We start from the raw sequence: 115343 nt of genomic DNA, 5'->3' as shown, positions 1-115343 counted from the left end.
GCGGGTGAGGTCGGACTTGGTGGTCTCTATACGCTGCAGAATCCCTGCGGTGAACGCGTCCATGTGCGCCCCCTCGTCGTGGGTCGGTGGCACGGGGGTGTGCCGACGGCGGGACGATCACGTGCGTGGTCCCTGCTGATGGCACAGATGCTTGTGGGATGCCACATACAGGGCGTGATCGCGGGTGTGCAGTCGTCCTCCCCATCGCTCCGCGAGCGGAAACCTCTGCCGAAAAAGAATCTTGAGCAGTCCCTTCCGGATCCCCCTTACCGCCGGTTTATGAGCCTTCGAGGCAGGATGGAGGCGCCGGGCGCCGACCGAGTCCGGCCGGATCGAGCCCATAGGGCCCAAGGGAAGGACTGACCACCGTGCGTGTACTCGTCGTCGAGGACGAGCAGCTGCTCGCCGATGCGGTGGCCACCGGACTGCGCCGGGAGGCCATGGCCGTCGACGTCGTGTACGACGGGGCCGCCGCCCTGGAGCGGATCTCGGTCAACGACTACGACGTGGTCGTCCTCGACCGGGACCTGCCGCTGGTCCACGGCGACGACGTGTGCCGCAAGCTCGTCGAACTCGGCATGCCCACCCGCGTGCTGATGCTCACCGCCTCCGGCGATGTCAGCGACCGCGTCGAGGGCCTGGAGATCGGCGCCGACGACTATCTGCCCAAGCCGTTCGCCTTCAGCGAGCTGATCGCCCGGGTGCGGGCGCTCGGCCGCCGCACCACCGTCGCGCTGCCGCCCGTCCTGGAGCGCGCCGGGATCAAGCTGGACCCCAACCGCCGCGAGGTCTTCCGGGACGGCCGGGAGGTCCAGCTGGCCCCCAAGGAGTTCGCGGTGCTCGAGGTGCTGATGCGCAGCGAGGGCGCCGTCGTCTCCGCCGAGCAGCTGCTGGAGAAGGCGTGGGACGAGAACACCGACCCGTTCACCAACGTGGTCCGGGTCACCGTCATGACGCTGCGCCGCAAGCTCGGCGAGCCCGCGGTGATCGTCACCGTGCCCGGCTCCGGCTACCGGATCTGACCGGGCATGGCCACGACCCCGCTTCCGCCCACCGCACCACCCAAGCCCAGCTGGGACCCGCGGCCGTCGAGCCCGCGGCCCTGGCTGCGCCCCACGATCCGGATACGTCTCACCCTGCTGTACGGCGGGATGTTCCTGATCGCCGGCGTGGTGCTGCTGACGATCATCTATCTGCTCGCGGCGGACGTTCTCCAGGGGAGCAGCAAGCTTCCCTTCCAGATCGTCAAGATGGACTACAGCCTCACCGACCCCAGCTGTGAGCTGCCGAGCAACAGCAGCACCACGCTGTTCAACCAGGCGGTGGCCCAGTGCATGAACCACCAGCGCGCCCTCGCCCTCGACGCCCTGCTGCGCCGGTCGCTGCTGGTGCTGCTCGGCCTGGCCGTGCTGGCCTTCGCCTTCGGCTACGCCATGGCCGGCCGGGTGCTCTCGCCGCTGGGCCGGATCACCCGCACCGCGCGCCAGGTCGCGGGCTCGGACCTGTCCCGGCGGATCAAGCTGGACGGCCCGGACGACGAGCTGAAGGAGCTGGCCGACACCTTCGACGAGATGCTGGAGCGCCTGGACCGCGCGTTCACCGCCCAGCAGCGGTTCGTCGCCAACGCCTCGCATGAGCTGCGCACCCCGCTGGCGATCAACCGCACCCTGCTGGAGGTGCAGCTCTCCGACCCGCAGGCGTCCCCCGATCTGTCCCAGCTCGGCAAGACGCTGCTGGCCACCAACGAGCGCAGCGAGCAGCTGGTGGAGGGGTTGCTGCTGCTCGCCCGCAGCGACAACGAGATCGTCGACCGCAAGCGCGTGGACCTCGCCGAGGTCGCCTCCCAGGCGCTGGAACAGGTCCGTACGGAGGCGCAGGACAAGGGCGTGGAGGTACGGGGGGTGCGCGACCCCGCCGTCGTCCAGGGCAACGGTGTGCTGCTGGAGCGGATCGCGCTGAACCTCATCCAGAACGCGGTGCGGTACAACGTCCCCGAGGACGGCTGGGTGGAGGTGACCACCGAGGTCCAGGAGGGGACGGGGCAGGCGGTGCTGGTGGTGGCGAACACCGGGCCGGTGGTCCCGGCCTACGAGCTGGACAACATCTTCGAGCCGTTCCGCAGGCTGCGCACCGAGCGCACGGGCAGCGACAAGGGCGTCGGGCTCGGTCTGTCGATCGCCCGCTCGGTGGCCCGGGCCCATGGCGGGCGGATCACCGCCGAGCCGCGGGACGGCGGAGGCCTGGTCATGCGCGTGGTGCTCCCGCTCTGAGGCGGCGGATCCCGCGCCGGAGCCTGGGGCGGAGCGCGCGCCGGAGAAGGTCCTGGACATCGCCGTGAGCGCGTTCGCTTTGGGAGGAATTTTGGCGATCCGACCCCCGCCTGTATCCTGTGTGATCGATCACATGGGCGAATTTCAAGCCATATACTCTGTGTGATCGTCACGACCGGTGGAAAGCCGGGAAAGTCCGGGTTTCCCGAGGTCGTGATCACGGGAAGTACACGTGAGGGCGCATGTGGATGCGACTTTCGGACCGTGTACGGTCCCGATCGCCATCCAAGCCGATCACCTCTTCAGGGGTGCGGTTGGGTGTCGATTGAGTAACAGACCTTGATGTGAGGCAAAATCTCCGCCTCGGGTCGGGCACAAGTCCGGCCTCTCACGCGTTACGTGCGCTGGAGACACCGCAGACACCCAGAGGGGGAGAGCGACATGGCAACGGATTACGACACCCCACGCAAGACCGACGACGACGTCAACGAGGACAGCATTGAGGAGCTGAAGGCCCGGCGTAACGACAAGTCCGCGTCGACTGTCGACGTGGATGAGTTCGAGCAGGCCGAGGGCTTGGAGCTGCCCGGCGCGGACCTCTCCAATGAGGAGCTGTCCGTGCGGGTGCTGCCCCGCCAGGCCGACGAGTTCACCTGCATGAGCTGCTTCCTTGTGCACCACCGCAGCCAGCTGGCCGCCGAGACCAAGAACGGCCAGCCGATCTGCCGCGACTGCGCGGCGTAGCCGCGGGTCAGGCGTGGACGCGGAGCATGGTGACGTGACCGGAGCGCACGTCGAGCGAGGCCGGCTGGCCTCGCTCGTGGCCGCCGTCGGCCAAGGCGCCCGGAAGGGAGGCGAGCGCGCAAGAGCGGGGGTCTACGCGGTCGCCGACCGGATCGTCGCGAACGCTCCACGCATCCCGGTCCGCGACCTGGCCGCGCTGCGCAAGCAGTTCCCCGGGCTCGGCCCGGAGGAGATCGCGGACAAACTGGTGGCCGGTGCGGCCAATGGCACCTCCACCGTGGGCGCGGGCGTCGGCGCCGCGGCGATGCTGCCGGCCCCGCCCGCCATGCCCACCGAGCTGGCCGCCGAGATCATCGGCGTCGCCTCGATAGAGATCAAGCTCATCGCCGAGCTCCATGAGGTCTACGGGGTGCGCGCGCCCGGCACCGTCCGGCAGCGCGCTATCGCGTACCTCGGGTCCTGGGCCGAGGAGCGCGGCATCGACGCCGCCGTCCCGGCCAGCGTGAACGCCGCGCTCGGCGTTCAGATGAAGCGTGAGCTGCGCCAGCAGGTCCTCAAGCGCAGCTTCCGCAATCTGCCGAACCTCGCGCCCTTCATGATCGGCGCCACCGTGGGCGCCGCGATGAACCGGCGCGACACCAAGAAGCTCGCGCGGAAGATCCGCAAGGATCTGCGCGCCCGGCAGGTGCCCTGGATCGCGCTCCCGCCGCTGGAGGCATAGCCCGCGCGGCTACTGGGCCCGTACGGCCGAGAGCGCGGCCGACAGGCCCTCGGGGTCGCGGGTCGAGACGTAGACATACGGCGTCGGGTCCTGCGGGTCGGTGACCTCCACCCGCAGCGCGGTCGGGATGTAGCTGCGCAGCAGCATGAACGCCCGCGGATCGGCCTTGTAGGTGCGCCAGGCGACCGCCTCGTCGCGGTCCAGTGTCTCGGCCGTGCCCAGCGCCGCCACCGGGATCTTCGCGTCGCCCGCGACCAGCGAGCCCGCCACCACCCGGATCCGCACGGAACCGTACGAGCTCACCACGACGGCGGAGGCCGCCGCCCCGCCGATCAGTCCGCCGAGCATGGGCAGCGTCCCGAAGGGGAGCATGATCAGCGCCGTCGCCACCCCGATCAGAAATGCGATGAACCACCATGAACGGGGTGCGGTCAGGCGTTCTTCGTAAGGCTGCATGGGCTCAAGCTTGGCATGGCCGCCGACCGGCGCTTCCCGCGCGGGTAAGGTCAGCCGTTGTGAGTGGAACAAGGACCGCGCTGAACCCGCCTGACGGCTCCAGGGCACCCGTCAGGCACCCCGACGCCCCGGCGCCCGGAGACGTGCTCGGCGGGCACTACGAGGGGTGTTTCGGCTGCGGCCAGGAGCACGGTCTGCGCCTTGAGATCCGGGCGGGGGCCGGCGTGAGCGTCACGGCCGAGTTCACCGTGGACCCCATCCACCAGGGAGCGCCGGGCCTCGCCCATGGCGGGGTGCTGACCTCGGCGCTGGACGAGACGCTCGGCTCGCTCAGCTGGCTCCAGCGGGTGATCGCGGTGACCGGGCGGCTGGAGACGGACTTCCTCCGGCCGGTGCCCGTGGGCACCGTGCTGCATCTGGAAGCGCGGGTGACCGCGGTGCACGGACGCAAGATCTACTCCGAGGCCACGGGCCGGATCGGCGGCCCGGACGGCCCGGTCGCGGTGCGCGCCGCCGCGGTCTTCATAGAGGTCAAGGTCGACCACTTCCTCAAGAACGGCCGGCCGGCGGAGATCGACGCGGCGCTCGCCGATCCGGACCAGGTGAAGCTCGCGCGCGCGTTCGAGGTGAATCCATGAGCGCGCCGTGGTCGGAGAAGCTGCCGGTGAAGGGAACAAAGGCGAAGGTGAAGGCATGAGTGTGACGCCCGTAGACGTGTTGATCCGCAGGGTGGACCCCGAGGTGCCGATCCCCGCGTATGCCCACCCCGGCGATGCCGGTGCCGACCTCGTCACCACGGAGGCGGTCGAGCTCGCCCCCGGTGAGCGCGCCGTACTGCCGACCGGAGTGTCTATCGCGCTCCCGGACGGGTATGCCGCCTTCGTGCATCCGAGGTCCGGACTCGCCGCCCGCTGTGGGGTCGCCATGGTGAATGCGCCCGGGACCATCGATGCCGGGTACCGTGGAGAAATCAAGGTGATCGTGGTCAACCTGGACCCGCGCGAGAGCGTGCGGTTCGAGCGCCTCGACCGGGTCGCCCAACTGATCGTCCAGCAGGTCGAGAAGGTGCGCTTCCACGAGGTGGCGGAGCTTCCCGGTTCGGCGCGGGCCGACGGGGGCTTCGGGTCCACCGGCGGTCATGCCGCCGTGGACGGTTCAACGGGTAGGGCATCGGGTGGGAATAGGTACGCTTCGGTCGGTTCCGACCGGGAAGGACGATGACGTGTTCGGACGTCGCCGCAAGCGCAGCAAGGACGAGGACGTCGAGTCGCTCGACGTGGCCTCCGAGGAGTTGGCCGAGGATGCGGAGGACGCCGCGGATCCCGGAGAGGACGCCGTCGCCGAGAGGGTGAGCCTGCCCCCGGCGCCGCGCCCCGAAGGGCCGTGGGACGTATCCGAGGTGCGTGAGCCCGGTGAGGGCCGGGTGGATCTGGGCGGCCTGTTCGTGCCCGGGGTCGAGGGCATGGAGCTGCGGGTGGAGGTCGCGGGCGACGCGATCGTCGCCGCGACGGTGGTGCTGCGGGACAGCGCCGTCCAGCTCCAGGGGTTCGCAGCGCCCAAGAAGGAAGGCATCTGGGGCGAGGTGCGCGACGAGATCGCCACCGGCATCACCCAGCAGGGCGGGGTCGTCGACGAGGTCGAGGGCCCGCTGGGCTGGGAGCTGCGCGCCCAGGTGCCGGTGCAGCTGCCCGACGGCAAGAACGGTGTGCAGGTGGTCCGCTTCGTCGGGGTGGACGGGCCGCGCTGGTTCCTGCGCGGGGTGATCTCCGGGCAGGGCGCGGTGCAGCCCGAGACCGGCAGCCTGCTGGAGGCGGTCTTCCGGGACACGGTCGTGGTGCGCGGCGAGGGCCCGATGGCCCCGCGCGACCCGATCGTCCTCAAGCTGCCGGACGACGCGCAGATGGTGCCGGACGGGGTGCAGCAGGAGGAGGCGCAGGGCTCGCGGTTCGCGGGCGGCGCCGACCGGCTCCAGCGCGGACCGGAGATCAGCGAGGTGCGCTGAGCGCCCGCCGCGCGCGGCCGTCACCAGTCAGTCCGAGCCCGAGGGGCCCGGGAGCCAGGCTCCCGGGCCCCTCGGCTTGCCCGGGTGACCTGCGCTTTTCCTCGCAGCAGTTTTTTTCTCGGGGCACGTTGAACACAGCCGTCACCCCGCCCGTACTGATGGGCGCGAGACCTTGCGCGACCCGGAGCAGGGGCAGGACGGGGCGCGACCAGTAGACCGTTGCTGTTTGTGACCTCACGAGGTGATCAGATGTCCCGTGGCCTTCCGTTACTGCACCGTCGGCGCGTCATAGTTGTCGGTGCCATCGGCGGTGTTACCTGCGCGGCTGTCGCGGTGGGAGCCGCCATGGCCGGGCAGGACGGCTCGGGAGCGAGCAACAACGCGAGCACCAAAGCGGCGTCCTCCATCAGCTGCCCCGACGTGACGGGCTCCCTTCCCGAGATTCCCGCCCAGGCCCAGGCGGAGGTGGACCGCAACCTGGCGCTGTTGCAGACGCAGATCGACGAGGCCAACAAGCGGCTGGCCTCGACGGTGGGGCAGGGCGGCCCGAACTTCGTCCAGAACGCGATCCTCGGCCCGCTGGCGGACAAGCGGAAGTCCACCCTGGACCGCATCGCGATCTCCATCGGCCGCCATGCCGAGAAGCCCCAGGGGCTGGACGCGCTCTCGGAGTGCGCCCTGGGCGCGGGCGGCGACGCGGGGGCCGGCGGCGACGCGGGCTCCGGCGCGGCGGAGCCGCCCGCGTCCGCCCCGGCCACGGCCGAGCCCACGGATCCGGGCTCCGGGGCGGAGGACGGCGCGGGCTCGGACGCCGGGGCCGGCTCGGGGACCGGGCAGGCGATCAGCTGCCCGGACGTCGCGTCGAAGGTCGGCGCGGTGCCCGCGGCCTCGCAGGCGGAGGTGGACCGCAACCTGACGCTGCTCCAGACGCAGATCGACGAGGCCAACAAGCGGCTGGCCTCGACGGTGGGGCAGGGCGGCCCGAACTTCGTCCAGAACGCGATCCTCGGTCCGCTGAAGGACAAGCGAGCCTCGACCATCGACCGTATCCGCATCTCGATCTCCCGCCAGGGCGCGACCGCCCCCTCTGGTCTTGACGCCCTGGCGGGCTGCTCGCTGGCCTCCGGCTGATTCCAGGTCGTCGGCAGAGCCTGACGCCAGCGGGCGCCGGTGGGCCGCACTCCCTCCCTCGGAGTGCGGCCCACCGGCCTTTTCATGCGTGCGTAAGGAACGTGCGTAAGGAACGTGCGTAAAGAAAGCGTCAATAGTGCGGTCATGGTCGTCAGGGGGGCATCAATAGCGATCAAAAGTGGTCGGAAGGGGGGTTCCTCATCGTCGAGAATCGTCGAGAGCTGACGCTCGTACGACGGGGAAAATGGGGTCATGAGACGCGGCAAGCTTCGGATCTATCTCGGCGCGGCGCCGGGCGTCGGCAAGACGTACGCCATGCTGTCCGAGGGGCACCGGCGGGCCGAGCGCGGCACCGACCTCGTGGTCGGCTTCGTCGAGCACCACGGCCGCCCCCGCACCCAGGTGATGCTGCGCGGCCTCGAAGAAGTGCCCCGCCGGAAGATGGAGTACCGCGAGGCCCTGTTCACCGAGATGGACGTGGACGCGGTCCTGGCCCGCCGGCCCGCCGTCGCCCTCGTCGACGAACTCGCCCACACCAACGTCCCCGGCTCCCGGAACGCCAAGCGCTGGCAGGACGTCGAGGAGCTGCTGCGAGCGGGTATTGATGTTGTTTCCAACCTCAACATCCAGCACCTGGAGTCGCTGGGCGACGTGGTGGAGTCGATCACGGGCGTGCGGCAGCGGGAGACCGTGCCCGACGAGGTCGTCCGCCGCGCCGACCAGATCGAGCTGGTCGACATGTCGCCCCAGGCGCTGCGCCGCCGGATGGCGCACGGCAACATCTACCAGCCCGACAAGGTCGACGCCGCGCTGTCCAACTACTTCCGGCCCGGCAACCTCACCGCGCTGCGCGAGCTGGCCCTGCTGTGGACGGCGGACCGGGTCGACGAGTACCTCCAGCAGTACCGCTCCGAGCACAGCATCCGCTCCACCTGGCAGGCCCGCGAGCGCATCGTCGTCGGCCTCACCGGCGGCCCCGAGGGGCGCACCCTCATCCGCCGCGCCGCCCGGATGGCGGCCAAGGGCTCGGGCAGCGAGGTGCTCGCCGTCTACGTCGCCCGCAGCGACGGCCTGACTTCGGCCTCGCCCAAGGAACTCGCGATCCAGCGCACCCTCGTGGAGGACCTGGGCGGCACCTTCCACCATGTCATCGGGGAGGACATCCCCAGCGCGCTGCTGGACTTCGCGCGCGGGGTCAACGCCACCCAGATAGTCCTCGGCTCCAGCCGCCGCAAGACCTGGCAGTACATCTTCGGGCCGGGCGTGGGCGCCACCGTCGCCCGTGACTCCGGGCCCGACCTCGACGTGCACATCGTCACCCACGAGGAGGTCGCCAAGGGCCGCGGCCTGCCGGTCGCGCGCGGCGCCCGGCTCGGCCGCACCCGGCTGATCGCGGGCTGGCTGGTGGCGGTGGCCGGGCCGGTCCTGCTCACCGTGCTGCTCACCCACGTCGGCGGCGCGCTCGCCTCCGACAGCGGACCGGGCTTCGCCAACGAGGTGCTGCTGTTCCTGTTCCTCACCGTGGTGGCGGCGCTGCTCGGCGGGCTGCTGCCCGCCCTCGGCTCGGCGGCCGTCGGCTCGCTGCTGCTCAACTACTACTTCACCCCGCCCGCCCACACCCTGACCATCGCCGACCCCCAGAACATCTTCGCCATCGCGGTCTTCGTCGCCGTGGCCGTCTGTGTGGCCTCCGTCGTCGACCTCGCCGCGCGCCGCACCCACCAGGCCGCCCGGCTGCGCGCCGAATCCGAGGTGCTGTCCTTCCTCGCCGGCAGCGTGCTGCGCGGCGAGACGAGCCTTACGGCGCTGCTGGAGCGGGTCCGTGAGACCTTCTCCATGGACTCCGTGGCGCTGCTGGAGCGGGAGAGCGACGTCGACCCCTGGACCTGCGCGGGCAGCGTCGGCGGCGGCGGGGGAACGCCGGCGCCCGAGCGGCCCGAGGACGCGGACGTCGACATGCCGGTCGGCGACCACATGGCGCTCGCGCTCTCCGGCCGGGTGCTGCCCGCCGCCGACCGCCGGGTGCTCGCCGCCTTCGCCGCCCAGGCCGCCGTGGTCCTGGACCGGCAGCGGCTGGCCCTCGAGGCCGAGCGGGCCCGGGAGCTCGCCGAGGGCAACCGCATACGCACCGCGCTGCTGGCCGCCGTCAGCCACGATCTGCGCACCCCCCTGGCGGCCATCAAGGCGGCCGTGTCCTCGCTGCGCTCCGACGACGTCGCCTGGTCGCCCGAGGACGAGGCCGAGCTGCTGGAGGGCATCGAGGAGGGCTCCGACCGCCTCGACCACCTGGTCGGGAACCTCCTCGACATGTCCCGGCTCCAGACCGGCACCGTCACCCCGCTGATCCGCGAGATCGACCTCGACGAGGTGGTGCCGATGGCCCTGGTCGGGGTCCCGGAGAGCGGCGTCAGCCTCGACATCCCCGAGGAGCTGCCGATGGTCGCGGTCGACCCCGGCCTGCTGGAGCGCAGCGTCGCCAACATCGTGGAGAACGCCGTGAAGTACAGCCCGGCCGGCCGGCCCGTCCTGGTGTCCGCGAGCGCCCTCGGCGACCGCGTCGAGCTGCGCGTCGCCGACCGCGGCCCCGGCGTCCCCGACAGCGCCAAGGACCGCATCTTCGAGCCCTTCCAGCGGTACGGCGACGCCCCGCGCGGCGCGGGGGTCGGCCTCGGGCTCGCGGTCGCCCGCGGCTTCGTGGAGGCGATGGGCGGCCGGCTGGCCGCCGAGGACACCCCGGGCGGCGGGATGACGATGGTGCTCACCCTGGCCGCCGCCGGCCGGGCGCCGGTCGGCTCCGGGCTGCCCGCCCAGGTCATCTCGTGATCAGCCACAATCGACCACAGCGGAGCGAAAGGCAGGCCGTCAGATGAACCGGGTGCTCGTGGTGGACGACGAGCCGCAGATCGTGCGCGCCCTCGTGATCAACTTGAAGGCGCGCAAGTACGAGGTCGACTCCGCCTCGGACGGCGCCACCGCCCTCCGGCTCGCCGCCACCCGCCACCCCGATGTGATCGTGCTCGACCTGGGCCTGCCCGACATGGACGGCGTCGAGGTGATCAAGGGGCTGCGCGGCTGGACCCGGGTGCCGATCCTCGTCCTCTCGGCCCGCCAGACCTCGGACGAGAAGGTCGAGGCGCTCGACGCCGGGGCCGACGACTATGTCACCAAGCCCTTCGGCATGGACGAGCTCCTGGCCCGGCTGCGCGCCGCCGTGCGCCGCGCCGAGCCCGCCGGTGCGGGCGGGGACGCCGCGGTGGTGGCGACCGAGGGGTTCACGGTCGACCTGGCCGCCAAGAAGGTCAACCGCGGCGGCGCGGACGTCCGGCTGACGCCCACCGAATGGCATCTGCTGGAGGTCCTGATCCGCAACACGGGCCGGCTGGTCAGCCAGAAGCAGCTGCTTCAGGAGGTCTGGGGCCCCTCGTACGGCACCGAGACCAACTATCTGCGGGTCTATATGGCCCAGCTGCGCCGCAAGCTGGAGGCCGACCCCTCGCACCCGCGCCACTTCGTCACCGAGCCGGGCATGGGCTACCGCTTCGAGCCATGAGCGCCCGTCCCGCGCCGTGAGCGCCCGTCCGCGCCGTGAGCGCCGGTTCGGGCCGTGCGCGCCGGTTGGGCGGCGACCCCGTGAGAGCGCCCCGGTACGCTGGCCGTATGAGTGTCCCAGACCAGCCACCCGGCAAGTCAGACAAGCCGGTCGGCCGCTTCCGGCGGATGCTGGACCGGCTTTCGACTTCCCAGGAGGAGCTTCACTCCGCGGAGCTCCAGCAGGACGCGGAGGCCGCCGGATGCACCAAGATCGGCGATTGCGGTGACCGGCAGATAGTCAAGGTGGCCGGTACACTGCGCACCGTCACACTGCGGCCGCGGGCCGGGGTGCCCGCGCTGGAGGCGGAGCTCTTCGACGGGACCGCCGCCCTGGACGTGGTGTGGCTGGGCCGCCGCTCCATCCTCGGGATCGAGCCCGGCCGCAGACTGATCGCCACCGGCCGGATCTCCATGAGCCACGGCCGCCGGGTGCTGTTCAACCCCAAGTACGAACTCCGACCGCTCGGACAGGAGTAGCCGGTGACGAGAGACGACGAGCCGACCGAGGCCGAGAAGCGGTCCGCCGCGCAGAGCAGAGCGGCGGCGGACACCGCGCTTCTGGAGGCGTTCGGCGGGGTGCGGGGCATGGTGGACACCACCGTTCCCGGACTGGTCTTCGTACTGCTCTACACGATCAAGCGCGACATCCACCTGGCGGCCCTGGCGTCGCTGGGGCTCACGGTGCTTCTCGCGCTCGCGCGGCTGATCCGCAAGGAGACCCTGAAGCACGCCTTCAGCGGGGTCTTCGGGGTCGCCTTCGGCGCGATCTTCGCGATGATGTCCGGCGACGCGAAGAACTTCTATCTGCCGGGCATGCTCTACACCCTGGGGCTGGCGGTCGCCTACGTCCTCTCGGCGATCTTCCGCTATCCGCTGATCGGCGTGCTGCTGGGGCCGATGCTCCGGGAGAACCTCTCCTGGCGCACCCGCAACCCCGGCCGGTTCCGCGCGTACACCAAGTCCACCTGGGCCTGGGGTCTCATCCTGCTCGCCAAGTCGGCGATCCTCTTCCCGCTGTACTGGTGGGGCGACGCCACCCAGCTCGGCTGGGTCAAGGTCGCGCTCGGCATTCCGCCGTTCCTGCTGGCCGTCTATCTGACGTGGATATTCCTGGCCAAGGCCCCGCCGCCGATCGACGTCATCGCGGAGATGGAGGCGGAGGAGAAGGCCGAGCAGGAGCGGGAGCGGGTGAAGGCCGAGGCGGAGAAGGCCGCCGACCCGCTGCTGGCGGAGTGGGCCGACCGGATCGTCGACGAGGCCCGGCAGGAATCCGCGGACCGGCGCCACCCGCCGCGCGCCTGAGCGCCCCGACACGTCACACGGAAGCGCCGGGCGGCCCGTCATCGGCCGCCCGGCGCTTCCGTTGTGTACGGGGGTGCGGGGGGCGCTAGGACGCGTCCGCGCGCTGGACGGACAGGAGCTCCTCCAGCTGCTCCTCGCGGGCCTGGGCCGCGACGAAGAGAAGCTCGTCGCCCGCCTCCAGCACGTCGTCCTTGCTCGGGGTCAGCACGCGCGTGCCCCGGATGATGGTGACCAGCGAGGTGTCCTCCGGCCACTCCACGTCCCCGACCCGGGTGCCGGCCAGCGCCGCCTCCGGCGGCAGCGTCAGCTCCACCAGGTTGGCGTCGCCGTGGCTGAAGCGCAGCAGCCGGACCAGGTCGCCGACGCTCACCGCCTCCTCGACCAGCGCGGACATCAGCCGCGGCGTGGAGACCGCGACATCGACGCCCCACGCCTCGTTGAACAGCCACTCGTTCTTGGGGTTGTTGACCCGGGCGACCACCCGCGGCACCCCGTACTCGGTCTTCGCGAGCAGCGAGACGACCAGGTTGACCTTGTCGTCACCGGTCGCCGCGATCACCACGTTGCAGCGCTGCAGCGCGGCCTCGTCCAGCGAGGTGATCTCGCAGGCGTCGGCCAGCAGCCACTCGGCCTGCGGCACCCGCTCCACCGAGATGGCGGTCGGCGCCTTGTCGATGAGCAGCACCTCGTGCCCGTTCTCCAGCAGCTCGCCCGCGATGGAGCGCCCCACGGCGCCCGCCCCAGCGATGGCAACCCTCATCGGCCGGCCTCCTCAGGTCCCTCATCGAAAGCCGCCTCGACCTTCTCGACCTCGTCGGTGCGCATCATCACGTGCACCAGGTCGCCCTCCTGCAACACCGTCTCCGAGGTCGGCAGCATCGCCTCGCCGAGCCGGGTGAGGAACGCGACGCGCACGCCGGTCTCCTCCTGAAGCTTGCTGACCTTGTGGCCCACCCAGGCGGGGGAGGTGTGCACCTCGGCGAGCTGCACTCCGCCGCTCGGGTCCCGCCACAGCGGCTCCGCGCCGGACGGCAGCAGCCGCCGCAGCATCTGGTCCGCGGTCCAGCGCACGGTGGCCACGGTCGGGATGCCGAGCCGCTGGTAGACCTCGGCGCGGCGGGGGTCGTAGATACGGGCCGCCACGTTCTCCACGCCGAACATCTCGCGCGCGACCCGCGCCGCGATGATGTTGGAGTTGTCGCCGCTGCTGACCGCGGCGAAGGCCCCGGCCTCCTCGATGCCCGCCTCGCGCAGGGTGTCCTGGTCGAAGCCGACGCCGGTGACCCGGCGCCCGCCGAAGCCCGCACCGAGGCGGCGGAAGGCGGTCGGGTCCTGGTCGACGACGGCGACGGTATGTCCCTGTCGCTCCAGGGTCTGGGCGAGCGCCGCACCCACCCGGCCGCAGCCCATGATCACGATATGCATGCGACTACCCCGCACTCCTCATTACCGTGCTGAACTGCACAAACACCCTGCTCACATCTTCCTTCCAGGCCTACGGGGTGACAGCGGGGCAAATGGCCCGCGATGTCGATGCCGCGCGGCAGCGGAAAGCCGGCCGCCGCAACGTCTGTCACCACCGTATCCGCACTTGTGTGACGGCCCCGAGTCCCCTGCTCAGGTCCTGGTCGAGGCCACGACCTATACGGCGTACAGGAGTCCCCGCCACGCCGGGACCCTGCCGGAACCGTCCCGGAACGCGCACTGCCGCTTGCGAACGTTCCGGGGGGTGCGCGAGGCATCGCGCCGCGCGTCCACGGCTTCCGTCGTCGGCGTGTCGCCGGGTGCCGGGCCGCGGGACGGGACGGCATCGCGGCTCGACGGCGGGGTGGTCGCATTTGTCCCGGGCTGAGGCATCACCATCTTCCCGCCGCCTTCCCGATCTTCATGGGATCTTCACCGGAAACGGCAATCATGGCCCCGCAGTTCGAATGTTGATGCGCGCATCGGACGTCAGGTCACCGGCGTGGCTAAGATGATCGCCGTATTCCGTTTCCGGACGGGACATCAGGGCACTGAACCGTTCCTTCCGCGCCCGCGTTCTCCTGCACGAGGATTCTGATGACAGATCACATATCGGAGGCGGTGAGCTGGTGCCTGGCCGTCGTCGTGCTCGTCGTCTTCGTCCTGCTGATACGCCAGCGAACGATCAACGCCGGCGTGCGCAGGCGTAACGCCACACTCGAGGACAACCTCAGGGCGCGCGACGAGGAGCTTCAACATCTCCTCGAGATGCGCCTCCCGGTCATCGCGGACACGCTCAGCCAACCCTCGCCGCTGCCCGGGCTGAGGGACGAAAGGCTGGCCGGTACCGCCTTCGCGCAGAGTCTGCACGGAGTCGTGGAGCTGTTCACCCGCGCGGTGGACAAGGCACAGGCGCGGGCCGACGCCTCGGCGAAGGCGGCGCTCAAGGCGTCGATGCGCGCCCTCCAGGGTCTGGCCAACGAGCAGCAGCTGTCGATCTCCCAGATGCAGGACCGGCACGACAACCCCGACGTGCTCCGGGACCTCCTGGAGATCGACCACTCCAACTCCCAGTTCGGCCGCCGCGCCCAGGCCATCGCCGTGCTGTGCGGGTCCTGGCCCGGCCGCCAGCGGATGTCCTCCCCGGTGACCGATGTCGTACGGGGCGCCAAGTCCCGGATCCGTGACTACCGCCGGGTCCAGGTGCACGCCCTGGTCGACGTCGCCGTGGTGAGCCGGGCGGTGGAGCCGGTCGTGCTCGCCGTCGCCGAGCTGCTGGACAACGCCGCCCGCCACTCGCAGCCCAACACCAACGTCGAGGTCAGCCTCCAGCCGGTGCACAACGGCGCGGTCATCGTGATCGACGACGCCGGCGTCGGCATGGACGGCCTGGAGGTGCAGCGCGCCGCCGGGCTGCTGTCCGGCGAGCGCGCCGTCGACGTCGCCCGGCTCGGCGACCCGCCCCAGTTCGGCTTCGCCGTCATCGGCCTGCTCGCCGCGCGGTACGGCTTCAGCGTCTCCGTGGACACCAGGTCCCCGTACGGCGGTGTGCGCGCCGTGCTCTTCCTCCCCACCGCGCTGCTCACCCACGTCGACGCCGAGGACCAGGGCAGCGGGCAGCAGGCCGCGTCGCAGGAAGCCCAGCAGTCGTCCCTGCACACCATCCCCTCCCTGCCCACCCGCAAGAGCCGCGCCGCCCGCCGGACCGAGCCGCCCGCGGAGCAGGTGCCCCAGCAGCAGATACCCCAGCAGCAGGTGCCCCAGCAGGGGGTACCGCCGCAGCGGACGCCCCAGCGGCCCGCGCCGCAGCCGTCCGCGCCGCAGCCGTCCGCGCCCGCCCCGGAGGCCCAGCCCCCGTCCGGGCTGAACCACCCGTCCGAGATCGACGAAGCGTCACGTACGTACGGCTCGACGGCCGGCGGGCTGCCCAAGCGCCGCCGCCGGCAGCCCACCGCCCAGTCGGCGGACGACTGGCCCACGAGCACCCCGGAGCCCGAGACCGGCTCGCACCGCGTCCGTTCGGCCGAGGAAACGGCCCAGCGCATGGGGGCCTTCGCACGCGGCACCCGCACCGGCCGCTCCGACAACCCGGGCGCCGACCCCCAAACCGAAGAAGGGAATCGCCAGGCATGAACGACCACATAAACAACGAGCTGGGCTGGATGCTCGACGAGGTCGTGAAGATGCCGGAGGCACGGCACGCGATCCTGCTCTCGGCGGACGGGATGCTGCGGGCCTACTCCGAGGGCATCGCACGGGACGAGGCGGAGCGCCAGGCCGCGGCGCTCTCCGGCCTCCAGTCGATCAGCCGCTCCACCGCCGAGTTCTGCGAGCGGGAGGAGACGCCCTGGCAGCAGACGCTCGTCGAGTTCGCCGGCGGCTATGTCTTCCTCATCGCCGCCGGCCCCGGCGCGTATCTCGCCGTCTCCGCCACCGAGTCCGTGGACATGGAGGCGGTCAGCTACCGGATGCAGAAGCTGGTCGACCGGCTCGGTAAGGAGCTGACCAGCCCGCCGCGCCAGGGCGCCACCCGACAGGGCATCGGCAGCCCGGCATGACCCCGGCCCGGCGCGAACGAGGACTGGTACGGCCGTATGTCGTGACCGACGGCCGTGCCTATCCGACCCGCAACACCTTCGACCTGGTGACGCTGGTCATGGCGCACACCGACCGGCCGCTCGCCGGCCTCAGTCCCGAGAAGCGCCGGCTGATGGAACTGTGCCTCGGCGGCGCCCTCTCGGTCGCCGAGGTCTCCGGGTATCTGCAACTGCCGGTCAGCGTCACCAAGGTCCTGCTCGGCGACCTCGTGGACAGTGGCCACATCACCACGCGGTCGCCCATCCCCACGGCCGACCTGCCCGACATCCAGCTTCTGCAGGAGGTGCTCGATGGACTCCGCGCTCGCCTCTGAGAAGGCGGTCTATCTGCCGCAGACGGTGCGAACGGCGGTGAAGCTGCTGGTCGTCGGGCACTTCGCCGTCGGCAAGACCACCTACGTCGGCTCGCTGTCGGAGATCAAGCCGCTGCGCACCGAGGAGACGATGACCCAGGCCGGGGCGCTCGTCGACGACCTCGCCGGGATCGAGGACAAGACGACCACCACCGTCGCCATGGACTTCGGCCGCCTCACCCTCAGCGACACCCTGGTCCTGTACCTGTTCGGAGCCCCCGGACAGCGGCGCTTCACCCGGCTGTGGCAGGACATGACCCGCGGCGCCCTGGGCGCCCTGGTCCTCGCCGACACCCGGCGGCTCGACCAGTCCTTCCCGGTGATGGCCGTCCTGGAGGAGCACTCCCTCCCGTACGCGGTCGCCGTCAACCACTTCGATGGGGCGCCGCGCTTCGCCGAGGCGGAGGTCCGGGAGGCGCTCGATCTGCTCCCCGAGACCCCGCTCGTCACCTGTGACGCCCGGGACCGGGTCTCCTCGACCCACGCCCTGATCGCTCTTGTGCAGTACCTGCAGAACCGCCAGGCCCAGACTTCCCAGGAGCATGAGTGACCTACCGCCCCGACGTCGAGGCCGTCGCCGGAGCCATGCCGCCACCGGGCTGTCCCGCGCACGCGGGCCACCCCGGAGCCGGCAGCCCCGGCCGCCCCGCCGCCCAGGGCCTGCCCCTGTACGGACCCGACTTCGCCGCCGACCCGCACGCTCACTACGAGCGGCTCCGCCGATACGGGCCCATCGCCCCGGTCGAGCTGTCCCCCGGGGTCGAGGCGTACCTGATCACCAGCTACTCCCTCGCGCTGGAGGTGCTGCGCGACACCGAGCGGTTCGCCAAGGACCCCCGCGGCTGGCGCGCGCTGAACGAGGGACGGATCCCGCCGGACAGCCCGGTGGGCCCGATGATGATGTACCGCAACAACGCCCTGTTCAACGACGGCGAGGCCCATGCCCGGCTGCGCGGGGCGATCACCGACAGCCTCACCCGGCTGGACCCGTACGCGCTGAGCGAGTACGTCGAGCGCAGCGCCGACACGCTGATCAACCACTTCGCCGACAAGGGCGAGGCCGATCTGCTCGGTGAGTACGCCGCGGCCATCCCGCTGCTCGTGTTCAACCAGCTCTTCGGTTACCCCGCCGAACACGGGCTGCGCCTGGTCGGGATCATGGCGAAGCTCTTCGACAGCGGCGAGGACGCGGTGGAGGCCAACCAGGAGCTGATGGACTACATGGCGGGCCTGATCGCCACCAAGCGCGACCGGCCCGGAGCCGACATCACCTCGTGGATGCTCGCCCACCCCTCCCGGCTGGGGGACGACGAGCTGCTCCAGCAGCTCTCGCTGATCATGGCCGCCGGGACCGAGCCCCAGCTGAACCTGATCGCCAACGCGCTGCTGCTGCTGCTCTCCGACGACCGGTTCGCGGGCGAGCTCTCCGGGGGCAGCATGCCCGTCCAGGACGCCATCGACGAGGTCCTGTGGACCGACCCTCCGCTGGCCAACTTCGGGACCCGGTTCGCCCGCCGCGACCTGGACCTCGCGGGGGTGCGGATCCGCCAGGGCGAGCCGATCCTCACCAGCTACGCCGCGGCCAACACGGACCCCGAGCTGACCTCCGACGGCCGCCTCGGCAACCGCGCCCACCTCGCCTGGAGCATCGGCGCCCACCGCTGCCCCGCCGAGAGCCCGGCCCGGGTGATCGCCTCGGTGGCCATCGAGAAGCTCCTGGACCGGCTCCCGGACGTGGAACTGGCCGTGCCGGCCCACCAGCTGGCCTGGCGTCCCGGCCCCTTCCACCGCGCGCTGGCGGAGCTGCCCGTCCGCTTCCCCGTCACGACCGGGCTCGTCCCGGCGGCGGTCTCCGCGCCCGCCCAGGCGGCCGCCCCGGCGGGGATCCCCCAGCAGCCCCGCGGGCCCCAGGAGAACGGCCGGCGGACGACCGCCGAGCCCGGCTCCTCGCCGTCGGCTCCGTCCGCCGAGCCGAGCCGGACCCCGTCCGAGCACGGGGCCCAGCGGCGCCGCTGGGGCGCCTTCGCGGCCTGGTGGCGCGGGCAGTGAGCAGCGACTCCGCCGCCCACCCCCGACGTGGGGTGGGCGGCGGGACGGACGACCGCTTACGATCCTCTCCGTGTCCAAACTGACCGACGTTCCTAAACGGATCCTGATCGGGCGGGCGCTGCGCAGCGACAAGCTGGGAGAGACACTCCTCCCCAAGCGCATCGCGCTCCCCGTCTTCGCCTCCGACCCGCTGTCCTCCGTCGCATACGCGCCAGGGCAGGTGATGATCGTTCTCTCGGTCGCGGGGGCGTCGGCCTACAGCTACAGCCCATGGATCACCGTCGCGATCATCGTGCTGATGTTCACGGTGGTCGCCTCGTACCGCCAGAACGTGCACGCCTACCCCAGCGGCGGCGGGGACTACGAGGTCGCCAACACGAACCTCGGCCCCCGGGCGGGACTCACCGTGGCCAGCGCACTGCTGGTCGACTATGTGCTCACCGTGGCGGTGTCGATCTCCTCCGGCGTGGAGAACCTGGGGTCCGCGGTCCCCTTCATCGTCGAGCACAAAGCGGCGTTCGCGATCGCCATCATCCTGCTGCTGACCCTGATGAACCTGCGCGGAGTGCGCGAGTCCGGCAAGCTGTTCGCGATCCCCACCTATGTCTTCGTCGCGGGCGTCTTCATCATGATCGCCTGGGGCGCCTACCGCGGACTCGTCCTCGGCGACGACATGAAGGCCCCCACCGCCGGCTACGAGATCAAGGCCGAGCACACCGGGCTCGCCGGATTCGCGCTGGTCTTCCTGCTGTTGCGGGCGTTCTCCGACGGCTGTGCCGCGCTCACCGGCGTCGAGGCGATCAGCAACGGCGTGCCCGCCTTCCGCAAGCCCAAGAGCCGGAACGCCGCCACCACGCTGGCGCTGATGGGCGGCCTCGCCGTCACCATGTTCTGCGGGATCATCGCCCTGGCGCTGACCACCGATGTGAAGATGGCCGAGGACCCGGCCAGGGACCTGCTGAAGCAGGGCGTGGCGCTCGGCGAGGGCTACACCCAGGACCCGGTGATCACCCAGGTCGCGGCGGCCGTCTTCGGCGACGGCTCCCTGCTGTTCGTGGTGCTGGCCGCGGCCACCGCGCTGGTGCTGTTCCTGGCCGCCAACACCGCGTACAACGGCTTCCCGCTGCTCGGCTCGATCCTCGCCCAGGACCGCTATCTGCCGCGCCAGCTGCACACCCGCGGCGACCGGCTCGCCTTCTCCAACGGCATCGTGCTGCTCGCCGGGGCCGCCGCCATCCTGGTCTACATCTACGGCGCGGACTCGACCCGGCTGATCCAGCTCTACATCGTCGGCGTCTTCGTCTCCTTCACGCTCAGCCAGACCGGCATGGTGCGGCACTGGAACCGCCATCTGCGGACCGAGCAGGACCCGGCCGCGCGCCGCCGGATGCTCCGCTCGCGCGCGATCAACACCTTCGGCGCCTTCTTCACCGGCCTAGTGCTGGTCGTGGTGCTGCTGACCAAGTTCACCCACGGCGCCTGGGTCGCCCTGCTCGGCATGGTCGTCTTCTACGGGCTGATGAGCGCGATCCGCCGCCACTACGACAGCGTCTCCGGCGAGCTGTCGGCCTACGAGGACGACGAGGACGAGACGACCGTGCGCCCCTCCCGGGTTCACTCCATCGTCCTCGTCTCCAAGATCCACAAGCCCACGCTGCGCGCCCTGGCCTACGCCAAGCTGATGCGCTCCCACAAGCTGGAGGCACTGAGCGTCAGCGTGGACCCGGCCGAGACCAAGGCGCTCCAGGCCGAGTGGACCGAGCGCGGCATCGACGTCCCCCTCAAGATCCTCGACTCGCCCTACCGCGAGATCACCCGGCCGGCCATCGAGTACGTCAAGAGCCTGCGCCGGGAGAGCCCGCGCGACGTGATCTCCGTCTACATCCCGGAGTACGTGGTCGGCCGCTGGTACGAGCACCTGCTGCACAACCAGAGCGCGCTGCGGCTCAAGGGCCGGCTGCTGTTCACCCCGGGCGTGATGGTGACCTCGGTGCCCTGGCAGCTGGACTCCTCCGAGCTGGCCCGCAAGCGCGCCCGCAAGCGGGCCGAGTGGCATGCGCCGGGCGCGGTGCGGCGTGGCCCGGTGGGACAGCCGAAGGCCGCGGACAAGGCCAAGGCCGACAAGGCAAAGGCAGACAAGGCGAAGGTCGGCGGCGGGCAGCCGAGGGCCTAGACTGGTGGGCTGATCGGTGGACGCTTCCGTCCACCCCAGCCCCACCACCCCCGCCGAACCCCCTCAGCCGAACCTGGAGCCGAACCGCCATGCACCGTGACCCCCAAGCATCGCTGGTCGGCGAGGAGTACGAGGTCGAGGTCGGGCCGGTCGCACACGGCGGCCACTGCGTCGCCCGCACCGCCGAGGGCCGGGTGCTGTTCGTCCGGCACGCACTGCCCGGCGAGCGCGTCGTGGCCCGGGTGACCGAGGGCGAGACGGACTCGCGCTTCCTGCGCGCCGACGCGGTACGGGTGCTGGAGGCGTCCAAGGACCGGGTCGAGGCCCCCTGCCCGTTCTCCGGCCCCGGCCGGTGCGGCGGCTGCGACTGGCAGCACGCGGCCCCGGGCGCCCAGCGCAGGCTGAAGGCGGAGGTCATCACCGAGCAGCTGAGCCGGCTGGCCGGGCTGACCCCCGAGGAGGCCCGCTGGGACGGCACCGTCGAGCCCGCCCCCGGCGACAAGGTCGCCCGCGGCGAGGTCCCGGCCTGGCGCACCCGGGTCCAGTACGCGGTGGACGAGCAGGGCCGCCCGGGGCTGCGCCGCCACCGCTCGCACGAGGTCGAGCCCGTCGACCACTGCCTGATCGCCGCCCCCGGCGTCACCGAGCTGGGCGTCGAGAAGCGCGAATGGCCGCAGATCGCGACCGTGGAGGCGATCGCCGCCACGGGCTCCTCCGACCGCCAGGTCGTCCTCACCCCGCGCCCCGGCGGCCGGCTTCCGCTGGTGGAGCTGGACCGGCCGGTCTCCGTGCTGCGGATGGGCGAACCCCAGGGCCGCGAGGGCACCCGCGCGGTACACCGCGTACACGGCCGCCCCTTCGTCCGCGAGCGCGCCGCCGGCCGCACCTGGCGGGTCGGCGAGGGCGGCTTCTGGCAGGTCCACCCCAAGGCCGCGGACGTACTCGTCGAGGCGGTCATGCAGGGCCTGATGCCGCGCAAGGGCGAGATGGCGCTCGACCTGTACTGCGGCGTCGGCCTCTTCGCCGGCGCGCTCGCGGAGCGGGTCGGGGAGCGCGGCGCGGTCCTGGGCATCGAGTCCGGCAAGCGCGCGGTGGAGGACGCCCGCCACAACCTCGAGGATTTGGACCGGGTCCGGATCGAGCACGGCAAGGTCGAACAGGTCCTGCCCCGCACCGGCATCACCGACGCCGACCTGATCGTCCTGGACCCGCCCCGCGCCGGCGCAGGCCAGGCGACCGTCACCCGCCTGGCCTCCCTCGGCCCGCGCCGCATCGCCTACGTGGCCTGCGACCCGGCGGCCCTGGCCCGCGACCTCGCCTACTTCCGCGAGGCGGGCTATGTGCCGCGGCGGCTGCGCGCCTTCGACCTGTTCCCGGTGACGCACCACGTGGAGTGCGTGGCGATCCTGGAGCCTGCGGGGAAGAACCGCTGACCTAGGGTTTCGCCGGCCTTGTGTGGTTCCAGGGCTCGCGGTGTCTCGTGATTTTGAGGAGTCCGCGACTTTGCAGGGCCTGGGCACTTGTCTTGTAGACGCTGTCCGTCCTGAGTCCGCCGAGGCACCCTTGGCTCACCCAGTCGAGCACGGCCTGCTGACGCTCATTAAGGTCCTGATGCGCCTCATGCCTCCGCTGCCTCCCTCGTATGCCATGCGGAACACTGCCCGTCTGTATGGGTAGGCACTCCAGAGAGCTGGGAGAGCTGCGGAAGTAAGCGCTGGAGAGGCTCGGCCGGTGCGGAGGACATCGCGGTGGCGCGGCCGTACCGAGCACCGTGAGGTCAGGGCTGCGCATGTCGGCGTCGCGCAGCTTGGCAGCGGTGAGTGGCAGGATGGCGATGGTGCTCTGAGGGGGACGTTGCCGCTGGAGTGTTCCTGTAGGAGCTAGTAGACGGCGAGTTCGGCGCGGCTAGCGAAGACGAGGCAGTCGACTGTCGGATATCCCTCGTCGCCGTGCCGCTCGCGGCGGGTTTGGTTGGCCTCAGGAGGACCGAGTTGGCCCAGGTCTTGGTCCAGTATGTTGCTCGTTTCGACCAGAGTGGACTCGGAGACGGGCCACGGCTGCGGGCGTAGCGGAAGTCAACGTCGTCTGCGGGACGGAAGATTTCCAGCGATGTGCCGTGCTCTTGCTGGTCGCGCTTGATGGCACGCAGCGAGGGAGATCCGTGGGCGAATGAGGGGGTACCGCTCGCGCCAGCCGTCGCCCGTGCCGATCTCCTCTATGACACGGCCCTGGGCGGTAGGGGCCCCGTCAGCTTCGAGGGGCCCCTACCGTGTGGGCCGTGGTCTACGGGTGGTGCGTCGCCGAGACCGATGCTGAGTGCGATGGCGTCACGCCGGACGGTGCCTTGTCGCCTGTTTCCGGACCGCTGGCCAGGGCCAGCAGTAACAGGAATAGCAGGAGACCGCCTCCGCCCGTGCCCGCCGCCACGGCGAGGGTGCGAGGGCTGATGGACCGGTGGTGCCCGCGGACACGGGTACCACTCGAACGGTAGTAGGGACGGACATAGGCTGTCGGTCCAGTGGAGACTGGGCGGGGCCGTGGCCCAGGAGTGGGACGCGGGGCGGTACGTCGGGACGACGCATGGGGCTGCGCGGCGCGGGGCCGGTTGCGGCGGTTGTGGCCTTTGACGTAGGTGCCGTCGCGGCGGTAATGGGGGCGTACGTAGGTCACGGGCAGTCCTTAACATGAAGGGGGTGGTTAGCGCCCTGCGGGCGGGGCCAGGTGTCCTCGGCCCGGCATTCGACGATAGCGACCGGCGCTGACAATCCAGGACGACCAACTCGACGACGAGACACACCGGTTGGGCGGCCATTGATTTCCGGACGGTGATCGCGGCGTTGGGCCGGTTGGTAGAGCCGGCCTGGGGTCGAATCTGGAACAGTGGTCTCAGTTCGCTGGTTCCAGGAACTGCTGGGCATCGCCGGCCAGACTTGCTCCGCCTACTCCTCGCGAGTTGCCAGCCGTGCTTCAGGAAGTCGCGGGCCGTCCGAGGCCAGGACGGCGACGTTCCCGTTGCCGGCGGTGTCCTCTTGATCAAGCCAGACTTCTTCAGCGCCCAAGCCGTGCCGACAGCTTTGGAGAGAGGTATGCCTCAGCAGCCCCGCAGTCTCTCGCAGCGTGCAAGCGGTAATGGGGGCTCGCATTGCCGACTTTACTTTGCGATAGGCGCAGGTCGAGAGTCGCTCAGGCCGTCGCCCGGTCGAGAAGCACGTCGATCCCGACAGGCCAGTCGCGTGCGCCGTCGGAGTTGGCCAGTCTCACCACGAACGTGGCAACAGCCGGGCATTGGTGGAGGGTTGATGAGAGCCAGAGGTCGCGCACTGCCCGGCGAGCTGGCGCACAGGGTCATCCGGCCGCTGCTCCTACCACACTGGAACGTGTACTCGTCGCAAAGGGTCCATGGAGCAAGAGATGCCCAGGCCGTTAGTCGAAGATCGCGAAGGGCCTGCGGAGTACCAGGATGGCGCGCGCGAGGAACGAATGAACGTCGTCAGCGCTCCCATGCGTCCTCCGGTTCCATCGGTTCGGCCGAAGAAGTACTGGTCGGGACGGTGGTTTTCCCGATACTCATGAAGACTTGTTTGGGGACCGGGGGGATCCGTTGCTGTTTGTCATCGCGTTACTGGTGATCGGTGGGTCCGCGCTGGTGTCGCGTTGCGGGGGGCCGACAGCGTTCCACCGGCCTTGTCGCCGCAGGCGCAGGGGGCTGTTCGCGCGTTGCCGAGACCATGCCTTCACTCTGGTCACGGTTACCGACGTGGCGGGACTCGCGTTGTTCGGTCTCGCATTCGGCATGTGGGCGCTCTTCGGGGCGGGCGTCTGATGCGGCACCGGCGGAGCCAGGGAGGATGGGCTGCTGTTCCTTGGTGGGCGTGGGGCGCGGGTGCCCTGGCCGGGGTCAGCGGTCTGTGGAACGCGGCCGAGCAGTGGCCGGTGTGGACAGGCATCGTGCTGACCACGGTGGCAGTGGGGCTGGGCCTGAAGCCGGGGCGGCTGGCCCTGCACAGATGGGCCGGCCGCTCGGTGCTTCCCCTGGAATCCGTGCGCTATTCGCTGGCCCATCTCGATGCCATGGAGCCCCAGGAGTTCGAGCTGGCGGTCTGTTCCCTGCTGCGCAGGGACGGACTGACCGCGGAACATGTGGGCAAAGCGGGGGACAAGGGCGCCGACGTACTCGTCGTCGATCATTCGCAACGGCGGGTTGTCGTGCAGTGCAAGCGGCTGCGGGCGGACCGAAGGGTTGGGGACCAGGATGTCCAGCGGGTCAATGGAACGTACCGCCACGACCATGGTGCCCACTTCGCCGTGATCGTCACCACCGGCGGCTTTACGGCAGCCGCGCGAGCCAGCGGCCCCCGTTATGGGATTTACCTGGTGGACCGGGACGCCCTGCAGAGATGGGCGGACCTGGGTGAGCCGCTGTACGGGATCCTGCGAGTTCCGGACGAGACCGCAAGGCGTAGGCGTTGGGCACCCAGATCATGGAGGACAGGGAGAATCACTAGGGTGACGGCAAACCAGCAACTCCCGTAACTTTGGTTCATTGCATGCAAGTTGGCACCATGAGGGGGAAGATGTCCGACCAGATCGAGTCCGCGCGGATCCAGGTGTTCGGCGCCGACCCGCGGCATGCGGAGCTCGAAGCGAAGGAGCTCCGTGAGGTCTTGAACCGGCTGGATGGCGCAGAAGTGCGCTTCGTTCCGCCTGAAGCGCCGCGAACTACGGAGGGTGCGAAAGGGCCTGCACTGCTGACCCCGGAGGTCGTGCTCATCCTCACCACAGGCACCCTGGCTCTGGCGAGGACCGCCATCAAAGCGTGGGTCGAGGTCCGGAAGAGCCGCAAGGTGCGCGTGGTGCATTCCGACGGAACGGTCACGGAGTTCCAGGGCGGAGTGTCCGGGCGCGAGGTGAGGGCACTGCGCGACGGCCAGGGCGACAGGTCGGAGACCGGCCCGGGAGATGCGCGATGAGCCGCAAACATGCCTTACTCGTGGGCACTGCTGCCTATGAGGACGTAGCCTTTCCCGCTCTGCCCTCCGTACGCGCAGACGTTCACTACCTGAGCCAGGTGCTGGAAATGCCGGCGGTCGGAGGGTACGAGGCGTGCGTTCGGATCGAGGACTCGTCGAAGGCGGCGATTCGGCAGAGCGTCGAACGGTTTCTGAGCGAACGAGAGCCCGACGAACTGGTCGTGCTCTATCTCAGCGGCCACGGGGCATACGACCGTGATGACGGTCAGCTTTACTACGTCACCACGGACACTGAGGCCGATCGGATACAACAGACCGCTCTCGAAGCCTCCTTCGTGACCGATCAGTTGGAGAAATGCGCGGCCCGGCGCAAAGTCCTGTTGCTCGACTGCTGTTTCAGCGGCAGTGCAGTGCAGGGCTTCCGGAGCAAAGGGGCTTCACAGTCCGCCACCGCACCGGTCGTTGAGGCCGGTGGAGTGCACGTCATCACCGCGTCGCAGCACTGGGAGCAGGCATTCACCACGGATGTGGACCAGCCCTCGCAGTTCACCAGAGCGATCGTCGAAGGTCTGCACTCGGGACAGGCGGACCTGGACGGTGACGGACAGGTCTCCGCGAACGATCTGTTTAGGCACATCAGCCGTGACTTGCAGAAAGCACCCGACGGACGCCGACAGACGCCGACCCAGTCCAGTCTTCACGTGACAGGCGACATCTATCTCGCGCGTGCCGCCGCCGGCCGTCAGATACCCGCCCTCAAGCCGCTGCCTGCTGGGCACACAGCAGTCACCGACGGAGCCGGTGGGGTGACGCCGGCACCGGTCAAGGCTACCCAGGCGGTACACGACGACTCCGCGTTCACGGAAACTGAATGGGCACAGCTACTGACGTACTACCAACACTGCCTCGAGGCGGAGAACGCCACCGACGACCTACTGCCACTGGTGGGAAGCGGTCCTCCACGCGCGGTCTGGCCTGCAGGGGAGGAAGTTCTGCTGTCCGGCACGGAAACCACGGTTTCAGCGCCGGAACGTGTTGTTGACCTCGCCGAGCGTGCCCTCAAGGACGGTGTCGACCTCTTCTGGTACGGATACCCTGTCGCCGTCCTCTACGACGGCAAGCGGCAGGTGTGTGCGCCGCTCGCCATGCGCCAGATCGAGATCGAACGCGGTCCGCAGGGGCGCAGTGTGGTCACGCCCACAGGGCCGATCGTCCTGCATCCCAGACTCGTCCTCAACCGGCTGGGCAAGGACGAAGGCAAAGAACTGCTCGCTGCCTACCAGCCCAATTGGCGGCCGGGGTTCCGGGAGGAGATGGTCCGCGACCTGCGAAGCCTGCTCCAGGAGCTGGGACTGCCCGACACGGAGCACCTCGACCCCCGATTGCTCGGCGACGGCAGCTCGCTGTACGCCGCGCATGAGGGCGCCCGCAATGTGGCGGTCGTCTTCGCCGCACGGTCGGACGCCGCGGCCACCGCACAGCTGATGAAGGACTACAGAACGCTACAAAAGAGCGTTGGGCAGTTCGCAGGCACCGCGCTCGAGGCATTTGCCACACCGGCTGCATCAGGAGCGGACGAGAGCGCCGAGCGACAGGTGCAGGTTGTCGCCCCCCTGGAACTGAACGAAGGACAGGAAGCGGTCATCCGGGCCGCCATGGTTCGCAAGCTCACGGTCGCCACCGGGCCGCCCGGTACCGGGAAGAGCCAGCTCATCGTCAACGCGGTCGCCACGGCCAGAGCGGCTGGCCAGACTGTGCTCGTCGCCTCGACCAACAACAAGGCGGTGGACGAGGTCTGGGAGCGCTGCGAAGCCCTGGCTCCGGGACTTCTCGTACGGACGGGCAACCAGACAGCCATCGAGCATGAGTTGTGGACGCTGGAGCAGCTCACCCGCAGCATCCGACCCCACCAGTCTTCCCAGATGTACTGGGGCGAACTGCGGAACCATCTCCGGAGGCAAGAGGCGCTGCGTCGACAACTCGCGGTGGTCGCCCGTCGGGAACGGGAACTGGCCGACCTCGGCCGGCTGCGCTTCTCCTACTCCGAACAACACAATGGCGACCCTCAGACGCTTGCCACAGCTCTGGGCGACGATGTTTCCCTCGGCCGGTGGCTGCGCCGGGCTCGCACGGCAGCCCGTCTCGGGATCTTCGGAGGGTGGCTGCGGAGCCGATGCCTGCGGAGTCTCGCCCCGCTGTCCGTACAGGTTGTAGGGCGCCAAGGCTTCGCCGACCTGCTGTCTTTCGCGGAAGCCGAAGCCGCCTGGCGACGGAAGAGCACCGAAGCCGATGCGGCACCGGACGACGCCCAACTTGTCACGATGCTTCGGGAGACCGATCGACAGGTTCGAGAGACTTCGACAGCACTGCTGCAGGCGTCGGTGGCGGAGCAGGCAATGACCGCGCGTGCGGCGATCCACGACCGCATCGAAGCCGTGAAGTCACGATCACCGCGGCAGTGGTCGTCCTTGGAGCGGATCCTGCCGCACGTGACCGGCTGGGCCGTCACCGCGAGGTCCCCACGACGGTTTCGGGACCGTGCCGCCCTCTTCGACCTGGTCATCGTGGATGAGGCGAGCCAGTGCTCCACACCGGATGTGCTGCCTCTGCTCTTCCGCGCGCGGCGGGCCCTCGTGATCGGGGACCCCATGCAGTTGCAGCACATCACCACACTTCAGCCTCGACAGGAGGCGGAGTCACACCGTGGGGTTGGGCTGCGGGCGAGCTGGCTCGACGAGCACCGGTTCGAGCACCGCCGTTACTCCGCGTTCCACGCGGCCGCCCACGCGGCCGGGAAAACACTGTTGCTGGACGAGCACTTCCGCTGCCATCCGGACATCATTGGTATTTCCAACCGGCATTGTTACGGCAACCGGCTGACCGTCCTCACCGAACCTCGGTCGTTGCGACGCCTCGACGGAGTCGACGCGGTGCAGTGGCTCGATGTGGTGGGAACGGCGTGCAGGGGCAGCAACGGGTCGTGGGTGAACGAGGAGGAGGCAGAGCGCGTTCATCTTTCCGTGGAGCGGTTGCTGATGCGGCTGCCTGAAGGTTCGACGGTAGGGGTGGTCACCCCTTTCCGCGCCCAGAAAGACCTGATCGCCGAGCGCTGGAAGAACGAGAAGCGCGTACGGGTCGGCACCGTGCACACGTTTCAGGGAGGACAGCAGGACGTGATCCTGTTGTCCCTGGTCGCGGGTGCGAGAATGCGCCCCAGCGCGGTCAACTGGCTCTGCCGCGAGGTTAATCTGTGGAATGTAGCCATCACCCGCGCCCGTTCGCATCTCATCGTGTTCGGCGACCGCGAGTTCTGGTCGGTTCGGGCAGGGATGCCGCATGCACTGCTGGACGCGGTTGAGGCCAAAGCCGCGCTCACTTCGTGCGATGTGAACTCCGGGCAGCAGAATGAGCTTGTCGGTGACCGGCTTCAACTAATGCTGGCCGACGCGATTTCCGGAGCCCTGCTTGACAGGAAGGTCACGGTTGACGGCTACCCCTACGACTTCGATGTCCGCCGAGGCACGGACGCTGCCCAGGTCCGGCTGGACCACGGGGCCTCCTTCGACATGGAGGACGCACGCTACCTGAGGCTCGCCCTCAGCCAAACGGCCCTGCTGCCGAACGGCGTGCGGCTGCCTGCCTGGCATGTGTGGGCTGATCGAGCGGAGCGCGTGACGGCGCGGCTCGGCGGCCAGTGAGGAGGCTGAAGCACAGGATCTGGTCGAGGGCATTGAGTGCGCCCCAAACGCCAAGGTCCTCGCACTACCATAATGCCGGGGGGATCTCGGTGACTTTGCCTGCGCGCTGGTGACCGGCACGTCAGCATGTCGTATGAGCTCTCCGACGACCGACTTCTTCACAGTCCGCCAGGAGCCCAACGTGCCGTATACGGCAGAGATCAGCCGCAGCAATCCGACGAGCATCATCTTTCTCGTCGATCAGTCGACCTCGATGAGCGATCCGATCGGCGGTGAAGACCCCAAGCAGAAGGCTGATGTCGTTGCAGACGCCATCAACCGGCTGCTCACTGAACTTTCGGTCAAGTGTGCAAAGGAAGAAGGTGTACGCGACTACTTCCACGTCGCGGTCGTCGGTTACGGCGCCACCGTCGGCTCGGCATTCGCGGGTTCGCTCGCCGGCCGGGACATCGTCCCTCTCAGTGAGGTGGCGGACAATCCGGCTCGCGTCGACGAGCGAAGCAAGAAGGTACCCGATGGGGCCGGCGGCCTGGTGGAGACCGTGGTCAACTTCCCACTGTGGATGGACCCGACAGCCCACGGCGGTACCCCGATGAACCGCGCGCTTCAGTACGCTGAGAGCCTCGTCGCGGCGTGGACCGAGCGCTACCCGGCCAGCTTCCCGCCCATCGTCATCAACCTGACGGACGGCGAGTCGACCGACGGCGACCCCACCGCGGCCGCCGAGGCCGTCACCTCGCATGCTACTGCCGACGGAGCGGCGCTGTTGTTCAATCTGCACGTGTCTGCCGCAGGCGGAACCCCCACCGCTTTCCCCGACACGGCCGACGGCCTCCCGGACAGCTACGCCCAGACACTGTTCGCCATGTCGAGCCCGCTGCCCAGCCACATGCGTTCGTACGCCGCCTCGCAGGGGCAGCGGGTCAGCGAGACCACCCGTGGCTTCGTCTACAACGCGGACATCACCACGGTCGTGCAGTTCCTCGACATCGGCACCCGAGCCACCGAACTGCGGTGACGACTTCCACCTCATGCGTGTACGTAACGCATCTCGTGGCGCCGAAATACGGAAGCACGGAGGCGGAGTGCGAAGACGCCGTGGCCGTGCTTCCCGGCCGTCCGCACGACTACATGCTGCAGGAGCCGCTCACCGCGGGCGTCTGCGACGGTGCGACCGAGAGCGCACTGGCCAAGGACTGGGCCCGTCTACTGTCCCGTGCGGCGGCCGAACATGCCATGAGGCTGCCGGACCTTCTGGCGGGCGGCACCGCCTTCGAGGAGTTCGCGGCAGCGACGGTGGCCCAGTGGGATCCCTGGCTCGCACAGTACACGCAGATGCGCCATGCGGAAGGGCGCCCGTTGAAGTGGTACGAGCACTCCAAGCTCGCAGAGGGCGCCTACGCGACCCTGCTCACGGTGCGCGTCGACCCGGACTCCGATTCCCACCCCGACACAAGTGAACCGGTCTGGCGATGGCGCGCTGCCGCCTTGGGAGACAGCTGCCTGTTCCACCTGCACGACAACCGGCTGGTACAGGCGTTCCCGGTGGTGGCCGTCGAGGAGTTCGGCACGACTCCCGACCTCTTCGGCAGCCGCAACAACGACGCGGCATTGCTGGCCCGTCGCACGCGGTTCACCGAAGGCTGGTGCCAACCCGGGGACCGGCTGCTCCTGATGACCGACGCCCTGGCCGCATGGTTCTTGTCGGTCCCGGACCAGGGCGACGCCGTATGCCAGTTGCTGGAGTTCGCCGGGCCCGACGACCTGGGCGGATTCAAGAATTGGCTGAACAGTCTGCGGGACCGCCGACAACTGCGCAACGACGACGTGGCGCTCGTACGGATCGATTTTGAGGGGCGGTGAAAGTGGGCTCGACTACCGGTCCGCGGCGACAGTTTCCCAGCGGGGCTGATTATGCGGAGGCGCTGCAGCACACGCAGTTGTGTTTCCGACACCCCGAGCTCCAAGGCGCACGGCCGGAACTGACCAAGCTCGGTCTGCCTCGTGCCATTTCCGGCGCCTTCGCGAGCGTCTTCTCGCTGACCTCGGCCTCCTCGGGCCAGCGGTATGCGGTCAAATGCTTCACCCGGCACGTCCCGGACCAGGAACGCCGTTACGAGGCCATCAGCTCCCGACTCGCGCAGCTGGACCCGGCCGAACTCTCGCAACCGTGGAATCTGGGTTTCGAGTACCTGGCCGACGCCATCAGCGTCGGGCGGGATCGCTATCCGGTCCTGAAAATGGAATGGGTCGAGGCTGTCACCCTGTCCTCCTGGCTTGACGACAACCACACCCACCGGTTCGCCGTCGACCGTCTGGTTGACCGGTTCGAGGCACTGACCCGTGATCTGGCCACCCACGAGATAGCCCATGGTGACCTCCAGCACGGCAATCTGCTCGTCGCGAGTGATGACACACTGCGTTTGGTCGACTACGACGGAATGTACGTCCCGGCGTTGGCCGGCATGGGCGGCACTGAGCGGGGACACCGCAACTACCAGTCGCCCATGCGGGGGAATGATGACTTCGGGGCTGCGCTGGACCGGTTCTCGGCTTGGGTCATCTTCTTGTCCCTCAAGGCAATTGCCTCCGACCCGACCCTGTGGAATCGGCTGCACGAGCCCAGCGGTGAGTTCCTACTGCTCACCGAGGACGATTTCAAGAATTCGGGCGGCTCTACGAGACTGCAAACGCTGCTGGCCCATCCTGACCGGACGGTGAGCGGCCTCGCCGACCAGGTGCGGTCCTTGGCCTTTCAGCCGTTGGACGTGCTACCTCCGCTCGCCGCAGCCGTGCCCAGACAACGGGCCGCCGCGACGACAACCTCAGCGGTATCGGGTGGTGGCACAGCGGCCGCCCCTGGGACAGGTGGACTGCCCGGATGGATGGCTGGCCACGTTTCTCCGCAGGCTACTCCTACGCCGACCGTGCCCTCGGTCACTGCACCGGACGGCTTCCATACGCGGACGCTGCTGGATGTCGCCACGGCCGTGCTCTGGCCGCTCATGCTCGTCGCAACGGTCTTGATGTTCGTCGCGGGGTTCTCGGCGCCACCGATCGGGCCGGGTGTGCCCGTTCTCGTTGCCATCGCGCTCACCGCGTTCGCCAGAGGCCGTCGCGCGGAGCGGGCACAGGCACGGGCTGCCCTCGCAGAGCTGACGAACGAACTGGCTCAGCTCGATGACCCGGTCAAGGCCGCCGAGAAGCTGCGCAAGGACCGGGCGAAGTTCGACGGAGCGGAGGCGAAGCGGGCCGCTGATTATCCACGAGCCCAGGGCAAGCTCACAGCCCGGTATCACGCCGAGCTCAAGGAGGTCGAGAAGCGCAAGATCCGCAAGCAGCGCGACATAGACAAGAAGATTGACGGGCTCTCGGAAGAACTCCGTAGAGCCCTGGCCAAGGCACTCACCGACAAGCAGGCCGCGTACGTGCGGGATCAGCTCAGCCGACGGTTGATCGCTCAGTCCCCGCCGCACGGCATCGGACCGAAGCTCGCCGCGCGGCTGGCAGCCAAGGGTATCCGTACGGCAGCCGACTTCACGGGCTACCGGCCCGTGCAGAACACTCAGTACAACAGCACCGGAGCCGTGCTCGTGCTGAGCAGCGGCCGCGTCGTTGACGTCCACGGCATCGGCGAGGCCAAGGCCATCGCCCTCGATGTGTGGCGCAGAGACTTGGTCGCTGCTGCTGAAGCCCGGCAGCCGAAAGCCCTCGATGCGTCAGAGCGACAGTCGATCGAGCAGGCAGTCGCCAGCCGTCGAGTCCAGCTCACCGCCCAGCGTAAGGCTGTGGAGTCCGAGACCGATGCGTCGCGTGCGAAGGCACGGAAGCAGATGGAGGACGACCAGAAGCGTCTCACCCGAGAGAACACCGTTGCGGGTGATCAGGCTCGACAGCAGCAACAGGAGTTCAGCCGGCGCGCGGTCGCACTCCAACAGAACAGCGCGCTCCACGGGACGCTGAGTGCCTCCGTCGAGGCTGCCAAGCTCCGGCAGCGCGGATTGTCTTTCGCGTGCTACCTGCGGTTCCTCTACATCGATCGCTGACGGCGTCAGACCCTCTCGATGGCGGTCCGGGCATGACCCGCAGCCGGGACAGGGCCCATTTCAGCGCGGTGTCGTTGATCTCCGAGTGGATCACCTCGACGAGCACCGCGGCGGAGGTGACGACCGGTAGGTCGGCGTCACGGGCGGGGGTGAGCCACTCGCGTACCTCACGGTCACGCTGAACGGCCTTGGCCAGGCCCCCGCTGCCCAGGATGAGGGCGCCGCTCACGCGTCCGCACCGGCCCCGGAAGGGAGGCAGCCCCGGTGAGCTTGGCCCGCTTGGCGGCCACGGCTTCCGGGTCGATGGGGTCGTTTGACTGGTCGAAGTCGGCGATCAGGCCGTCCAGGCGCTCGATGTGGCGTTGTGCGGCCTTCTCCAGGTATGCGGATACAGCCGCGCTTGCCGACCCGCTCACGGATTGCCGGCAGCGAGCCGACGGTGAGGGTGACGGAGATGCCGCTGCTGGGTCCGTCGCCGGGGAAGAAGTCGGTGTCATCGTCAACCGTGATTCTCGGGCGGAGCATGCGTCAAGAGATCGCACTCCCGCTGGCGGTTCCCTCACTGCCGAGGAACCGAGGCCACGGACGACGAGCCGGGCCGTCCAGTACCGTCCCCCACCACCCACTGCCTCCGCTGCTCTGACCGATCGGCCGTCACCACGGGATCACGGACGGTAGGGTGATGGCGATCGCAGCACACACGGTGATCCCGCATGACACAAGCACGAGGGGGAGGGCGACGAGACGACATGGCGGCGCTGGAGGAGAGTCAGGGGCGTACACGGGACCAACGGTCGGTCTTCGAGCGGTATCAGGACGCGGCGGCCGATGCCGGGGAGCTTGATTCGCCTCTGTTCTCCGTGGAGGTCACCGCCGACGGTCGGCCGACCGACATCGAGCGCGAGGAGGCCGAGGATGAGGTGATCGAGCAGATCACCTCTCCCTTCGACCCGGAGCACATCGACATCGACACCCGGACGACGACTGTCGATCTGCTGCTGTCCCGGCTGCGCAACGAGATGATCGACCTCGCGCCGGACTTCCAGCGCAAGGCGGGCATCTGGACCGACGGCAAGCAGAGCCGTCTCATCGAGTCACTGCTGCTGCGGATCCCTATCCCGTCTTTCTACGCCGCCGAGAAAAAGGACGGCAGTTGGGCGATCGTCGACGGCATCCAGCGCCTCACGTCCATTGCCCGCTTCGTGGAGCCGCAGACGGTCGGCGCCGACCCGCTGACGCTGACGGGCCTGGAGTATCTGCGTAACTTTGATGAGGCAATCTTCGCGGACCTCTCCGGAAAGCTTCAGATCCGGCTGCGTGAGACGGAGGTCGTCGTTCACGTCATCCGACGTGGCACACCCGAGCCGGTGATGTTCAACGTCTTCGCTCGCATCAACACCGGAGGCGAACCCCTCACCCGGCAGGAGATCCGACACGCACTCATCCCGGGACGGGCCCGCACGCTCCTCGCGGAGCTTGCGGAAACCAAGGAGTTCCGGCAGGCCACCGGCTACAGCGTCGTCGGCGACCGGATGGCTGACCGGGAGATGGTCCTCCGCTTCCTGGCTTTCCGGATGACTTCCCCCCACGCATACAAGCCCGGCGACTTCGACGCGTTCCTCGCTGAGGCGATGCACCAGGTGAACCGTCTCGACAGCGCGGACGAGGACCGCCTCCGGACCGAGTTCATCACGGCGATGCTCGCGGCCAAGGAGATATTCGGTCCCCACGCTTTCCGGAAATACCGCCGGAACCAGCAGCGCAAGTCACCCATCAACAAAGCACTCTTCGAGGCGGTCGCCGTCAATTTCGCGAGCCTCGGCGACGACGATCGCGAAGCGCTGCGGCAGATCGACGTCCTCGACGCCTTCGCGGAGCTCATGGAGGACGTGGAGTTCGAGCGTGCTATCTCCGTGGGCACCGGCGACGCCAGGAAGGTGCGCAAGCGGTTCGACGCCGTCAGGGAACTGTTCGAGAACGCGCTCAGCGAGGCACGGAGAGATACCGAGCAGTGATCAACCACATCAAGCTGATCAACTTCAAGGCGTTCCGGCGCCTGGAACTCCCCCTCGGCCCACTGACGCTCCTTACCGGTCTCAACTCCTCGGGCAAGAGCAGCGTCCTGCAGGCACTGGGGCTGCTGCGGCAGTCGTACGAGACCCAGATGCTCATCCGGACCAAACGCGCCGGAGGCGGGTTGCTGCTCAACGGCGATCTCGTGGCTTTGGGCACCGCGCAGGACGTCCTGCACGAAGATTTTGGCCCCGTGGAAGAACTCCCCGCCATCGATGAGCCGCTCGTTGGCTTCGTCATCGAGGAGGACGGCGAGCAACGCATGTGGGCCGCCACATATGACATTCGTCATCCGGACCGGGACGTCATGCCCCTGGCGGAGGGGTCGGTTCGCTCGCATCTGGCCGAGCAGTCGTTTCAGTACCTGCACGCCGATCGCATCACGCCGGCGGTCACCTACCCGCGCTCCCACCAGATCGCCATTGCGCGCGGGTTCCTCGGCGTGCGAGGCGAGCACACCGTCAACTACCTGCGCCACCACACGGAGCAGGACATGCCCATGGAAGTGCCGGACGGTCCGCTCCGGCATCGAGGCGCCACATCTCCCCAGCTCCTGGACCAGACGATCGCCTGGATGCAGGAGCTGTGTCCGGGTGTCAACATCGAGACGGACCCCGTCGAAGGCACCGACTCGGTCCGTCTCTCCTACGGCTTCGGCGGCACCGCCGGTATCAACGCCACCCGTCGTCGCCGGCCCACCCACGTGGGCTTCGGTCTCACCTATGCGTTGCCCATCGTTGTCGCCTGCCTCACTGCGACGCCCGAGAGCCTGATCCTGCTGGAGAACCCCGAGGCCCACCTGCACCCGAAAGGACAGAGCAGGATGGCCGCATTGCTCTCCGCGGCCGCGGCCACCGGTGCCCAGCTGATCGTCGAGACGCACAGTGACCACGTGCTGAACGGCGTCCGCGTCGCCGTGAAACACGGCGTTCTCCGGCCGCAGGACGTGGTCGTGCACTACTTCCGCGGCAATGGGGCGGGTACCGAGGTCGTCACTCCCCGCATCGACAAGGACGGCATGCTCGAACAGTGGCCCGAGGGCTTCTTCGACGAGTGGGAGAACTCGCTCGACCAGCTGCTGGACTGACGGCAGGGGACGACACAGGGGGAGAGGAAAGAGTGCCACTGCTGTTTCTGAATGAGAAGTCCTGGGGGACCATCTCCGACCCGGCGCGGGCTGAGCGGGCCATGGCTGACTTCGTGGCCGTCGTCCGTGCCGCCGCAGCCGCGGGAGGCACGGCCCTCGTGAGCGAGGTGGACGTCAAGGCACTGGACATCGCCGACGGCTATCCCGTCAACAAGTGGATCGGCGCCAGCCCGCGCAACCGCGCTCTCTGGCAGCGCCTTCGGGCCTTACAGGGTCGCTCACCCGTACGGAGCGTCTTCCCCGCGGAGGATGCCGCCGAACATCTGGAATATCGTCACAATGGCGAGGTCGTCCTCGGCCTGGGCGCCGCGCACTTCATGGATGGCATCGCCGTCAGCCTTCCGGTGGCTCGACAGTGGCAGGCCGACATCGTCACCCTGGAGCGCAGCGAACTCACTGAAGACGACAACGGCACGCTGGAGATGAGGCACGACACTGTCGATGTCCGGCACCTGTCCGCCGAGCCGCATCTCGACGTGCACCTGGACTGGATCCGGGCGGCACGCCGGGAGGGCCTCACCACCGGGTCGCGGATTTGGGACAGCTGTGCCGATCTCTTTCCGCACCTCACGTTCCTGCCGCGGGTCGAGGACCAGCTCAGCGTCCTGAACCCGCACTGGGTGGTACCCGTACGGCGAGCTCTGGAGCGACTGGAGGAAGCCGTCGCCGTGTGGGACCCGGCGAGCATGGCCGAGCCCGAGTGGCGGACCAAGGTGAGCCCGGAGGGCGAGACCCGTAAGCGCGTGTGCCGTTTCACCGATCTGGACGGGGAAACACGCACCTTCGACCTGCATGCCCGATTCACCCCGGGCGCCGGCCGCATCCACTTCCGCTTGGTTCCGGAGGATCGGACGATCCGCCTCGCCCACATCGGCAGTAAGATCCGGCCGGAGGTCTAGGCCCTGTCAGAACAGGGTGCACTGTCCTTCCAGCACCCTGACCCTCGTTGCCGGCGACGGCTTCGGAATCGGCGGAGCTTCCGGCACCTGTGCCTGCTTCCCCTCGGTCTCCCACCATTGGAAGGCCTCGGCCCCTGCCCGGCGATCGCCGCGCGGACCTCGACTACCGTCAACTGCGAGAAGCCACTTCAGGAGCGGGCGATGGACAACGACATTCAGTTGATCAGTGACGGTGATGGACTGGGGGTCATCGGGAATGCAACGGATGTCGAACGCTTCCTCGTCTCGGAAGGACTGTCGTCGAAGGACCTCGGACTGCAACGGCTCAAGTCCATTGTCGGTACCGGAGCTGTAGTCGCGCAGGCAGGTTCGGACATTGCCGCCAATTCCGGTCGCTGGGTGAAGCTGACTCGGGAGTCGGCACAGCTTGTCAAGAAGCTCGCCACGATCGACGGGAAGGTCGACGACGTACTGCGCGCCCAGAAGGACGCTGTGTTGGCCCGCATGATCGGAGTGGGCTTCGTCATCGAGGAGGCCATGACCATTCGAGAGAAGAAGGGTCGGGTCGACGAGGTCACGTGGTCGAAGGTGCAGACCGCGCCGATGACGATCGCAGAAACCCAGGCGTAGGCATTGCGTCAATCGAGGCACTCGCCGAGAAGATGGAGCGCAAGACCAAGATCGGTGATCTCGCCAGGACGGCCAAGGCCGCTGAGTCCATGATTCGGGAGTGGCTCGCTGTTCTGGCTCGCTGCTTCCAACTGCAGGACGCGATTGCAGTGCTCGAACTGGACCGCAGTCGAGCATCCATGTCGCGACCGGCGTCTATGACTTCCGCGGGCGGCTGGGGATTGAGTCTGGTCGCCGGTCATCGGAGGCGAGACGGTGGGTAGACGCGGCCGCAGAGGCGAGGAACAAGGCGCTCGAGACAGGAGCAATGGGCGTCGCTGCTGCCGGAAGCCTCGGCAACGAGACCCTCGACCGTGCCAGCTCGGTAACGGGCAAGCTCTCCAGCGGAATCGCCGAGCGAGCGCGCCGTCGGCGCGGGGGCAGGGAGTAACGAGACGAGGAGGGCTGAGTGAACGCTGACCGCCAGCCACGTGCGCAGCCCGACTGCACCCTCAGTCCTCCGGCCGCCGCCCGTCCCCGTTGTCACCCTCCCAGCCGTCCGCAAGGTTGACGACCGCCCCGCCGCCATCGCGCGGAACCGCCTCGGTCCCCGCCGCAGCATCCGTATGCTTCGTCATCGATCACCGCCTCCCCGGCCCAACGCCCCCGGGAGGGCGCCGTCACGCCGCGCGCTTCGTACCCGTACACACACCGCGCGCACAACCGGTCCGCGTCGGTGCGTCACGACTGGCTAACGCTACGCGACCAGCGGGACCGTGGTCGGCATGACGAACAATCCCGACAGCCCCACCCGTACCACCCAACTCGCCACCCCCACCCGGCGCTTGACCACCACCCCCGCCTCCGCTGACCACACCTTCGAGATGCGTTTCACCTCCACACCCCGAGGAGTTCGTCTCGCCCGGCGGCTGGCAGCCATCCGGCTGGACGCATGGGGAATCCCGTACAGCTCCGAGCCCCACGACGAGATCGACCTGATCGTCGCCGAGCTGAGCTCGAACGCCGTGCGGCACGGCCGCGTCCCCGGCCGTGACTTCCGCCTCCGCCTGCATGTGACGCCAGCGGGCCCGCGCCCCGCGACTGCCCGGATCGAGGTCACCGACAGCCGCGCCGAACGCGTGCCGCGATGCCCTGCCGCCCCACCTGCCTCGGACGGCCCCGGCGCCGAGGAGACCGGCCGTGGCCTGCTCCTCGTATCGCACCTGGCCGCCCGCTGGGACTGGCGCCTATGCCCGACGGCTCGGGCAAGGCGGTCTGGGCGGACTATGTTCTCCCTGGTTCGCCCACCCCTTGCCCGCCGGGCGCGGCGCCTGCCTCAAGGGGTGCGCGACGGATCACCTGACTTTGCGGTGAGTATCGGACGGCGACACGCCATGGTGTCGGGTTCTCGCCGTCCGATACTCACCGCAAATCACTCGGCTGCCTGTTGAGCCTCGGGTCGATGGCGGGCCAGGGCGCGAGCGGCCATCTCCTCCGCCGACAGGACGCCGCGTACGCATGCGTCGGCGTCCTCGCCGGAGGCGGGTGTCGGCCGGAGGCTCTCGGCAGCGAGGGAGCCCGTGGCGCATTCGGCTGCCTTCTTGCGGGCGACGAGATGCCTCGGGTTCTCGGGAGCGCCAAGCGAGATGTACATCTGATACATTTGTGACATGAATGATCCCGTCGTCGAATCCATGGCCGAGGTCCGCAGTCACCTCGCCGACGTCATTGACCGTGCCCGCCGGGCGGAGACCCCGACAATCATCACCCGGCGCGGCAAGCAGGAAGCCGTCGTGATCGACATCCAGGAGTACCAGCGCCTGCGCCGGATCGCCGAAGACGCCGAAGAAGCATGGCTGAACCGGCTGGCCGACGAAGCTGAGTCCGAAGGCATGGAAGGTTCTGTCTCGCTCGAAGAGATGGCCGCCCTGCTCCGTGCCGATCAGGACTGACCCTCATGGGGTACGTCACGCGCTTCACGCCGCACGCGCAGCGGGACATGCTCAAGATCCCGCGCCCGGATGCGCTGCGCATCCTGTATCGCCTCGCCGAACTGCAGAAGGCGATGGACTCGGACGACACAGCAGCGTTCGACATCAAGGCCCTGCGGGGCCACAGTGCCCGATGGCGTTTGAGGGTAGGCGACTACCGCGTCGTCTACACCGTCGAGGGAGGTCAGTTGATCGTCTGGGTCCTGGCCGTCGGTAATCGCCGCGATGTCTACGGCCAGGTTCCCTGAGACCCCGCCGTCCGGGTCATCGGGATCCGCCGCCGCCTAGCCGCGCGGTCCAGGCTGCGCAGGGTCGCTCACATCGGCCCACCGGTTTGTGTGCGGTGGGTGTTACCCCTGACGATCAGCCGCGGAGACGCCCACGTAATGAGTCGTTTGTACGATCACGGACGTATGGCGGTCACGAAGGGCCGAAACAGGTCGATCAGGAGAGAGAGGCGCTCGTGGTCGCACCGGGCTCGCGGAGTGAGGGCAGGACGAAGGTGCGGACGGTCTGCTCGTACTGCGGGGTGGGTTGCGGCATGGTCCTCGACGTCGGCAGGGGGCCGGACGGGCGGCGTACGGTGCTGAAGGCGGCCGGGGACAAGGAGCACCCCGCGAACTTCGGCCGGCTGTGCACCAAGGGCGCGACCACCGCGGACATGCTGGCCGCTCCGGGGCGGCTGACCACGGCCCTCATGCGGCCCGCGCGGGGGGAGGAGCCGGAGCCGGCCGCCGTGGACGCGGCGATCGCCGAGACGGCGCGGCGGCTGCGGGCCGTCGTCGACGAGCACGGGCCGGACGCGGTCGCCCTGTATGTGTCCGGGCAGATGAGCCTCGAGGCGCAGTACCTCGCGAACAAGCTGGCCAAGGGGTTCCTCCGGACCAACCAGATCGAGTCGAACTCCCGGCTGTGCATGGCCAGCGCCGGAACCGGCTACAAGCTGTCCCTCGGCGCCGACGGGCCTCCCGGCTCGTACCAGGACTTCGACAAGGCGGACGTCTTCTTCGTCATCGGCTCCAACATGGCCGACTGCCACCCGATCCTCTTCCTGCGCATGATGGACCGGGTGAAGGCGGGCGCGAAGCTGATCGTCGTCGATCCGCGGCGTACCGCCACCGCCGCCAAGGCTGATCTGTTTCTCCAGGTCAAGCCGGGTACGGACCTGGCGCTGCTCAACGGTCTGCTGCATCTGCTGCATGCGAACGGCCACACCGACCCCGAGTTCATCGCCGCGCACACCGAGGGCTGGGAGGCGATGCCCGCCTTCCTCGCCGACTACCCGCCCGCGGCCGTCGCGGAGATCACCGGCATTCCGGAGGACGACATCCGCGAGGCCGCCCGGCTGATCGGCGAGGCGGGGGAGTGGATGAGCTGCTGGACGATGGGGCTCAACCAGTCCACGCACGGCACCTGGAACACCAACGCCCTGATCAACCTGCATCTCGCCACCGGCGCGATCTGCCGCCCCGGCAGCGGGCCCTTCTCCCTGACCGGCCAGCCCAACGCCATGGGCGGTCGCGAGATGGGGTACATGGGGCCGGGGCTCCCGGGTCAGCGCTCGGTCCTCGTCGATGACGAGCGCGCGTTCGCCGAGGAGCTGTGGGGGCTGCCGGCGGGGACGGTCAGGGCGGACGGTGTCGGCAGGGGCACGGTCGAGATGTTCCAGAAGATGGCCGAGGGCGAGATCAAGGCGTGCTGGATCATCTGCACCAACCCGGTCGCCTCCGTCGCCAACCGCAGGACGGTCATCGAGGGCCTGGAGGCCGCCGAGTTCGTCGTCACCCAGGACGTCTTCGCCGAGACCGAGACCAACGCGTACGCCGATGTCGTCCTGCCCGGCGCCCTGTGGACCGAGGCCGAGGGGGTGCTCATCAACAGCGAGCGCGACCTCACCCTCGCCCAGCCGGCCGCCGACCCGCCCGGCGAGGCGATGGCCGACTGGCGGATCATCGCCGCGGTCGCCCGTGGGATGGGGTTCGAGCAGGGGTTCTCGTACGACAGCGCCGAGGAGGTCTTCGAGGAGATCAAGCGGGCCTGGAACCCCAAGACCGGCTACGACCTGCGCGGTGTGAGCTACGAGCGGCTGCGGACCACCCCGGTGCAGTGGCCGGCCGCCACCGTCGAAGGGCCGGACCGCAATCCCATCCGGTACGTCGGCGAGGACGGCTCGCTCACCTTCCCCACCCCGAGCGGCCGCGCCGTCTTCCACGCCCGCCCGCACATCCCGGCCGCCGAGATGCCGGACGACGACTACCCGTACGTCCTGAACACCGGCCGCCTCCAGCACCAGTGGCACACCCTGACCAAGACCGCCAGGGTGCCCAGGCTGAACAAGCTCAACCCCGGCCCCTTCGTGGAGGTGCACCCGCGGGACGCGGCCGGTCTTGGCATCGCCGACGGGGATTCGGTGGAGGTCGCCTCGCGGCGCGGGCGCGCCGTGCTGCCCGCGGTCGTCACCGACCGGGTGCGGCCGGGGGCCTGCTTCGCGCCGTTCCACTGGAACGACCTGTTCGGGGAGTATCTGAGCGTCAACGCGGTGACCAGCGACGCCGTCGATCCGCTGTCCTTCCAGCCTGAGCTGAAGGTGTGTGCCGTCTCGTTGGCGAAGGTGCCCGCGCCCGTGGTGAACCCCGCCCCGGGCGGGGGTCCGGCCGCCGCCTTCGGCCTGGAGCCCGCCGCGCCGCCCGTGCTGGCCGAGCGCGAACGGCGGTATCTGGTCGGCTTCCTGGCCGGGATCCCGTCCGGCGCCCCCGGCGTTCCCGTGCTGCCCCTGGACGCCCCGTTCACCCGCGAGCACACCCTGTGGGTCAACGGCGTGCTCGCCGGGATGTACTCCCGCACCCCCACGGCCCCCCGGCAGCGCACGGCCGAGGCGACCGAGGCGGCCGGGGCGACCGAGGAGACCCCGGGGCGCCAGGTGGTGATCCTCTGGGCCTCGCAGACCGGGAACGCCGAGGAGTTCGCGGCCGCCACCGCCGCGCGGCTCGCCGCGGGCGGCCACTCCGCGTCCCTGGTCGCGATGGACGAGGCCGACCCCGCCGGCCTGCCCGCCGGCGTCGATCTGCTGCTGATCACCAGCACCTTCGGCGACGGCGACGCCCCCGACAACGGGGCGGGCTTCTGGGACACCCTGGCCGCGCCCGACGCCCTGCGCCTGGAGGGGCGGCGCTACGCCGTCCTCGCCTTCGGCGACTCCTCGTACGACGACTTCTGCGGGCACGGCCGCCGCCTGGACCGGCGCATGGACGAGCTGGGCGCGGTGCGGCTGGCGCCGCGCGCGGACTGCGAGCCGGACTACGAGACGGCGGCCCACGCCTGGCTCGACGGCGTGCTCACCGCCCTGCGGGCCGCCCCGGAGCCGGCGGCCCCCGCGGCGCGGCAGGCCCCGCGCGCCAAGCGACCCGCCCCGGTCACCGCCCGCCTGGCGGGGAACCGGCTGCTCAGCCGGCCGGGTTCCCACAAGGAGGTCCGCCAGTTCACCTTCGACACCCGCGACAGCGAGGAGCCCCTCGACTACGAGGCGGGCGACGCCCTCGGCGTGCGGCCGCTCAACTCCCCGGACCTCGTGACGGAGTGGCTGACCCTCACCGGCCTGGACACGGACGCCGCCGTGGACGTCGACGGCGTGGGGGAGGTCTCCTTCGGCGAGGGCCTGTCGCGCCACCTGGACATCACCCGCGTCACCCCCGAGCTGCTGCGCTTCGCCACCGAACGCGCCCGCGACCCGCACCGGTTGAAGCGGCTGCTGCGCCCGGACAACAAGGGCGAGCTGGCGAAGTGGTCCTGGGGCCGGCAGGCCGTGGACGTGGTCGCCGAGTTCGGCATACGGGCCGACGCGCGGGAGTGGGCCGGGGTCCTGGGCCGCCTCCAGTCGCGCCTGTACTCCATATCCTCCAGCCCGTTGACCGACCCCCATCTGGTGTCGCTGACGGTCTCCGTGGTCCGGTACGAGAATGTGCACGGCCGACCGCGCCAGGGGGTCTGCTCGCCCTTCCTCGCCGACGCCCCGGCCGACACCCCGGTGCCGGTCCACGTCCAGCGCTCGCCCTACTTCCGCCCGCCCGCCGACCCGGCGACCCCCATGGTGATGGTCGGCCCCGGCACCGGCGTGGCGCCCTTCGTCGGCTTCCTGGAGGAGCGCCGGGCGCGTGGACACCGGGCGCCCAACTGGCTGTTCTTCGGCGAGCAGCGCCGGGCCACCGACTTCTACTACGAGCGGGAGCTGACCGCCCTCCTCGCCGAGGGCGCCCTCACCCGCCTGGACACCGCCTTCTCCCGCGACCAGCGGGCCAAGATCTACGTCCAGGACCGGATGCGCGAACACGGCCCCCAGCTGTGGTCCTGGCTCCAGGACGGCGCCCACTTCTACGTCTGCGGCGACGCCTCCCGCATGGCCAAGGACGTCGACCAGGCCCTGCGGGACATCGCCGCCGTCCACGGCGGCCTGAGCGAGGCGGACGCGGCGGCGTACGTCAAACAGCTCGCCGTGGACAGGCGCTATGTGCGTGACGTCTACTGACCCCGCCCCGACAGCCGCCGTATGACGGCTCAGCGCACCCGCAGGACGTCGAGCGCCGCGAGGGCCACCTGGAGCTCTATGCGCTGCTCGCCGGACTCGAGGTCGCAGTCGAGCAGCCGCTCGATGGTGCGCAGGCGCTGGTAGACGGTCTCCCGGGACAGGCCGCCGCGGCGCGCCGCCGTGGTCTTGTTGCCCGCCGCGTCCAGGTAGTGGCGCAGGGTCGCGAGCAGGTCGGTGTGGTGCCGGGCGTCGTGGTCGATGAGCCGGCCGAGCTGCCGTTCGGCGTAGCTCTGGATGCGGGTGTCCTTGCGCAGCGCGTACAGCAGTCGGCGCAGGCCGATGTCGGACAGCTCGTGGAAGGACCTGCCCGCGGGGAGGGGCTGGCCGGGCAGGGCCGCCTCGGCCACGCGCGCCGCCTCGCGCAGCGAACGGGCGGTGTCGGAGAGGTCCGTGACCTCGGAGCCGACGCTCACCACCGCCCCCGGGTCCAGGTCCAGCGCGACGCGGCTGAGCCGTTCGACCGTGGGCCGCCACGGCTGGACGGGGCGCAGGGCCAGCAGAAGGCCGATCCGGCCGGGGGACAGGGCGCCGACGAGCGCCGGAACGCCCGCCGTCCGCAGCTCCTGGGACAGCCGGCTCTCCGGCTCCGCGCCGTCGCCGTCGCCGTCGGCGCTGCTTCGCAGGTCCACGAGGACGGCGACGAAACGTCCGGCGTCGGCGGGCAGGCCCAGCGCGGCGAAGCGGGCGCGGGCGTCCTCGGGCGAGCGGTGGCGCTGCTCGGCGAGGTGGCGCAGGGCGCTGCGCTGCGCCGTGCGCTCCCAGGGGGTGGCGTGGATGAGCCGGGCGATGGTCAGCGCCATCGCCGTCCGCTCCAGCACGGCCACGTCCTCGGGCCCGAAAGCGCCGGCGGGCCCGGCGGGCAGCATGGCCGCCCGGCCCCAGCGCTCCCCCTGGTACTCCACGGGGGCCACCAGCCAGCCCTCGGGCCCGAGCACCTCCGCGTGGTCGCCGGGCGGGGTCGCCCGGGAGCGCTGCTCCCAGCCGCCGAGCGCCTCCTCCACCGTGCCGCCGGAGGGTTCGCAGATGAGCGCCTGGTGCACCAGGTTCTCCAGGACGACCGTGTGGCCGCTCATCTCCGCCGCCGCGCGCACCACGTCCTCCGGGCCCGCGCCGCGCAGCGTCAGCGCGGTGAACGCCTCGTGGATCCGCTGGGTCCTGCGCATCGCCTCCGCCTGGTCGCCGAGGATGCGCGCGTGAACGACCTGGGTGACCTCCAGGAAGTTGACGTCCTTGGCCAGGGTGACCAGAGGGAGGCCACGGTTCCGGCAGGCCTGGACGAGCGCGGGCGGCGGCCGGTGGTAGCGCCGGATCAGCTCGATGACCAGCGCGGCGGCCCCGATGTCGGCCAGCTCGTCCACGTATCGGCGCACCCCCGCCGCGTCCTCGGGCAGGGGCATGCCGGTGGTCAGGACGAGCTCGCCGCCCTTGAGGAAGGAGGCGGGGTCGGTCAGCTCGGTGATGTGGACCCAGCGGACCGGGCGGCCGAGTCCGGCCGCGCCGGTGACCACCCGGGGCTGCCCGGCGGCCAGGACGGGGAAGGCCAGCACGTCGGCCACGGTGAGCGGGTGGCCGACCGCGGTCGCACCCGGGCCGTCCGCGTCCGGTGGCCCGGCCGTCCGGTGGTTCTCGCCCACGGTGCCTCCCTGCGTGTCGGGCCACTCTGACAAGCATCGCTGACCTGCGCAAGAGCGGTCGGAGGGCGGTGGAGGAGGCCGTCCGGTTGACACAGTGTCCGAACGACGCGGCCGCCCTGGACAGTTCACGCGTTGTCGCCGGCTGGGGCGGTGGGAATGCTCGAAGCGCCGAACCACACACCACCACCCAGGCCGGAGACGCATATGACCGCACTGTCGCCGCACCTTCGCCAGGCCACGCCCGTGGTGGCGGTCCGGGGCGAGGGCGTCCACCTCTACGGCGAGGACGGGCGCCGCTATCTCGACTTCACCGCGGGCATCGGGGTCACCAGCACCGGCCACTGCCACCCCAGCGTGGTCGCGGCCGCCCAGGAGCAGGTGGGCACGCTCGTCCACGGCCAGTACACGACGGTCATGCACCCGCCGCTGCGGCGGCTGGTCGAGAAGCTGGGCGAGGTGCTGCCGCCCGGCCTGGACAGCCTGTTCTTCACCAACTCCGGCAGCGAGGCCGTGGAGGCCGCGCTGCGGCTGGCCCGCCAGGCCACCGGCCGCCCCAACGTCCTGGTCTGCCACGGCGGTTTCCACGGCCGGACCGTGGCCGCCGCCGCCATGACCACCTCGGGCATCCGCTTCCGGTCCGGCTTCTCGCCGCTGATGAGCGGGGTGGTCGTCACCCCGTTCCCGACCGCCTACCGGTACGGCTGGGACGAGGAGACCGCCACCCGCTTCGCGCTCCGCGAGCTCGACTACACCCTCCAGACGATCTCCTCGCCCGCCGACACGGCCGCGGTCATCGTCGAGCCGGTGCTCGGCGAGGGCGGATATGTGCCCGCGACCCGCGCCTTCCTGGAGGGGCTGCGGGAGCGGGCGGACCGCCACGGCTTCCTGCTGATCCTCGACGAGGTGCAGACCGGCGTGGGCCGCACCGGCCGGTTCTGGGGACACCAGCACTTCGGCGTCGTGCCGGACATCCTGGTCACCGCCAAGGGGCTGGCCAGCGGCTTCCCGCTGTCCGGCATCGCCGCCTCCGAGGAGCTGATGGCCAAGGCGTGGCCGGGCTCGCAGGGCGGTACGTACGGCGCCAACGCGGTGGCGTGCGCCGCGGCCTGCGCCACCCTCGACGTCGTGCGCGACGAGAAGCTCGTGGAGAACGCCGAGGCGATGGGGGCGCGGCTGCGGCTGGGCCTTGAGGCGGTGGCCGAGCGGACCCCGGCCATCGGGGATGTCCGGGGCCTCGGGCTGATGCTGGCCAGCGAGTTCGTCACCGAGGACGGCGAGCCCGACCCCGAGACCGCCGCCCGGGTGCAGCGGGCCGCCGTCGACGAGGGGCTGCTTCTGCTGCTGTGCGGGGCCTGGAACCAGGTGGTGCGGATGATCCCGGCGCTCGTGATCGACGAGGCGGCGATTGACGAGGGCCTGCGGGCGTGGGAGAACGCGGTGGCAGTCGGCACCTCGCCGGCCGGGCGTTGACGCCCGTCATCTCGCAGAACAACTCGACCCCGCCGACCCGCCGACCCGTCAGGAGTGACCCCGTGAGCATCATCGACGACGTACCGAAGCAGCTGTTCATCGCCGGTGCCTGGGCGGACGCCGCGGACGGCGCCACCATGCCCGTGGACAACCCCGCCACCGGGGAGATCCTCTGCCAGGTCGCCGACGCGGGCCCCAAGGACGCCCGGCTCGCGGAGGACGCGGCCGTCCAGGCGCAGCAGGAGTGGGCCCGTACGGCTCCGCGCGCCCGGAGCGAGATCCTGCGCCGCGCCTACGAGATCATCCTCTCCCGCACCGATGAACTCGCCGCCCTGATGACCTCCGAGATGGGCAAGCCGCTGGCCGAGGCGCGGGGGGAGGTGGCGTACGCGGCCGAGTTCCTCCGTTGGTTCTCCGAGGAGGCGGTGCGGATCGACGGCGGCTACGGTGTCCTGCCGGACGGCCGCAACCGCATGGTGCTGGGGCGCCGCCCGGTCGGCCCCTGTCTGCTGATCACCCCGTGGAACTTCCCGCTGGCCATGGGCACTCGCAAGATCGGCCCGGCCATCGCGGCGGGCTGCACGATGGTGCTCAAGCCCGCCCCGCAGACCCCGCTGTCCAGCCTGGCGCTGGCCGGGATCCTCAAGGAGGCCGGGCTGCCGGACGGCGTGCTGAACGTCGTCACCACCTCCCGGGCCGGAGAGGTCTGCGAGCCGCTGCTGCGCGGCGGCCGGATCCGCAAGCTGTCCTTCACCGGCTCCACGCAGGTCGGGCGGCTGCTGCTGGCCCAGTGCGCGGACGCGGTCGTACGCACCTCGATGGAGCTGGGCGGCAACGCCCCGTTCATCGTCTTCGACGACGCCGACCTGGATGTGGCCGTGGACGGCGCGATGGTGGCCAAGATGCGCAACATGGGCGAGGCGTGCACCGCCGCCAACCGCTTCTTCGTCCACCGGCCGGTGGCCGAGGAGTTCGCGCGGCGCCTCGCCGACCGCATGGGCGCGCTGGTCGTGGGCCCGGGCACGCAGGACGGGGTCGATGTGGGCCCGTTGATCGACGGCGCGGGCCGCGCCAAGGTCGAGGAGCTGGTCGCCGACGCGGTGGAGCGCGGCGCCCGGGTGATGGTCGGCGGCCGCACCCCGGAGGGGCCGGGCTGCTTCTACCCGCCGACCGTGCTCACCGACGTGGACCCCGGCAGCCGGCTGATGGCGACGGAGATCTTCGGCCCGGTGGCGGCCATCCTCACCTTCGACGACGAGGACGAGGTGGTGCGCCGGGCCAACGACACCCCCTGGGGCCTGGTCGGCTATGTCTTCACGGAGGGTATGGACCGCGCCTTCCGGGTCGGCGAGCGGCTGGAGGTGGGCATGGTCGGGCTGAACACCGGCCTGGTGTCCAACCCGGCCGCGCCGTTCGGCGGCGTCAAGCAGTCCGGGCTGGGCCGGGAGGGCGGCCGGGTCGGGATCGAGGAGTTCCTGGAGTACCAGTACCTGGCGGTGCCGGTGCGATGACGGCGCGCCCCGTAGCGAGTTGACCGGACCGAGTTGACCGGTACGGGGCAGGCCGTGTGCGTACGCTGACTCGGCGTACGCGGGGGCGAAAGACCGTCTACATGATCGGGTAGGGTCTACTTCGCGCGCGTGAGAACCAAGCGCGCACGACGCGCTGAGCAAGGACCAAGCCGGCGCAATCCCCAAGCGCCCGGGCGACCAAGTGCATTCCGTCCCGGCCGGTGTTGGGGAAGTACGTCTTTTTCGGGTCGCTGACCTACGGGGGCTTCATGAGTCAGGAATCCCCTTGCTTCAGTTGGCAATCCATCGCGATCATCTGACGAATCAAGGAGACGAGAAGTGCGAATTTCCCAGCGAATAGCGGCGACTGCCGCGTCCGCTGCCGTAATCCTCGGCGGCGCCGTGCTCACCGCCCCGACCGCCTCGGCGGCATCCCTGCCGAGGGCGTGCAACCTGATCGTTACGCAGACCAAGGAGGCTTCGGCGGCCGTGAACCTGCGCAGCGGCCCCGGAACGAGTTACACCTCCCTGGGACTCCTTTCCAAGGGTACCGATTTCACCGAGTACTGCACCAAGGATTACAAGTGGAGCTACGGTAAGGTCACCAGCGGGGCCAACAAGGGGAAGAAGGGATGGGTCAAGTACTCCCTCCTCAACCCCGTCGAGAAGTGATAACCCGCGCTGCAATTCCTTCGCGCGCACAGAACACTTTCTGAAGCCATAGTGTAGAGCCAAGTCAAAGCCCAACGTCGTTGCCGTACTCGCAGGCGCGGCTGGCGGACTTGGCCGAATGTAATTCACGCGCGTCGCCCGGGGCGGCCAGGCTCCGCTCGCCTGCGGCGAACGGCCCCTGGCCGCCCGCCTGCTTCACCACCTACAGGCGGGCACACCGCTCTTGGGCAACAGGGCTCTCCCGTCTGCGCGAGACACCGACGAGCAGTGGAAGTTGAACGAGCCGCTCCTGCCGCTGGGCGAGTACGGCCCGTACCCCGAGCGGCCGCGGAATCAGTTCGAGGGGGGGATCTGGCGCTCCGTCCGTGGCCGGGACCGGGCGCGGGCCGCTGCTCGTGGAGGCGCTCGCCGATTGATGGTCGGTGCTGGACCGATTACCGGTGGGGAAAACGGTCCGCGCCGAACTGAACCTGCCTCGCTGACGGTTCGACCGCCGTCTACAGGGTGGCCGGAGACCAAGGTCACGTGCTGCGACCTCGCAGGCGAAGGCCAGGCGCCTAGGACTTCCCCCTTCCGGACAGCTTGGGCAGGACCGACCGGGCGAACTGCGTGGCCGCCATGCAGTTGGCGCTGGTTCCCGTCAGGTGCCTCGGGGGGATGCGGGCGAGAACGGCCGCATAGCCGAAGGAGGTTGGCCAGGAGACCTCACAGCTGTCGCTGGCGGCGTCGGCGTGGGCGGTCGCGGAGGGGATGCCCGAGAGGTCCACCGCCTTCTCCGGGGTCTCGCGGTCGGAGATCAGCTGGATCGGGGCGGGGGCGTACGCGAGCGTGTAGGAGAAGTCGGTGTCGGCGCCGTACTCGGCGGACTGCCACTTGCAGGTCCGCACGCTCGTCGAGCCGCTCTGGTAGCCGCCCCGTGTTCCCGTGTCCACGAGCTGGTGATCCGCGATGAGGTCGTTGTCGATGATGTCGCACGGGTTGCCGCTCGCGGCGATGGGGCTGACGCTCGGCGTGGCCCCGGCACGGTCCCCGCCCTTGCCTGCGGGCGGATCGGGGGTGTTCAGTAAGGTCACCGTGCCCCAGGTGGCGGCCGTTCCGACGGCCAGGCCGAGCGCGGCGAGCGCGGCCCGGCGGCGGCGTACCGACCGGTGAGGGCGGGTGGGTACGGCATCGGAAGCGGAGTCCTCACCGTTCCCCGGCACCGCGCCCGAGCCCCCGAGCAGGACCAGTGTCGCCGTCCTGCGCTCGCTGATCATCGCGCTGACACCGGCGGGCAGCCATTCCGTGTCCTCGGCGGACGTGGCGAGATGCCTCAGCGCATCGGGGACGCGGGGCCGCCGGGCGGGCTCCCCGGCCAGGCACTCCGTGAGGAAGGTGACGAGCCCGTCCGGTACGCCGGTCAGGTCGGGCTCCTCGTAGACGGTGCGGTAGAGGACCACCTCGGGGCGGCCTTCTCCGTACGGGGCGTGCCCGGTGGCGGCGTAGACGAGGACGCAGGCGAGGGCGAAGACGTCGGACTCGGGTCCGGTCTGCTGCCCGCGCGCCTGCTCCGGCGACATGAACCCGGGGGTGCCGATCACCGAGGTCGACAGGTGGGCGGCGTCCAGGGCCCGGGCGATGCCGAAGTCGATGACGCGCGGACCGTCGTCGGCGAGGATCACGTTGCCCGGCTTCAGGTCTCGGTGGACCAGCCCGGCGGTGTGGATGGCTGCCAGTCCCTCGGCGAGACCGGAGCCCAGCACCCGCAGGGCCTTGTAGGGCAGCGGCCCGTGCGTCCTGACCGCCTGCTGGAGGGAGGGGCCCGCAATGTACGCCGTCACGAGCCACGGCGGGTCGGCTTCCGGATCGGCGTCCACGACCTGCGCGGTGTAGAACCCGCCGACCTTGCGCGCAGCCGCCACCTCCAGCGCGAAGCGGCGCCGGAACTCCGCGTCCGAGGCCAGTTCGGGGGCCACCACCTTCACGGCCACCAGCCGGCCGCCCGGGGAACGCCCCAGGAACACCTGCCCCATCCCACCGCGCCCGAGCCTCCGCAGCAGCCGGTACGGGCCGACGTGCCGCAGGTCTCCCGCTCCCAGGGGCTCCATCAGGCGACCGTCCACAACTGGATGACGGACAGCAGCTTGGCGTTGTCGGTCGCGGCGGCGAGGGTCTTGCCGTCCGGGCTGAACGCCAGGTCGCCCGCACCGCTGCGCCCCGCCTCCACGGTGACGATCCGTTTGCGGGAGGCAACGCCCCACAGACTGACCCCGCCCCCGCCCGCCCTGCCACCGAAGCCCCCGGCCAGCAGAGAGCCGTCCGGGGTGAACGCCATCGACTGATAGCCGGAGTCGGCGTCCGCGAGGGTCTCCAGCTTGTGCGAGGACACGTCCCACAGCGCGATCCCGCCGAAGGAGCCGGCCAGGCTCCTGCCGTCCGGGCTGAACTCGAGGGAGGTCACCCCGAACGCGTCGGTGCTCTCCAGCGGCAAGGTCGCGATGAGCGAGCGGGAGACGACGTCCCACAGTGCGACCCCGCCCTTCAGCTCGTCGCCGTAGCCGGCGGCCAGGATCTTGCCGTCCGGGCTGAAGGCCACGCTGCGCACCGCGCTGGTGCCGCTTCCCTTGCCCGCTCCGACGACCAGGGGGTCGATGGGGTTCCCGGAGGGGACCTCCCACAGCGGAACCTTCCCGATGCAGTCGCGGCCGCCCCGGCCGGCGGCCACGATCCGGCCGTCCGGGCTGAGGGCCACCGCCTCGATCCCCATCAGCGACTTGCCCTCGGTGCCGGAGACCACCGCGGTGACCTCGTTGCGGGAGGCGGCTTCCCACACCCTGACCGCCCCGATGTCCGAGGCGCTCTCGCCCTTGCTGATGTCCCGGGGCCGGTGGTAGCCGTGCGCGAGGAGCCCGGTCCGGCTGAATGCGACGGGGCCGCCGGAGCCGATCGTGTCCGGTACCGGCAGGACGGCGACCCGACTGCGGGAGGTGATGTCCCAGAGCCCGAGCACGCCTTCGACACTGATCGCCATGAGCCGGCCGTCCGGGCTGTAGGCCAGCCTGGGGACCGTATCGGTCTTGCCGAGGTCGAGGGTGGCCAAGGGGATGAGCTTCTCGGCCGCGGGCACGTCCTTCTGCCCGCCGTTCGATCCGCCGCCGCTACCGCCCCCTTGGCCCTTCGCCTCGTCCCGCGAGGCCAGTCCGATGCCCACTGGGACGGCGACGGCGGCGAGGGCGGCCGCGCCGGCGGCTGCCAGTAAGGCCCGGCGACCGGGGCCCCGGCCGCCGCCCAGGGCTGCCTGCTCGGCCTGCCGTTCGCCGACCATCCCCGCGAACTGCGGCGGCAGCCACGCGGTGCCCGGCTCCTGGGACCCGTCGGCCCCGTCGGACGGTGCGGTCAGGCGGTCGACGACCTCCGCGACCGTGGGCCGGTCGGCGGGGTCCTTCGCCAGACAGGCGGAGAGCAGCCCGGCGAGAGGGTCCGGTACGCCGTCGAGGTCCGGGTCGGTGCTGATGATCCGGTGCAGGGCGTCCGAACCCCGTTCCCCGCCGAACGGGGTGCGCCCGGTGGCTGCGTAGACCAGGACCCCGGCGAGGGAGAAGACGTCCGACGCGGGGCCCGGCTCGGCGCCGCGGACCTGTTCGGGCGACAGGAACCAGCCGGCGGTGCCGCCCACGGTCATGGACGGGTGGGCGGCTTCCAGGGCGCGGGCGATGGCGAAGTCGGTGACCCGCGGGCCGTCGTCGGCGAGGATCACGTTGCCCGGGGTGAGGTCCCGGTGGAGCAGGCCGGCGGCGTGGACGGCCGCAAGCCCTTCGGCGAGGCCGGAGCCGAGGACCCGTACGGCCCCGTGGGGCAGTGGTCCGTGCGCGTCCACCGCCTGTGCCAGGGACGGGCCGGGGATGTACGCGGTGGCCAGCCACGGCGGATCGGCCCGGGGATCGGCGTCCACGATATGCGCGGTGTAGAACCCGCCGACCTTGCGGGCCTCGGCCACCTCCTGTGCCAGGATCCGCCGGAACTCCCCGTCGGCGGCGAGTTTGGGGGTCACGACCAGAACGGCGACGAGCCTGCCGCCCCGGGTGCGGCCCAGGAACACCCGGCCGAGGTCCCCGTGTCCGAGGTTCCCGATCAGCCGGTAGGGACCTACGTGACGCGGATCTCCCGATTCCAAGGGCTGAACCATCGGTGGATCCCTTCAATCGGTTCCGAAGGCGGGGGAAGCATAGCCACGGTCTCCGCAATGCGTCGGTGGAAAAATGTTCTAGGGGGGAGGGGCCTTCTGATGAGCGGTGGCGGGTGCGGACAGGTGTTCCTGGCGCGATCTGTCGTGCGATTACGGGCCCTGGCAGATCGCGTATGGGCGCTTCCGCCGCCGGCAACGCGAGGGTGCGTGGGCCCGGCTGTTGACCCAGGAACGGGCGTCGGCGGGCCTGCCGCCGTCGTCGCGGGTCATTCCTCGTGGTCATTCCTCGTGCAGGGCGTCCCGTGCCGCGTCGACGAAGTCCGTGAGGGCGCCCCAGAAGGGGCGGTAGGCGGCATCGAAGTGCCCTACGGCCTCGGGGTCGTCGGACCGCATGCCCCGCAGCGCGCGGTGGAACGGGCCGGTCGCCTTCTGGAGCGCGTTCGCCGCCGCGGCGGCGCCGGGTGGTCCCTCCAACTCGACCACGCGCACGCGCCGCCGCAGCTTTCCGTAGGCGTCGAGTTCCCGCTCGACCAGCTCGGCGAGGGCGGCGGCCCGGCGTTCGGGGTCGGCGGTCCGCTGGGCGGCGGACACCTCCCAGTACACCTCGGCCGTCTGGTGCGCGTGCTCGATCAGATCGAGGTACGCCGTGCGCCGGCCCTCGCGCAGCCGCTCCGACTGCTGGGCCCTGGCGGCGGTTTCCGCCTGGATCCGGGCGGCCCGGGTGTTGCCCCGGCTGGTGACCCAGCTCGCCACTACGGCGGTGCCGCCGGTGAGGGCGGCGATCCAGAACGTGCTGTCAGGCAAGACCCGTGCTCCTCGGTTCGTCATGTCAGGCGGGCGGCCACCATCCCCCGATCGTAGGAAGATTAGGAAGATACGGAAGACGGAACGGTTCGGCGGTGCGGCGCGGGAGATACGTTCCGGGGCATGAGCGCATCCGGACTGCGGCCGGTCGTCACGGAGTTGAGGCTGTCGGCCTTCAAGACACACTGCCGCGCGGCCTTTCCCCTGGGGCCGCTCACCTTGATCGCCGGGCCCAGCGGAAGCGGCAAGTCCGGTGTGCTGGAGGCGTACGCGGCGCTCGCGCGCCTGGCGGGCGGCCACCGTCTGGAGGAGGTCTTCCGCGATCCCGCGGGGTATATCCCGCGGCGCGCGCGGCCGGACGGGCAGGGGCGGCGCGGCTTCCGGATCGGCTGCACGGTGGACGGCCCGGTCGGGCCGGTGCGGCTGGATGTCGCGGTGCAGGCGGAGCCCGAGCTGCGGATCGTGGGCGAGCGGATGACCGGCGCGGGGGAGACCCTGCTGGAGACGGCGCTGCGCGACCCGGGGCGGCGCCGGGTGCAGGCCGCCTGGCACACGGCGGGGGCGGTGGCGGTGACCCGGGCGCCGCTGCCCGACGACCGGCTGGCGACCTCGCTGCTGCCGCTGCGGGTGGCGGGCAACACCCAGGGGCAGCTGCTCGCGCTGGCCGCGGCCGAGCAGGTCGTCGTGGCGCTGCGGTCGGTCTTCGTATGCGACCCGCGGCCGGAGCGGATGCGGGCGCCGGTGCCGCCGCGGGACGGGCGGCTGCGGGGCGGCTGCGAGAACCTCGCGGCGGTGCTGCGGCGCACCAGCCGGGAGTGCGGCAGCCGGCACGCGGCGCTGGTCGCGGCGGTGCGGGCGGGGTGCACCGGGCCGGTGGAGGACCTGGTCACGGAGGGCCCGGCGGGCGGGGTGGTGCGGGCGCTGCTGGCCCAGGGGGAGCTGGGGGCGATGCCCGTCGAGCGGCTGGGGGACGGCGAGCTGCGCTATATCGCGCTCGCGCTGGTGCTGCTCACCGGGCCGGGGGTGCTGGAGATGGACGCGGGGGCGGATGTGCTCTCGGCGCGGCAGGCGCTGACGGTGCTGGCCGACGGGTTCGACCGGTGCCTGGACCGGCGGCAGGCGCGGGCGCTGCTGGGGGTCGCGGCACGGATGTGCGCACGGGGGCACATCCGGCTGGTGGGGACGGTGGCGGAGCCGCCGGTGGCGGACCCGCCGGGGGCGGGGGAGGTCACCGGGGCGACAGTGGTAAACCTGGGGTGTGAGCGAGGCACGAGAGTACCGACACCCCGATGACCCGCCCCGGGACCACCCCGCGGACGTGCCGGCGTTGCAGCGTCGGCTCGCCGCGTTCGCCGCGGCGCGCGACTGGCAGCCCTACCACACGCCCAAGAACCTGGCCACGGCGCTGAGCGTCGAGGCGTCGGAGCTGGTGGAGATCTTCCAGTGGCTCACGCCGGAGGAGTCGGCGCGTGTGATGGAGGACGAGGGGAGCGCGGCCCGGGTGGAGGACGAGGTCGCCGATGTGCTGGCGTATCTGCTCCAGTTCTGCGAGGTGTTGGGGATCGACGCGCTGGAGGCTCTCGCCGCCAAGATCGACCGCAATGAGCTCCGTTTCCCGGCCACCAAGCGGTAAAGATCTTGGATCTGTCACTCTCCGTAGTGACAAAGTTATCCATAGCGCAACTGTTGTCAACAGATTCCTGAATTCCCCTAGCTTTTCTGCCTGTTAGTCATCACTCTGGGTAGTGGAGGAGTGACGGGTGTGGGAAGTCCGTTGAGAGGGGTTCGGGTCATGGACGCTATGCGGCTGATCGGTGTCACTCGGCGCGCCCTGGCGCAGGCCGGGACCGTGCACGACATCGTGGCCGAGGCTTGGCAGATACAGGCGCTCGCGGAGGCGATCGGCAGTCGCTTCGTGGCGAGCGGCCCGGCGGCGGCGCGTGCGGAGGCGCGCGGCCTGTGCGAGGCGGGAAGCAGGGCGCGCGGCGCCCTGTTCCACCCCGCGCTGCACCACCCCGCCCTGCGCGGCGGGGGCTTACGGGCGAGTCAGCTGACCGAGGTGGGAGATCCGAGGGAGGTGCTGCCGGCCCTCGGCGATCTGCTCGCGGAAGCGGGCTTCGCGCTGGTCGGCGTCGCCTCCAACACGGACGAGGAGGCGCTCTACTGGCAGTGCGTCGAGGCGATCGACGCGGCGGACGAGGCGCGGGACCGGGTGCACGGGATGCTGAGGCACCTCACGGTGCTGGAGTGGGGTGGCGCGGCATGACAGTGCAGGATGGGACGCATGGATCTGCGAATCTTCACCGAGCCCCAGCAGGGGGCGAGCTACGACACCCTGCTCACCGTCGCCAAGGCCACCGAGGACCTCGGGTTCGACGCGTTCTTCCGCTCCGACCACTACCTGAAGATGGGGGATGTCGACGGGCTGCCCGGCCCCACCGACGCGTGGATCACCCTCGCCGGGATCGCGCGCGAGACCCGGCGGATCCGGCTGGGCACCCTGATGACGGCGGCGACCTTCCGGCTGCCGGGCGTGCTCGCGATCCAGGTCGCGCAGGTGGACCAGATGTCCGGCGGGCGCGTGGAGCTGGGCCTGGGCGCGGGCTGGTACGAGGAGGAGCACCGGGCCTACGGCATCCCCTTCCCGGCGGAGAAGTTCGCCAGGCTGGAGGAGCAGCTGGCCATCGTCACCGGCCTGTGGGGCACGCCGGTCGGCGAGACGTTCAGCTATGAGGGGACGTACTACCAGCTCGCCGACTCTCCCGCGCTGCCCAGGCCCGCGCAGGGCCAGGTGCCCGTGCTGATCGGCGGCCATGGGAAGACCCGCACGCCCCGTCTCGCGGGGCAGTACGCGGACGAGTTCAATATGCCCTTCGCCTCGGCGGAGGACAGTGAGCGGCAGTTCGGGCGGGTGCGGGCGGCGGCCGAGGCGGCCGGCCGCAAGGGCGACGACCTGGTGTACTCCAACGCGCTGGTGGTCTGCGTCGGCAAGGACGACGCCGAGGTCGCCCGGCGGGCCGGCGCGATCGGGCGTCAGGTGGACGAGCTGAAGGAGAACGGCCTGGCGGGCTCGCCGGCCGAGGTCGTCGACAAGATCGGCCGCTTTGCGCAGGCCGGCTCCTCCCGGATCTACCTCCAGATTCTGGACCTGGACGACCTCGACCACCTGGAGCTGATCTCCTCCCAGGTCCAGGCCCAGCTGGGCTGAACCCCACGCGACACCGCACTGACGCAACACCGCAACACCGCACCACCCTGAGCAAGGAGCACCTGTGATGTCTGCCCGCCGTACGTCCCTGGCCGCCGCCCTGGAGCGCGGGCCGCTCGTCCTCGACGGCGGGCTGTCCAATCAGCTGGAGGCGCAGGGCTGCGATCTCTCCGACGAGCTGTGGTCGGCCCGGCTGCTGACCGACGACCCACAGCAGATCGAGGAGGCCCACGCGGCGTATGCGCGGGCGGGCGCACAGGTGCTGATCACCAGCAGCTACCAGGCGACCTACGAGGGGTTCGCCCGCCGGGGCGTGCCGGAGAAGGAGGCCACGGCGCTGCTGGAGCGCAGCGTGGAGCTGGCGCGCCGGGCGGCCGAGGGCGAGGGCGGCGGCACCGCCGGCCGGCCGGTGTGGGTGGCCGCCTCCGTCGGGCCGTACGGGGCGATGCTGGCGGACGGCAGCGAGTACCGCGGGCGCTACGGGCTCGGCGTCGGCGAGCTGGAGGCGTTTCACCGGCCGCGGATCGAGGCGCTGGCCGCGGCCGGGCCCGATGTGCTCGCCCTGGAGACGGTGCCGGACACCGACGAGGCCGAGGCGCTGCTGCGGGCGGTCGAGGGCTGCGGGGTGCCGGTGTGGCTGTCGTACAGCATCGCGGGGGAGCACACCCGGGCCGGGCAGCCGCTGCGCGAGGCGTTCGCCCTGGCGGCGGGGAACGACCAGGTGCTGGCCGTGGGCGTCAACTGCTGCGAGCCGGGCGACGCCGACCGCGCGGTGGAGATCGCCGCCGAGGCCACCGGCAAGCCGGTGGTCGTCTATCCGAACAGTGGCGAGGAGTGGGACGCCAAGGCCCGCGGCTGGCGCGGGCGGGCCACGTTCGACCCGGCGCGGGTGAAGGCGTGGCGCGACGCGGGCGCGCGGCTCATCGGCGGCTGCTGCCGGGTGGGGCCGGACCGGATCGAGGAGCTGGCGGCCGTGATGGCCGACGAGGGGAGGTGAGGAGAGGGCCCGAGCAACCCGAGCAACCCGAACAACCCGTGCGAGAGGAAGGGGCTTAAACAATTAGAAACGCGGTGGGGGTCCGGCGATACTCGGACGGGTGTTCCTGACGATAACCACCACCGGCAGCGCCGAGAGCCCCGCGACCGACCTCGGATTTCTGCTGCACAAGCATCCTGACAAGGCGCAGCGGTTCTCGACCTCTCATGGCACGGCGCATGTCTTCTACCCCGAGGCGGACAGCGAGCGCTGCACGGCGGCGCTGCTGCTGGAGGTGGACCCGGTGGCGCTGGTGCGCCGGGGCCGGGGCAAGGGCCGGGGCGGCGCCCCCGACGCGGCCCTGGGGAACTACGTCAACGACCGCCCCTACGCGGCCTCTTCCCTGCTCGCCGTCGCCCTGAGCAGTGTCTTCTCCAGCGCGCTGAAGGGCCGGTGCAAGGCGCGCCCCGAGCTGCCGGAGCGGGCGATGCCGCTGCGGATCGAGGTGCCCGCCCTCCCCGCGCGCGGCGGCGCCGAGCTGGTGGTGCGGCTGTTCGAGCCGCTGGGCTGGGCGGTGACGGCCGAGCCGGTTCCGCTGGACGAGCGGTTCCCGCAGTGGGGCGACTCGCGCTACGTCCGGCTGGTGCTGGAGGGCGAGCTGCGGCTGGCCGACGCGCTGCGCCATCTGTATGTACTGCTGCCGGTGCTCGACGACGCCAAGCACTACTGGGTGGCCCCGGACGAGGTGGACAAGCTGATCGGCTCCGGCGAGGGCTGGCTCGAGCACCACCCCGAGCAGCGGCTCATCACCAGCCGCTATCTGGCCCGCCGTTGGTCGCTGACCCGCAGCGCCCTGGAGCGGCTGGAGCTGGTGCGGCTCGCGGAGGCGGACGACACGGAGGTGGAGGAGATCGACAACGCGGTCGACGAGCGCTCCGACACCGAGGAGAAGCCGGTGCCGCTGGCCGTGCGGCGGCGCGAGGCGATCCTCGACGCCCTGCGCTCGGCCGAGGCCGCCCGGGTGCTCGACCTGGGCTGCGGACAGGGCCAGTTGGTGGGCGCGCTGCTCAAGGAGGCGCGATTCACCGAGATCGTCGGCGTCGATGTGTCGATACGCGCGCTCAACGAGGCGGCCCGGCGGCTGCGCCTGGACCGGATGAGCGAGCGCCGCTCGGAGCGGGTGAAGCTGGTCCAGGGGTCGCTCGCGTACACCGACAGCCGGCTGCGCGGATACGACGCCGCGGTGCTCAGCGAGGTGATCGAGCATCTGGACCCGCCGCGGCTGCCCGCCCTGGAGTACGCCGTGTTCGGCGCCGCCCGGCCCCGTACGGTCGTGGTGACCACGCCGAACGTGGAGTACAACGTGCGGTGGGAGACCCTGCCCGCCGGGCGGGTGCGCCACCCCGACCACCGCTTCGAGTGGACGCGGGAGGAGTTCCGCGGCTGGGCGGAGACGGTGGCCGAACGCCACGGATACGCGGTGGAGTTCCGCCCCGTCGGCCCCGACGACCCCGAGGTCGGCCCGCCGACCCAGCTCGCCCTGTTCCACCTCCGCGCCGAAACCGGCACGACACCGACCACCACGATGACGACCGCCGCGACCACAAAGGAGACGGCCGCATGACCACCACCACCACGCGCGGCCTCGCCGTGCCCGACCTGTCCCTCGTGGTCCTCATCGGCACCACCGGCTCCGGCAAGTCCAGCTTCGCCCGGCGCCACTTCCTGCCCACCCAGATCGTCTCCTCCGACGTCTGCCGCGGGCTGGTCGCCGACGACGAGAACGACCAGAGCGCCACCCCCGAGGCCTTCGACCTGCTCCACTACATCGCGGGCAAGCGGCTCGCCGCCGGGCGGCTCACCGTCGTCGACGCCACCAACGTCCAGTCCCAGGCCCGCCGCAGCCTGATCGAGCTGGCCCGCGCACACGATGTGCTGCCGGTCGCCATCGTCCTCGACGTGCCGGAGAGCGTCTGCGCGCGGCGCAACGCCGAGCGCCCCGACCGCGCGGACCTGCCCGCCCATGTCATCCCGCGCCAGCGCCGCGAGCTGCGCCGGTCGCTGAAGTCCCTGGAGCGCGAGGGCTTCCGCAAGGTGCACATCCTGCGCGGCGAGGCGGAGGTCGAGGCCGCCGGGATCGTCACCGAGCGCCGCTACAACGACCTGCGCCACCTGACCGGTCCGTTCGACGTCATCGGCGACATCCACGGCTGCCGCTCCGAGCTGGAGACCCTGCTCGGCAGGCTCGGCTACGCGCTGGACCGCGACACCCTCGGCCGCCCCGTGGACGCCACCCACCCCGAGGGCCGCACGGCCGTCTTCGTCGGCGACCTCGTGGACCGCGGGCCCGACAGCCCCGGCGTGCTGCGCCTGGTGATGGGCATGGTCGCCTCGGGTGCGGCGCTGTGCGTGCCCGGCAACCACGAGAACAAGCTGGGCCGTTACCTCAAGGGCCGCAACGTCCAGCACACCCACGGCCTGGCCGAGACCATCGAGCAGCTGGAGAAGGAGGACGCCACGGACCCGGCCTTCCGCGACCGGGTCCGGGACTTCATCGCCTCGCTGATCAGCCACTACGTGCTGGACGGCGGCGCCCTGGTGGTCTGCCACGCCGGGCTGCCCGAGAAGTACCACGGCCGCACCTCCGGCCGGGTCCGCTCGCACGCGCTGTACGGCGACACGACCGGCGAGACCGACGAGTTCGGCCTGCCCGTGCGCTACCCGTGGGCCGAGGACTACCGCGGCCGCGCCGCCGTCGTCTACGGCCACACCCCCACCCCTCGCGCGTCCTGGCTGAACAACACCATTTGCCTGGACACCGGCTGTGTCTTCGGCGGCCGGATGACCGCCCTGCGCTGGCCCGAGCGCGAGCTGGTGGACGTTGCCGCCGAGCGGGTCTGGTACGAGCCCGTCAAGCCCCTGACCACCGAGGCCCCCGGCGGCGCCGACGGCCGCCCGCTCGACCTGAAGGACGTCCACGGCCGCCGCGTCGTCGAGACCCGGCACATGGGCCGCATCGCGGTGAAGGAGGAGAACGCGGCGGCCGCGCTGGAGGTCATGAGCCGCTTCGCGATCGACCCGAAGCTGCTCCCGTACCTCCCGCCGACCATGGCCCCCTGCGCCACCTCGCGGGAGGACGGCTACTTGGAGCACCCGGCGGAGGCGTTCGCCGCCTACCGGGCGGACGGGGTGCGCCAGGTGGTGTGCGAGGAGAAGCACATGGGCTCGCGCGCGGTGGTGCTGGTCTGCCGCGACGAGGAGGCCGCGGCCGAGCGCTTCGGCGCTCCGGAGGGCGTGTCCGGCGCGCTGTATACGCGCACGGGCCGGCCGTTCTTCGACGACCCGACGACAACCGAGCGCATCCTGCAGCGGCTGCGCGGCACCATCGGCCACGAGGGCCTGTGGGAGGAGCTGGACACCGACTGGCTGCTGCTCGACGCCGAGCTGATGCCGTGGTCGCTGAAGGCGGAGGGGCTGCTGCGCAACCAGTACGCGGCCGTGGGCGCGGCCTCGGGCGCGGTGTTCCCCGGGGCGCTCGCGGCCCTGGAGTCCGCCGCCGCGCGCGGCGTGGACGTGGCCGGCCTGCTCGGCAAGCAGCGCGAACGCGCCGTGGACGCGGCCGCCTTCACCGATGCCTACCGGCGCTACTGCTGGCCGGTCGGCGATCCGGGGCAGGGCTGGCCGGGCGAGGAGTCGGAGACCGGCGGGCGGCGCCTGGTGGGGCCGCGCGGCACGGACGGGCTGGACGGCATCCGGCTGGCGCCGTTCCAGATCCTGGCGGCGCGCGGCCGCAGCCTCGCCGAGCTCCCGCACGACCAGCAGCTCGCGCTGATCGACCGGATCGTCGAGCGGGAGGAGCTGGACGCCTACGCGAACAACTCGATCTGCGCCTTCGTCCCGAAGTATGTGAACCGGCTGCTGGCCCCAACCCGCCGGCTGATCGTCGACACGGAGGACGAGGGATCGGTCGCCGAGGGCGTGCGGTGGTGGCTGGACCTGACGGAGGCGGGCGGCGAGGGCATGGTGGTCAAGCCGCTGGCGGGGCTGGTGCGCAAGGAGGGCGGCACGGGCGGTCGGCTCGTCCAGCCGGGTGTCAAGTGCCGCGGCCGCGAGTACCTCCGGATCATCTACGGTCCGGAGTACACCCGCCCGGAGAACCTGGACCGGCTGCGCGAGCGGCACCTGGGCCACAAGCGGTCGCTCGCGCTGCGGGAGTATGCGCTGGGGCTCGAGGCGCTGGACCGGCTGGCGGAGGGGGAGCCGCTGTGGCGGGTCCACGAGGCGGTGTTCGGCGTGCTGGCCCTGGAGTCCGAGCCGGTCGACCCCCGCCTCTAGGGCGAGCCGCGCCTGCGGCGGGCTCTGCCCCGGACCCCGGTCCTCAATCGCCGGACGGGCTGGCTGTGCTTTGCCCTCAAACGCCGGGCGGGCTCAGTCCAGCCCGTCCGGCGATTGAGGACACGCCCGAAGGGCGTCCGGGGGTCCGGGGGCTTGCCCCCAGTTGTGGGAAGGGGCGGGTAGGGGACACAGCGTTGATATGCGGCTCCGCCGCGCGGCGCCGCAGGCGCGCGTCAGAGCCATGACGGCGAGGCGCCATTGACGTGCCAGTGACATGTGCCTAGCGTGCTGTCGCCCGGGTCTCGGTCGCAGGTTTCTCGCCGGACTGTCTCAGGACTGTCGCGGGGCTTCCGCAACCCCCGCCCGCCGTGCCTATAACTGGAACAGCCCTGATAACGGGGACAGTTGAGGTCGACTCCGCGAGCCGGACGACGCACTTATCGATATGCGGCTCCGCCGCGTGGCACCGAGCGGGGAGGGCGGATGAGTCTCTTCGAGGGCGGCCGGCCCTTCCTTCAGGCACTCCCCGCGCAGGACCGGCGCGCGCTGCTCGCGCTCGGCAGACCACGGACGTACGAGCCCTCCCAGGTCGTGCTGCGGGAACACGACCGCACGGCCTTCGTGGTCGCCATCACCTCCGGGTGGGCCACCGTCTCGGTGGAGACCGAGCGCGGTGTCCGGCTGATACTGGCGCTGCGCGGGGCGGGCGAGGTGGTGGGCGACCAGGCCGCCGTCGACCACGGCTCGCGCAGCGCCACGGTCACCGCGCTCGGGCGGCTGGAGGCGGTCGTCGTCTCCGGGGACCGTTTCCGCGCGTATCTGGCCGCGCGGCCCGCCGCCACCATCCTGATCATGCGTCAGCTCAGTTCCCGACTGCGCGCCTCCGACGGCGAGCGCCGCTCCCTGGCCTCCGAGAAGGTGCTCCAGCGCCTGGCGGCCCGCCTCGTCGAACTCGCGGAGCGCACCGGGCGCCCGGAGGCCGACGGCGGCATCTCCGTGGACCTGCCGCTGCCACAGCACGACATCGCCGCCGCCGTGGGGTCGACCCGGGAAGCGGTCGCCAAGGCGCTGCGGCTGCTGCGCGACCAGGGCGTCGTACGGACCGCCTCGCGCCGCTTCGTGGTCGTGGACACCGGACTGCTGCGCCTGCTGGCCGAGGGGCGCGCGACGGGGTGACCGGGGGCGGCCCGTCCGCCTCCGGCCGCCCGCGCGCAAGCCCCTGGGGAAATCTCCGCCGACTGTGTAAACGGCTACAGCCGTCCGAGCTCCGGGCCGCGACTCTGAAGAAGGTAGCGGGAGTGGGGCCGTGTGCGACGGGGGTGTACACGGCCCAGCGCCCGACACCGGAGAAGGGCGGCGGAGCGGAGGCACGGGGGCAGCGCCCCGCCGCCCACTTCGACCACCGGACACGAGCGGCGCCGGACACGAACAGCGCCGGACACGAGCGGCACCAGGCATGAAGGACGGCGGGGCGATGAGCGGAAACAAGGCCGGCCACGCGGACAGTCGGACGCGGCGGAACACCCCGCCCGAGGAGCGGACCGGCGCCCCCCTGGACATCCCCGTGGACAGCCCGCTGGGCACCGCGGGCGAGTCGGGCGGCGCCCGGGCGGCCCGCGAGGCGCGCGCGAGTCTGCGCCACGACGCGCATCCCGGCCCCCGCGGGGGCGAAGTGCTCTCCGCCCCGGCCGGTCCGTTCCCCGAGGGGCCCGTGTCCCACGACGAACTCGTCCGGCTGCGCCGGATCCACCGCCGGGGCCCGGGCTACGCCGCCATGCGGGACCATCTGCGCCGCGCCCACCTCCTCGCGCTGTGCGGCGAGCCCGGCACCGGGCGCGGCTGGACCGCGCTCGCGCTCCTGGCCGAGCTGGCCGGGACGACCGGCGGCGGCGTCTGGCGGCTGGGCGCGGCCCCCGCTGCCGGTCCCGGCCCCGGGCCCGGCGACGAATGCGCGGTCCCCGCGGGGGAGAAGACCGCGAGGGGCCATGGCTATCTGCTCGAACTACCCACTGAACCGACGGACTTCGGGCCCGGCGGCCTCCTGGACCGGCTGCGCGCCCACTTCGCCGAGCACGAGGCGTTCGCGGTGGTCCTCGTCCCCGGTGGCGCCGCGGCCGACCGGCTGCTGCGCGGCCACCGCCACGCCGTGCCGTACGAGCCCCCGGCCGCGGCCGATGTGCTCGACGCGCACCTGTCCGACCTGCTGGCCGACGAGCCGCAGGACCTCCTCCGCCGGGCCCGCGCGACCGCCGGACGCGCCGAGGTGACCGAGGCCCTGGGCCTGGAGGAGCCGCTGCCGGGCGAGGCGGCCCGGCTGGCCCGCCACCTCGCCCAGCACGCCCGGGGCGCCCTGTCCGAAGCGGAACTGCTCGCGCGCTGCCGGTCGTTCGCCCCGCGCCAGGCGCGCGCGTGGTTCGCGGACGCCGACCGCCCCGGCACCCTGCCCGCCGCGCTGCCCGCGCTGCGCCGGGCGGCGCTGCGCATCGCCCTCGCCGTCTTCGACGGCTCGTCCCACAGCCTGACCGCCGAGGCCGCCGAACTGCTGGCCTGGGAGCTGGCGGTCACCCTCGACCCGCAGTACGCGCCCGGGCGCCCGGTGTTCACCGCGCCCGCCGACGCCCTGCCCGTCGCCGCCCGGGCGACGCTCGGGGAGGGCGTGGAGGACCTGGGCGAGGCCTCCGTACCGGTCCGCACGGTGTGGTTCCAGGGCCGCCGGCTGGCGCCCGCTGTGCTCTTCGAGGTGTGGGACCACCACCACAACACGCGCGGCCCGATGGCGCGCTGGCTGCGCGGGCTGTGCGACGACCCAAGGCCCCAGGTGTGGGTGCGGGCCGCCGTCGCCGCGGGCGTGCTCAGCGCCCGCGACTATCTGTACGGCCTCACCGAGCTGCTGCTCCCGCTGGCCCGTGGGGACAGCCCGGTGCAGCGCATGGCGGCGGCCACCGCGCTCGCCGAGGCGTCGCGTGACGCCGAGGTGCGCCCCGCCGTGGCGGGCCTGCTGCGCGGCTGGGCCGAGGGCGGCGACGAGCGGGAGCGCGAGACCGCCGCGCTCGCCCACGGCTACGGACTGGCGGCCGGCTCGCCCGCCGCGTCCCTGGAGGAGCTCGGCCGGATCGCGGCCGCGGACGGCTGCTCCACCGCCTCGTACAGCGCGGTGCGGCTGCTGGCCGGGGCTGACCCCGAGGCCGTGCTGGGGCGGCTGGCCCACTGGCTGGCCGACACCCGCCGCTCCCGCCGCGACCTCGCGCTGCTGACGGCGCTGCGCGCGGTCCGGACCCGCACCTCGCATCTGTGGGGTCTGCGGGAGGCGCCGGAGCTGGCGCCGTACGCCGCCTGGCCGCTGGCCACGGGGCTGCTGGCGGCCCGCCCCGAGTGCCGGACGGCGCTGGCCGAGCTGCTGCGGGCCGCGCTGACCTGGGCCAGATCGGCAGGGGCCGCCGAGGACGCGCTCGTGGGCTGGATGCGGCGGGCGGCCGGCGACGAGCGGCAGCTGGCGGTGTTGTGCGACTTTCTCCCCCTGCTGGCGCAGGAGGGCCAAAAACCGCTCGACCCGCGGGCCGCGACACGGATACGGGAGGTGCTGGAAGCGCTGTGAGGAGAAGAACGGTGATGGTGGAAGAGGCAATGCTGGAAGACGAGGCAACAGACGAGGGGACAGACGAGACGACCGATCAGGCGGCGCGGATGAGCCCGGCCGCCCCGGCGGCGGGAGCGCGGCGGCTGCGCGAGGCGCTGCGGCAGGGCGGCGAGGGGTTCCCCGCGGCGCTCCGCGAGGCCGACGACGGCCTGCTGCTGAGCGCGCTCGACGGAGGGATGCCCGCCGACCGGGCGACCCGCGTCGTCGTGGAGCTGGTGCGCCGCGCCCCCGAGCGCGGGCCGGAGCTCGCGGACGCGGTGTGCGAGAAGGTGCTGCTGGCCAGGCTCTATCTGGAGACCCCGGAGCAGTCGGGCCACGACGACCGGCTGCGGGTGCGCAACGCGCTGATGCTGTACGAGGGCCTGGTCCGGCCCTGCGCGCAGCGCGGCGGCACCCCCGAACTGCTGGCGTGCGTGATGCCCGCGCTGTGGGCCGCGCGGGGTGGCGCGGGCCGCGAGGTGGTGCGCCGCATCGTGGACTCCCGGCAGCCCACCGGCTTCGGCGAGCGGGCCTGGAAGGAGCTGTTCACCAGCGCCGCCGAGGAGTGCCGCGAGCGCGAGGCCGCGGCGGAGGCCGTCGCCCGGCGCGGGGCGCGCCGCTGGTGGCCGCTCCGGAGGCCGTACCGGGGCGAGGACGGCGGCCGGATCGATCTCCAGCCCGGCCAGCTGTGGGTGTCCGTCCTGCTGGGGCTGATCTCCGTCGCGCTGGTGCTGATCGTCGTCCTCGCGGCCCGGTAGCTTGCGAAGATGGAGGCATGGGATTCCATGTGGACTCCGAGGCCGGGCGGCTGCGCCGCGTCATCCTGCACCGTCCAGACCTGGAGCTGAAGCGGCTCACGCCCTCCAACAAGGACGCGCTCCTCTTCGACGACGTCCTGTGGGTGCGCCGGGCCCGCCAGGAGCATGACGGCTTCGCGGACGTGCTGCGCGACCGCGGCGTCGAGGTGCATCTGTTCGGGGATCTGCTGGCCGAGTCCATGGCCGTCCCGGCGGCGCGGGCGCTGGTGCTGGACCGCGTCTTCGACGAGAAGGAGTACGGTCCGCTGGCCACCGACCATCTGCGGGCGGCCTTCGACGAGCTGGGCGGCGCCGAGTTGGCGGAGGCGCTGATCGGCGGCATGACGAAGCGGGAGTATCTGGAGCGGCATCCGGAGCCGACCTCCATCCGCTTCCACACCATGGAGCCGGACGACTTCCTGGTGAACCCGCTCCCCAACCACCTCTTCACGCGGGACGCCTCCGCCTGGGTGTACGACGGGGTGTCCATCAACGCGATGCGCTGGCCCGCCCGCTGGCACGAGACGGTCCACTACGAGGCCGTCTACCGCCACCACCCGCTGTTCGCGGACGACGGCTTCCATGTCTGGTCGGAGGGCCAGGCGGCCTATCCGTCGACGATCGAGGGTGGTGATGTTCTGGTGATCGGCAACGGCGCGGTGCTGATCGGGATGAGCGAGCGGACCACGCCGCAGGCGGTGGAGATGCTCGCGCGCGGGCTGTTCGCGGCGGGCTCCGCCCGGACGATCGTGGCGCTCGACATGCCCAAGGCGCGGGCGTTCATGCATCTGGACACCGTGATGACCATGGTCGACGGGGACACCTTCACGCAGTACGCGGGCCTGGGGATGCTCCGCTCGTACACCATCGAGCCGGGCGTCGCCGACCAGGAGCTCAAGGTCACCGACCATCCGCCGGAGCATATGCACCGGGCGATAGCGGCCGCGCTCGGGCTTGACGCCATCCGGGTGCTCACGGCCACGCAGGATGTGCACGCGGCGGAGCGGGAGCAGTGGGACGACGGCTGTAATGTGCTCGCCGTCGAGCCGGGGGTGGTCCTCGCGTACGAGCGGAACGCGACCACCAACACCTATCTGCGCAAGCGCGGGATCGAGGTCATCACGATCCCGGGCAGCGAGCTGGGCCGGGGGCGGGGCGGCCCGCGCTGTATGAGCTGCCCGGTCGAGCGGGACCCCGTGTGACGCCAGCGGCGTCATGCGGCGGAGTCATATATCGGGGCGGATCGGCCGGAAACCTCTCGCAGTGCCCGGGATCACAGCCCGAACGGGCTTCCGCATATATGCAGTGGCTCGTATAGACTTCCACGGTCTTCCCGATCGCACCCTAGGAGCCCGACATGGCGACAGATCTCACCGGCCGCCACTTCCTCAAGGAGCTGGACTTCACCGCCGAGGAGTTCCGCCATCTCGTCGCCCTGTCCGCCGAGCTGAAGGCGGCCAAGCGCGCGGGCGCCGAGGTCCAGCACCTCAAGGGCCGGAACATCGCGCTGATCTTCGAGAAGACCTCCACCCGCACCCGCTGCGCCTTCGAGGTCGCCGCCGCCGACCAGGGCGCCTCCACCACCTACCTGGACCCGGCCGGCTCGCAGATCGGCCACAAGGAGTCGGTGAAGGACACCGCGCGCGTGCTGGGCCGGATGTTCGACGCGATCGAGTACCGCGGCAGCGGGCAGGACGTGGTCGAGGAGCTCGCCGCGTACGCCGGGGTGCCCGTCTACAACGGGCTCACCGACGACTGGCACCCCACCCAGATGCTCGCCGACGTGCTCACCGTCACCGAGTACACCGACAAGCCGCTGGACGAGGTGTGCTTCGCCTACCTCGGTGACGCCCGCTACAACATGGGCAACTCCTACCTGATCACCGGCGCGCTGCTGGGGATGGACGTGCGGATCGTCGCGCCCCGGGGGCTGTGGCCCGACGAGGCAGTCGTGGAGCGGGCCCAGGCGCTCGCGAAGGACTCCGGCGCCCGCGTCACCCTCACCGAGGACGTCGCCGAGGGCGTGGCCGGTGCGGACTTCGTCGCCACCGACGTCTGGGTGTCGATGGGGGAGCCCAAGGAGGTCTGGGACGAGCGCATAGCGCTGCTCGGCCCCTACGCGGTCACCATGGACGTGCTGCGCGCCACCGGCAACGACGACGTGAGGTTCCTGCACTGCCTGCCGGCCTTCCACGACCTGGGCACCGCCGTGGGCCGCGAGATCCACGAGCGCCACGGGCTGACCTCGCTGGAGGTCACCGACGAGGTCTTCGAGTCCGCGCACTCCGTCGTCTTCGACGAGGCCGAGAACCGGATGCACACGATCAAGGCGGTGCTGGTCGCCACGCTCGGACGGCCCTGACGCTCGGGCGGTCTCAGCGCTCGGACGGTCTCAGCGCACCGTGGCCGGCAGCCTGAACCAGATCGCCTTGCCCTCGCGGGTGGGGCGGTAGCCCGCCTCCGCGCTGAGGGTCCGGAGCAGCTGGAGGCCGCGGCCGCGCTCGGGGACCTCGCGCGGGTCCGCGCCGGTCGGGGCGACGGGGCCGGTTGGCGCGCCGGGCTCGCGGAGGCCGGCGGGCGGGTTCGGGTCCTGGTCGTGCACCTCGACCTGCCACGCCCCGTCCGGCGTCAGCTCCACCGCCAGCTCTATGGGCTCGTCGCCGTCCGTATGCTGCACCGCGTTGGCGACCAGTTCGGCCGTGAGCAGCTCCGCGGTGTGGCCGTCCACGGGCGCGCCGGTGTCCGCGAGGGTGTTGCGGACCAGCGCGCGGGCAAGCGGGACGGCTGCCGTGGTGTGCGGCAGGGCGAAGCGCCAGGAGGCGGTGGTGGAGGCGGGGTCGGGCACGGCTCGGTCCAGTCGGTGACGAAACCTCACGGTCTCTCGGGTGCCTCCCAGCGGTAGCCGGAGGAAGTATGAAGCGGACGATAGCGCCGCAAGAGGCTGTAGACCACTCTTGATGTGACTTATGACTACTCGTTTGTCGGATGGCGGGGCTCCCGGGGGCTCTCCGGCCGTACTCCACGCCGCACTTATCGTGCACTCGTGACGACAGTCACACTTGGGTGATAACTTCGAAGGGCAGGCACCAGCCGCCCGGCTGAAGGAGGCCCTGGCCCATGAGTCCGTTCACCGGCTCCGCGACCGGGACCGGGGAATGGCGGCATCTGCGCCTGGCCCTCGACGCCGGCGTCGCGACCGTCACCCTCGCCCGCCCCGAGAAGCTCAACGCGCTCACCTTCGGCGCCTACGCCGATCTGCGCGACCTGATCGCCGAGCTGGCCCGCGAGGGCTCCGTACGGGCCCTGGTGCTGGGCGGGGAGGGCCGCGGCTTCTGCTCCGGCGGCGACGTCGACGACATCATCGGCGCCACCCTCGCCATGGACACCCGCGAGCTGCTCGACTTCAACCGCATGACCGGGCAGGTCGTGCGCGCCCTGCGGGAGTGCCCCTTCCCCGTCGTCGCGGCCGTGCACGGGGCCGCGGCGGGGGCCGGCGCGGTGCTGGCCCTGGCCGCCGACTTCCGGGTCGCCGACCCGTCGGCCCGCTTCTCGTTCCTGTTCACCAAGGTCGGGCTGTCCGGCGGCGACATGGGCGCCGCGTATCTGCTGCCGCGCGTCGTGGGCCTCGGGCACGCCACCCGGCTGCTGATGCTGGGCGAGCCGGTGCGCGCCCCGGAGGCCGAGCGCATCGGCCTGATCAGCAAGCTTGTCGACGAGGGCCGGGCGGCGGCCGAGGCCGCGGCGCTGGCCCGCCGCCTCGCCGACGGGCCCGCGCTCGGCCTCGCCCAGACCAAGGCGCTGCTCACGGCGGAGCTCGACATGCCGCTGGGCGCGTCGATCGAGATGGACGCGGCCACGCAGGCGCTGCTGATGAACAGCGCCGACTACGCCGAGTTCCACGCCGCGTTCACGGCTCGGCGCCCGCCCCACTGGCAAGGGCGATGAGCCGGCCGCCCCGGCCAACTCGGCCGGCTCAGCCGACTCAGCTGCCCCGGCCGCCCGAGCCGGCCGAGCCGACGCCGCCGCCCGAGCGGGTTCAGCGGGCGCAGCCGCCCCGGCGGCCTCCGCAACCCGAGCGGGCCGAGTCGACCCAGCGGGCCCAGCCGACTCCGTCGACCCAGCCGCCCCAGGGGACGCAGCCGCCGCCTCAGCAGGCCCAGCCGACCCCGCCGCTCCCGCCGGCCGAGGCCCCCGCCGGCCGGGAGCGCGCCCGGCCGGCGCAGGCCCCGCGGCCCGTCCGGGCGCCGCAGGCCCCGCCGGGCGGGCGGCTGTCGCCCGCCCGCCCCCTGCGGATCGCCGTCGTCGGCGGCGGCCCCGGCGGGCTGTACGCGGCCGCGCTGCTGCGCCGCCTCACTCCGGGGCCCGAGGTCACCGTCTGGGAGCGCAACGCCCCCGACGACACCTTCGGCTTCGGCGTCGTCCTCTCCGACGAGACCCTCGGCGGCATCGAGGACGCCGATCCCGCCGTCCACGCCGCCCTCCGGAAGGAGTTCGTCCGCTGGGACGACATCGACGTCGTCCACCGCGGCCGGACGCTGACCTCGCGCGGCCACGGCTTCGCCGCCCTCGGCCGGCGCCGGCTGCTGCGGATACTGCACGAACGCTGCCGGGCCCTGGGCGTCCGGCTCCGCTTTCGCACCCTGGCCCCGCCCGCGGCCGAGCTGGCGCGCTCGTACGACCTGGTGATCGCCGCGGACGGCGTGCACAGCGCGACCCGCCAGGCCCGCGCCGACGTCTTCAGGACCCGTCTGACCACCCACCGCTGCCGCTACATCTGGCTCGCGGCCGACTTCGCCTTCGACGCGTTCCGCTTCGAGGTGGCCGAGACCGAACACGGCGTGCTTCAGCTGCACGGCTACCCCTACCGGCCGGGCGCCAGCACCGTCATCGTCGAGGCCCGCGAGGAGGTCTGGCGCCGCGCGGGCCTGGACCGCCTGGACGAGCGGGAGTCCGCGGAGCGCTGCGCCGCCCTCTTCGCCGACGCCCTCGGGGGCCGTCCGCTGCGCGGCAACCGCTCCCAGTGGACCGCCTTCCGCACGGTCGTCAACGAGCGCTGGTGGCACGGGAACACGGTGCTGCTCGGCGACGCCGCCCACACCGCGCACTTCTCGATCGGCTCCGGCACCAAGCTCGCCATGGAGGACGCCGTGGCGCTCGCGGACCGTCTCGCGACCCACCTCGCGGACCACCTCCAAGAGCGCTCCTCGGTGGCCGAGGCGCTCGCCGCGTACGAGGCCGAGCGCCGCCCGGTCGTCGAGTCGACCCAGCGCGCGGCCCGCGCCAGCCTGGAGTGGTTCGAGAACCTGGCGCTGTACGTGGACCAGCCGCCCCGCCGCTTCGCCTTCAACCTCCTCACCCGCAGCCGCCGCGTCACCCACGGCAATCTGCGGCTGCGGGACGCGGCCTTCGTGACGGCGGTCGAGCGCGAGGCCGCCGTGCCCCCGGCCACCCCGCCGATGTTCACCCCCTTCCGGCTGCGCGGCCTGACCCTGCGCAACCGCGTGGTCGTCTCGCCCATGGACATGTACTCGGCGCGGGACGGCACGCCCGGCGACTTCCACCTCGTCCACCTGGGCGCGCGGGCGCTGGGCGGCGCGGGCCTGGTGATGACCGAGATGGTGTGCGTGAGCCCCGAGGGCCGCATCACCCCCGGCTGCACGGGCCTGTACGCCGACGCGCACGAACCCGCCTGGCGCCGGGTCGTCGACTTCGCGCACTCCGCGTCCCCGGGCACGGCACTCGGCGTCCAGCTCGGCCACAGCGGCCGCAAGGGCTCCACCCGGCTGATGTGGGAGGGCATGGACGATCCCCTTCCGCGCGGCAACTGGCCGCTGTCCGCCGCCTCCCCGCTGCCCTACCGCCCCGGCGTCAGCCAGGTTCCGCACGCCCTGGACGCCGCCGGGCTCGCCGCCGTCCGCGAGCAGTTCGTCGCCGCCGCGCGGCGCGCCGCCCGCGCCGGCTTCGACCTCCTCGAACTCCACTGCGCGCACGGCTATCTGCTCTCCGGCTTCCTGTCCCCGCTCACCAACCACCGCACCGACGCCTACGGCGGCGCCCTCGCGGCCCGGCTGCGCTATCCGCTCGAAGTCTTCGACGCCGTACGTGAGGTGTGGCCCGCCGACGCCCCCATGACGGTCCGCATCTCCGCGACCGACTGGGCCGAGGGCGGCACGACCGCGGACGACGCGGTCGCCGTCGCGGCCGCCTTCGCCGCCCATGGCGCGGACGCCGTGGACGTCTCCACCGGCCAGGTCGTCCCCGACGAGCGCCCCGACTTCGGCCGCTCCTACCAGACCCCGTACGCCGACCGGATCCGCAACGAACTCGGCGTCCCCGTCATTGCGGTCGGCGCCATCTCCTCCTGGGACGACGTCAACTCCCTGCTGCTGGCCGGCCGCGCCGACCTGTGCGCGCTCGGCCGCCCCCATCTCTACGACCCGCACTGGACCCTGCACGCCGCCGCGGAACAGGGCTACACCGGCCCCGGCGCGCCCTGGCCGCTCCCGTACCGCGCGGGCAGCCGCAGACCCCCGACGGGCCGCGCCGATGGACGATGATGACCGGCATGACCATACGCAGAAGGGCCGAGCTGTTCGTCGCGGAGGAGCACGACCGCCGCCTCGACGCCCGGACGACCGGTGACGAGCGGGGCATACTGGTCGACTTCCTGGCGGCCCAGCGGGCGACCCTGGAGCTGAAGTGCGCAGGCGTGGAGGGGGAGTTGGCCCGGCGTTCGGTGGAGCCCTCGACGCTCTCGCTGCTCGGGCTGGTCCGGCATCTCACCGATGTGGAGCGCCGCTGGTTCCGGCGGGTGCTGGCCGGGCAGGACGTGCCGCTGCTCTTCTCCACCGAGGCCGAGCCGGACCGGGACTTCGACGGCGCGGTGGCCGGTCCCGCGGCCGTCGCCGAGGCGTGGGAGGCCTGGCGCGCGGAGGTGGCCTTCGCCGAGCGCTTCGTCACCGAGGCGCCCCACCTGGACATCACGGCGGACGACGGGTGGCGCGGGGCGGTCTCGCTGCGCTGGGTCCTGATCCACATGATCGAGGAGTACGCCCGCCACAACGGCCACGCCGACCTGCTGCGGGAGCGGATCGACGGCGCGATCGGCGTATGAACGCGTAAGGCCGGGCGCCCGGCGTCAGGCCCGCGTGGCCGACAGCACCTCCCGCACGTACCCGGCGCCCGCGTCGTACAGCCGGTCGTGCAGCGCCGCGAACACCTCCGCCGCCCGGATGCCGGGCCAGTCCCGCGGCAGCAGCGCGGTCGGCAGCCCGGGGTCGGCGTAGGGGAGGAACCGCCAGGAGTCCAGGGCGAGGACGTAGTCGCGGTAGGCGTCCTCGGGGTCCGGTGTCCCGAGGTCCGGTGTCCCGGGTTCCGGTGTTCCGGATTCCGGCGCGCCGCCGCCCGTCCAGCGCTCCAGCACCGGCTCCCGGGCGGCGAGGAAGGCGCGGTGCAGCTCCGCCAGCTCGTCCAGGTCCCACCAGCGGCGCACCGACCGCGCCGTCGGCTCGAAGCCCGCGTGGGCGCCGCGGAAGAGGTCGACATACGAGGAGAGTTCGAGGCGGGCCAGGGTGTGCCGGGTCTCCTCGTAGAGGTGGTCGGGGGCGATCCACACCCCGGGCGCGGCGGTGCCGAAGCCCAGCCGGGCCAGCCGCGAGCGCAGCAGATGCCGCTTGTTGCGCTCCTGTTCCGGGACGGAGAAGACGGCGAGCAGCCAGCCCCCCACGGCCTGCCCCGTGCCGTGACCCGCCCCCGGGCGGCCGTAGATGCGGCGGTCGCCGTCGTCGAGGAGCTGGCGCGCATCCTCGGAGAGGGCGTATCCGGCGGCCCCGGCGTCCGTGCGGTCGGGGACCAGCAGCCCGCGCCGCTTGAGGCGGGAGACGGCGGAGCGCACGGAGGGCGCGTCCACGCCCACCGCGCCCAGCAGCCGGATCAGCGCGGCGATGGGGACGGGGCCGACCGGGCGGCCGGCGCCGCCGCGGCCGTAGGCGCCGTAGAAGGTGACGATCAGGGAGCGAGGGGTGTGCTGGCCGGTCACGCGCTTACTCTAGGGCGCCGCTCGCGCCCAGCTCACCGCGCTGCGCCGCCCCGTCCCGCAGCAGATAGCGCTGGAGCTTGCCGGTGGCGGTGCGGGGCAGGGCGTCCAGGAAGACGAACTCGCGCGGGCACTTGTACAGGGCCAGCTCCGCCGCGGTGAACTCCTGCAGCGCGGCCACGGCTTCGTCCGTACGCGCGGCACCCGGCCGCAGCACCACATGCGCCACCACGACCGTGCCCCGCCGCTCGTCCGGCCGCCCGGTCACCGCGGCCTCCACCACATCCGGGTGGCGCAGCAGCGTTTCCTCGACCTCCGGGCCCGCGATGTTGTACCCGGCCGAGATGATCATGTCGTCGGCGCGTGCCACATAACGGAAGTAGCCGTCCGGGTCGCGGATGAAGGTGTCCCCGGTGAGGTTCCAGCCGTCCCGGACGTACTCGCGCTGCCGCTCGTCCGCCAGATAGCGGCAGCCCGTGGGCCCGCGCACCGCCAGCAGCCCGGGGCGGCCGTCCGGGACCGGCCGCAGCCAGCCGTCCGTGAGGTCGACGATGCGCGCCTCGTATCCGGGCACCGGTACCCCGGTCGTGCCCGGCCGGATCGCGTCGTCGGCGGCGGAGATGAAGATGTGCAGCAGCTCGGTCGACCCGATGCCGTTGATGATCCGCAGCCCGGTGGCCCGGTGCCACGCGTGCCAGATGCCGCTGGGCAGGTGCTCGCCGGCCGAGACGCAGCGGCGCAGCGAGGAGATGTCGTACGCGCCGCCGTCCGGCGCCGCGCCGTCCAGCCGCGCCAGCATCGCCCGGTACGCGGTTGGCGCGGTGAACAGCACGGAGACGCGGTGGCGCGCGATGTCGGCCAGCAGCCGTTCGGGGCCGCCCCAGTCGCCCAGCAGCGCGGAGGCGCCCGCGCGCAGCGGGAAGACGACCAGCCCGCCGAGGCCGAAGGTGAAGCCCAGGGGCGGGCTGCCCGCGAACACGTCCTCGGGGCGCGGCCGCAGCACCTGCGCGGAGAAGGTGTCGGCGATGGCCAGCACATCGCGGTGGAAGTGCATACACCCCTTGGGCCGCCCGGTCGTCCCCGAGGTGAAGGCGATCAGCGCCACGTCGTCGGCTGAGGTCGCCACGGCCTCGTACGACGCGGGCGCCGTGGCCGCGAGCCGCAGCAGGTCGCCGGGCCCGTCGCCGCCGTAGTACGTGGTGCGCAGCCCCGGCACCCCGGCCCGCGCCAGGTCGTCCGTGCAGCGGATGTCGCACAGGGCGTGCCGTATCCGGGCCATTTCGCAGATCGTCGCCAACTCCCGGGCCCGGTGGGCGGCCAGCACGGTCACGGCGACCGCCCCCGCCTTCATCACCGCCAGCCAGCAGGCGGCCAGCCACGGCGAGGTGGCGCCGCGCAGCAGCACCCGGTTGCCGGGCACCACGCCGAGCGGACCGGTGAGCGTGTGCGCGATCCGGTCGACGTGGGCGCGCAGTTCGCCGTACGTCCATGTCTCGCCCGTGGCGGCGCGCACCGCGACCCGGTCCGCGCCGTACCGCTCGACGGTGCGGTCCAGCAGCTCGGCGCCGCAGTTGAGACGGTCGGGGCGGGGCGGCCCGGGCAGGTCGAGGAGGAAGTCGGGCCACTGCCCGGCGGGCGGCAGATGGTCCCGGGCGAAGGTGTCGGTGTGCGCCGAAGGCCTGAGCTCCATCGAGGACGCGCCCCCTATGCCTGCACATGCCGTGCCTGAAGTCGCCCTGTCAGCGTAACGTGATGGTGACGACAGTCAACAGATCGCGATAAACGCCCGATCGGAGAGTGGCCGGTGCCGTCGTTCGCACTCGATCCGAAGCAGCGGCGCTGGTGCGCCGAAGTGCGGTCCCTCGCCCGCGACCTGCTGCGCACGCTCGCCGACAGCGGCCCGCCCGGCCGGGTCAACCGGCCGCTGACCGAGGCCCTCGGCGAACTCGGCCTGCTGCGGCGGCTGTTCCCCGACGACGGGCCGGTGCGCGCCCTCGACCTGTGTCTGCTGCGCGAGTCGCTCGCCCGCGAGTGCACGGAGGCCGAGACCGCACTCGCCCTCCAGGGCCTCGGCGGCTACCCGATCGTGCTGTCCGGCAGCCCCGAGCAGTACGCGCGCTGGATGCCCGAGGTCCGGGCGGGCCGCGCGGTCGCCGCCTTCGCGCTCAGCGAGCCCCAGGCCGGCTCCGACGCCGCCGCGCTCGCCCTGCGGGCCGACCCGGACGGGGCGGGCGGCTGGCGGCTGGAGGGCGAAAAGTGCTGGATCTCCAATGCCCCCGAGGCCGACTTCACCGTCGTCTTCGCCCGCACCACCCAGGGCGCGGGCTCGCGCGGGATCACCGCCTTCCTCGTCCCCGCCGACCGGCCCGGACTCACCGGCGAGCGTCTTGAGATGCTCAGCCCGCACCCCATCGGCAGCCTCGCCTTCGACGGCGTCCCGGTCACCCGCGAGGACGTCCTGGGCACGCCCGACAAGGGGTTCGGCGTCGCCATGCGCACCCTCAACCTGCTGCGGCCGAGCGTCGGCGCGTTCGCCGTCGGCATGGCCCAGGCCGCGCTCGACGCCTCCGTGGCCCACGCCGGGGAGCGCACCGCCTTCGGCGGGCCGCTGAAGGACCTCCAGGCCGTCTCCCACCAGTTGGCCGAGATGGCCACCCGCACCGAGGCCGCCCGCCTCCTGGTCTACGCGGCCGCCACCGCGTACGACGAGGGCGCGGCCGGTGTCGCGGGGAGCTCGGCGATGGCCAAGCTCCTGGCCACCGAGACCGCCCAGTACGTCGTGGACGCCGCCGTGCAGATCCACGGCGCGCGGGCGCTGCGCCGCGGCCATCTGCTGGAGCACCTCTACCGCGAGGTCCGCGCGCCCCGGATCTACGAGGGGGCGACCGAGGTCCAGCGCACCATCATCGCGAAGGAGCTGTACCGGTGACGACCGAGCCCCGCCCGTCCCTGCGGCGTGTCAACCCGCCCCAGCTCTCCCCGCCCACCGGCTTCAGCCACGCCGTCACGGCCACCGGCGACCGCCTGGTCTTCCTCGCGGGCCAGACCGCGCTCGACGGCAGGGGCGCGGTCGTCGGCGCCACCCTCCCCGCCCAGTTCCGCCGCGCGCTCGCCAATCTGCTCACCGCCCTGGCCGCCGTCGGCGGCACCCCCGCGGACCTGGCCCGGCTCACCGTGCACACCACCGACGTTGCGGCCTACCGCGCAGCCGCCCCCGAACTCGGGCGGATCTGGCGGGAGCTGGCGGGGCGCGACTACCCCGCGATGGCGGTCATCGGCGTCGTCCGGCTGTGGGACGAGGCGGCGCTGGTCGAGCTGGACGGCATCGCGGTGCTCCCGTAGGGGCGTGCGCGCCGTTCTTTCGTGTGTGCCCCAGCCCTACCTGGTTCGGTATGCCCGGAGAAAGGTCCGCACTCCCTCGACGACGAGTGGCCGGACGCGGGCGTCCTCCGCGGCATTCGCGGAGCCGAGCCTGTCCAGCGCGACGCCGAAGGTCAGCGCGAGGAACTGGTCGGCCGCGAGCCGGGGGTCGGGGACGTGGAGCAGCCCGGCCGCGGCGAAGGCGGCGAACCGCTCGGCGAGTGCCTCTTCGGGGGTGTCGGCCAGGGAGTTGTAGCCCCGGTGCGGCAGGTGGCCGGATTCCGCCCGGACCAGCCGTTGCAGCGTGGCGTACTCCGCCGAGTCGAGCATGTCGGTCGCGATGCGCATCGAGAACGTGACCAGGGCGTCTTCGAGGTCGGCGGCCTCGGTGGCCTCGGTGAGGGTGTCGTCGAGGGTGTGCCGGATCGTGGTGATCAGTGACTCGCCGATGGCGTCGACGACTGCTTGCAGCAGCGTCTGCTTGTCGCCGAAGTAGTCGTAGACCGTGCGCTTGGACACCTCGGCCCGGGCGGCGACCGCGTCGACGCTGGACCGGTCGAAGCCGTCGGCGAGGAACAGTTCCCGGGCTGCCGAGAGGATCGCGGCCCGCTTCGGCGTGGACCCCTCGCGCAGTGTCTTCGTGGTCGGCATGGGCACATCCTAACTCTTCTACACTGCACGGTGTAGTGTAATCTCGGTGGTGTGAACGGCCGCTGTGCCCGCGCCGGGCCCGGCACGGCGGCAGCGCTACACGTACGGCCGACCCCTTCCTCGCCCGGCAATGACGGAAAGGACGTCCATGACCGCAACTCTGGCTCCCCCGGTTCGCATCGGGAAGGCCGCTGTCGCGGCCCTCGGCATGCTGGCGGTCGCCACCGGTGCCCTGGAGTCGGTGGTGACGCCGACGCTCCCGCTCCTGCAACGCGAACTGGATATGAGTCCCGCCGAAGGGGCGTTGCTCAGCATCGTGCTCCTCATCACCGGCGCGCTCGTCACACCGGTCGCAGGCAAGTTAGGCGACCGCTACGGCGGGAAACGGGTCCTGATCCGGCTGATGGCGGTGGTCTGTGCCGGTGGTCTGGTGTCCGCCCTGGCGCCGAACCTGCCGGTGCTGCTGCTCGGTCAGGTCCTGCAAGGGGCGATGGTGGGCGCGCTGCCCCTGTCGTTCATCCTGGTGCGCAAACACCTCCCCGCGGGAGAGTCGAAGGTCGCCATCGGGACCGTCAGCGGGTTGTTCGTGGGCGGCGGGATGGCGGGAACGCTGTCGGCCGGGCCCGTGGCGGAAGGGCTGTCCCGGCACTGGATGTTCGCGCTGCCGACGTTCGCGGTCATCGGGGCCACCATGCTGGTGAACAGGCTGATGCCGGATGATCCGCCGGGCCGGCCGGACGATGCCGGGATCGACTGGCCCGGCCTGGTTCTCCTGAGCGGGACGCTGGTCACGCTCATGCTCGTCCTCGCGCTGGCGCCCGACATCGGCTCACAGCCACTCGTGCTCGGCGGCCTCGTCGTCGTTCTGGCCGCCTTCGTGACCGGATGGACAGCCGTTGAGCGCCGCGCGGCCTCGCCGATGGTCGATCTGCGCATGCTGGCACGGCCCGCGGTGTGGAAGTCGGCTGTGCTGACGTTCGTGATCTGCGTCGGTACCTCGATGGCGGTCTATCTCGTCCCGCAGCTGTTCGCGGTGCCCGCCGACGAGTACGGGTTCGGGGCCAGCGCCACCAAGATCGGCTTCTTCCTGCTGCCCGGCGCCGTGGCCGCGTCGCTCGCCGGGCCGATCAGTGGCATCGGGGCGCGGCGTTTCGGCTCGCGTGCCGTGGTCACCGCCGGGATCGTCATCATGGTCACCGCCCTGACCGCCCTGGCGGCCGTGCACAGCGAGGTCTGGCACCTCATCATCGGCAAGGCGATGATCGCGCTCGCCAACGGCCTGTGCGTCACTGCGATGGTGACCAGCACCGCCACCTCCGTCGATCAAGGTGACACCGGCATCGCCACCAGCCTGGTCCTGGTGACTCGCGTGCTCGGCTACGCCGTGGGTGCGCAGGTCAGCGGAGCGATGCTCACGGCCGCGACCCCTTCCGGCTCGGATGTCCCGGCCGAATCGGCCTTCGTCACCGGCTTCGTCATAGCCGGCGCCGTCACGGCGCTGTCCCTCCTCGTCACCCGGACCATGAGCAAAGGAGTCAAGGAATGACCCGCACTGAACCGCTGAGAGATATCCGCACCACGCCGAGGCGCAAGGTCCTGATATCCGGGGCCAGCATCGCGGGGCCCGCCCTCGCGTTCTGGCTGAATCGCTACGGGTTCGCCGTCACGGTAGTCGAGAAGGCGGGCACGATTCGTGACGGTGGCTATCCCATCGACGTGCGCGGCACCGCACTCGAGGTCGTCCGGAGGATGGGAATCCTGCCGCGGCTGCGGGACGCGCACATCGACCTGAGCCGGCTGACCTTCCTCGACGAGGAGGGCGGCAAGGTGGCCTCGGTCAATCCGCACACCCTCACCGGCGGTGTCGCGGGACAGGACCTGGAGGTGCGGCGCGGGGATCTGGCCGGCGCCCTCTACACGGCGGTCCGTGACGACGTGGAGTTCCTGTTCAACGACTCCATCGACACCCTCGACCAGTCCGGCCACGGGGTCGACGTCACCTTCCGCGGGGGCGGCAGGCGTACGTTCGACATGGTGTTCGGCGCGGACGGGCTGCACTCACGCACCCGCGAGTTCCTGTTCGGCCCCGAAGAGCAGTTCCACCGGTACCTCGGCTACTGCTTCGCCGGGTTCACCATGCGCAACACCTTCGGGCTCTCCCACGAGGTCATGATGTGGAACGCCCCGGGCACGGCCGCGGCACTCTACGCCGTGGGGGACAACGACGAGGTGCACGCCTTCCTGCCCTTCGCCCACCCGGAACCGCCGTACGACGCGTTCCGGAACCCGGAGGCCCAACGGGACCTGGTCGCCGCGGTCTTCGCCGAGGCGAAATGGGAGGTCCCCGGCATGCTTGCCGCCATGCACGACGCGGATGACCTGTTCTTCGACGCGGTCAGCCAGATCCGCATGCCCCGCTGGTCCAGCGGCAGGGTCGCGCTGGTGGGCGACGCCGCGTACGCGCCCTCGTTCCTCACCGGACAGGGCTCCAGCCTCGCGCTCGTCGGCGCGTACATGCTCGCCATTTCCCTGGCCGACCGGGACCACGCCGCGGGCTTCGCCGCCTACGAACACAACACGCGTGAGTTTGTGACCCTGAACCAGGATCAGGTCGGCGATGGCGACGCCACACTCTTCCCGACCACCGCCCGGGCCCTGGAGCAGCGCAACGACATGCTGCGCAATCTCACCGCCATGCCCCCCGCGGAGGGACGACCGGCCCATTCGGCCCTCACCCTGCCCGAATTCATGCCCATGACGTGAAGGGTCAGCGGTCGGGAAGCCGGTGGCGCGGCTCGGCCCGCACCCGGGCTCCGGGCCACTCGGTGAAGCGCCGGAAGGCGGTGACGCCCGAGGCGCCGCCCCCCCCGGCCGGCGTTCCGCCCGGCGCGGCGGGGTGCGGCGGCGCTCCCCGGTCAGCTGGTCAGCTGGTCAGATGTCCCGGAAGATCTCGATCTGCGCGCCGATGGAGTTCAGCCGCTCCGCCAGGTCCTCGTACCCGCGGTTGATCACATACACATTGCGCAGCACCGACGTCCCCGGCGCCGCCATCATCGCCAGCAGCACCACGACCGCGGGCCGCAGCGCCGGCGGGCACATCATCTCGGCCGCCCGCCACCGGGTCGGGCCCTCGACCAGCACCCGGTGCGGGTCGAGGAGCTTGACGTGGGCGCCGAGCCGGTTCAACTCGGTCAGGTAGATGGCCCGGTTGTCGTAGACCCAGTCGTGGATCAGCGTGGAGCCCTGCGCGGACGCGGCGATGGCCGCGAAGAAGGGCACGTTGTCGATGTTGATCCCCGGGAACGGCATCGGGTGGATCTTGTCGATGGGGGCCTGGAGCTTGGAGGGCCGCACAGTCAGGTCCAGCAGCCTGGTGCGGCCGTTGTCCGCCCGGTACTCGGCGCTGCGCTCGTGGTCCAGGCCCATCTCCTCCAGCACGGCCAGCTCGATCTCCAGGAACTCCACCGGCACCCGCCGGATCGTCAGCTCCGACTCCGTCACCACCGCGGCGGCCAGCAGGCTCATCGCCTCCACCGGGTCCTCGGACGGGGCGAAGTCCACGTCACGGTTGATCTCGGCGAGGCCGTGCACGGTGAGCGTGGTGGTGCCCACCCCCTCGACCTTGACCCCCAACTCCTCCAGGAAGAAGCACAGATCCTGGACCATGTAGTTGGGGGAGGCGTTGCGGATCACGGTGACGCCGTCGTGCCGCGCCGCGGCCAGCAGCGCGTTCTCGGTGACGGTGTCGCCGCGCTCGGTCAGCACGATCGCGCGGGTGGGGGCCACCGCGCGGTCCACCCGGGCGTGGTACATCCCGTCCGTGGCGGTCACTTCGAGGCCGAAGTGGCGCAGCGCGGTCATATGCGGCTGCACGGTGCGGGTGCCGAGGTCGCAGCCGCCCGCGTACGGAATCCTGAACTGCCCCATGCGGTGCAGCAGCGGGCCCAGGAACATGATGACGCTGCGGGTCCGGCGGGCCGCCTCGGTGTCCATGGCGGCCAAGTCCAGCTCGGCGGGCGGCACGATCTCCAGATCCGCCCCGTCGTTGATCCAGCGGGTGCGGACGCCGATGCTGCCCAGCACCTCCAGGATCCGGTAGACCTCCTCGATCCGGGCGACCCTTCTCAGGGTCGTACGGCCCGAGTTGAGCAGCGTCGCGCACAGCAGGGCGACGCAGGCGTTCTTGCTCGTCTTGACGTCGATGGCGCCCGAGAGACGACGGCCGCCGACGACCCGCAGATGCATCGGACCCGCGTATCCGAGGGAGACGATCTCACTGTCGAGCGCCTCGCCAATCCTGGCGATCATCTCAAGACTGATGTTCTGGTTGCCGCGTTCAATACGGTTGACCGCGCTCTGGCTGGTCCCGAGCGCCTCCGCGAGCTGCGTCTGGGTCCAGCCACGATGCTGTCGCGCGTCGCGGATGAGCTTGCCGATGCGGGAGAGGTAGTCGTCAGTCATACGGCAGAGGCTATCTCAGATATGAGATGCACGCGCGATGGGGGCGGCGTTCGGGTGAGCGTGTCGGAAGCGGGTCGCTGTCACGGGTATTGTTCTACTAACATGCGAACAACTAATATGCAGGCAGTCGACGAATCGGAGGCAGCCGTGCATGACTCCCAGCGCCGCACCCTGGTGATCGGCCTCCCCTTCTCCCTCGCCTGCGCCGCCGTCCTCACGACGTACGCGGCCCTGCGCGACCGGCTCCCGGATCCGCTCGCCATCCACTTCCCGGCGAGCGGCAAGGCCGACGGCTTCTCCGGCGCGGGCTCGTTCCTCACAGTGGCCCTCGCCCTCCTCGCGGTCCAGGGCGCGGTCTTCGCCGTCCTCGCCCACCGCTCGAGCCGGGGCATGGGCTCGCTGCGCATGATGGCCGCGTTCGCCTACGGGGTGTCAGGGCTGCTCGGCTACGCGTTCCCCGCCACGCTCTTCGCCAACGCCGACGTCCCCGACGCCACCGACGCCCGCTTCCCGATGTGGCAGCTGGCCGTGGCCCTGGCCTGCGCGCTGACCGCCGGTGGGGTGGGCTGGCTGCTGGCCGGGGCGGATGCCGCGCCCGCCGCCGGCCCCGCAGGTGAGCCGCACCGCCTGCCGCTCGGCAAGGGCGAGGCCGCCAGCTGGACGCGCACCGTCACCTCACGCGTGCTGCTCGCCGTAGGGCTGGGCCTCGCGGGCGTGGGCGCGGTGCTGGCGTTCACCGTGAGCCCCAGGAGCGGGCTGCCGATGGCCGTCGTGGGGGCGATCGCCGCGCTGCTGTCCGGCTGCCGGGTCACCGTCGACCGGCGCGGCCTGACGGTGTCCCCGCCCGTCGTCCGGCTGCCCCGCCTGCGGGTGCCGATCGGCCGCATAGAGGCGGCCACCAGCCGCCGGGTGGACGCGGTCGGCGACTTCGGTGGCTGGGGCTACCGGATCAGGCCAGGAAGGCGCGGCGTGGTGCTGCGCTCCGGGGACGCGCTGTGCCTGCGGCTGACCAGCGGCAAGGAGTTCGTGGTGACGGTGGACGACGCCCGTACCGCCGCGGCGCTGCTCAACACCCTCGTCGACCGCGCCCTCGCCGAGCGCGGCGGGGACCGCCCGGCGGCGGCGAACTGACATGCTGTTCACGGTCGACCCCGGCTCCCCGGTCCCGCTCGGCGACCAGATCGCCGCCTCCGTACGCCGCGCCATCGCCGACGGCACGGTCCAGCCCGGCGAGCGTCTCCCCGCCGCCCGCGCCCTCGCCGACTCCCTCGGCGTCAATGTGCACACCGTCCTCCGCGGCTACCAGCGGCTGCGCGAAGAGGGCCTGATCGAACTGCGCCGCGGCCGTGGCGCCGTGGTCACCGGAGCCGCCACCTCCGCCGGCCGCGCCCGCCTCGTCGAGGGCGTCCTCGGCCTGGTCGGCGAGGCCCGCGCGATCGGGCTCTCCGACGACGAGCTGCTGGCCCTGGTGCGGAACGGCCTCGCGGGCGGCGGCTGAGGGCGGGCCATCACTCGTACCGGTGACTGCCCGACCCCGACCCCGTCCCCGTCCCTGTCCGCGACCCCGACCCCGACCCCGACCCCGTCCCTGTCCCTGTCCCCGCCACGATGCCCGTCACCAGCTCCGCGAAGTCCGCCGCCGGGTCGTGCAGGGCCGCCGCGTGGAGCAGCTCCACGCGGTGCACCAGGCGCGGGGAGACCAGCGGGACCGCGATGAGACCGGGGGCGCCCTCGGCGGCGGAGTGCGGCAGCAGGGCCAGGCCGTGGCCCGCGGCGGCCAGGGCGAGGAGCGCCCGTACGTCGGTGCCCTCGTACCGCAGCGCCGCGCGGAAGCCGTCGGTGCCGCTCGCGGCGCGCAGCCGGCGCAGCGGGACGGCGGCCTCGGGCGCGTCCAGCCAGCGCGCGTCGGCGAGGTCGGCCAGCCGCAGGCCGAGGCGGCGGGTCAGCGGATGGCCGAGGGGCAGCGGCACGACGAGCGAGCCCTCGGCGACGGCCAGGGCGGACAGCGGGCCGCCGGCGGGCAGCGGCAGCGGATCCCCGGGCGCCGCAAGACCGTCGGTCAGCCCGAGGTCGAACTGCCCGGCGGCCACCGCCGCGGGGATCTCACCGCGGCCCAGGACCCGAACGGCCGTCCGCACGCCCGGGTGGGCCCGGCGCGCCTCGGCCAGGGCCGCCGCGACCCGGGCCGTCATGGCCAGGGGCGACGCGCAGAGCGTCAGCCGGGCGGCGGTGGCGCCGGCGAGGCGCTCGACGTCCGCACGGGCCGCGTCCAGCCCGCGCAGCAGCGGGCCCGCGTGCTCCAGCAGCCGAGCGCCCGCCGCGGTCGGCGCCACCGGACGCCGGGTCAGCAGGGGGGTCCGCAGATCGGCTTCGAGCGTGGCGATGTGCTGCGACACGGCCGACGGAGTGAACCCCAGGTCGCGGGCGGCCTCCGAGAAGGACGCGCGGCGGGCCACGGACACGAAGGTGCGGAGCAGGTGCGGATCCATCGCTTCAGTATTCCGGCTCGCGCGGCACCCGATGGCCCGGTCGCCGGGCGGCTGACGCTCAGGGAGCGTCCTTGGCGCGAGCGTTCGAATCCCGGGGGTCCGGCGGCCGGCCCACCAGCCGCGCGTACCAGGTGGAGGAGGCCACCAGCCGGCCGATCACCAGTCCCGCCACCACGACCAGGAACGCCGCGATGAGCCAGGACAACAGGGTGAAGACGGGGCCGAGCGGGCCGAAGTCGGCGAGACTGCGGTCCATGGCCCGCGGCATGACCAGCCGGGAGGCATAGCCCAGCGCGACGGCGCCGGCGCCCGCGAGCACCGCGCCGGGCAGCAGCGGCAGCCACCCGACCCGGCCGCCCAGCAGCAGGTGCTGGGTCCACCACCACAGCAGCACGGACGACAGCAGGGACAGCACGAGCCCCGAGACGATCCCGGCGCCGAAGCCCTTGCGCAGCGGCGCCTGGACGAACAGCACCGCCAGCCAGACCAGCACCCACAGCAGCCAGCGCCACGCCGTCACGCGCATCCGCGCCCTGGGCAGGCTCCAGCACCGCTCGCAGACCGTCTGGAGGGCCCGGCTGAAGGCGGTGGCCGCGATCAGCGCCACCACGAGGCCCGCGGCGCCCGAGGGCTTTCTGGTCGTGCCGGACGCGGCGAGGGTCCGGCGCAGCTCCTCCAGCGTCTTGCCGCGCACACCGACGACCGAGCGCACGGAGTCCGCCAGCAGGCTCTTCCATCCCGCAGGGGCGAAGGCGGCCACCGCCATCAGCAGCGGCAGGGCCGTCAGAAACGCCTGGGCGGCCAGCCGGGTGGCGGCCTCCAGGGTGTTGACGGCGAGCAGCCGCTCCATCAGCCGGGCGACCGCCGGTGCCGGGCGGCGCGCCGAGGCCAGGACACTCCGCGCTCTGCCGAACCGGGGTGGCCGGTGTTCGTCTCCGCCGGAACCGGAACTCACCGCCTGCCTCCTGCGTACCAGGCTGCCACCTCGGACGGCCGCGAGAACTCACCGCCGCCACCGCCACCGACAAGGGGTGCGCCACCGATAACGCGTGCCGGCGACGCCCGTCCGCCGCTGCCGCGAGGACGCCAAGCAGCGCCAGGACCAGGACGACGATGCCCAGGACGAGCGCCACCGACGCCGGGGTGGGGTGGTTCCACAGGACGAGGGCGAGCGCGCCGCCGGAGATGACGACGCCCGTGGTCCAGCCCCGGTGGGCCTCCAGCCAGCGGCCGGCGCCGCCGGTGCGCAGCCCCAGGCGGGCCAGGGCCCGGCCGGTGGCGCCGGTGGCGCGCGCGGCCCCCGAGCGCACGGCGCGGGCGCCGCGCCCGGGGCCGTACAGATAGCCCGACACCACGGTGATCACCGCGACGACCAGGATGGTGCGCGTGCTCTCGCGCAGGAACCGCACGAACGTGTCGTAGATGACGGTGGCGGCGTCCGCTGGCAGCGTGGTGGGCGGCACGGAGTCCAGATAGACGCGGCGCAGGACGGCCAGGCCGACGAGCAGCACCAGCATCATCACCGCCACGCCGACGCCCACGCTCATCAGCGCCACCCGGTGCGCGGGGGCCGTCCACACGGCGAGGGCGGCGAGCACGATCGCCGTCACCGGCAGCCAGACGCCCAGGACGTCCAGCAGCCGCATGGCGCTCTGCGCCTTGTCGAGCTTCTGGGTCTTCAGCAGCGGGATCGTCCGCTCGACGGTGGGGATGTGGGCGGCCTTCTGGTAGCCCGCGGCGACCAGCCGGTGTTTGACGTTGTCGATGAGGGTGCCGAGGTCCAGGACGATGGTGTTCCCCCTGGCCTGGACGGCGCTGCTGCCCTCGCCGGTGAGCACCTTCACCACGGCGGCGTGCGCCCGGCGGTTGGCGGCGGTCCACACCTGGGCGAACTGCCGGCTGCGCACCACCTTGGCCACCACGTCGTGCACGGCCGTGGTCAGCGCGGTCCTCAGCGGCTCGGTCAGCAGCTTGGCGCTGTCGGCGACCCGGGGCGGGGCGCCGACCCGGTCCAGGGCCCTGGAGAGCGCGGCGGTGACGCCTGCCACATCGACGTTGGAGACCACGCGCTTGGTGAGCCGGTCGGTCACCGCGTTCTGCACGGCGGGGTCGGAGGCCAGCGGGGCCACGGTCTGGACGTACCGGTCGGTGTCGGCCACCTCCTCGTGCGTCCAGGTGGCGACCACGGCGAGCGGGGCGAGCAGCACGGCCAGCACCAGCAGCACCGACGCGCCGGCGTACCGGAGTCGGCGGTGGCGTACGGCGTGTGCCCTGCGCAATCGCTCGTAATCCTGGCGCTCGGCGGCGCTCAGCGGAGGCTCGGCGGGGGATCCGCCGTCGGATCCGTCGGATCCGTGGGATTCGTGGGATTCGCTGGGAGGTTCGGAGGAAGGGGTGCCAGAGGAGTCCATGCGGTCCTCCTTCGCATGATCCTCATGGTGCGCGGAGGCGCGCAAGATCGCCACGCGAGGCATGGCGGTGCAAGCCCCCCGTGCGGCGGTCCATGTATTAGGGTTATCTTGACATCGAGATATCTGCCAGAAGGCGCACCGCGGCCGCACTGGTAAGGCTTGCCTAAGTAAGCCCGACCTTACCTGATGGGCGAGGGCATGTGACGGCAGGATTGCGGTAGTACGCGCGAGATCATGCATGAAGGAGACAGTCGTGTCGGCGAACAGCTTCGACGCCCGCAGCACGCTCCAGGTGGGCGACGAGTCGTACGAGATCTTCAAGCTGGACAAGGTGGAGGGGGCCGCCCGTCTGCCGTACAGCCTGAAGGTGCTGCTGGAGAACCTGCTCCGCACCGAGGACGGCGCGAACATCACCGCCGACCACATCCGCGCGCTGGGCGACTGGGACCCGAGCGCCCAGCCCAGCCAGGAGATCCAGTTCACGCCGGCCCGCGTGATCATGCAGGACTTCACGGGTGTGCCGTGTGTCGTGGACCTCGCCACCATGCGCGAGGCCGTCAAGGAGCTGGGCGGCGACCCCGCCCGCATCAACCCGCTCGCCCCCGCCGAGCTGGTCATCGACCACTCGGTCATCGCCGACCGCTTCGGCACCCCCGAGGCGTTCACCCAGAACGTGGAGCTGGAGTACGGGCGCAACAAGGAGCGCTACCAGTTCCTGCGCTGGGGCCAGACGGCGTTCGACGAGTTCAAGGTCGTCCCGCCGGGCACCGGCATCGTCCACCAGGTCAACATCGAGCACCTGGCCCGCACCGTCATGGTCCGGGGCGGACAGGCCTACCCCGACACCCTGGTCGGCACCGACTCGCACACCACCATGGTCAACGGCCTGGGCGTGCTGGGCTGGGGCGTCGGCGGCATCGAGGCCGAGGCCGCGATGCTGGGCCAGCCGGTCTCGATGCTCATCCCGCGCGTCGTCGGCTTCAAGCTCACCGGCTCGCTGCCGACCGGCACCACCGCCACCGACCTGGTGCTCACGATCACCGAGATGCTGCGCAAGCACGGCGTGGTCGGCAAGTTCGTCGAGTTCTACGGCGAGGGCGTCTCCTCCATCCCGCTCGCGAACCGCGCCACCATCGGCAACATGTCGCCGGAGTTCGGCTCCACCGCCGCGATCTTCCCGATCGACAGCGAGACCATCAACTACCTGAAGCTCACCGGCCGCAGCGAGCAGCAGCTCGCGCTCGTCGAGGCGTACGCCAAGGTGCAGGGCCTGTGGCTGGACCCGGCCGCCGAGCCGGACTTCTCCGAGAAGCTGGAGCTCGACCTGTCGACGGTCGTCCCGTCGATCGCCGGCCCCAAGCGCCCGCAGGACCGGATCGTGCTGGCCGAGGCCGCGCAGCAGTTCGCCCAGGACATCCGGAACTACGTGGCCGAGGACGAGGAGGCGGGCAAGGAGTCCTTCCCGGCCTCCGACGCCCCCGCGCTCGACCACAACGGCGTGCCGACCAAGCCGACCCCGGTCATCGCCCCCGACGGCAGCCAGTACGAGATCGACCACGGCGCCGTCACCGTCGCCGCGATCACCTCCTGCACCAACACCTCCAACCCGTACGTCATGGTCGCCGCCGCCCTCGTGGCGAAGAAGGCCGTCGAGAAGGGCCTGACCCGCAAGCCGTGGGTCAAGACCACCCTGGCCCCCGGGTCCAAGGTCGTCATGGACTACTACGACCGCGCGGGCCTCACCCCGTACCTCGACAAGCTGGGCTTCAACCTCGTCGGCTACGGCTGCACCACCTGCATCGGCAACTCCGGCCCGCTGCCGGAGGAGGTCTCCAAGGCCGTCAACGAGGCCGACCTCGCCGTCACCTCCGTGCTGTCCGGCAACCGCAACTTCGAGGGCCGGATCAACCCGGACGTCAAGATGAACTATCTGGCGTCCCCGCCGCTGGTCGTCGCGTACGCCATCGCCGGCTCCATGAAGGTGGACATCACCAAGGACGCCCTCGGCACCGACCAGAGCGGCAACCCGGTCCACCTGGCCGACATCTGGCCCTCCGAGAAGGAGGTCGAGGAGGTCGTCGCCTCCGCGATCGGCCAGGAGATGTTCAACACCAGCTACGCCGACGTCTTCGCGGGCGACGCGCAGTGGCAGGCGCTGCCCGTCCCGACCGGCAACACCTTCGACTGGGACCCCGAGTCCACCTACGTCCGCAAGCCCCCGTACTTCGAGGGCATGGCCATGGACCCGTCGCCGGTCCAGAACGTCACCGGCGCCCGGGTGCTCGCCAAGCTGGGCGACTCGGTCACCACCGACCACATCTCCCCGGCCGGCGCCATCAAGGCCGACACCCCGGCCGGCAAGTACCTCACCGAGCACGGCGTCGAGCGCCGCGACTTCAACTCCTACGGCTCGCGCCGAGGCAACCACGAGGTCATGATCCGCGGCACCTTCGCCAACATCCGGCTGCGCAACCAGGTCGCGCCGGGCACCGAGGGCGGCTACACCCGCGACTTCACCCGGGCCGCCGAAGGTGACGGGGAAGCCCCGGTCTCCTTCATCTACGACGCGTCGCAGAACTACCAGGCCGCGGGCGTCCCGCTGGTGATCCTGGCCGGCAAGGAGTACGGCTCCGGCTCCTCCCGCGACTGGGCTGCCAAGGGCACCGCGCTGCTGGGCGTCAAGGCCGTCGTCGCCGAGTCGTACGAGCGCATCCACCGCTCGAACCTCATCGGCATGGGCGTACTGCCGCTCCAGTTCCCGGAGGGCGCCTCGGCGCTCTCGCTGGGCCTGACCGGCGAGGAGACCTTCTCCATCACGGGCGTCACCGAGCTGAACGACGGCACCACCCCGAGCACGGTGAAGGTCACCACCGACACCGGCGTCGAGTTCGACGCGGTCGTGCGCATCGACACCCCCGGTGAGGCGGACTACTACCGCAACGGCGGCATCATGCAGTACGTGCTGCGCTCGCTGATCCGGAAGTAAGACCGGGCACGAGTCCCCACGGACTCACGGACGGGCCGCACTCCCCGGCACGGGGGGCGCGGCCCGTCCGCCGTTCTCCGCCGGGATCAGGGGACGCGACGCCCGGCGGGGTCGCACCTTGATGCTGCGGGAAGGGGCCGGTAAGGGGAAAGATCCACCAGACCCAGGCGAGCAGACCCGGGCGAGTCACAGGGCGCGGGCGATCGACGCCCACACCGGGTGGACCGCCCGCGCGCCGCCCGCCACGTCCCACAGCGCGTTCTGGAGCACCCGCCCGAGCGTCCAGGCGCGCGCCCGCTCCCGGTCGAGCCCCAGCACCTCCGTCATCACATCGAAACGGCGGCGCACCGCGCGCGGTACGTCCCCCGTCGCGGTGATGTCGTCCCAGCGGTTGTGGAGGGCCGGGAACAGCTCGAAGCCCGGGTCGCCCACCAGCGGCTTGGGGTCGATGGCCAGCCACGGGCCACGGCCGCCGGCGTCGGGAGCGGGCGGCGCCAGGACGTTGTCGTAGTGCAGATCCCAGTGCAGCAGCCGGTCGCCGGGCTCCCCGGCCACCTCCCGTACGGCGGCCGCACAGTCACGGACCAGGCGGGCGTCCTCCCAGGCGCCGAGCGCGGCCACCGCCCCGGGCACCCGGTCGAGCATCGCCGCGGCGATGTCACCGAGCCGCCGCAGGCCCGGCGGGGCCGGGGCCTCGCCCAGCCGGGCCAGCAGCCCGGCCAGGACCTCGACGGCGGCCGTGTCGTCGGGGACGGCGGACAGCGAACGGGCGGGGTCCAGCCGCTCCAGCAGCATCGCGCCGCCGGCCGGCTCGTCCCGCAGCAGACGGACCGCGCCCCGCCCGCCCCACGCCCGCAGCGCGGCGGGCTCGTCCGCGGTCTCCTCGGTGAGCAGCTGAAGCTTGAGCACGGCCCGGCCGCCGCCGCCCGCGCCGGTCACCGGCAGCACGAGGGCGCACGCGCCGTGCATCGGCGGACCGTCGGGGCGCAGCTCCCACCGGTCCAGATACCCGGCGGCCAGGCCGGGCAGCGCCGCGATCCAGGCGCGCCCGGCGGCCCCCTCGTACCGGCTCTGGGACGCGGCCAGCGCCTCGGGCACCTCGATCGGGGGATGTGCGGACGGTGCGGTCACGGGTGGGGGCCTCCTCGGCGCTCAGCGGTCAGCTCGGCAGCTCGACCTTCACCCGGCCGCAGCCGAGTCGCTCCGCCTCGGCGGCGGCGTAGCGGGGGAGGAGCTTGCGCGGAAGGTCGTCCATGCGGGTGCCCTCGTCCTGGATGAGGAAGACGGCCAGACCGGTCTGGCACGAGGTCTGGTACAGAGCCAGGCCCGGGCCGGCGGAACTGCCGCCTCTCTTGTCGAACTCGCGCCGCCCGAAGGCCGCGCCCAGGTCGGCGAGGACCTGGGCGATCCGCGGGTCCTCGACGGTGACCAGCCGCAGCCGCGCCCGGGTCGCGGCGGCACCGAGACCGACGCCGCAGACGCGGGCCGTCCGTGGGCTGTGCGCGAGCAGCGTGCCTTCGAGTTGGTAGCGCTCGTCCTTGGAGAGGGGGGCCAGCGCCAGCCCGTCGACGCCGCAGAGCCGTCGTGGCTCGGTGTTTTTCTGGCGCGAGGTTGCGGGAAGCTTCCCGGGGAGCGGGAAGGCGCCGTCGCAGTCCAGGGCGCGCATGGCGCCGTTCGCCAGCCGGACGGTCGCCCGCGCCACCTGATCCCGCCAGCGGGGCTTGTCACGAGAGCTCATCGGCAGCCTGCCCCAGGACGCGTCGACGACCGCGGGCCCGTCGGAGAGCCTCCCGTCGGGGCAACCGCTGGGGAGCGCGACCCAGGTCCGGTTCTCCGAGGTCATCCCGACGAATCCCTTGCCGAACGGCACCGCCAGCGGGGAGAGGAAGTCCGCCAGCCAACCCGTGGTCTGCGGGTCGTACCGCCCGTCGAGCTGGTGGAGCCGGAAGTCGATATGCGCGACAGGGCTGCCGTCGCGCAGCGCCACCAGCCGACAGGCACCCTGGGCATCGGGCGAGCTGTCGTTCCCGTAGTCCGGGCGGATCTCCTCCGCGCGGACCGAGAGCTCGGAGCGGAACAACGCCTCCGCGTCCTTCTTGGGGAGTGTCCCCCAGCACACGGTCTCATTCTCGTCCGACCACGGGAGGCTGTCCGTCTGCCAGGCGGTCAGCAGGCCGCCGATGAGCGCGCCCACGACCCCCACGGCGATCAGCTGACCGGGCCGGGTCCGCAGCAGGCCCCAGGCCCGTCGGCCACGCCGCGCCCACCGGCCCTTGCGCGCGGCCTCGGTGGCGATGCGGATGTGCTCCTGTCGCTGCCACTCGTCGGGGCTGCTCATGCCGGCTCTCCGTGTGGTGTGACGGCGGCGCAGCCGAGGCGCTTGGCCACCGCGGCGGCGTAGACGGGGAAGACTCGGGACGGGGTGGCGAACGGGGTGTCCTTGGCGATGGCCGTGTTCTGCATGAACATCACCGTCGTACGGCCCGCGCACCGGGTCCGGACGAGCGCGCCATCCGCGTCCGTATAGCCCTGGCCGCGCCAGCCCCGGGCGAGCGGGGCGCCGCCCGTGAGGCCGTCGAAGAGCTTCAGCAGCCGGGGGTGGGCGGTCATGCTGAACTGGGTGGCCATGTTGTCGGACCAGTAGACGACGCAGGTCTGCAGGTCGTCGCCGACCGGGCCCACGGTGGAGTGCAGGCCGTCCTCGTCCTCCTCGCCATGGCGGGGTGCGGGTCCGAGCCCGTCGATCCGGCAGGCGCCCGGGGCGAAGCTGGTGTCGAAGGTGCCGTCAGGCGCGTGTACCGACACTATGGGCGCGGTGAAACCCAGCGGCTTCTCCGGCGCGCAACCGGCCTTCTCCATACCCCGGTTGGCGACGTCGACGAGCACCTGCCCCGCCTGCCACGGCTCGGAGGAGACGCCCGGCAGACTGGCGGTGTCGCCTTCGCTGTCGCTCTGCGTCCCGCTGACAGTCACGACCGAGGGGCGGCCGTCGACATCGCACTTCTCGGGGAGCACCAGCGCGGCGGAGCCCTTGCTGACGAAGCCCGGCAGCCCCGCCGGAAGCTGATCTCTCGCGCCGGCGAAGAGCCCGGCCAGCCAGGCGCGGCGCTTCTCCGCGTCTTTCGGGCCGGTGCCGTAACTGACGGAGATCTTCTCGTGGATGGTCTCGTCGGTGCCGTACGTCCGGCTCGCGGTGATCGTGCATGAGCCGCGCGGGCGTTCGGGCGTCGGGGCCGTCTCCCGGAAGGCGCGGTCGTCCCTCTCAAGGAGGAGCGACGGCTTGTCCTGCTGCGACCAGGCGCCCCAGCAGAGTCTCTTCGCCGCCTCCGCGTCGTCGACGGCCCTGATGACCAGCCATCCCGCCACCAGCGCGGCGGCGAGTCCACCCGCCAGTGCCGCGCGTCCGCGCCGGGCCGTCAGGGCGCTGCGCAGCCGTCCGCCACGGCCACCGCCACCGTCGCCTGTCGTCTGTTCATCCATGCGGCTTCCCCCGTAAGCATGTATGTGCCGTAGATCGTATCGGGCGGTACCGACAGCCGGGCGGGAAGCCCGCTCCGTCAGAGAAAGCTGCTGGACGGGATGTACGGAGTCGGCGGCCGCATCCCGCGCAGGCACACATAGCCCTGGGTGGACAGCTCGAGCCCCGCCGCCAGCCCCACGTCGACCGCCCACTCCTGCTCGGCCGTCAGGCTCGGGACCCGGGCCTCGGTGCCCTCCGGCAGGCTGAGCAGCGCGGCGGTCAGCAGCCGCGTCGCCAGCCGCCGGGAGGTCGCGGCCAGCAGCTCGACCTTGCCGTCGTCGCCGACGTAGCAGTATCCGCTGCCCGCCAGGTCGTCCGAGACGAACAGCCGGCGCTGGCGCAGCAGCAGCTCGTGGTCGGGCCCGTGAGCCCCGCCCCGGGTGCGGCGGTCCACGGAGTCCATCATGTCCCGCTGCCTGGCCCCGCCCTCGAACACGCCCCCGTCCGGCGCCGGAAGCCGCTCCTTGCTGACGATTCCGCGCATGCGGATGGCCGGGTGCAGGGTGAAACCGGCCTGCCGGTACGTGGCGGCCGCCCGCGGGTCCTCGGAGCCGACGATGATCCCGCGCAGACACGCCCGCCCGTACGCGAGCGCCGCGGCCAGCAGCTCCCGGCCGAGGCCGCGCCCCTGGGCCCGGGGGAGCACGGCGAACAGCGCCAGCCCCCAAGTGCCCTCGCGTCTGCTGGACAGCGCGGCGCCGACCGGCATCCCGGCGTCGTCCACGGCGAGCCAGCAGCCGCCCGGGTCGGTGCGGGCGAGGTGCCGGTTGCGGCCGTGGACGAAGGCGACGCGCTGCGGCGGCCACTCGTCGTCGGTCTCGCCAGGGAGGGTGCGGGAGGCGCCGAAGGCGGCGGTGGCCACGGTGCGCACCGCCGCGGCGTCCTCCTCGGTGTCGCGTAGCCGGCGGACAATCATGTGCCCATGATGGCGGTCCGCTTGGCGGGCGCGCGAAACCTCGTTGTCGGTCGTGTGGACGTGGCTTGGTCGACCCGCGAACGCGACAACGTTGTCAAAAGGGCTGTAGAGATCAGTACGCCGTCAACCGGCCCACGCTGTCAAGTCCCCGTCCGCTGAAGGCCGTTGCCGCGGCCGGGCGGCCCGAGGCGCCCTTACGCCCGCCGCGCCGAGTGAGGTACGGTCCCTGCGGCTTGCTCGACCCGGCGAACGCGGCCCTGTGCGAAGGATGGGACCGCGATGCCCTCAAGACCCCCGGCCGCCCTGGCGGCCGTGGCCCTGACCGCCGGATTGCTCGCGTCCGCGCTGACCGCCACCCCCGCGGCGGCCGAGCCGGCCACCGTGAAGACCACCACGACGGCCGCACTCGTCAAGGACCCCGCCGTTTACGTCGATCCGCTCATCGGCAGCCGCAACGGCGGCAACACCTACCCCGGAGCCGTCGTCCCCTTCGGCATGCTCTCCTGGAGCCCCGAGAACACCCGCGGCAACGCCACCCGCACCGCGGCCCCCGGCGGCTACCAGTACGACGCGACCCGCATCCGGGGCTTCAGCCTCACCCATATGTCCGGCACCGGCTGCGCGGGCGGCTCCGGCGACATCCCGTTCTTCCCCTTCCCGGGCGAGGTCACCTCGTCCCCCGCCGCGGACACCAAGGACGAGGTGTACGCGTCCGACTTCCGGCACGAGGACGAGACCGCGCGGCCCGGCCGGTACGGGGTCACCCTCGCCTCCGGCGCCGGAGCCGACCTGACCGCCACCGCCCGCACCGGCTCCGCCCGCTTCACCTACCCCGAGGGCAAGGCGGCCTCGCTGCTCATCCGCAGCTCCGCGTCCGAGGTCGGCAGCACGGACGCGGACCTCACGATCGACCCGGCGCACCGCACCGTCTCCGGCTCGGTCACCAGCGGCAACTTCTGCGGCTACCTCGACCCCGAGGGGCGCCGCAGCTACTACACGCTGCACTTCACCGCCACCTTCGACACCGCGTTCACCGCCCACGGCACCTGGCAGGACGACCGGCTGCGCCCCGGCACCACGACCGCCGAGGGCGGCACGGGCGGCTACGGCACCGACGGCCGCCCCGTCGCGGGGAAGGGCTCCGGCGGCTACCTCCGCTTCCCCGACGGCACCCGCCGGGTCGGGGTCAAGGTCGGCATCAGCTACGTCGGCCAGGCGGGCGCCAGGGCCAACCTGGCCGCCGAGAACCCGCCGGGGCGCGGCTTCGGGCAGGTGAGCGACGCCGCGTACGACGCGTGGCGCCGCCGGCTGGCCGACATCAGGGTCGGCGGCGGCTCGGACGCGGACCGCACCACCTTCTACACCGCGCTCTACCACTCGCTGCTGCACCCCAACGTCATCAGCGACACCGACGGCCGCTACCGGGGCAGCGACGGCGAGGTCCACTCGGTGACCCCGGGCCACCGGGCCCAGTACGGCACCTTCTCCGGCTGGGACGTCTACCGCTCCCAGGTCCAGCTGCTCACCCTCCTCGACCCCGGCCGGGGCTCCGACATCGCGCAGTCGCTGCTGAACTTCGCGCGCCAGAACGGCGGCGTATGGGACCGGTGGATCCACAACTCCTCCGGCACCCATGTCATGAACGGCGACCCGTCGGCCGCCGCCCTCGCCGGAATCCGGGCCTTCGGCGGCACCCGCTTCGACCTCGACGGAGCCCTCGACTCGCTGGTCCGGGCCGCGACCGTACCGACGGAGAAAGACACCAGCCCGGCCGGCAAGCCGATCATGTCGGTGGGCCAGCGCCCGTCCCTCGACAAGTATCTGAAGCTGCACTACATGCCGTCCGTCTCCAACGCCTGGGGCGGCGCGGCCGAGACGCTGGAGATGTCCGGCGCGGACTTCGCCATCTCACAGCTCGCCGAGGCGGCGGGGGAGCGGGACACCGCGCGCGCCTTCGCGGGCCGCGCCCAGTGGTGGCAGAACAGCTTCAACGCCGCCGCCGATCCGGAGACCGGCGGCTACATCGCCAACCGCAAGGCGGACGGCAGCTGGGTCACCGGCTTCACCCCGGCCACCGGCAACGGCTTCGTCGAGGGCACCAGCGCCCAGTACACCTGGATGGTGCAGCACAACCCGGCGGGCCTGTTCGCCGCCCTGGGCGGCAGGGACGCCGCGGTCAAGCGCCTGGACTCCTTCTTCCACAACGCCGACGGCAGCTGGGCGCTCACCGGCGCGGGCGGCGAGAAGTCCGAGCTGGACAACGAGCCGTCGATCAACGTGCCGTATCTGTACGCCTACGCCGGTCAGCCGTACAAGACCCAGGAGACCGTCCGCGCGGCGATGCGGCAGCTGTGGAGCACCGAGCCCGGCGGCATCCCCGGCAACGACGACCTGGGCGAGATGTCGTCCTGGTACGTGTTCTCGGCCCTCGGCATGTATCCGCAGGTCCCCTCCCGCGGCGAACTGGTGCTGGCCTCCCCGCTGTTCCCGCGCGTGGAGATCGAGCGCGGCGGCCGTGACATCTCCATCCGGGCCCCGCAGGCCGCGCCGGACGCGCCGTACGTCCAGTCGCTGAAGGTCGACGGCCGGGCGAGCGGCCGGCCCTGGCTGCCGGAGTCGTTCGTCGGGCGCGGCGGCACGCTGGAGTACGTCCTGGGCACCGAGCCCAACCGCTCCTGGGGCTCGGCCGCGGCCGACGCGCCCCCGTCCTTCCGCGACGGCGAGCAGCCGTACCAGATCGGGGTCGGGCCCACCACCGGCACCGTCGCGCCCGGCGAGAGCCTGACGGTGAAGGTGGCCGCGGTCCCGGTCCGCGACGGCGACCGTCCCGAGGTGCGCTTCACCGCTGAGGCCCCGGACGGGCTCACCGCCTCGCCCGCCTCCGGGGCGGTGGGGCCCGACGGCACGGCCGAGATCACGCTGCGCGCGGGGAAGGACACGGCCGAGGGCTTCTACGACGCGAAGGTGACGGTGACCGGCGGCGGCACGGAGGTCGTCCAGCCGGTCACGGTGACCGTCGCCGGGCCCGGCGGCCTGCTCGCCGCGTACAACAACGTCGGCGCCACCGACGACGCGGGCGAGCACGACGAGGGCGACTACGACGGCGGCGGCTGGAGCTACTCGCGCCAGGCCCTGGCCGAGGCCGGTCTCGCGCCGGGCGCCCGGGGCACCGTCCAGGGCCTGGAGTTCACCTGGCCCGACTCGCCCGCCGGCCGCCCCGACAACGCCTCGGCCGACGGCCAGACCATCGACCTGCCGGCCTCCACCGCCCTGTCGTTCGTCGGCAGCGCGGTCAACGGCAACCAGCGGACCACCGCCAAGGTCACCTACACCGACGGCAGTGCGGACAGCGCCGAGCTGGCCTTCACCGACTGGACGGTGGGCGGCGGCGGAGGGACCGTCCAGTACGGCAATGTGACCGTGGCCAGGACCCCGTACCGCAACATCAGCGGCGGGGACAAGGACGTCGTGGACGCCTACATCTTCGCGACCAAGGCGTTCCGGGCGCCGGACGGCAAGACGATCAAGAGCGTCACCCTGCCGGACAACGCGGACCTGCACGTCTTCGCGATCGCCCGCGGCTGACAGCCGGGCGCCCCGCCGAGACGTACGAGGCGTACGAGGCGTATGAGACTCACGGGGAGTTCGCCCGGCCGCCCCGCCGGGTGAACTCCCCAGTCCCGTCAAGCCTCTTGCGCCCCGGCGACGCCACGCCCTTTACTGATCGCTGCCCGGCGGCCGTCACGCCGTACCGCGAAACCGCCGCACCGTGTCCGCGCGCGCGGCGGGCCAGCACCGGAGGTGGACCACATCAGCACGCGGCCCCTGACGTTCGTCGTCGGCACCGGACGCAGCGGCTCGACCGCGCTGTCGCACGTCCTGAACCTGCATCCCGGCATCCTCAGCGTCAACGAGCTGTTCACCTCCCTCGGCATGGAGCCCCACCGGCATCCGCTGCCCGCGCGGACCGTGTCCGGCGCGGAGTTCTGGGAGCTGGTCACCCGGCCGAACGAGGGCTTCGACCGGATGATCCGCAGCGGCGCCCCGGCGCCGGAGTTCCTCTACAACCGGCGCCCCGGGCGCTTCTCGGCCGAGACCACCGGCATCCCCGCCCTGAGCATGATGGTCCTGCCGCACCTCACCGACGATCCGGACGGCCTCTTCGACGAGCTGGCGCCGCGGGTCTCGGCGTGGCCAGGCCGCCCGGTCGCCCGCCACTACACGGCGCTGTTCGAGCTGCTGGCCGAGCGGTTCGGCCGCGGGGTGGTCGTCGAGCGCTCCGGCGGCTCCCTGGGCTGGGTGCCCTGGATGCGGGAGGCGTTCCCCGGGGCGCGGTTCGTCCATATGTTCCGCGACGGGCCGGACTGCGCGCTGTCGATGAGCCGCCACCCCGGCTTCCGGATGACCCTGCGCACCATGGACGCCAGGAGCGCCGCCGGCGCGGGCCTGCTGGCCCGGCTCACCGACGAGCACGTCCGCACTCTGCCCCCCGACCTCGCGGGTCTGTTCGCCGAGCGGTTCGACCCCGCGCTGCTGATGGAGGCGCCGGTGCCGGTCGCCCGGTTCGGCGAGATGTGGTCGCACCTGATCACCCGGGGTCTGACGGCGCTGGCCCGGGTCCCGGAGGGCTCCCGTACGTCCCTGTCCTACGAGCAGCTGCTCGACGCGCCCCGGCGGGAGCTGGCCCGGCTGGCGGAGTTCATCGGCGTCGATCCGGCGGAGGAGTGGCTGACGGCGGCCGAGGCCACCCTCGACCACGGCCGGCGCGGCTCCGCCCTCCGCCTCCCCGCGGACGAGCTGTCCGCCCTGCGGGAGTCCTGCGCCCCGGGTACCGAGGCGCTGCGCGCGGTCATGGCGGGGGCGTAGCGCGGCCGGCTCCGCGCCCGGATTCCGCTGACAGCGGATTCGCTCACAGCAGGCGCCTACCCTGTCGGCCGTGTCCGGCGGGCAGAGTCACCGCCATGAGGCTTCTGCTGCTGGGCGGTACGGAATTCGTGGGGCGCGCCATCGCCGAGGAGGCGCTGGCGCGCGGCTGGCAGGTGACGGCGTTCAACCGCGGACGCCACGACCCGCCCCCGGGCGCGGCCGCCCTGCGCGGCGACCGCAGCGCCGCGGGCGGCCTGGCGGCCCTGGAGGGGGACGGCGCGGGGGAGTGGGACGTCGTCGTCGACACCTGGACGGGCGCGCCGTCCGCCGTGCGCGACGCGGCCCGGCTGCTGGCCGGGCGGGCCGGGCACTACGTCTACATCTCCAGCCGGTCCGTCTACGCCTACCCCGCCCCGGCCGGGCTCGACGAGGACGGCCCGCTGGTGGAGGCGTCGCCGGACGCGGGAGCCGTCGAGTACGCCGAGGCCAAGCGGGGCGGGGAGCTGGCGGCGGAGGCGGCGTTCGGCGAGCGGGCGCTGCTGGCCCGGGCGGGGCTGATCCTGGGCCCGTACGAGAACGTCGGCCGGCTGCCGTGGTGGCTGACCCGCATCGCCCGGGGCGGCCCGGTCCTGGCGCCGGGGCCGCGCGAGCTGCCGCTCCAGTACATCGACGTCCGCGACCTGGCCGGCTGGGTGCTGGACGCGGCCGGGCGCGGGCTCGGCGGCCCGTACAACCTGGTCGGCCCGCCGGGTCGGACGACCTTCGGCGAGCTGCTGGAGACGTGCGTGGCCGTCACCGGGGCGGCCGCCGAGCTGCGCTGGACGGACCCGGAGGCGGTCCTGGCGGCCGGTGTCGAGCCGTGGACCGAGCTGCCGATCTGGCTGCCGCCGGGGGAGCTGCACGACACGATGTACGGCGGGGACGTGTCCCGGGCGCTCGCCGCGGGCCTGCGCTGCCGTCCCGTCGCCGAGACCGTGGCCGCCACCTGGGAGTGGCTGCGACAGCTCGGCGGCCGCGCCCCCCACCGCCCGGACCGCCCGCCGGTGGGCCTTGCCCCGGAGCGGGAGGCGACGGTGCTGGGCACGGCCTAGGGGGTGTCCGACGGATCATTCCCCTACCCGCCCCTTCCCGTAACCAGGGGCAAAGCCCTTGTTACGCGGCGGAGCCCCGCGCGGCGGAGCCGCAGATCAGCAGGGGCTCGACACCGCGGGAAGGGGCGGGTAGGGGAACAGCACCGATATGCGGCTCCGCCGCGTGGCCGCCGGACACCCCTAGGCGGAGGGCGTCTGCCGTGGCGCCGGGACCGGCCGTACGGGGTGCTTGCTCATGATCGAGACGCGGTTGAAGGCGTTGATGGCGATCGCCACCCAGATCACCGCCGAGATCTCGTCGTCGGTCAGCGCCTGGCGCGCGACCCCGTAGGCCGCCTCCTGCCCGGCGGCGTCCGCGGGGCTGGTGGTCGCCTCCGCGAGGGCGAGCGCGGCCCGCTCCCGCGGGGTGAACACCTCGGTGTCGCGCCACGCCGCCAGCACGCCCAGGCGCTGCGCCGTCTCGCCGGCCCGCAGCGCGGCCTTGGTGTGCAGGCTGAGGCAGAACGCGCAGCCGTTGATCTGGGACACCCGCAGGTTGACCAGCTCCACGAGCTGCCGGTCGAGCCCGGCCTCGGCGGCGGTCGCGCGGACCGCCTCGGCGGTCTGCACCATCGCGCTGTAGACCTGGGGGCTCTGCTTGTCGATGAAGACCCGCCTGTCCCGCCCCTCGGCGGAGGCCGTCCCGTCGATCGAGGTCGCTGCGGAGGCCGCTGCCGCGTCAGTCACCTGAACTCCTTCACCGGGCCGCTTCGGCCGCTTCCGGTATGTTGCGCACCTCACCGAGGTGTCGATCTATCATCGTGATTGTTGAGCGTACAACTATCACCCGCTTGGGAGGCGTCGCGCCATGAGCAACACCGAGACCCAGCCCGCCGTACAGCGCTGCGGCGGCTCCCCGGACGAGGAGACCGGCCCGCGAGTGGAGGTCCTGACCCCGCGCGACGTCCCGCTGGGCGGCCCGCGCGCGATGACGGTACGACGTACCCTGCCACAGCGGGCCCGGACGCTGATCGGCGCCTGGTGCTTCGCCGACCACTACGGGCCCGACGACGTCGCCGCCACCGGCGGGATGGACGTCGCCCCCCACCCGCACACCGGTCTCCAGACCGTGAGCTGGCTGTTCAGCGGCGAGATCGAGCACCGCGACAGCCTGGGCAGCCACGCCTTCGTACGGCCCGGCGAGCTCAACCTGATGACCGGCGGCCACGGCATCAGCCACTCCGAGGTCTCCACCGCCCGCACCACGATCCTGCACGGCGTACAGCTGTGGGTCGCGCTGCCCGAGGCGCACCGGGACACCGCCCCTGACTTCCGGCACTACGAGCCGCGCGCCGTCCCCCTGACTGGGCAGGCGCGGGCCGGGGACGAGGCGGCCGGGGACGGGCCCGTGGGCGAGGCCAGGGTCTTCCTGGGCTCCCTCGTGGGCGACACCTCACCGGTCCCCACCTTCACCCCCCTGCTCGGCGCCGAAATCGTCCTGGAGCCGCACGCCACGGTCACCCTGGACATCGACACCCGCTTCGAGCACGGCCTCCTCCTCGACCGCGGAGAGGTCCGCATGGCCGACACCCTGCTGAGCCCCGCCGAGCTCGGCTATCTCGCCCCCGGAAACCGGACGCTGGAGCTGACCAACACCACGGACGCGGCTGCGCGGATGGTGCTGCTCGGCGGGCCGCCGTTCGGGGAGCAGATCGTGATGTGGTGGAACTTCATCGGGCGGTCGCACGAGGACATCACGCAGGCGCGCGAGGACTGGATGACGGGCTCGCGCTTCGGCGAGGTGAACGGCTACGACGGAGACCGCCTGCCCGCCCCCGAGCTGCCGAACCTGCCGCTGAAGCCGCGCGGCGACGTGCGCTGAAACAGACACAGCGCCATTGGTGGACGGGGCGCTCGGGCGCTGCTCTCATCCGGCGGAGCGGGCCCGGCGCCCGCTGTGCCGCCTCCCGGGAATCGGGGGGCGGATCGACACCGATGACCAGGTCCACCCTCCTGCGCACCGTCTACCGCCATCTGAAGCCAGTGGCCGGGCGAATACGACTCCACTGACCGGGACATCGTCGCGAAGGCCCTATAGATGCGGATGTCCTGGTGCTGGACGAGCCGACCAACCACCTCGACATCCGCCACCAGATCGAGCTGCTCACCCTGCTGCGCGCCCAGCGCTGTACGCCGGAGCCGTGCTCGCATCCGGCCGACCGCGTGACGTCCTCACGCCCGAGCTGATGGCCGAGGTGTTCGGCGTGCGGGCGGCCGTGGTCGACCACCCGCTGACCGGCGACCCGCGATGACGAAGGGCAACGCCGCCCGCCCGGCCGGGAACCGGCACCATCTCGCCGCTCCGAGAGAAGTAGGACATCTGCGGGAACTCGCCTGCTCTGTTGCCCGACTACTGCATCAGAGCACGCCGCCCCACGAGCATCCCGCAGCGAGGAACCAGCATGTCGAAGAAGCGTCCTGTCGACGTCGCCCTGGCCGCAGCCCTCTGTCTGGCCGCCACGGCATGCGCCGACTCCTCGACCGATGACGCCGGGGACAAGACATCCGCGGCAGCCGCGAAGCCCGGCTACCCGGTGACCGTCAAGAACTGCGGAACGGCCGAGACCTTCACCGAGACGCCCAGCAGAGTGGTCGTCATGAACGGGGCTTCCGTCGCCGAGGTCTCCACATTGCTCGCCCTCGACCTCGGCGACCAGATCGTGGCCAACCAGCAGAGCTACGGAATGTCCGAGGTACCGGGCCGGGCCAAGGCCATCAAGGATCTGCCCACGGGGAACGTCAACCTCAACGATGCCTACGACATCCCCCGCGAGGCGATGCTGGGCCTGCGGCCCGACCTCGTGCTGTCCACGACCTCCTACGGCTTCGACGCCAAGAACGGCTTCACCACCCGGGAGCAGCTGAAGGGGGTGAACGCGAACAGCTATGTCTCCCCGCAGGGCTGCGACCAGGACACCTCCAGGATGACCATCGACGACAGCTACACGCTCCTGCGGGACGTGGGCCGGATCTTCAACGTCGGCGACCGCGCGGAGAAGCTGATCGCCGCCTCGAAGAAACACATCGACGAGGTGTCCGCCAAGGTCGACGGTGAGAAGAAACCGAAGGTCATGGTCCTCTTCTCCAACATGGTGATGGGCGGCAACGACTTCAGCTCCGTCGTCGCCAAGGGCATCTTCAACGACATCCTCGCCAAATCCGGCGGCAGGAACGCCTTCCAGAACGCCTCGAAGACGTCCTTCGCCGACCTGAGCAAGGAGAAAGTGGCCGCCACGGACATCGACGCACTCATCGTCATCGGCTACAACGACCCCGACCCGGCGGCCTACGCCAAGAAACTGCTCAAGGAGTTCCCCCAGTGGCCGGCGGCCAAGAACAACACATACGTGGTCCTGTCCGACTCGATGTACCTGGGCCCCAGCAACGACCTCGCCGTCGAGAAGATCGCCAGGATGCTGCACCCCGACAAGTTCTGAGCCACGTGCGGCAGTCGCTGGCGGTGGTCGGACTGCTGGCCGTGCTCGTCGCCGCCATGGTGGTGGCGGTGAGCATAGGAGCGGTCAACGTCCCCCTGGCCGATGTGTGGCGGATCCTGCTGCGCCACATCACCGGCAGCGGAGCCACCGGCGACCCGGCGCTGGACCAGATCGTCTGGAACTTCCGGGCGCCCCGTGTCGCCCTGGCCGCCCTGGTCGGCGCGGGCCTGGCCGTCGCCGGGGCAGTGCTTCAGACCCTGGTCTCCAACCCGCTCGCCGACCCGACCGTCCTGGGCTTCTCCTACGGCGCGTCCCTCGGCGCCGTGCTGGTCATCACCCTCGGCGGTGCCGCGGTCGGCGGTCTCGGTGTGTCGGGCGCGGCGTTCGTCGGCGCCCTGGCGGCAGGAGCCCTGGTCTTCGCCCTCGGACAGCGGCAGGGCCGCCTGGCCCCGACCCGGCTGGTGCTGGCCGGGGTGGCGGTCGGCTACGTCCTGCTGTCGGTGACCAGCTTTGTCCAACTGCTGGCCACCCCCACCGAACTGCGAACCGTGATGTTCTGGATGCTGGGCAGCGTCGCCGGTGCCCAGTGGGACCAGTTGCCCACCGTCACGGTCGTGGTCCTCACCGGCACCGCCGTGCTGACCCTGTTCGGACGCAGGCTCAACGCCCTGCTGGCCGGCGACGAGTCCGCCACCGCGCTCGGTGTGGACGTCAACCGGCTGCGCGCCGTCCTGCTGGTGATCAGCGCGCTGCTCACCGGCACCGTCATCGCCGTCGCCGGGGGCATCGGCTTCGTCGGCCTGATGATCCCCCACCTCGTACGCCTCACCGTCGGCGCCGACCACCGAAGACTGCTGCCCCTGTCCGCGCTCCTGGGCGCCGTCAACCTCGTGATCGTCGACCTCCTCTCCCGTACCCTCACCCGCCCCAACGAGCTGCCACTGGGCATCCTCACCGCCTTGCTCGGCGCACCGTTCTTCCTGTGGCTGCTGCGCCGCAACAAGGGCCTGGACACCGTATGAAGCTGACCGTGGACCGGCTCCACGTCACCCTGGACCGCGACCCGATCCTCCGCGAGGTGAACCTGGAGGCCTGCGAGGGCGACATCGTCGGGCTCGTGGGCCCCAACGGCAGCGGCAAATCCACCCTGCTGCGTGCGGTCTACCGCTCGCTGCGCCCGGCCGGCGGCGTGGTCACGGTGGGCGGGGACGATGTGTGGTCCCTGCCCGTCCGCACGGCCGCCCGCCGCACCGCGGCCGTTCTCCAGGACTCCGGACACACCACCGGCCTGTCCGTCACCGAGATCGTCGCTCTGGGGCGTACGCCGCACCACGGCCTGATGGGGCGGGACGGCGCCGAGGACCGCGGGGCCGTGGCCGAAGCGATCGACCGCTGCGGTGTCGGCCCGTTCGAGGACCGCGACTACGCGACCCTGTCCGGCGGCGAACGCCAGCGCGTCCTGCTGGCCCGCGCCCTCGCCCAGCGTCCGCAACTCCTCGTACTCGACGAACTCACCAACCACCTCGACATCCGCGCCCGGTTCGAACTCCTGGACCTGATCCGGGCCACCGGGATCACCACCCTCGCGGTCCTGCACGACCTGGACCTCGCCGCCCGGCTCTGCGACCACCTCGTGGTGCTCCACGACGGCACCGTGGTGGCGGCGGGACCAGTCCTGGACGTCCTGACTCCGGATCTCCTCCACGACGTCTTCGGCGTGCGGGCCACCACCGACCGGCACGCCGACGGCGTCGTCCGCATCACCTATGCCGCCCAGCCCCTCGCCCCCGGCTGAGAAGGCCGCCCGGTTGTGTGATGGCCCGAGCGTCATGTCCGGCGGCCCGGAGTTGTCCGACCATGCGGTCCTCGGCTAGGGGCTGAGCGCTTGTCGCAGTGCCTCGTCAAGGAGGTGTCGCAGCCGTGTGGCCGTGTCGGCCACCACGGTGGCAAGGAGCGCCGGGCCGGCCAGGGCGGCCAGCGCACCGTGGGCCGGGGTGGCGGGGTCGCCGAGGAGGACCGGTGGGCGGTCCGCGGGGGCGAGGGACGGGTCGACGACGAGGAGGTGGCCGCAGGCGCGGTGCGAGCCCACGACGGCCGGGCCGTCCCAGGCGGGGTGAGGGTCGCCGTAGGAGGTGTGCTGGTCGAGAAGGGGGCGCCCGGCGCGGAGCACGGTGAGGCGGGTGGACAGGCGGCCGCTGGCCTCACCGGTGCGGCCGAGGACCTGTTCCTCCCTCAGGACGAGCCGGGCGGTGGCGGCGAGGTCGACGGTGCAGGTCTGGCGGAGGTTGCTGCCGGCAGCGCTGATCAGGGGCTGCGGCAGCCAGTGCAGGGCGGCGTCCTCGCCGACGGTCAGGCGGATGTCGTAGGTGGCGGCGTCATCGCCGGGGCCGCGCAGCGCGATGGTGGAGGCGGCTCCGGTGACCTGGAGGCGGGCGCGCGGGCCGGTGTCGACATGGAGCGCGAGCCGGTCACCACCGAGAGGGCCGCTCATGGCGCCGATGACGTCGACACGGGCCATGCCGCCACGGGTGCGCAGCCTCCGGAGGTGGAAGGGACCGTCGTTGCTGAGCAGCGGGAGGGTGGTGCTGCGGCCGTTGTGGCCGGCCCGCACCCGGGCGGTCGCCACGACGCCCGATGCGTCCGGGCGGGCCGCGGGGAGGGGCGCGAGGTCTTCGGCGAGCATGCTCATGTCTCCTGTCGGGGCGTGACGGGATCAGTGCGCTACGGCGGTGGGTTCGGGCCGCGCGGTCCCGTCGCGCCAGGAGGTGAGGCGGTCCAGCACCCAGTCGGCGATGGGCCGGACGCCGTCGTCGCCGGTGAGGGAGGTGAACACGACGGGGAGGCCGCCGCGCCGCTGGGCCGCGTCGGAGGCCATGGTGCCGAGGTCGGCGCCGACGTACGGCGCGAGGTCGGTTTTGTTGACGACGAGGAGGTCGGCGGTGGTGATTCCGGGGCCTCCCTTGCGGGGGATGTCGTCGCCGCTGGAGACGTCGATGACGAAGATCTGCGTGTCGACGAGGCCCTTGGAGAAGGTGGCGGTGAGGTTGTCGCCGCCGGACTCGACGAGGATCAGATCAACGGGGCCGAGGCCGTCCTCAAGCGCTTCGACGGCTTCCAGGTTGGCGGAGATGTCGTCGCGGATCGCGGTGTGCGGGCAGGCTCCGGTTTCCACGGCGGTGATCCGCTCGGGGGGCAGGACGGCCTCGTGGAGCAGGAACTCGGCGTCCTCGCGGGTGTAGATGTCGTTGGTGACGACGGCCAGCGAATACCGGTCGCGCAGGGTGCGGCACAGGGCGGCGACGGTGGCGGTCTTGCCGGAGCCGACCGGGCCGCCGAGGCCGATCCTGAGGGCGCGGCGGGTGCCGTCGGGGCGGTCGGGGTCGGGGCCGGGGTCGGGGCCGTCGTCGGCGGAGACGGCGCCGGGGCCCTCGTGCGTGTGGTCCAGGTGCATGGGCGTGAGCTCCTTGTGGTGTGTGCAGGGCCCGGGCCGGGTCCGGCGTCAGGAGGCGAACAGCCGCATCGGCCAGGCGGCGTGCTGTTCGGCGGTGATGTCCAGCAGTGGCGACGACGCGGCCGGCAGGACGCCGACCCCCTCGTCGGCGACCCGAGCGGCGGCGTCGGCGGCCTGGCGGGCCACGGCGTCGACGTCGTGGCAGAGAGCGGCGATGACCGCGGTGGCGTCGAACGGGTCGAGGCCGAGCAGCCGCACGGCCGCCGTGGCGGGGCCTGTGACGCTGTCGAAGGCCGCGGCCTGTGCGGCGTCCAACGTGGTGAGACCGCCCGCACGGGCGGCGACGCCCAGCACGACAGGCTGGTGGGCGCCGCCCGGCAGATCGCGGGCAAGCCGCTCGAGCGCCTCGCACGGCCAGGCCGCGCGGGCCGCCCGCAGCATCTGCCGGCCCAGCTTGCGGGCCGTGGCCCGCAACGCCGGTGCGGGGGTACGGGCGTCGGCGGCCTCGTCCAGGACGAGCGGGTCGCATCCGGCGGCGGCCGCGGCGGCCAATGAGGCGGCGGTGAGGCCCGCCGTATGCAGGCGGCCACGGCAGAACGCGTCGAGGGTGGCGGGATCACGGACGGCACGGGCGGCGACGGCGGCCTCGACGCCGCCCGAATGCGCGTGGCCCCCCGCCGGGAAGCGGCCGTCGGCGAGTACGAGGAGAGCGGTGCGGCTCATGGACGGTCAGAAGATGAAATAACGCTGGGCCATGGGAAGTTCCGACGCGTAGTGCGTGGGAGCCGGCCGCTGGGGGCAGAGCGCTTCGTCGGCATGCGCCTGTTCCTCCTTGAGCCGACGCAGTTCGGTGATGCAGGTGTCCTCGATGAACACCTCGTAGGTGTTCGGGTCGACCCGGATGTCCGGGGTGGCGTCGTTGAGCACCATGTGCCGTTTGAACACCTGGCGCGTGTCCTTGATCTCGTACAGGGACTTGCTGATCCCGAGTTTCCGCGCGGTGACCGTGGCCCGCGGGCTGACGAAATTGACCGAGTTGGCGCCCGGCGCGTTTCCTGTGGCGCCCCACATCGGACGGGGCAGGACGGGTTGAGGGGTGGGGATGGACGCGTTGGCGTCACCGACCTGCGCATAGGCGATCTGCCCGCCCTTGAGGACGAGGTGCGGCTTCACGCCGAAGAACTTCGGCTCCCACAGCACCAGGTCCGCCAGCTTGCCCCGCTCCACGGAGCCGATCAGGTCGTCCGCGCCGTGGGCGATGGCCGGGTTGATCGTGTACTTGGCGACGTAGCGGCGGGCGCGGAAGTTGTCCGCCTCCTGCCGCTGCTGCTCCTGCTCCGCGGCGGTGCCTTCGCGCAACTGGCCGTAGCGTGTCCTCATCACATGGGCGGTCTGCCAGGTCCGCATGATCATCTCGCCGATGCGGCCCATGGCCTGCGCATCGGACGACATGATCGAGATGGCGCCCATGTCGTGCAGCAGATCCTCGGCCGCCATCGTCGAGGGCCGCACCCGGGAGTCGGCGAAGGCCCGGTCCGCCTCCAGCTCCGGGTTGAGGTGGTGGCAGACCATCATCATGTCGATGTGCTCCTTGACGGTGTTGACCGTCAGGGGGCGCGTCGGGTTCGTGGAAGCCGGCAGGACGTTCTCCTCCCCGCACAGGGTGATCATGTCCGGGGCGTGGCCGCCGCCGGCCCCCTCGATGTGGAAGATGTGCAGGGGACGGTCCTTGAACGCGGCCTTGGTGCTCTCCACGAAGCCCGCCTCGTTCAGCGAGTCCGCGTGCAGGGCGAGCTGCACGCTGTTGGAGACCAGGCCGTCCGTCCGGTCGTCGTCCTCCGGGCCGTTCCTGCCCTCGCACACCTTCAGGCAGATGTCGATGGCCGCGGGGGTGGCGCCCCAGTCCTCGTGAATCTTGAAGCCGATCACGCCGGCCTTCACCTGGCCGAGCATCGACTCGCGGGACATGGTGCTCCCCTTGCCCAGCACCCCGACGTTCACCGGGAACCCGTCGAGCGCCTTGAACAGACGCCCGACGTGCCACTCGCCCGGGGTGACCGTGGTCGCGGTGGACCCCTCGGCCGGTCCGGTGCCACCGCCGATCAGGGTCGTCACCCCGGACGCGAGGGCCTCGCCGACCTGCTCCGGGCAGATGAAATGGACATGGGTGTCCACCCCGCCCGCGGTCAGGATGCGGCCCTTGCCCGAGATCACCTCGGTCTCCGGGCCGATCACGAAGTCCGTCGGCCGGACCCGCGCCGGCCCGTCCGTCCGGCCCTCGTGGATCTTGTCCATGGTTTCTGGGTTGTACGCCTTGCCGAGGGCGGTGATCCTCCCGTCCCGGATCGCGACGTCCGCTTTGACCACGCCCCAGTGATCCAGGATCACCACGCCGGTGATCACCGTGTCCGCAGGGCCGTCCTCGCCGGCGCCGCGTGGCATCGCCGACTGGCCCATCGACTCACGGATCACCTTGCCGCCACCGAAGACCATCTCGTGCCCGCTCCTGCTCACCAGCGGGCTGACCCTGCTCTCGTCCTCGCTCTCGCTCTCGTCCTCGCCCTCGGGGGCAGGAGCGGACGGAAGGCCTACCCGCCGGTCTTTGGACAGACCGCCCGACCAGTCGTCGGTGACCTTGATACGCAGCGCGGTGTCCGCCAACCGGATCTCGTCCCCCGTCGTCGGGCCGAAGAGGTCTACATAAACCTCGCGCTCGATCGTCCTGGTGTTCTTCCGCTCAGCCACGGTCGTCAGCTCCCTCACCATCGGCGTCCTCCGGGGGCTGGTTCCGCAGCCGCCCGCCGACCAGCCCGCGCAGCCCCAGCACCTTCCGCTCGCCCTCGATGCGCACCAGTTCCACCGTGCGGCGATCACCCGGCTCGAACCGTTCGGACGTGCCGGCCGCGACGTTGAGCCGCTTGCCGTAGGCCCGCGCCCGCTCGAACTCGAGTCCCGCGTTGGCCTCATAGAAGTGGTAGTGCGACCCGACCTGCACCGGCCGGTCGGTCGGGTTGTGCACCTCGATCTCCGTGACGTCCAGCCCCGGGTTCAAAGGCACCGACTCGTCGACGAAGTCGACTTTGCCGGGGTGGAGTTCGATCTCCTCGCGCGGCGCGTCGAACGGGTCGTGAATCGTCACCAGCTTCGTGCCGTCCGGGAACGTCGTCTCGACCTGGACGTTGTCGATCATCTCCGGGACACCGTCCATGACGTCGTCCCGGGTCAGGACCTGCCGACCCGAGTCCATGATGTCGCCGACACTCCGGCCCATGCGCGCCTGGTCGTAGACGTAGGCAGTGAGCAGCGCCACCGCCTCCGGGTAGTTCAGCCTGATTCCCTGCTCTCTGCGCTGCCGCGCCACGCCGGCCGCCACATGGACCAGCAGGCGCTCCTGCTCATGGGGACTGAAATGCATGGTGTCCTTCTCGGATCCCTGGACGAACGTCTGCCGACGGCGCAGGCGGGCCCACCGAATCCAAGGGCCGGGCCACCCTGCGCCGCAGTCGATCGTCCTGGGCCGGGCCGGCGCGTCGACGCGGAACCATCCCTTTCACCCCGGACGGACGGCTGAGCGAACATGCCGACGAAGGTGACGGGAAGCAGACTTCGGAGCGCGAATCGGCGATTCCCGGCCAGCAGAGGCCGCCATCCCGAGGGGCGCAACAGGCCAACGTTTCTGCGCCAAGTCCATGGGCCGCACAGCGTGGGGGCGCGCTTGCGACGGACAGGAGCCGCCCCTCCCGGAGTTCACATATCGCTTCGTCGCTGCCGATGCCCGATCAGGAACCGGCACGCCACACAGACGTCTGGTCGTGGCAGTGGCCGGTCCACGACCGTCGCCCAGGGGCCCGATGCGCCCCCGCGGCCCCGGTCGACGCGGTGCCGCGTCGACCGAGACCGTACGAGGCTGTACGGGGCCGTTCGGGCTCAGTAGGCGTCCACCGTGGTGCCCTCGGGGACCTGGAAGCAGGCGGAGACGAGGTGGAACATGATCCCGGCCTCCGCGCCGCTCCTTTCGGCGTCCCTCGCGGTCGGGATCAGCAAGGTGGCTTTGAGGGTGAACTTCTTCCGGGTGGAGTCGGCCATCAGGAACGGGGACTGGGCGACGGTCGACTCCCGCCCCTCGTGGACGACCTCCCAGCCGTGCCGGGGGAGATCCTCGCCGAGGCCCTGCCAAGCGGCCTCGAGGTCCCCGGCCGGCACGCCGTACACCGACCACAGGTGGCGGATGACATAGAACGTCTCCGGGTCCAGGTCGCCGCACACGTCCACGCCCGGGCCGGGCGCGGTCGTCTTCCCCTTCACCCGCAGCAGGTCGTACAGCTCGCTGGAGAGCTGCCTGGCCTCCTCCCTGGGCGCGGAGACCTCCCGCACCTCGGGGGTGTAGCCCAGACCGTGATCGCCGGAGTCGGGCACGTCGGATGCGTCGGATACGTCGGACATCGAAAACACCCCGCTACTTCAGCTGGACCTCGTCGTAGCGTCCCACCACGACTCTCGCCTGGTTCTCCAGGCTCTCCGAACCGGCCAGCCAGTAGTTTCCGTGCCCCTTGGTGTCGGTGGCCATCTGGTTGGCGCCGAAGATCGGGTCGCTGGGGGTGATGAACTGCGTCAGACCCTCGTGGTGGCCGTGAGTGGGCGCCCCCCACTTGGGCACCCAGTCACCCTGCGCCTTCTGGTTCCACACATGTCCTGAGGGCACGTCCAGGTCCTCGGCCCGACCCACCTGGACGCCGGGGCTGCCGCTGAGCATCACATCGTCCGCGTCCAGAGTGCCCTGGCGGGCGGCGGAGCCCACCACCACGGTCCCGTAGCTCTGCGCCTGCACCGACAGGTGGTCGTTGACCGACGGGTCGTGCGAGGTGCGCAGCCCCGACAGGAAGTCGTTGAAGTCTCCCGCCGCCCGGTCCGCGTACTTGTCCTTCATGGCTTCCGGGAAAAAGTTCTGTGGAGCGTCGTAGCCGTGCCAGGTGATGGTCGACACCTTGGGGTCGCCCGGCATCGCGCTGGCGGCCTGCCACAGGTTCGTGCCCGCGATAACGGGTTTGTTGATGCCGCCGAGGGTGCCGTTGGTGCCACCGACCATCACCCCGGTGTGTTCGGCCGTGTCCGGATTGCCGTTCGCGATGATCGCGCGACCGTTTTTCTCGGGGTCGAAATCCAGCAGATACGCAGGCGGCAGCCCGTCGCCGGTCGGTTTGTAACCCTTGGGCCGGGTGTTGTCGAAGGCGTCGGCCTTCCCCGTGTCATCGAAACGCATCTGAATGCGTTTCATGCCGTTGAGGGAGGACTCCAATTGCTTCTTATGGTTGTTCCACTTGGTCCACTCAGGGTTGGTCATGGAAGTGCGACCGACCATGATGTTCCTGGGCTTCGGCTCGGGCGGGAGATTGGCCAGTTCGGTCTGGTACTTCGCCCGCTGCTCGTTGAACCAGACGCGGTTCGCCTCGTCGCGGTCCTCGACGGGAAGGCCGTCCAACTTGCCCACGCTCGCCGGATACAGGGAGATGTACTCCGCCTGCTCCTCCTTGGACAGGCTCTTCCACCAGGCCGCGTTGTCCTTGGGCGACTTGT

The 115343-nt window shown here is 71.6% G+C and carries 95 protein-coding genes and 7 pseudogenes (1 of these 102 running past the window's edge); 69 read left to right on the top strand and 33 right to left on the bottom strand.

Annotation, left to right across the window (positions count from 1 at the left end):
• Positions 1-63 carry the beginning of a hypothetical protein gene (locus tag ABTY62_RS27315; RefSeq protein ID WP_170066589.1) on the bottom strand. 108 nt of this gene lie to the left of the window's left edge, so the window shows 63 of its 171 coding nt (coding positions 1-63); its start codon is at positions 61-63; the stop codon falls past the left edge of the window.
• Positions 64-368: 305 nt separating this feature from the next.
• Here ABTY62_RS27315 and ABTY62_RS27310 point away from each other — a divergent pair, with 305 nt between their 5' ends.
• The 4 genes from ABTY62_RS27310 (at position 369) to ABTY62_RS27295 (ending at position 3735) form a co-directional block, all read left to right on the top strand.
• Positions 369-1022 (top strand): response regulator transcription factor, encoded by a 654-nt coding sequence (locus tag ABTY62_RS27310; RefSeq protein WP_311723754.1) that lies wholly within the window; start codon positions 369-371, stop codon positions 1020-1022.
• Positions 1023-1028: 6 nt separating this feature from the next.
• Complete coding sequence (locus ABTY62_RS27305) at positions 1029-2270, top strand: sensor histidine kinase (protein ID WP_311723753.1); 1242 nt, start codon at positions 1029-1031, stop codon at positions 2268-2270.
• A gap of 441 nt (positions 2271-2711) precedes the next feature.
• Positions 2712-3014, top strand: coding sequence for a DUF4193 domain-containing protein (locus ABTY62_RS27300; RefSeq protein WP_009714537.1), 303 nt, complete (start codon positions 2712-2714; stop codon positions 3012-3014).
• Positions 3015-3027: 13 nt separating this feature from the next.
• Positions 3028-3735: a hypothetical protein gene (locus ABTY62_RS27295; RefSeq protein ID WP_502997527.1), complete on the top strand. Its 708-nt coding sequence runs from the start codon at positions 3028-3030 to the stop codon at positions 3733-3735.
• Between the two features lie 9 nt (positions 3736-3744).
• Here ABTY62_RS27295 and ABTY62_RS27290 read toward each other — a convergent pair whose 3' ends face one another.
• Entirely contained in the window at positions 3745-4191 is a 447-nt protein-coding gene (locus ABTY62_RS27290) for a DUF3093 domain-containing protein (RefSeq protein WP_352132048.1), read from the bottom strand.
• Between the two features lie 59 nt (positions 4192-4250).
• On the opposite strand from ABTY62_RS27290, the gene ABTY62_RS27285 reads away from it, so the two are divergent.
• The 8 genes from ABTY62_RS27285 (at position 4251) to ABTY62_RS27250 (ending at position 12217) form a co-directional block, all read left to right on the top strand.
• Entirely contained in the window at positions 4251-4829 is a 579-nt protein-coding gene (locus ABTY62_RS27285) for a PaaI family thioesterase (protein ID WP_352132047.1), read from the top strand.
• A gap of 55 nt (positions 4830-4884) precedes the next feature.
• Complete coding sequence (gene dut, locus ABTY62_RS27280) at positions 4885-5412, top strand: dUTP diphosphatase (RefSeq protein WP_311723749.1); 528 nt, start codon at positions 4885-4887, stop codon at positions 5410-5412.
• A gap of 1 nt (position 5413) precedes the next feature.
• Positions 5414-6193: a DUF3710 domain-containing protein gene (locus ABTY62_RS27275; RefSeq protein WP_352132046.1), complete on the top strand. Its 780-nt coding sequence runs from the start codon at positions 5414-5416 to the stop codon at positions 6191-6193.
• A 249-nt stretch (positions 6194-6442) separates the two neighbouring features.
• Entirely contained in the window at positions 6443-7324 is an 882-nt protein-coding gene (locus ABTY62_RS27270) for a hypothetical protein (RefSeq protein WP_352132045.1), read from the top strand.
• 252 nt (positions 7325-7576) lie between these two features.
• Positions 7577-10147 (top strand): DUF4118 domain-containing protein, encoded by a 2571-nt coding sequence (locus ABTY62_RS27265; protein ID WP_352132044.1) that lies wholly within the window; start codon positions 7577-7579, stop codon positions 10145-10147.
• A 43-nt stretch (positions 10148-10190) separates the two neighbouring features.
• Positions 10191-10874, top strand: a complete 684-nt coding sequence (locus ABTY62_RS27260; RefSeq protein WP_311723745.1) for a response regulator — start codon at positions 10191-10193, stop codon at positions 10872-10874.
• Between the two features lie 107 nt (positions 10875-10981).
• Positions 10982-11392 (top strand): OB-fold nucleic acid binding domain-containing protein, encoded by a 411-nt coding sequence (locus tag ABTY62_RS27255; RefSeq protein ID WP_311723744.1) that lies wholly within the window; start codon positions 10982-10984, stop codon positions 11390-11392.
• Between the two features lie 3 nt (positions 11393-11395).
• Positions 11396-12217 carry a DUF3159 domain-containing protein gene (locus tag ABTY62_RS27250; protein ID WP_311723743.1) on the top strand — a complete coding sequence of 274 codons (822 nt, stop codon included), beginning with the start codon at positions 11396-11398 and terminating at the stop codon, positions 12215-12217.
• Positions 12218-12302: 85 nt separating this feature from the next.
• Here ABTY62_RS27250 and ABTY62_RS27245 read toward each other — a convergent pair whose 3' ends face one another.
• A complete protein-coding gene (locus ABTY62_RS27245) occupies positions 12303-12977 on the bottom strand; it encodes a potassium channel family protein (RefSeq protein WP_311723742.1) in 675 nt (224 codons plus the stop codon).
• A complete protein-coding gene (locus ABTY62_RS27240) occupies positions 12974-13642 on the bottom strand; it encodes a potassium channel family protein (protein ID WP_352132043.1) in 669 nt (222 codons plus the stop codon). The genes ABTY62_RS27245 and ABTY62_RS27240 overlap by 4 nt, the downstream gene beginning before the upstream one ends.
• 636 nt (positions 13643-14278) lie before the next feature.
• On the opposite strand from ABTY62_RS27240, the gene ABTY62_RS27235 reads away from it, so the two are divergent.
• The 13 genes from ABTY62_RS27235 to ABTY62_RS27175 all read left to right on the top strand — a co-directional run bounded on the left by ABTY62_RS27235 (position 14279) and on the right by ABTY62_RS27175 (position 33567).
• Entirely contained in the window at positions 14279-15814 is a 1536-nt protein-coding gene (locus tag ABTY62_RS27235) for an ATP-binding protein (RefSeq protein WP_352132042.1), read from the top strand.
• On the top strand, positions 15811-16239 hold the full coding sequence (locus ABTY62_RS27230; RefSeq protein ID WP_311723739.1) for a roadblock/LC7 domain-containing protein: 429 nt from the start codon (positions 15811-15813) through the stop codon (positions 16237-16239). Before ABTY62_RS27235 ends, ABTY62_RS27230 begins: the two co-directional genes overlap by 4 nt.
• Complete coding sequence (locus ABTY62_RS27225; RefSeq protein WP_352132041.1) at positions 16236-16592, top strand: DUF742 domain-containing protein; 357 nt, start codon at positions 16236-16238, stop codon at positions 16590-16592. Before ABTY62_RS27230 ends, ABTY62_RS27225 begins: the two co-directional genes overlap by 4 nt.
• On the top strand, positions 16570-17181 hold the full coding sequence (locus tag ABTY62_RS27220; protein ID WP_352132040.1) for a GTP-binding protein: 612 nt from the start codon (positions 16570-16572) through the stop codon (positions 17179-17181). Before ABTY62_RS27225 ends, ABTY62_RS27220 begins: the two co-directional genes overlap by 23 nt.
• Positions 17178-18680 carry a cytochrome P450 gene (locus tag ABTY62_RS27215; RefSeq protein WP_352132039.1) on the top strand — a complete coding sequence of 501 codons (1503 nt, stop codon included), beginning with the start codon at positions 17178-17180 and terminating at the stop codon, positions 18678-18680. The genes ABTY62_RS27220 and ABTY62_RS27215 overlap by 4 nt, the downstream gene beginning before the upstream one ends.
• 70 nt (positions 18681-18750) lie before the next feature.
• Positions 18751-20853: an APC family permease gene (locus tag ABTY62_RS27210; protein WP_352132038.1), complete on the top strand. Its 2103-nt coding sequence runs from the start codon at positions 18751-18753 to the stop codon at positions 20851-20853.
• A gap of 89 nt (positions 20854-20942) precedes the next feature.
• Positions 20943-22286, top strand: a complete 1344-nt coding sequence (locus ABTY62_RS27205) for a class I SAM-dependent RNA methyltransferase (RefSeq protein ID WP_352132037.1) — start codon at positions 20943-20945, stop codon at positions 22284-22286.
• 2515 nt (positions 22287-24801) lie between these two features.
• Entirely contained in the window at positions 24802-25386 is a 585-nt protein-coding gene (locus tag ABTY62_RS27200; RefSeq protein ID WP_352132036.1) for a restriction endonuclease, read from the top strand.
• 41 nt (positions 25387-25427) lie between these two features.
• Complete coding sequence (locus ABTY62_RS27195; protein ID WP_352132035.1) at positions 25428-25823, top strand: effector-associated constant component EACC1; 396 nt, start codon at positions 25428-25430, stop codon at positions 25821-25823.
• Positions 25820-29521, top strand: coding sequence for a caspase, EACC1-associated type (locus ABTY62_RS27190; protein ID WP_352132034.1), 3702 nt, complete (start codon positions 25820-25822; stop codon positions 29519-29521). The genes ABTY62_RS27195 and ABTY62_RS27190 overlap by 4 nt, the downstream gene beginning before the upstream one ends.
• A gap of 133 nt (positions 29522-29654) precedes the next feature.
• Positions 29655-30539 (top strand): vWA domain-containing protein, encoded by an 885-nt coding sequence (locus tag ABTY62_RS27185; protein WP_352132033.1) that lies wholly within the window; start codon positions 29655-29657, stop codon positions 30537-30539.
• Positions 30536-31384, top strand: a complete 849-nt coding sequence (locus tag ABTY62_RS27180) for a hypothetical protein (RefSeq protein ID WP_352132032.1) — start codon at positions 30536-30538, stop codon at positions 31382-31384. Before ABTY62_RS27185 ends, ABTY62_RS27180 begins: the two co-directional genes overlap by 4 nt.
• A gap of 2 nt (positions 31385-31386) precedes the next feature.
• The gene (locus ABTY62_RS27175; RefSeq protein ID WP_352132031.1) at positions 31387-33567 is read left to right on the top strand and encodes an AarF/UbiB family protein; all 2181 of its coding nucleotides are present in this window, start codon (positions 31387-31389) and stop codon (positions 33565-33567) included.
• Positions 33568-33595: 28 nt separating this feature from the next.
• Here ABTY62_RS27175 and ABTY62_RS27170 read toward each other — a convergent pair.
• Together ABTY62_RS27170 and ABTY62_RS27165 are read right to left on the bottom strand one after the other, a co-directional pair.
• Positions 33596-33796 (bottom strand): annotated as a pseudogene (locus ABTY62_RS27170) (DNA-binding protein); the annotation flags it as partial.
• Positions 33741-34092 (bottom strand): annotated as a pseudogene (locus tag ABTY62_RS27165) (hypothetical protein). The pseudogenes ABTY62_RS27165 and ABTY62_RS27170, both read right to left, overlap by 56 nt.
• Positions 34093-34316: 224 nt before the next feature.
• Between ABTY62_RS27165 and ABTY62_RS27160 the strand changes: the two are divergent.
• The 4 genes and pseudogenes from ABTY62_RS27160 (at position 34317) to ABTY62_RS27145 (ending at position 38746) form a co-directional block, all read left to right on the top strand.
• Positions 34317-35582 carry a GmrSD restriction endonuclease domain-containing protein gene (locus ABTY62_RS27160; RefSeq protein WP_352132030.1) on the top strand — a complete coding sequence of 422 codons (1266 nt, stop codon included), beginning with the start codon at positions 34317-34319 and terminating at the stop codon, positions 35580-35582.
• Positions 35579-36727 carry an AAA family ATPase gene (locus ABTY62_RS27155; RefSeq protein WP_352132029.1) on the top strand — a complete coding sequence of 383 codons (1149 nt, stop codon included), beginning with the start codon at positions 35579-35581 and terminating at the stop codon, positions 36725-36727. Before ABTY62_RS27160 ends, ABTY62_RS27155 begins: the two co-directional genes overlap by 4 nt.
• A gap of 101 nt (positions 36728-36828) precedes the next feature.
• Positions 36829-37686 carry a hypothetical protein gene (locus tag ABTY62_RS27150; RefSeq protein WP_352132028.1) on the top strand — a complete coding sequence of 286 codons (858 nt, stop codon included), beginning with the start codon at positions 36829-36831 and terminating at the stop codon, positions 37684-37686.
• Positions 37687-37887: 201 nt separating this feature from the next.
• A pseudogene (locus ABTY62_RS27145) lies at positions 37888-38746 on the top strand (hypothetical protein).
• 61 nt (positions 38747-38807) lie between these two features.
• Here the strand turns inward: ABTY62_RS27145 and ABTY62_RS27140 are convergent.
• Together ABTY62_RS27140 and ABTY62_RS27135 are read right to left on the bottom strand one after the other, a co-directional pair.
• Positions 38808-38933, bottom strand: coding sequence for a hypothetical protein (locus ABTY62_RS27140; RefSeq protein ID WP_352132027.1), 126 nt, complete (start codon positions 38931-38933; stop codon positions 38808-38810).
• 119 nt (positions 38934-39052) lie between these two features.
• Positions 39053-39190, bottom strand: a complete 138-nt coding sequence (locus tag ABTY62_RS27135) for a hypothetical protein (protein WP_352132134.1) — start codon at positions 39188-39190, stop codon at positions 39053-39055.
• Between ABTY62_RS27135 and ABTY62_RS27130 the strand changes: the two are divergent.
• Positions 39180-39658, top strand: a pseudogene (locus ABTY62_RS27130) (ATP-binding protein). The gene ABTY62_RS27135 and the pseudogene ABTY62_RS27130 sit on opposite strands and share 11 nt — an antisense overlap.
• A 69-nt stretch (positions 39659-39727) precedes the next feature.
• Here the strand turns inward: ABTY62_RS27130 and ABTY62_RS27125 are convergent.
• Complete coding sequence (locus ABTY62_RS27125) at positions 39728-39949, bottom strand: antitoxin VbhA family protein (protein ID WP_352132026.1); 222 nt, start codon at positions 39947-39949, stop codon at positions 39728-39730.
• A gap of 16 nt (positions 39950-39965) precedes the next feature.
• On the opposite strand from ABTY62_RS27125, the gene ABTY62_RS27120 reads away from it, so the two are divergent.
• From ABTY62_RS27120 to ABTY62_RS27110, 3 genes are all read left to right on the top strand, one after another.
• Positions 39966-40247 carry a type II toxin-antitoxin system Phd/YefM family antitoxin gene (locus ABTY62_RS27120; RefSeq protein ID WP_352132025.1) on the top strand — a complete coding sequence of 94 codons (282 nt, stop codon included), beginning with the start codon at positions 39966-39968 and terminating at the stop codon, positions 40245-40247.
• 5 nt (positions 40248-40252) lie between these two features.
• Positions 40253-40534, top strand: coding sequence for a type II toxin-antitoxin system RelE family toxin (locus ABTY62_RS27115; protein ID WP_352132024.1), 282 nt, complete (start codon positions 40253-40255; stop codon positions 40532-40534).
• Between the two features lie 293 nt (positions 40535-40827).
• Positions 40828-44808: a bifunctional nitrate reductase/sulfite reductase flavoprotein subunit alpha gene (locus tag ABTY62_RS27110; RefSeq protein WP_352132023.1), complete on the top strand. Its 3981-nt coding sequence runs from the start codon at positions 40828-40830 to the stop codon at positions 44806-44808.
• Positions 44809-44837: 29 nt separating this feature from the next.
• Here the strand turns inward: ABTY62_RS27110 and ABTY62_RS27105 are convergent, their stop codons facing one another.
• A complete protein-coding gene (locus ABTY62_RS27105) occupies positions 44838-46502 on the bottom strand; it encodes a PucR family transcriptional regulator (RefSeq protein ID WP_352132022.1) in 1665 nt (554 codons plus the stop codon).
• A 204-nt stretch (positions 46503-46706) separates the two neighbouring features.
• Between ABTY62_RS27105 and ABTY62_RS27100 the strand changes: the two genes are divergently transcribed.
• From ABTY62_RS27100 to ABTY62_RS27085, 4 genes and pseudogenes are all read left to right on the top strand, one after another.
• Complete coding sequence (locus ABTY62_RS27100) at positions 46707-47972, top strand: aspartate aminotransferase family protein (RefSeq protein ID WP_352132021.1); 1266 nt, start codon at positions 46707-46709, stop codon at positions 47970-47972.
• 71 nt (positions 47973-48043) lie between these two features.
• Entirely contained in the window at positions 48044-49483 is a 1440-nt protein-coding gene (locus ABTY62_RS27095) for an NAD-dependent succinate-semialdehyde dehydrogenase (protein WP_352132127.1), read from the top strand.
• 339 nt (positions 49484-49822) lie between these two features.
• The gene (locus ABTY62_RS27090; RefSeq protein WP_352132020.1) at positions 49823-50155 is read left to right on the top strand and encodes an SH3 domain-containing protein; all 333 of its coding nucleotides are present in this window, start codon (positions 49823-49825) and stop codon (positions 50153-50155) included.
• Positions 50156-50529: 374 nt separating this feature from the next.
• Positions 50530-50637 (top strand): annotated as a pseudogene (locus ABTY62_RS27085) (ATP-binding protein); the annotation flags it as partial.
• 75 nt (positions 50638-50712) lie between these two features.
• On the opposite strand, the gene ABTY62_RS27080 reads toward ABTY62_RS27085, so the two are convergent.
• Both ABTY62_RS27080 and ABTY62_RS27075 read right to left on the bottom strand, forming a co-directional pair.
• Positions 50713-52242, bottom strand: a complete 1530-nt coding sequence (locus ABTY62_RS27080) for a serine/threonine-protein kinase (RefSeq protein ID WP_352132019.1) — start codon at positions 52240-52242, stop codon at positions 50713-50715.
• Positions 52242-54320 carry a WD40 repeat domain-containing serine/threonine protein kinase gene (locus ABTY62_RS27075; RefSeq protein WP_352132018.1) on the bottom strand — a complete coding sequence of 693 codons (2079 nt, stop codon included), beginning with the start codon at positions 54318-54320 and terminating at the stop codon, positions 52242-52244. Before ABTY62_RS27075 ends, ABTY62_RS27080 begins: the two co-directional genes overlap by 1 nt.
• 106 nt (positions 54321-54426) lie before the next feature.
• On the opposite strand from ABTY62_RS27075, the gene ABTY62_RS47550 reads away from it, so the two are divergent.
• Positions 54427-54669 (top strand): transposase, encoded by a 243-nt coding sequence (locus ABTY62_RS47550; protein ID WP_502997526.1) that lies wholly within the window; start codon positions 54427-54429, stop codon positions 54667-54669.
• Here the strand turns inward: ABTY62_RS47550 and ABTY62_RS27065 are convergent.
• Positions 54600-55124 carry a hypothetical protein gene (locus tag ABTY62_RS27065; protein ID WP_352132017.1) on the bottom strand — a complete coding sequence of 175 codons (525 nt, stop codon included), beginning with the start codon at positions 55122-55124 and terminating at the stop codon, positions 54600-54602. The genes ABTY62_RS47550 and ABTY62_RS27065 overlap by 70 nt on opposite strands.
• A 123-nt stretch (positions 55125-55247) precedes the next feature.
• Between ABTY62_RS27065 and ABTY62_RS27060 the strand changes: the two genes are divergently transcribed.
• The 12 genes from ABTY62_RS27060 to argF all read left to right on the top strand — a co-directional run bounded on the left by ABTY62_RS27060 (position 55248) and on the right by argF (position 70418).
• A complete protein-coding gene (locus ABTY62_RS27060; protein ID WP_352132016.1) occupies positions 55248-56417 on the top strand; it encodes an AAA family ATPase in 1170 nt (389 codons plus the stop codon).
• A complete protein-coding gene (locus ABTY62_RS27055) occupies positions 56383-56757 on the top strand; it encodes a nucleotide pyrophosphohydrolase (protein WP_385346188.1) in 375 nt (124 codons plus the stop codon). Before ABTY62_RS27060 ends, ABTY62_RS27055 begins: the two co-directional genes overlap by 35 nt.
• Before the next feature lie 159 nt (positions 56758-56916).
• Positions 56917-57390, top strand: a complete 474-nt coding sequence (locus tag ABTY62_RS27050) for a DUF6099 family protein (protein ID WP_311723727.1) — start codon at positions 56917-56919, stop codon at positions 57388-57390.
• 18 nt (positions 57391-57408) lie between these two features.
• Positions 57409-58332 (top strand): LLM class F420-dependent oxidoreductase, encoded by a 924-nt coding sequence (locus ABTY62_RS27045; RefSeq protein ID WP_311723726.1) that lies wholly within the window; start codon positions 57409-57411, stop codon positions 58330-58332.
• 67 nt (positions 58333-58399) lie between these two features.
• A complete protein-coding gene (gene mmuM / locus ABTY62_RS27040; RefSeq protein WP_352132015.1) occupies positions 58400-59329 on the top strand; it encodes a homocysteine S-methyltransferase in 930 nt (309 codons plus the stop codon).
• Positions 59330-59429: 100 nt separating this feature from the next.
• The gene (locus ABTY62_RS27035; RefSeq protein ID WP_352132014.1) at positions 59430-60932 is read left to right on the top strand and encodes a 3' terminal RNA ribose 2'-O-methyltransferase Hen1; all 1503 of its coding nucleotides are present in this window, start codon (positions 59430-59432) and stop codon (positions 60930-60932) included.
• The gene (locus ABTY62_RS27030; protein WP_352132013.1) at positions 60929-63643 is read left to right on the top strand and encodes a polynucleotide kinase-phosphatase; all 2715 of its coding nucleotides are present in this window, start codon (positions 60929-60931) and stop codon (positions 63641-63643) included. Before ABTY62_RS27035 ends, ABTY62_RS27030 begins: the two co-directional genes overlap by 4 nt.
• Positions 63644-64126: 483 nt before the next feature.
• Positions 64127-64819 carry a Crp/Fnr family transcriptional regulator gene (locus ABTY62_RS27025; protein ID WP_352132012.1) on the top strand — a complete coding sequence of 231 codons (693 nt, stop codon included), beginning with the start codon at positions 64127-64129 and terminating at the stop codon, positions 64817-64819.
• A 298-nt stretch (positions 64820-65117) separates the two neighbouring features.
• Complete coding sequence (locus tag ABTY62_RS27020) at positions 65118-67238, top strand: hypothetical protein (RefSeq protein WP_352132011.1); 2121 nt, start codon at positions 65118-65120, stop codon at positions 67236-67238.
• 14 nt (positions 67239-67252) lie between these two features.
• A complete protein-coding gene (locus ABTY62_RS27015; protein ID WP_352132010.1) occupies positions 67253-68017 on the top strand; it encodes a hypothetical protein in 765 nt (254 codons plus the stop codon).
• A gap of 17 nt (positions 68018-68034) precedes the next feature.
• Positions 68035-69258, top strand: a complete 1224-nt coding sequence (locus ABTY62_RS27010; RefSeq protein ID WP_311723718.1) for an arginine deiminase — start codon at positions 68035-68037, stop codon at positions 69256-69258.
• A 155-nt stretch (positions 69259-69413) separates the two neighbouring features.
• Positions 69414-70418 (top strand): ornithine carbamoyltransferase, encoded by a 1005-nt coding sequence (gene argF / locus ABTY62_RS27005; protein ID WP_352132009.1) that lies wholly within the window; start codon positions 69414-69416, stop codon positions 70416-70418.
• 30 nt (positions 70419-70448) lie between these two features.
• Here the strand turns inward: argF and ABTY62_RS27000 are convergent, their stop codons facing one another.
• Positions 70449-70901: an ATP-binding protein gene (locus ABTY62_RS27000; protein WP_352132008.1), complete on the bottom strand. Its 453-nt coding sequence runs from the start codon at positions 70899-70901 to the stop codon at positions 70449-70451.
• 272 nt (positions 70902-71173) lie between these two features.
• Between ABTY62_RS27000 and ABTY62_RS26995 the strand changes: the two genes are divergently transcribed.
• The 3 genes from ABTY62_RS26995 to ABTY62_RS26985 all read left to right on the top strand — a co-directional run bounded on the left by ABTY62_RS26995 (position 71174) and on the right by ABTY62_RS26985 (position 75170).
• Complete coding sequence (locus ABTY62_RS26995; protein WP_311723714.1) at positions 71174-72001, top strand: enoyl-CoA hydratase family protein; 828 nt, start codon at positions 71174-71176, stop codon at positions 71999-72001.
• Positions 72002-72342: 341 nt separating this feature from the next.
• Positions 72343-74613 carry a bifunctional salicylyl-CoA 5-hydroxylase/oxidoreductase gene (locus ABTY62_RS26990; RefSeq protein WP_352132126.1) on the top strand — a complete coding sequence of 757 codons (2271 nt, stop codon included), beginning with the start codon at positions 72343-72345 and terminating at the stop codon, positions 74611-74613.
• Between the two features lie 8 nt (positions 74614-74621).
• A complete protein-coding gene (locus tag ABTY62_RS26985) occupies positions 74622-75170 on the top strand; it encodes a DinB family protein (protein WP_502997525.1) in 549 nt (182 codons plus the stop codon).
• Positions 75171-75194: 24 nt separating this feature from the next.
• On the opposite strand, the gene ABTY62_RS26980 is transcribed toward ABTY62_RS26985, so the two are convergent.
• Positions 75195-76094 carry a PaaX family transcriptional regulator gene (locus ABTY62_RS26980; RefSeq protein WP_352132006.1) on the bottom strand — a complete coding sequence of 300 codons (900 nt, stop codon included), beginning with the start codon at positions 76092-76094 and terminating at the stop codon, positions 75195-75197.
• Between the two features lie 4 nt (positions 76095-76098).
• Entirely contained in the window at positions 76099-77781 is a 1683-nt protein-coding gene (locus tag ABTY62_RS26975) for an AMP-binding protein (protein ID WP_352132005.1), read from the bottom strand.
• 114 nt (positions 77782-77895) lie between these two features.
• Between ABTY62_RS26975 and ABTY62_RS26970 the strand changes: the two genes are divergently transcribed.
• Both ABTY62_RS26970 and ABTY62_RS26965 read left to right on the top strand, forming a co-directional pair.
• Positions 77896-79020 (top strand): acyl-CoA dehydrogenase family protein, encoded by a 1125-nt coding sequence (locus ABTY62_RS26970; protein WP_352132004.1) that lies wholly within the window; start codon positions 77896-77898, stop codon positions 79018-79020.
• Positions 79017-79433, top strand: a complete 417-nt coding sequence (locus ABTY62_RS26965; protein ID WP_352132003.1) for a RidA family protein — start codon at positions 79017-79019, stop codon at positions 79431-79433. Before ABTY62_RS26970 ends, ABTY62_RS26965 begins: the two co-directional genes overlap by 4 nt.
• Positions 79434-79469: 36 nt before the next feature.
• On the opposite strand, the gene ABTY62_RS26960 is transcribed toward ABTY62_RS26965, so the two are convergent.
• On the bottom strand, positions 79470-80102 hold the full coding sequence (locus ABTY62_RS26960) for a TetR/AcrR family transcriptional regulator (RefSeq protein ID WP_352132002.1): 633 nt from the start codon (positions 80100-80102) through the stop codon (positions 79470-79472).
• Positions 80103-80250: 148 nt separating this feature from the next.
• Between ABTY62_RS26960 and ABTY62_RS26955 the strand changes: the two genes are divergently transcribed.
• Both ABTY62_RS26955 and ABTY62_RS26950 read left to right on the top strand, forming a co-directional pair.
• The gene (locus ABTY62_RS26955; protein ID WP_352132001.1) at positions 80251-81648 is read left to right on the top strand and encodes an MFS transporter; all 1398 of its coding nucleotides are present in this window, start codon (positions 80251-80253) and stop codon (positions 81646-81648) included.
• Positions 81645-82865: an FAD-dependent monooxygenase gene (locus tag ABTY62_RS26950; protein WP_352132000.1), complete on the top strand. Its 1221-nt coding sequence runs from the start codon at positions 81645-81647 to the stop codon at positions 82863-82865. The genes ABTY62_RS26955 and ABTY62_RS26950 overlap by 4 nt, the downstream gene beginning before the upstream one ends.
• Positions 82866-82881: 16 nt before the next feature.
• Here ABTY62_RS26950 and ABTY62_RS47545 read toward each other — a convergent pair.
• Positions 82882-82968 (bottom strand): annotated as a pseudogene (locus ABTY62_RS47545) (IS5/IS1182 family transposase); the annotation flags it as partial.
• 65 nt (positions 82969-83033) lie between these two features.
• Positions 83034-84563 carry a helix-turn-helix domain-containing protein gene (locus ABTY62_RS26945; RefSeq protein ID WP_352131999.1) on the bottom strand — a complete coding sequence of 510 codons (1530 nt, stop codon included), beginning with the start codon at positions 84561-84563 and terminating at the stop codon, positions 83034-83036.
• 117 nt (positions 84564-84680) lie between these two features.
• Here ABTY62_RS26945 and ABTY62_RS26940 point away from each other — a divergent pair, with 117 nt between their 5' ends.
• Positions 84681-85694 carry an SdpI family protein gene (locus ABTY62_RS26940; RefSeq protein WP_352131998.1) on the top strand — a complete coding sequence of 338 codons (1014 nt, stop codon included), beginning with the start codon at positions 84681-84683 and terminating at the stop codon, positions 85692-85694.
• Between the two features lies 1 nt (position 85695).
• Positions 85696-86061, top strand: coding sequence for a GntR family transcriptional regulator (locus ABTY62_RS26935; RefSeq protein WP_352131997.1), 366 nt, complete (start codon positions 85696-85698; stop codon positions 86059-86061).
• Between the two features lie 10 nt (positions 86062-86071).
• Here ABTY62_RS26935 and ABTY62_RS26930 read toward each other — a convergent pair whose 3' ends face one another.
• Positions 86072-87052 (bottom strand): LysR family transcriptional regulator, encoded by a 981-nt coding sequence (locus ABTY62_RS26930; RefSeq protein WP_352131996.1) that lies wholly within the window; start codon positions 87050-87052, stop codon positions 86072-86074.
• 58 nt (positions 87053-87110) lie between these two features.
• On the bottom strand, positions 87111-88007 hold the full coding sequence (locus ABTY62_RS26925) for a ribonuclease BN (protein WP_352131995.1): 897 nt from the start codon (positions 88005-88007) through the stop codon (positions 87111-87113).
• A gap of 833 nt (positions 88008-88840) precedes the next feature.
• Between ABTY62_RS26925 and ABTY62_RS26920 the strand changes: the two genes are divergently transcribed.
• Together ABTY62_RS26920 and acnA are read left to right on the top strand one after the other, a co-directional pair.
• Positions 88841-89341: a hypothetical protein gene (locus ABTY62_RS26920; RefSeq protein WP_352131994.1), complete on the top strand. Its 501-nt coding sequence runs from the start codon at positions 88841-88843 to the stop codon at positions 89339-89341.
• Between the two features lie 375 nt (positions 89342-89716).
• Positions 89717-92449 carry an aconitate hydratase AcnA gene (gene acnA / locus ABTY62_RS26915; protein WP_352131993.1) on the top strand — a complete coding sequence of 911 codons (2733 nt, stop codon included), beginning with the start codon at positions 89717-89719 and terminating at the stop codon, positions 92447-92449.
• Positions 92450-92635: 186 nt separating this feature from the next.
• Here the strand turns inward: acnA and ABTY62_RS26910 are convergent, their stop codons facing one another.
• The 4 genes from ABTY62_RS26910 to ABTY62_RS26895 form a co-directional block, all read right to left on the bottom strand.
• On the bottom strand, positions 92636-93580 hold the full coding sequence (locus ABTY62_RS26910; RefSeq protein ID WP_502997524.1) for an aminoglycoside phosphotransferase family protein: 945 nt from the start codon (positions 93578-93580) through the stop codon (positions 92636-92638).
• 28 nt (positions 93581-93608) lie between these two features.
• A complete protein-coding gene (locus ABTY62_RS26905) occupies positions 93609-94787 on the bottom strand; it encodes a hypothetical protein (RefSeq protein ID WP_352131992.1) in 1179 nt (392 codons plus the stop codon).
• Positions 94784-95929, bottom strand: coding sequence for a hypothetical protein (locus ABTY62_RS26900; protein ID WP_352131991.1), 1146 nt, complete (start codon positions 95927-95929; stop codon positions 94784-94786). The genes ABTY62_RS26905 and ABTY62_RS26900 overlap by 4 nt, the downstream gene beginning before the upstream one ends.
• A gap of 77 nt (positions 95930-96006) precedes the next feature.
• Positions 96007-96885, bottom strand: coding sequence for a GNAT family N-acetyltransferase (locus ABTY62_RS26895; protein ID WP_352131990.1), 879 nt, complete (start codon positions 96883-96885; stop codon positions 96007-96009).
• Between the two features lie 279 nt (positions 96886-97164).
• Between ABTY62_RS26895 and ABTY62_RS26890 the strand changes: the two genes are divergently transcribed.
• From ABTY62_RS26890 to ABTY62_RS26880, 3 genes are all read left to right on the top strand, one after another.
• Positions 97165-100470, top strand: coding sequence for a GH92 family glycosyl hydrolase (locus ABTY62_RS26890; RefSeq protein ID WP_352131989.1), 3306 nt, complete (start codon positions 97165-97167; stop codon positions 100468-100470).
• A gap of 216 nt (positions 100471-100686) precedes the next feature.
• The gene (locus tag ABTY62_RS26885; protein ID WP_352131988.1) at positions 100687-101751 is read left to right on the top strand and encodes a sulfotransferase; all 1065 of its coding nucleotides are present in this window, start codon (positions 100687-100689) and stop codon (positions 101749-101751) included.
• A 95-nt stretch (positions 101752-101846) separates the two neighbouring features.
• Positions 101847-102842 (top strand): NAD-dependent epimerase/dehydratase family protein, encoded by a 996-nt coding sequence (locus tag ABTY62_RS26880; protein ID WP_352131987.1) that lies wholly within the window; start codon positions 101847-101849, stop codon positions 102840-102842.
• Positions 102843-103022: 180 nt separating this feature from the next.
• Here the strand turns inward: ABTY62_RS26880 and ABTY62_RS26875 are convergent, their stop codons facing one another.
• Positions 103023-103532: a carboxymuconolactone decarboxylase family protein gene (locus ABTY62_RS26875; RefSeq protein WP_352132124.1), complete on the bottom strand. Its 510-nt coding sequence runs from the start codon at positions 103530-103532 to the stop codon at positions 103023-103025.
• Between the two features lie 157 nt (positions 103533-103689).
• On the opposite strand from ABTY62_RS26875, the gene ABTY62_RS26870 reads away from it, so the two are divergent.
• From ABTY62_RS26870 to ABTY62_RS26850, 5 genes and pseudogenes are all read left to right on the top strand, one after another.
• The gene (locus ABTY62_RS26870) at positions 103690-104703 is read left to right on the top strand and encodes a pirin family protein (RefSeq protein WP_352131986.1); all 1014 of its coding nucleotides are present in this window, start codon (positions 103690-103692) and stop codon (positions 104701-104703) included.
• A 215-nt stretch (positions 104704-104918) separates the two neighbouring features.
• Positions 104919-105133, top strand: a pseudogene (locus ABTY62_RS47540) (ABC transporter ATP-binding protein); the annotation flags it as partial.
• Between the two features lie 150 nt (positions 105134-105283).
• On the top strand, positions 105284-106318 hold the full coding sequence (locus ABTY62_RS26860) for an ABC transporter substrate-binding protein (RefSeq protein ID WP_352131984.1): 1035 nt from the start codon (positions 105284-105286) through the stop codon (positions 106316-106318).
• A gap of 56 nt (positions 106319-106374) precedes the next feature.
• Complete coding sequence (locus ABTY62_RS26855; protein ID WP_352132123.1) at positions 106375-107340, top strand: FecCD family ABC transporter permease; 966 nt, start codon at positions 106375-106377, stop codon at positions 107338-107340.
• A complete protein-coding gene (locus ABTY62_RS26850; RefSeq protein WP_352131983.1) occupies positions 107337-108113 on the top strand; it encodes an ABC transporter ATP-binding protein in 777 nt (258 codons plus the stop codon). Before ABTY62_RS26855 ends, ABTY62_RS26850 begins: the two co-directional genes overlap by 4 nt.
• A gap of 75 nt (positions 108114-108188) precedes the next feature.
• On the opposite strand, the gene ABTY62_RS26845 is transcribed toward ABTY62_RS26850, so the two are convergent.
• The 7 genes from ABTY62_RS26845 to ABTY62_RS26815 all read right to left on the bottom strand — a co-directional run.
• Positions 108189-109001: an urease accessory protein UreD gene (locus tag ABTY62_RS26845; protein WP_352131982.1), complete on the bottom strand. Its 813-nt coding sequence runs from the start codon at positions 108999-109001 to the stop codon at positions 108189-108191.
• Positions 109002-109031: 30 nt separating this feature from the next.
• Positions 109032-109769, bottom strand: coding sequence for an urease accessory protein UreG (gene ureG / locus ABTY62_RS26840; protein ID WP_352131981.1), 738 nt, complete (start codon positions 109767-109769; stop codon positions 109032-109034).
• Positions 109770-109817: 48 nt separating this feature from the next.
• Positions 109818-110492, bottom strand: coding sequence for an urease accessory protein UreF (locus ABTY62_RS26835; protein ID WP_352131980.1), 675 nt, complete (start codon positions 110490-110492; stop codon positions 109818-109820).
• Between the two features lie 6 nt (positions 110493-110498).
• Positions 110499-112535, bottom strand: coding sequence for an urease subunit alpha (gene ureC / locus ABTY62_RS26830; protein WP_502997523.1), 2037 nt, complete (start codon positions 112533-112535; stop codon positions 110499-110501).
• The gene (locus ABTY62_RS26825) at positions 112507-113184 is read right to left on the bottom strand and encodes an urease subunit gamma (protein WP_352131978.1); all 678 of its coding nucleotides are present in this window, start codon (positions 113182-113184) and stop codon (positions 112507-112509) included. The genes ureC and ABTY62_RS26825 overlap by 29 nt, the downstream gene beginning before the upstream one ends.
• 512 nt (positions 113185-113696) lie before the next feature.
• Entirely contained in the window at positions 113697-114212 is a 516-nt protein-coding gene (locus ABTY62_RS26820) for a hypothetical protein (RefSeq protein ID WP_352131977.1), read from the bottom strand.
• Between the two features lie 13 nt (positions 114213-114225).
• On the bottom strand, positions 114226-115343 hold a 1118-nt coding region (locus ABTY62_RS26815; RefSeq protein ID WP_352131976.1), incomplete at its 5' end, for an alpha/beta hydrolase.

Source organism: Streptomyces sp. NPDC097640, from assembly GCF_040302705.1.
Classification (GTDB): domain Bacteria; phylum Actinomycetota; class Actinomycetes; order Streptomycetales; family Streptomycetaceae; genus Streptomyces.
This window is presented reverse-complemented; position numbering and strand designations above follow the sequence as displayed.

Coding starts and splice junctions, on each gene's coding strand:
- ABTY62_RS27305 (WP_311723753.1), top strand. CDS start 1,029: ATGGCCACGACCCCGCTTCCGCCCACCGCACCACCCAAGCCCAGCTGG.
- ABTY62_RS27300 (WP_009714537.1), top strand. CDS start 2,712: ATGGCAACGGATTACGACACCCCACGCAAGACCGACGACGACGTCAAC.
- ABTY62_RS27290 (WP_352132048.1), bottom strand. CDS start 4,191: ATGCAGCCTTACGAAGAACGCCTGACCGCACCCCGTTCATGGTGGTTC.
- dut (WP_311723749.1), top strand. CDS start 4,885: ATGAGTGTGACGCCCGTAGACGTGTTGATCCGCAGGGTGGACCCCGAG.
- ABTY62_RS27270 (WP_352132045.1), top strand. CDS start 6,443: ATGTCCCGTGGCCTTCCGTTACTGCACCGTCGGCGCGTCATAGTTGTC.
- ABTY62_RS27265 (WP_352132044.1), top strand. CDS start 7,577: ATGAGACGCGGCAAGCTTCGGATCTATCTCGGCGCGGCGCCGGGCGTC.
- ABTY62_RS27260 (WP_311723745.1), top strand. CDS start 10,191: ATGAACCGGGTGCTCGTGGTGGACGACGAGCCGCAGATCGTGCGCGCC.
- ABTY62_RS27255 (WP_311723744.1), top strand. CDS start 10,982: ATGAGTGTCCCAGACCAGCCACCCGGCAAGTCAGACAAGCCGGTCGGC.
- ABTY62_RS27245 (WP_311723742.1), bottom strand. CDS start 12,977: ATGAGGGTTGCCATCGCTGGGGCGGGCGCCGTGGGGCGCTCCATCGCG.
- ABTY62_RS27240 (WP_352132043.1), bottom strand. CDS start 13,642: ATGCATATCGTGATCATGGGCTGCGGCCGGGTGGGTGCGGCGCTCGCC.
- ABTY62_RS27235 (WP_352132042.1), top strand. CDS start 14,279: ATGACAGATCACATATCGGAGGCGGTGAGCTGGTGCCTGGCCGTCGTC.
- ABTY62_RS27230 (WP_311723739.1), top strand. CDS start 15,811: ATGAACGACCACATAAACAACGAGCTGGGCTGGATGCTCGACGAGGTC.
- ABTY62_RS27225 (WP_352132041.1), top strand. CDS start 16,236: ATGACCCCGGCCCGGCGCGAACGAGGACTGGTACGGCCGTATGTCGTG.
- ABTY62_RS27220 (WP_352132040.1), top strand. CDS start 16,570: ATGGACTCCGCGCTCGCCTCTGAGAAGGCGGTCTATCTGCCGCAGACG.
- ABTY62_RS27205 (WP_352132037.1), top strand. CDS start 20,943: ATGCACCGTGACCCCCAAGCATCGCTGGTCGGCGAGGAGTACGAGGTC.
- ABTY62_RS27195 (WP_352132035.1), top strand. CDS start 25,428: ATGTCCGACCAGATCGAGTCCGCGCGGATCCAGGTGTTCGGCGCCGAC.
- ABTY62_RS27190 (WP_352132034.1), top strand. CDS start 25,820: ATGAGCCGCAAACATGCCTTACTCGTGGGCACTGCTGCCTATGAGGAC.
- ABTY62_RS27185 (WP_352132033.1), top strand. CDS start 29,655: ATGAGCTCTCCGACGACCGACTTCTTCACAGTCCGCCAGGAGCCCAAC.
- ABTY62_RS27160 (WP_352132030.1), top strand. CDS start 34,317: ATGGCGGCGCTGGAGGAGAGTCAGGGGCGTACACGGGACCAACGGTCG.
- ABTY62_RS27150 (WP_352132028.1), top strand. CDS start 36,829: ATGGCTGACTTCGTGGCCGTCGTCCGTGCCGCCGCAGCCGCGGGAGGC.
- ABTY62_RS27140 (WP_352132027.1), bottom strand. CDS start 38,933: ATGACGAAGCATACGGATGCTGCGGCGGGGACCGAGGCGGTTCCGCGC.
- ABTY62_RS27125 (WP_352132026.1), bottom strand. CDS start 39,949: ATGTACATCTCGCTTGGCGCTCCCGAGAACCCGAGGCATCTCGTCGCC.
- ABTY62_RS27120 (WP_352132025.1), top strand. CDS start 39,966: ATGAATGATCCCGTCGTCGAATCCATGGCCGAGGTCCGCAGTCACCTC.
- ABTY62_RS27115 (WP_352132024.1), top strand. CDS start 40,253: ATGGGGTACGTCACGCGCTTCACGCCGCACGCGCAGCGGGACATGCTC.
- ABTY62_RS27110 (WP_352132023.1), top strand. CDS start 40,828: ATGGTCCTCGACGTCGGCAGGGGGCCGGACGGGCGGCGTACGGTGCTG.
- ABTY62_RS27100 (WP_352132021.1), top strand. CDS start 46,707: ATGACCGCACTGTCGCCGCACCTTCGCCAGGCCACGCCCGTGGTGGCG.
- ABTY62_RS27080 (WP_352132019.1), bottom strand. CDS start 52,242: ATGGAGCCCCTGGGAGCGGGAGACCTGCGGCACGTCGGCCCGTACCGG.
- ABTY62_RS27075 (WP_352132018.1), bottom strand. CDS start 54,320: ATGGTTCAGCCCTTGGAATCGGGAGATCCGCGTCACGTAGGTCCCTAC.
- ABTY62_RS27060 (WP_352132016.1), top strand. CDS start 55,248: ATGAGCGCATCCGGACTGCGGCCGGTCGTCACGGAGTTGAGGCTGTCG.
- ABTY62_RS27050 (WP_311723727.1), top strand. CDS start 56,917: ATGGACGCTATGCGGCTGATCGGTGTCACTCGGCGCGCCCTGGCGCAG.
- ABTY62_RS27045 (WP_311723726.1), top strand. CDS start 57,409: ATGGATCTGCGAATCTTCACCGAGCCCCAGCAGGGGGCGAGCTACGAC.
- mmuM (WP_352132015.1), top strand. CDS start 58,400: ATGTCTGCCCGCCGTACGTCCCTGGCCGCCGCCCTGGAGCGCGGGCCG.
- ABTY62_RS27030 (WP_352132013.1), top strand. CDS start 60,929: ATGACCACCACCACCACGCGCGGCCTCGCCGTGCCCGACCTGTCCCTC.
- ABTY62_RS27025 (WP_352132012.1), top strand. CDS start 64,127: ATGAGTCTCTTCGAGGGCGGCCGGCCCTTCCTTCAGGCACTCCCCGCG.
- ABTY62_RS27020 (WP_352132011.1), top strand. CDS start 65,118: ATGAGCGGAAACAAGGCCGGCCACGCGGACAGTCGGACGCGGCGGAAC.
- ABTY62_RS27015 (WP_352132010.1), top strand. CDS start 67,253: ATGGTGGAAGAGGCAATGCTGGAAGACGAGGCAACAGACGAGGGGACA.
- ABTY62_RS27010 (WP_311723718.1), top strand. CDS start 68,035: ATGGGATTCCATGTGGACTCCGAGGCCGGGCGGCTGCGCCGCGTCATC.
- argF (WP_352132009.1), top strand. CDS start 69,414: ATGGCGACAGATCTCACCGGCCGCCACTTCCTCAAGGAGCTGGACTTC.
- ABTY62_RS26995 (WP_311723714.1), top strand. CDS start 71,174: ATGAGTCCGTTCACCGGCTCCGCGACCGGGACCGGGGAATGGCGGCAT.
- ABTY62_RS26985 (WP_502997525.1), top strand. CDS start 74,622: ATGACCATACGCAGAAGGGCCGAGCTGTTCGTCGCGGAGGAGCACGAC.
- ABTY62_RS26975 (WP_352132005.1), bottom strand. CDS start 77,781: ATGGAGCTCAGGCCTTCGGCGCACACCGACACCTTCGCCCGGGACCAT.
- ABTY62_RS26960 (WP_352132002.1), bottom strand. CDS start 80,102: ATGCCGACCACGAAGACACTGCGCGAGGGGTCCACGCCGAAGCGGGCC.
- ABTY62_RS26955 (WP_352132001.1), top strand. CDS start 80,251: ATGACCGCAACTCTGGCTCCCCCGGTTCGCATCGGGAAGGCCGCTGTC.
- ABTY62_RS26950 (WP_352132000.1), top strand. CDS start 81,645: ATGACCCGCACTGAACCGCTGAGAGATATCCGCACCACGCCGAGGCGC.
- ABTY62_RS26945 (WP_352131999.1), bottom strand. CDS start 84,563: ATGACTGACGACTACCTCTCCCGCATCGGCAAGCTCATCCGCGACGCG.
- ABTY62_RS26940 (WP_352131998.1), top strand. CDS start 84,681: ATGCAGGCAGTCGACGAATCGGAGGCAGCCGTGCATGACTCCCAGCGC.
- ABTY62_RS26935 (WP_352131997.1), top strand. CDS start 85,696: ATGCTGTTCACGGTCGACCCCGGCTCCCCGGTCCCGCTCGGCGACCAG.
- ABTY62_RS26930 (WP_352131996.1), bottom strand. CDS start 87,052: ATGGATCCGCACCTGCTCCGCACCTTCGTGTCCGTGGCCCGCCGCGCG.
- ABTY62_RS26920 (WP_352131994.1), top strand. CDS start 88,841: ATGGTGTTCCCCCTGGCCTGGACGGCGCTGCTGCCCTCGCCGGTGAGC.
- ABTY62_RS26905 (WP_352131992.1), bottom strand. CDS start 94,787: ATGAGCAGCCCCGACGAGTGGCAGCGACAGGAGCACATCCGCATCGCC.
- ABTY62_RS26900 (WP_352131991.1), bottom strand. CDS start 95,929: ATGGATGAACAGACGACAGGCGACGGTGGCGGTGGCCGTGGCGGACGG.
- ABTY62_RS26895 (WP_352131990.1), bottom strand. CDS start 96,885: ATGATTGTCCGCCGGCTACGCGACACCGAGGAGGACGCCGCGGCGGTG.
- ABTY62_RS26890 (WP_352131989.1), top strand. CDS start 97,165: ATGCCCTCAAGACCCCCGGCCGCCCTGGCGGCCGTGGCCCTGACCGCC.
- ABTY62_RS26880 (WP_352131987.1), top strand. CDS start 101,847: ATGAGGCTTCTGCTGCTGGGCGGTACGGAATTCGTGGGGCGCGCCATC.
- ABTY62_RS26870 (WP_352131986.1), top strand. CDS start 103,690: ATGAGCAACACCGAGACCCAGCCCGCCGTACAGCGCTGCGGCGGCTCC.
- ABTY62_RS26860 (WP_352131984.1), top strand. CDS start 105,284: ATGTCGAAGAAGCGTCCTGTCGACGTCGCCCTGGCCGCAGCCCTCTGT.
- ABTY62_RS26855 (WP_352132123.1), top strand. CDS start 106,375: ATGGTGGTGGCGGTGAGCATAGGAGCGGTCAACGTCCCCCTGGCCGAT.
- ABTY62_RS26850 (WP_352131983.1), top strand. CDS start 107,337: ATGAAGCTGACCGTGGACCGGCTCCACGTCACCCTGGACCGCGACCCG.
- ABTY62_RS26845 (WP_352131982.1), bottom strand. CDS start 109,001: ATGCTCGCCGAAGACCTCGCGCCCCTCCCCGCGGCCCGCCCGGACGCA.
- ureG (WP_352131981.1), bottom strand. CDS start 109,769: ATGCACCTGGACCACACGCACGAGGGCCCCGGCGCCGTCTCCGCCGAC.
- ABTY62_RS26835 (WP_352131980.1), bottom strand. CDS start 110,492: ATGAGCCGCACCGCTCTCCTCGTACTCGCCGACGGCCGCTTCCCGGCG.
- ureC (WP_502997523.1), bottom strand. CDS start 112,535: ATGGTGAGGGAGCTGACGACCGTGGCTGAGCGGAAGAACACCAGGACG.
- ABTY62_RS26825 (WP_352131978.1), bottom strand. CDS start 113,184: ATGCATTTCAGTCCCCATGAGCAGGAGCGCCTGCTGGTCCATGTGGCG.
- ABTY62_RS26820 (WP_352131977.1), bottom strand. CDS start 114,212: ATGTCCGACGTATCCGACGCATCCGACGTGCCCGACTCCGGCGATCAC.